This window comes from Ekhidna sp., assembly GCF_039960695.1.
GTDB lineage: Bacteria > Bacteroidota > Bacteroidia > Cytophagales > Cyclobacteriaceae > Ekhidna.
The window spans coordinates 173,015-288,357 of record NZ_JBDVKP010000018.1; the positions used below are offsets into that span (position 1 = coordinate 173,015).

Consider the following 115,343-nt stretch of genomic DNA (forward strand, 5'->3'; position numbering starts at 1 on the left):
TCACATTAAATGATGGAAAGTCATATGGATATAGAGAGCTCATTCGAAAGCTTCAACTACGAGATAAAAAATCAAAAGACTATTTGAAAAGCCAGCTATTCAGCCTGGAAAGCAACGATAAAATCAGAAGACTCAGTGATGGTCGATTTGTTACAAACGCTGAAAGTGAATACATACAGGGTACTGTCGATCACGTCAACCCAAATTTTGCTTACGTGGTAACGCCCGATCAGGACGAAGATATATGGATAAAGACAACTGATTTAAATTTTGCAGTACATGGAGATTTAGTCAATGTGATTGTTACTAAACCCTCCGGCAAAGGCTATCGCCCGGAAGGTAAAGTGATCACAATTCTCAAAAGAAATCGGGACGAGTTTGTGGGAAAAATTGAGATCTCTCAAAAATTCTCGTTCGTTGTACCTGATAGCCGAAACATTCACTTTGATATTATGGTCTATCCAGAGAAAATTGGGAAAGCCAAGGCCAATGATAAGGTGATGGTCAAAATAGACAAATGGCACGACGCAAAAAACAGAAGTCCGCTTGGAACTGTGACTGAAGTGCTTGGACAGGCCGGAGAAAATGAAGCAGAGATTCACTCTATCATGGCAGAGTTTGGCTTGCCATTTCGCTTTCCTAAAAAGATCGAAAAGGCCGCAGATCAGATTCCAGACTTAATTACGAAAGACGAAATCAAAAAACGTCGGGATTTTAGAGACATTACCACTTTCACTGTTGATCCGCACGATGCGAAAGATTTTGATGATGCTCTCTCGATCAAAGAAATTGAAAAAGACAAATTCGAAATAGGTATTCATATTGCCGACGTTTCTCACTATGTAGACGAAGGAAGTGAGCTTGACAAAGAAGCAATTGATCGGGCAACATCAGTATATCTGGTTGATCGAACCATCCCAATGCTTCCGGAAAGACTATCCAATGGCCTTTGTTCCTTACGCCCAAAAGAAGAAAAGCTGACTTTTTCGGCAGTATTCGAAATAGATACGAAAGGAGCTGTTTCTAAGAAGTGGTTTGGTAGAACCGTCATTAATTCCGATCGAAGGTTTACTTATGAGGAAGCACAAGAGCGCATCGAAGGATTAGATAGTGACTTTACCAAAGAGGTGGTCACGCTCAATAATATTGCGAAAAAGCTTCGAAAGAAACGTTTCCAGCAAGGCGCAGTAAACTTTGAAACTGTAGAAGTAAAATTCAATCTCGATGAAAACGGTAAGCCTCTGGAAGTGATTCCTAAAGAAAGAAAAGACGCGCACAAAATGATTGAAGAATTTATGCTGTTGGCCAACAAGGAAGTAGCAACGCATATCTTCAGGTGGAAAGAGAAGGGAAAAGAAGAGGGAAGTAAAACATTCGTATATCGGGTACACGACGATCCGGATCCAGAAAAGCTCAGCACCTTTGCCTCATTTGCGGCGAGGTTTGGGCATAAGATTGATACTGGTGGAAATGTTTCTCACGGCTTGAACAAGCTTATGGAAAATATCGAAGGGAAACCTGAGCAAAATGTTCTGGAATCCTTAGCTATCCGATCGATGGCAAAAGCCAAGTATACGACCGATCCCAGGGGCCATTTCGGTTTAGCATTTGATCACTACACTCATTTTACCTCCCCGATTCGAAGATATCCAGATGTAATGGTGCATCGCCTTCTCGAGCATTATTTACAGGACGGAAAAAATGTAGGTAACGAAGAGTATGAGCCACTATGTTTGCATTCCTCTGAACGAGAAAAACGTGCGGCAGATGCAGAGCGCGCGTCTATCAAGTACAAACAAGTTGAGTTTATGGCAACCATGCTTGGTCAGGCATTTGAAGGAATTGTTTCTGGTGTAACTGAATGGGGAATCTTTGTCGAAATCATACAGACCAAATGTGAAGGGATGATCCGAATGGCAGATTTGGACGATGACTTCTATGAGTTTGATGAAAAGCAGATGCGTGTAATTGGGAGGAATAATAAGAGAATCATTACACTGGGAGATAAACTCAAGGTATTGGTAGCCAAGACAGATATTGATCGTAGGACCATTGATTTGGAATTGGTAAATGATGATACTAAGTAAAAAAGCCCAGGACATGCTCGAGTACAATGGCTACTCGTACAAAACGCATGACAATCAACATGTTTTCAAACACTCAGCTATTGATAGCATTGGATTAACAATCATTCTGATGATCACTACGCTCCTCGTCATTGCTCTGATGATTTACAATCTATTTTTGGGGATCGGAGCATTGCTTTTGAGCCTTTTCATATTTGCTCCTATTGTAAAACGAAGCAAGGGTAAGTCCCAGCTGAAAATAGATATTGCTCAGGAAGTATTAAAAATCAACGAAGGTGAGAGTAAGATCACAAAAGGATTTAACGAAATCATGGGTGTGTACACACATTCGAAGTTTGTAGATGAATACTCCAGTGCGTTTAAGAGCACTAGCAAAGAATATCAAATTACGATTGGGTTAGAAATTGACCAGCAACAAATAATACCCCTTTTCAAACTGATCGCCGATCATGAAAAGCCTTCTAAAGAAGCTAACGAGGTGCACGATTTTCTGGAATCTGTGCTTCGAAACAGAAAGCCAACACTTCATTCACAAGTAGAATGATCCACCTTCTCCAATTTTCTATTTATCGAAAAAGGAGCTAACACTTGTGCTTTTAGGGAATATTAGGTTAAGATTGAAATCAGCTTTAGGGCTGATCAAAACCACTTAATCATGAAATCACCTAATCTAAGTAGGGAAGCCATCCACTTCCTTGAAGAAAATGGCTATTCCTTTCGTGTGAAGGATGGCAGCAAAGTCATATTCAAAAGAAGAATCGCTTATATGGGCGCCATTGTTCTTTTATTTGTAACCCTTTTTCTTTCCGTTCCTGTCTTTGCCGCTGGTCTCGTTTATGGCATATTCCTGCTAGCTGGTGTGCTAGGAGCCATAATGATAAAGCGCATCTATTTCACCAAAAAATCAAACCTGACCATTGATCTCAATGCAAAAACTTTTACCGCTATCATAGGTACCTACTATCAGGAAGATCAATCATTAAAAATGATTTCTACAATTACGATGGAATCCGAGTTTATTGATGAGTATACTACTGCGGCAAGAAACTCTGTAGAAGAGTACTTAATTTCTATCAAAATTCATCTCATTACTAAGGAAGAGGTTATCCTGTTTCGTTTAAAATCCGAACAGTCTGAACCAACACCTGAAATAAATGAAGTTTATACATTACTCGAAGAAGCGGTTAAGAGTGCTAAAGCTGCTTAATTAAAGAATCAATTTTAATCACCCGAAAAAAACCGCATTTGGTCGCCATTAAGTATTTAAACAGAGAGCAAGGGTTCTACTTGTTCCTTATGATGTCAGCATATGTTTCCACATTAGTTTTTGGAACCTACTATTACATGGCTGATCTTCCCAAACTATATATCCCGACGTATGGAGCGTTTATTCTTTTCTCGCTTTATGGTCTTTTATCATTCCTTTCCCAGATTGGACTAGTCACTTTATTTCGATTGTCGATTACTACCGCACTCCTGGCATTCTTCAACCAGGTTTACTATACAGGAGGAGTGTTGTCATCTGGCTTACTCGAATTTGTGATCCCTCCCTTACTTGCGTTTTTCTATCGTCCAATTATAGATAGATACTTTTTTATGGCTCTTTCTGGTATTTCTTTAGTCGCAATGTTTATTCTGACTTCTTTGGGTTTTACAACTAACCTTCTTCCAAAAGCATTATCTGTTCAACATGGTATTCTTTGCGCCGCATTTGTCTTCACCATCGTGTCCATCTATACATTCTTGTTTAGGAATGCGCTTGTTATCAAAAACAAAAAGATTGGAGATTCAATGAAGGAGCTCCAGGATACTACTCATAAATTGATCCAGTCAGAAAAAATGGCCTCATTGGGAATGCTTTCAGCAGGAGTCGCTCACGAAATCAACAATCCTCTAAACTTTATTAAAGGCGGCATTGAGATTTTGGAGGATGGTTTAAATGAAGAAAACGAACTCAAGTTTGAAGCTGCGCCAAGCATCCATGTGATAAAAGAAGGACTCAGTCGAGCAACTGTAATTGTAAACAGCCTGAACCACTTTAGCAGACATACAGATTCAATGGATGAAAAATGTAATCTGAATGAAATATTGAATAACAGTCTAGTAATGCTGCAACCAAAGCTGAAGTATAAGGGTGAGGTAGTTAAAGAGCTTACGCAAAATATCCCTGTCATTACGGGAAATGAAGGAAAGCTTCATCAGGCATTTTTGAATATCCTATCAAATGCCGAACAAGCCATTGGAAAAAATGGAACAGTGACGGTCAAGTCTAAACAAATAAAAGACAAGGTGGTTGTAGAAATAATCGATGATGGCGAAGGCATAAATAAAGAAAACCTTAAAAAGATTAGCGATCCCTTTTTTACTACTAAGCCTGTTGGAAAGGGTACTGGGTTAGGCTTAGCTATTACCTACAAGATAATAGAAGAACATAATGGTAAAATAACTGTTACATCTAAACCAGGGAAGGGAACTAAATTTACAATTTCATTTCTTTCAAAATGAAGAACACTATTCTATTTGTAGACGATGAGTTGATCAACCTTTTTGTTCTTGAAAAAAGGTTTGAGACGGACTATAATGTGCTTACTGCAGAGTCAGCGGAAGATGCCCTGAAAGTCGTTGAAGAAAATAAAAGCTCACTTAACGCAATTATTAGTGATTTACGAATGCCCGGAATGGATGGGCTCGAGTTTATTAATCAAGTCAAACCGAATATTCTTGATATCCCCTGCTTTCTACTTACTGGGTATGATTTTACAGATCAGATCAATGATGCCATTAAGTCAAGTAAAATTCATTACCTATTTAAAAAGCCTTTTGACTATATCGAAATAGACACAAAATTGAAGGAAGTGCTCTAACGGTGAGCTGGTTTTAACAGATCCGTCACTGTTTTTACAGGATTAAAGGTAACTAGCGGTACCTCAACAAAAATAGTGTTCCAATTAGCCATACCTCCATTCCATAGACCTGGCAACTCCATGGCTAGTAACTTTTGACCATTGTATGTTTTTTCTGAAATAAATCCTGCTTCTTCATCTCTGTATTCCAACAGGTCGTACTTCTCACCTCGGTGGTTTTTTACTCCGCAGACAATATCAACTGGGTTAAAGTAGATCCCATTCCTAAATATTGAGACTTGATGCTCGTCCGCTTTATTAACTTGAGCGGACTCCACGATTTGAAGTGAAACACGTTCTTTGTGTTTCACCCAAAATGGTCCTCCTCCTGGTTCACCCTCATTTTTAACCATTCCGCAAACTCGTATTGGACGATCTAGCAGAAACGCAACATCCGATTCTGAAAAATTCCCAATTATTCCCAATTCTCCAAGTAAGTCAATTCCTTCCTCAACAATCAAGTGTCCTTGTTCTTTTGATTTCAAAAGATTGAAGATTTGTTCTTGATAGTAAAGCAATATTCCAGCTAAAGCCTTTTTGTATTTTATTCCTTCGGATCGTAAACGATCCGGGACCACATTATCAATGTTTTTTATGTATATGAGATCTGCAAATTGATTATTCAAATTCTCCAATAGTGCGCCATGGCCAGCTGGGCGAAATAAAAGATTGCCTTCTTCATTTCTAAAGAGATCAAAATCTGATTTGGCAGCAATAGTATCTGTACCGGACAATTGCTCGCTAAATGATACTGAAATTTCTGTATTTGATGCCAGTTCTTTTATGCTTCGTGAAATATGATTATTGAATGCTTTTTTATGTGATGGGGAGATGGTAAAATGAATACGAACTTTGCCGTCTTTCGCAGTATAATCCAGACCTTCAGCCAAATGCTCCTGAGCCGCAGTTCTTACATGGTCTTCATATTCATGAAAGCTTAATAATCCTTTTGGGAGGTTTCCGTAATTCAGTCCTGATTCCATAAGCAATACATTCAGGATCAGGTTATGTTTATTCGTTTTCAGTGCATCCGCTACAGAGATGCCCTTCTTGATTAATAATGTCTCATTTAGCTCTTTATAAAAAGCAAACTCATCTAACTCAGTAAAAAACTTTCCTGCTTTTTTGTTCTCTCTTAGTATGTTATTAAGGGTTTTTTGGTTTCCATCAAATTTTTCCAAAAATGAAAAAAGGTTTTTGAACATCCGTGTAGCAGCTCCTGAAGCAGGAACGAATTTTAGAACATCAATTTTTGCTTTTTCATATTTTTTAATATAGAAATCCATTTCTTCTTGGAATAATTTTTTTATCCCCTTCTCAACAGTAGCTGGCGCACTAAGCTCAATTGATGGAAATCCTTTCTTAAAACGTTTCAGTTGAGACTGAACATATTCAGGAGATAATCCTTGTTCCTGTATTTGGTCTAAATCCTTTTCCGAAAACATATCGGTTGTATTCATAGAGTTGCAAATGTAAAATCCGGTAACCGTATTGTTCTTTTAGGTGAAAACAAATTAATTTGGGAAGTGAAATTTATACCACCAAATCGTTATGAGCTTAGATATTTTCAAAATTGCCCCCACCTTTTACGGAATAACAATGGTTCCAGAGTCGTCTTGGAGAGAATACGGATATGCTTTACTTACCATTGCAGGTTCTGATGGAGAAGTTTCTGAACCAGAATTAGAATGGCTCACAATTGAGTGCGCTAAGGCTGTAGGCGTCGACGAAGGTATCATTGCTGATTGGGAAGAGTATGATTTTGAAGAAGGTGATCTAGAGGAAATCTTTCATGACTTCAATACAAAGTCATTTGCCAATTTCAACAAGCTGCTTATATATGATGCAATTAGAATGTCATGTGCTGATGGTGAATATGCCAGCGATGAGCGTGATCAGGTAAACCATGCTGCACAAATCCTTAAGGTTCCAATGGAAACAGTTATGGCAATTGAGGCACTTGTTGACCTGGAGCTTGCAGCCAACAAACTACGACTCACTCTTCTTTAACCATAAATCTTATTCAATACATTGGCCAATCGTATGCCTGCTTGTAATAAACGCTGGTTTAATAGGTCTATATTATCATAATTATATCGGTAGCCCAGCTTTTTATCTTCAGGCATCGTGACATAACATTGCTTCCTCGCCTCTTTTGATTCTTTTGCCCACTCCAAAACATCAAGTGATGACCAGGCAGCCAACTGATTATCCGTAGGGTGATTTATCAAGTTAGCGTATTCAGTATAACTATACTTCTGCCCATCTATCATTTCACTATCCCAAACTCGGTGCAGATTTGAACTCTGCCAGAAATAGTCCAGTTTCTCATCGTTCCCTCCTTTGTCTTCTCCACTACCTACATGAAGTGGTTGATGAATATCTCCAATCAAATGCACCAAACATTTTAGGGCAAATGCTTCATCTCCATCTGTAAAGTTCTTTGTCCCTAGCTCATTCATGAGGCGTTGAATAGTGACAATGACATCACCTTCATCTGGAGTACCAATTTCTGCATATGTATTCCCGTCAGGAATTGTTGCATAATGCCACGGCGACATATGACGATAGGTACCATCAGATTTTATGAAATCCATGTAGTTGCTTACTTCTGCAAGCGTCTCAAAACCGAGGACTTTTTCAATATTTTTCTTGGCTTTATTACTTAAGTGATACTCGGCAATCAATCCAACAATTCTATGACCAGTAGCTCCCCAACCAAAAGATTTGAGGCTTACTATCAAGGCTAGAATTAGAAACGAAATTTTCTTCATGCTTTAAAAATAGAGGTAATTAGAAAAATGAAGAGAAATATATGGTCAAGAAAGAATGAAAAAGAGAAGGCGTGCCCGAAAACGGTACACGCCTAATCACCAACCTAACCTAAAAGAAAGTCTTTCAAATAAACGTTTGAAGTTTATTTTATTATAAGTCTTTGATCTTTATACCCGTTATTCACTCAAAATGTTGCAATCAGATCTTGAAATAGTTCATTTTTTAGATAAACATAGGATTCCCTTCTATAAACACCAGATTTCAATTGGTCGTGATAAGGAACCATTTTTTAAACCTTACGTCCGGCTTAAGAGTTTATTTTTGTCCTTTCAAAAATTTGGACAGTGGGTTTGAACACAAAAGAATTACTAAAGAATTATCAGGAAAGCTCAAATGTGAGAGCTATCACGGAGAGCATTCAAAAAAAGAATCAACTTCGGCTCAAAGGGATATCAGGAAGCTATGATACGCTTTTACTTGCAGCTGTTTCAAAATCGGTCGGCGGAATTCATTTGGTAGTATTACATGATTTTGAGGAGGCCTCTTATTTTCAAGCAGATCTGTCCAATTTTATAGAAAGTGATTTTGTCATGTTTCCTTCTTCCTATAAGAAACCTTATCACTTCGAAGAAATAGAAAATGCAAATATCCTTCAGCGAGCGGAAGTATTAAACGAACTAAATGATCAAGATCATTTGGTAATCATAACTTATCCTGAAGCACTTTCTGAAAAAGTAATAAACAAGAGATCGCTAGTTTCCAATACTTTCACGGCCAGGCCTGGGGAACAGCTGGATGTTGAGTTTTTAGCGGATTTGCTAACCACCTATGATTTTGAAAAAACTGATTTTGTTTATGAGCCTGGTCAATTCTCTGTGCGCGGTGGGATCATTGATGTTTTCTCATATGCCCACGAGCTTCCATATCGATTAGAGCTATTTGGTAATGAAATTGAATCCATAAGGGAGTTTGATCCGGAAAGCCAACTATCAACCCAAGACTTGGGTCATATCTCATTGATTCCAAATGTTCAGACCAAGTTAGTAAGTGAAGAGCGCCAGTCTTTTTTAGAATACATTCCAAAGGAGTCAACTATATGGTTAAAGGATTATCAACAATCCCTTGATATTATTGATAAGTCATTTCATAAAGTAGAAGAACAATTTCAGATTATCAAAGACATGAGTGGTGACTCCACGCTCATAACATCGCCTGATCAGCTATTTGAAACACAGCAATCTTTCACTGATTCCCTTGAGGGATTTACAAAGGTTGAGTTCGGTAAAAGATTTTATCTTCAGCCAGATGAAGAGCTTACGCTTGCCACTCGTCCTCAGCCATCGTTTCATAAGAATTTCTCACTTCTTGCAGAGAACCTTCGTGAACTCCAGCAAAACAATTATCAGAAATTAATTGCAGCTGAGTCATTCAAACAAATCGAAAGGTTGGAAACCATCTTTGAGGAAATTGACCCATCGATCACTTTTAAGGGTATAACTGCTTCACTTAGAGAGGGATTTATAGATGATCATGAAGAGGTGTGCGTTTACACAGATCATCAAATCTTTGACAGGTTTCATCGATATAAGGGCAAGGAGAAATTCACCAAGAGCAAAGCGCTTACACTCAAAGAGCTGAAAACACTTCAGCCAGGTGACTTTGTCACACACATTGATTACGGAGTTGGACGATTTGCAGGATTGGATACTGTAGATGTAGGATCTAATAAACAAGAAGCCATTCGGCTTGTCTATAGAGATGATGATCTATTGTATGTGAGTCTACATTCTTTGCACAAAATCTCTAAATATTCAGGTAAAGAAGGAGAGCCACCATCTATTAATAAATTGGGCTCGCCCGATTGGGAAAACAAGAAAAAGAAAATCAAGCGTAAGGTTAAGGACATAGCAAAGGACCTAATCGAACTATACGCCAAAAGGAAAGCAGCAAGAGGCTATGCCTTCCCACCAGATGATTACTTGCAAGCAGAGTTGGAATCATCCTTTATGTACCAGGATACACCAGACCAGTCAATGGCGACAGCTGATGTGAAGGCTGATATGGAACTGGAACATCCTATGGATCGATTGGTTTGTGGGGATGTGGGGTTTGGAAAGACTGAAATAGCTATTCGGGCAGCGTTTAAAGCTGTAAATAGTGGAAAACAGGTCGCTGTTTTAGTTCCAACAACTATTCTGGCAATGCAGCATCACCGAACATTCGAATCAAGGCTTGAAAACATGCCAATTACGACTGATTATATCAATCGATTCAAAACTTCTAAGCAGATCACTGATATCAAGAAGAGAGTCAAAGAAGGAAAAATTGACATTCTTATTGGTACGCATCGAATCGTGAATAAAGACATTGAGTTCAAAGATCTTGGACTTATGATCATAGATGAGGAGCAAAAGTTTGGTGTTAAAGTCAAAGAAAGACTAAAAGACATGCGCGTGAATGTTGATGCATTAACTCTTACCGCCACACCAATTCCTAGAACATTACATTTCTCACTAATGGGGGCTCGGGATCTTTCAATTATATCAACACCCCCTCCCAATAGAAGACCGGTAACAACAGAGCTTCATGGGTTTAATGAAGAAGTGATCCGTGATGCGGTAAGTCATGAGATACGTAGAGGTGGCCAGGTTTTTATGGTTCATAATAGAGTAAGTGACATTGAGCAAGTAGGTAATATGATATACAAACTTGTTCCGAATTCTCGAATTGGTATAGCTCACGGTCAAATGGAAGGACCGCAACTTGAAAAGGTCATGCTGAAATTCATTGAAGGAGAATACGATGTGCTTGTTTCAACAAATATTATTGAAAGCGGATTAGACATTCCCAACGCCAATACCATAATCATAAATAATGCACATATGTTTGGGCTTTCTGATTTGCATCAAATGAGGGGTCGAGTGGGTCGTTCAAATACGAAAGCATACTGTTTTATGCTAACTCCTCCAGCCTCATCACTGACAAGTGACGCCAGAAAGCGTCTAAACACTTTAGAAGAATTTTCTGATCTCGGAGACGGATTTAAAGTAGCAATGCGCGATCTCGACATTCGTGGCGCAGGAAATTTACTTGGCGCTGAGCAAAGTGGATTTATCAACGACATTGGGTTTGATATGTATCATAAAATTCTCGATGAAGCAGTCCAAGAGTTAAAAGAAGGTGAATACAAGGAGCTATTCGAAAACGACTTGTTGAAAAACAAAGAAGTAATAGATAGCATGGTTGGGGATTGCAATATAGAAACCGATTTTGAAGCTCTTATCCCTGAAAGCTATGTTAGCAATATTTCTGAACGTCTAGGACTATACACTAGGTTAGACGACTTAAAATCAGAAAAAGAGCTCATCGATTTTATTCATATGATGAAAGACCGATTCGGTCCATTGCCAAGTGGAGTAAGTAATTTAACCGAGACCGTTCGTTTGCGGTGGAAAGCCATGCACATCGGTTTTGAAAAAATTACGATAAAAGGAAATAAGATGAGGTGCTACATTTCAGACAAAAAACCCCCGGAATATTTTCAGTCAGAAAGGTTCGGAAATGTACTTGGTTTCATCAAGTCCAATCCACGCGATAGCAAAATGAAGGAGGTGAAAAACAAACTTTTGATAAGTGTAGAAAACGTTGCATCCATTGAAAATGCAACGGTTATTATCAATCAAATGCACTCACCTTTGGTAACAACATGAAATATTCATCAAATAATACAATAAATAGGTGCTATCTGGCATTAGATCAATAGGTTTAATCTAAAATCCATTGACTTACGATGGCTTTTTTGAAATATTTGTGTTTATTAGTACGTTGAAACGTTTCAAGACAAATTCAAACGGTGTTATGAAAAATTATGTGAGAGCAGTTAAAATGACTGGTTATGCCTGTTTAGCTGTAGTTTTTATGAGTGCATGTAACCTCATTGGAGGTAATAGTGGTGCACCTTCCGCAGAAAACCCTGGTTTCGCCAGCTCCGCAACTGGATTGGAATTTAACCAAGATGGAGGTTTTCAAGTAAACGAATTCAGAGGCCAACCAGATGGACCAAACCTAATTTTTATTGAGGGTGGTCGTACTGTACTTGGTTCTTTCGAAGAAGACGTAGTTTATGCTCATGATAACCTTGAAAGAGCTGTTACTGTCGCATCATTCTATATGGATGAAACAGAAGTAGCAAATATTCATTGGTTGGAGTATGAATACTATATCAAGCAAGATTCAGACGAATATTATTGGAGAAATAACATGCCTGATACTACGGTTTGGGCAAAAGATCTTGCTTTCAATGATCCGTATGTAAATAGTTATTACAGATATCCTGGATTCAGATACTTCCCTGTAGTTGGAGTCAACTGGAGACAAGCAGTCAACTATTGCAAGTGGAGAACCACTGTGGTCAACTTAAAACTTGCAGAAGATGCTGGATACTTAGATCCTGTTGCCTCCGGTGACGATGCGTTTGCGGGTGCTGAAGGTGGGGGTTTATCCGCATCTGCAGGTACTCCTCCAGGTCTAAGTTCAGGCGTAGTGCTTCCGGGTTATAGATTACCAACAGAAGCAGAGTGGGAATATGCTGCTCAAGCCTTAATTGGTACTCAGTGGTTAGATGAAAATCAAACTCATAGAAGACTTTATCCTTGGGATGGTCATGCGTTGAGAAATCCCTATGGAAAAAGCATGGGTTACTTCCTTGCTAACTTCAAAAGAGGTAACGGTGACTATGCAGGTATTGCAGGCAAGCTGAATGATGGTGCCATGATTACCACATACATATACGACTATCCACCAAATGATTTCGGACTTTATAATATGGCTGGTAATGTAAACGAGTGGGTTCAAGATGTGTACCGACCTCTTTCATTCCAGGACATGGATGATCTTAACCCAGCACGAAGAGATGCTGTTCTTGATGAAGAAACTGGCTACGATGCGGACTACTCTTTCATAGGAAGAGAAGCTGCATATTCGGAAGAAGATTGGGTGAGAACTTCTGGTCTTCAGAAATCTTACAATGCCGACAATCCTCCAATGAAGAGATTAAGAGTATATAAAGGAGGATCATGGTCTGATGTAGCTTATTGGCTATCACCAGGAACTAGAAGATTCCTTTTTGAAGATTCAGCAACATCTACGATTGGTTTTAGATGTGCAATGATAAGAGCAGGATCTAATTTCTAAAATATTACCTCACAAAATTTTTCAAAGGCCACCCAAGAATGGGTGGCTTTTTTATTTTCCTCTCGCCAAACAGGCAATATGTATTTCTTTAACATTCGACTCTACAAGACGCTGACATAGCATTCCAACAGTTGCGCCTGTGGTAATCACGTCATCAACTACCAGCACTGAGTGACCTGATAGATCACATGTAGATTTTGAATAAACGTTTTCCATATTTATCCAACGATTTGCTTTTGACTTTTTTGTCTGAGATTGGGTAGCAACCTCTCGTCTAATGACATCCTTCCGAATTTCAAGATTAAAATTCTCTGATATGCCTTTTGCAATCAATTCACTTTGATTGTATGTACGCTTACGAAATTTAGACTTATGCAGTGGGACAGGTATAACAATGTCTATATTGATCCCTTGGAGAGATGGTGCAAACCATGCGCCTAGAAGTATTCCTAGTTCCTTCTTTTCTTTGTATTTTAATTCATGTAATAGTTTTTGAGTAATTCCTTTTCTTTGAAAATAAAGAAATGATGTCGCGGATTTAATTTTTGGTTCAAACGCAAATTTCTGATACAACTGATTTGATGGATTCGAATAATCATTGGTTAATGGAAGATCTATTTTGCAAGCTGTGCATAAGTAATGCTCTTCAGATATCAGCGACTGCTCGCAATTCAGACAGTTTCTAGGAAAGATTAATGAAATAAAGTCTCTAAGCACTCTATGAAAATATTTATAAATAATGGTTTATAAAAAAGATCTTGATTTGCAAAAATCTTGGGTGGAATTACTTTACAAAATTAAGGAACTGACTGGAAATCGGCCAGCTGATCTAAATGCTGTTCTTTTCTTAATAGGCGTACAGGAATTAGGAATGGGAGCAAAATCTTTTTCCAAAGAAGAAAAACAAGATGTGCTTCATATTGCCATTTGCAAAGTTCTATCATTGGCTGGTTATTATGTTTTGGAAGGACATGATCAAGAAGGTTGGCCTCATTGGAGATTGGCTAAAAAACTTCCTCGGTTTGACCTGATAGAACAGGAAAAGTTGTTAAAAATTCAGATTTTAGAGTATTTCAAGAAAGAAATTGATTGGTAACATGCACCTTTGATGGTTATTGTCCGTTTACAATCGAACAATGAGTGGGTTAGTAGAAATAAAAAGTAAACTAGAATACTTCAAAAGACGGTATTATATCAGGCAGATAGTACTGGGTATACTGGGTTTCCTAATAATTAACTCAATCGTATTTCTAGGAGTCAGTAGTCTGGAATATCAATTTTGGCTAGGCGTCACTATCAGAACCATTCTGTTTTTTAGCTTTCTTATTCTTATCCTCATCTCCGCATATCAGCTATTCCTTTTGCCGATAATGATGCTTGTTAAACTTAATAAGGGGTTAAGTGATGAAGAGGCCGCCTTTGAAATATCAAAACATTTTCCTGAAATAGAAGACAAGCTTTTAAACACTTTACAGCTTGGCAGACATCAACCAAATGAGTTGCTTGCTGCTGCAATTGATAAAAAGTCTGAGGAATTTAGCCGTATGTCTTTTATGCAAGCAGTTGACTTCAAACCAGTAAAAAAATATGGTTTCATTCTATTCTTTGTAACCATCGCTTTTACCCTGGTTTCGTTTATCAATCCATCATTAATCATTGATAGTCCCAAAAGAATTGCGAACTTCAAAAAAGAATTTAAACCTAAAGCCCCATTTCAGTTTATTCTATTGAATAAAGATCTCAAGGGATTTAGAGGGGAGGATTTTGTTCTTCAAATGCGAATAGAAGGCGAACAGATGCCCCAATCCGCTAAAATTTTAGTTGCAGGAGAAAATACTTCTCGCTCCTTAAACCTTTCCAATAATAGTTTTACCTATTTGTTTCCAAAGATTCAATCTCCGAAAGAATTTCTCATTGAGGCAGCTGGATTCCAATCAAAATCATTCAAAATAGATGTGAACGATCGGCCCGACCTAGTGTCTATGCTTATTAGGGTTTCTGAACCCGATTACACAGGTGGGAAAAGGCGGACAATTGAAAACTCAGGTGACTTAATGCTCTTGGAAGGCTCTTCCGTTATATGGGAGATAAATACACTTGCTACAGATAGCGCAAGATTTGTTTTAAATGGAAAAGAAAATAATATCTCTAGAATTAACGAAACAGAGTTTGTGTTTGAAGAGCGAATGTTGAAAGATGGTGGATACCAAATTGATTTGTTTAACAGATACAGTCAAAATAAGTCAGAATTAGGATATTCCATTAACGTCATTAAAGATGAGTATCCTGAAATAGTAGCTCAATACTTTCCAGATTCAATCACCTATCAGTCAATTACCATCGCTGGCTCAATTTCCGACGATTACGGGTTTACAGGATTAAACCTTAATTACCGTAAAAACAAACAAAGCAAATACACCAGAATTTCACTTGATATTAATAAAAATACTGGAAGTCAAAGCTACTACGCTCACTGGACCTTGGATACGCTTGATTTGAAAGTAGGTGAATCAATTGAATTGTATATGTCCGTATTGGACAACGATGGTGTTCAAGGGCCAAAAGAATCCAAGGCCAGCACTTTCCTTCTGAGAGCTCCAAGCGAAGATGAAATTAATTCACTTATTTCTGACAAGCAGGATAATGTTGAAGATCAGCTTGACAGTACGGAAAAAAAGGCTGAAGAAATAGCAGATAGACTGGAAGAATTGGAGGAAAAATTAAAATCTGAGCAAAAATTTGATTGGCAAGAAAAGAAAATGCTAAATGATGTAATCGAAGATCGAGAGAAACTAGCAAATGACATTGAAAAACTAAAGAAACAGCACGAAGAACTTTTGAAAGCAAACAAACAATTTCAAAAACAGAGTCCTCAAACAGAAGAGAAAAACCAGAAGATGCAAGAGCTTTTGGAGCAACTTATGGATGATAAGACTCGAGAGCTATATGAAAAACTCAAGGAATTGATGAAAGAAAATGCTCCATCCGATCAAATTAGTCAGCAACTGAATCAACTGAAGAAAAATGAACAAAATCTGGAGCGGGATCTCGAGCGAGCAATGGAATTATTCAAAAGGCTCAAAATGGAAAGTGCGCTGGAACAAAACCTCCAAAAACTAGATACTCTTAGTCAAAAACAAGAAGATGCATCCCAGAGCTCTGAAAACTCTCAAGAACAAGAGGAAATAAACAAAGAATTCAATGAGTTCAGGGACAAGATGGATGAGATTCAAGAGTTAAATCAAGAGCTGAAACGTCCAGAAGCAATGGAGGACTTTGAATTAGAGGAAAGGCAGATTTCTAAAGAGCTTCGGGAAATCATGGAGCAAATGGATAAGGAACGTGAAAAGTCAGAAAGTGAAAAGAATTCTGACAGTGAACAGCAAGAACAGCAAGAGGGTGAGCAACAAGAAGGACAGGATCAGAAAGATTCAACTCAGAAGCCATCACAAAGCACCAAACAAAAACAAAAAAGTGCAGCTCAGAAGATGAAGAATCTGAGCAAGAAATTATCAAAAATGCAAGGAGGTATGCAAATGGAAATGATGCAGGCCAATCTAGATCAGTTAAGAGATATTCTGGACAATCTTGTGAAGCTTTCCTTCAATCAAGAGGATATCATGCTAGAAATGAGAGAAGTGAATCAATCAGACCCGCGATTCTTAGAACTTTCTCAAAATCAACTCAAGTTGAAGGACGATGCGAAGGTCATTCAAGATAGCCTACTTTCACTTGCTTCTAAGGTGGTGCAGATATCCTCATTTGTCACTCGTGAAGTCGGTTCAATAAATGAAAATATTGATGAAGCAATCGATTACTTGAAAGACAGAAATAGGGGTAGAGCACTTTCAAGTCAACAATTTGCAATGACATCAATCAACAACCTGGCATTACTCTTAGATGATACTATGCAACAAATGCAAATGTCAATGTCTGAGGCTATGGGTAATTCTAGCTCCGGTGATAAGAAGCAACAGCAAGGAATGCCCGATCTTCAAGAGTTACAAAATCAACTTGGTGAAAGAATCAACGAATTAAAAGGATCTGGAAAGTCGGGCAGAGAGCTTTCTGAAGAATTAGCAAGACTTGCTGCGGAGCAAGAAATGATTCGCCGGCAGCTTGAAATGCTCAAGGAAGCACAGGATGGGAAACCCGGTGGAGGACTAGGTGGGAGTGAAATGAAACGAGCAATTGACATGATGGAACAAAATGAAGTGGACTTGGTAAACAAAAGGCTAACCCAGCAGTTAATAAATCGCCAAAAGCAAATAGTTACTCGAATGCTTGAGGCAGAAAAAGCTCAAAGAGATCAGGAAATGGATGAAGAGAGAGAAGCAAATAAACCTTCGGTAATTTCAAGGGAAATACCCCCAGGTTTTGAAAAGTACCTGGAACTCAAGAAAAAAGAGATCGAATTGCTAAAAACTATTCCAATCGGATTAAATCCATTTTATAAAAAAGAAGTAAACGACTATTTTAGACGCTTAAGTTCAGACGAAGAGAATGATTGATAACATTCAAATACAAATTCCATCACTTCCTGAAAACATCAGGATTGTAGAAAGCTTTATTGATAATGCCAAAGATCAGTTCAAGCTAAACGATGACATCTATGGTAACATCATGATTGCAGTTACAGAATCTGTAAACAATGCAATCGTTCATGGAAATCAATCTGATAGCAAAAAAAACGTGCACCTTCAGCTTGCTTTAGAGGAATCATTAATCAAGTTTACCGTTGAAGACGAAGGTTCTGGGTTCGACTATACAAACCTGGCAGACCCTACTTTACCGGAAAACTTAAGCAAACCAGGTGGACGAGGAATATTTCTTATGAAAAACCTCTGTGATGAAGTTTCATTCAAGAAAGATGGAAGAATTGCCGAGCTGAGCTTCTACCTTTCCTAAATGAATATCCATTACTTCAACGAAGATGTAAACTTCCAAATCACAAAAGAAAAACATCTTACGGACTGGATTCTAGATATAATTCATTCGTATCAATTCGATCTTGAGATACTCAACTACATTTTTTGCTCAGACCAATATCTGCTCGAACTAAATAAAGAACATCTGAATCATGACTACTACACTGACATTATCACTTTCGATAACTCAGATGAAACCAATAAGATTGAATCAGACATTTTTATTAGCATTGATCGAGTAAAGGAAAATGCTAAGAAGCAATCAGTCGCGTTAAATGACGAATTGTATCGTGTTATGATTCATGGCGTCCTTCATCTCATTGGCTTTAATGATAAAACCCCTAAGGAAAAGGCTTTGATGAGAGAAAAAGAAAACGCCTGTTTATCTTTGCTGAAAATTTAACGTTTCACGTGAAACATGGGGGATGGCTCCGGTGCTTTAGTTCCACGTGAAACATCATAAATATGCTTCAAGAATACGACATAATTGTAGTAGGCGCAGGACATGCAGGGTGTGAAGCAGCGGCCGCCGCAGCTAACATGGGCTCCAAGGTTCTATTGGTTACGATGAATATGAACACAATAGCTCATATGTCCTGTAACCCAGCTATGGGAGGTATAGCCAAGGGACAGATCATCCGAGAAATAGATGCGCTAGGAGGGTATTCAGGAATTGTTACAGATAAATCCATGATTCAGTTCAGGATGCTTAATAGATCCAAAGGTCCTGCTATGTGGAGCCCGAGAGCGCAATCTGATAGAATGAGGTTCGCTGAAGAATGGCGTCTCTCACTCGAAGGAATAGCTAATCTTGATTTCTGGCAAGAAATGGTGAATGGACTGTTAGTGCAAAATGGTCGTGCTATCGGAGTAAAAACTGGAATTGGACTTGAGATTAAAGCCAAAGCTGTGGTCCTTACCAATGGTACATTCCTAAATGGATTAATACACATTGGCGAGAAGCAGTTCGGTGGTGGACGCTCAGGTGAAAGGGCTGCTACCGGAATCACAGAGCAATTGGTAGAACTAGGCTTTGAGTCTGGACGTATGAAAACCGGGACTCCACCAAGAGTCGATGGAAGGTCTCTCGATTATTCTAAGATGGAAGAACAAGAAGGTGACGAAATTCCCGGAAAGTTTTCCTATTTAGAATCATCCCGACCTTTAACTCAGCAAAGAAGCTGTCACATAACCTACACAAATCCAGAGGTACACGAAATCTTACACACAGGATTCGAAAAATCGCCAATGTTTACAGGACGCATTCAGGGACTTGGTCCGAGATATTGCCCTTCAATTGAAGATAAGATTAACCGATTTGCAGAGCGTGATAGGCATCAAATATTTGTGGAGCCTGAAGGCTGGAATACAGTAGAGATTTATGTTAATGGGTTTTCAACCTCGCTTCCAGAAAACGTGCAGTACAAGGCTTTAAAAAAAATATCTGGTTTCGAGAAGGTAAAAATGTTCCGTCCAGGATACGCTATTGAATATGATTTCTTCCCGCCAACGCAGCTTTCTAATACACTGGAAACTAAAGTCATTGAGAACCTATATTTCGCTGGACAGATAAATGGTACCACAGGTTATGAAGAAGCCGCCTGCCAAGGAATGATGGCTGGCATAAATGCTCATCAAAAAATTCATGAAAATGAGGCGTTTATTCTCAAAAGAAATGAGGCATATATTGGAGTTCTCATTGATGATCTGATAAACAAAGGCACTGATGAACCTTATAGAATGTTTACATCTCGTGCAGAGTTTAGATTACTGTTGCGCCAAGACAATGCCGATCTTAGGCTTACCGAGAAAAGTCATAAAATTGGACTTGCGTCTAATGATCGACTAAATCAGATGCAAAGGAAGAAAGACCAAACAGAAGAACTTAGAGAGTTACTTAATGTGACACAGTTCAAACCTAATGATATAGCTGACAAGCTGGATTCAATATCATCGGCTCCAATAAAAGATAAATCATCTCTTGCCACTATATTGAAACGTCCAGAAATATCAATCTATGATTTCAAGATTTTTTCCAAAGAGGTAGAAAACGTGTTAGATAAACATTCCCCTGAAGTCATTGAGCAGGCAGAGATACAAATCAAATATCAAACCTACATAGAAAGAGAGCAACAGAATTCTGAAAAGATGAACAACCTTGAAAACCTTAAGATTACCAAGTCTTTTGACTACAATAAGCTTTCTTCCATATCTTCTGAAGCCAGAGAGAAACTTCTTAAAGTGAAGCCAGAAACTCTCGGTCAAGCATCTAGAATAAGTGGTGTTTCACCATCTGATGTATCAATATTAATGGTTTATCTTGGAAGATAATGTACGAGAAGTTGGAACAATGTCCTGTTTGTAAAAGCAAGCAGTTTGACAACTACATGATTTGTAACGACCATTCAATCTCTGGTGAAAGCTTTGCATTAGTCAGGTGTACAAATTGCGAACTTGTATTTACCAACCCAAGACCTGAAGAAAATAATCTCTTCAAATACTATAAAAGCGATCAGTACATTTCTCATACAGACCAAGGAAATTCAGTAATAAACTTAATTTATAAGCTGGTTCGTAGATACACACTGACTAAAAAGGTTACTCTAATTAATAAAATCAATTCTGGTAATGGTATTCTATTAGATTATGGATGTGGTACAGGTGATTTTGTAAAAGCCGCAGCAAAGAAAGGTTGGCAAGCTTTTGGATATGAACCAGATATAGATGCAAAAAAAATAGCCATTCAAAAAAATCCATCACAAATACTCGAGCTGCTCAAAGATTGTCCAGACAACGTGGACGTGATAACAACCTGGCACGTCGTTGAACATATCCCTGATCTGAAAACCACTATACAAGTATTAAGCAAAAAACTAAAAAAGGGAGGACATCTGATTATTGCTGTGCCTAACCATCAATCATATGATGCCAAACAATACCAAGAAAATTGGGCTGCTTTTGATGTTCCAAGACATTTATACCATTTCGATCGTAGCTCCATTTCTTATTTGATTAAGCAACTGAAACTGAAGCTTATTGATACAATACCAATGAAATTTGACTCATACTACGTTTCGATGCTTAGCGAAAAATACTCGAAGAAAGGAAGCCTTATTAAAGCCTTGAGAATTGGATACAAATCCAATCAAATCGCAAAGAAGACTAGAGAATATTCCAGCTTGATATACGTAGTTAAAAAATGAAACACTTTTTATATCTCATTTCTTTCGTACTCCTAGTTGACTTGTGTTTTCAAAACTGTGCCAATCCCGGTAGACCAACCGGCGGTCCTAAAGATACAATACCTCCTTCGCTAATCTATTCTAATCCAACGAAAGGTACCACGAATTACAAAGGGTCTACGATAGAGTTAGAGTTCTCAGAACTGATAAATGCTGATAAACTAAAACAGCAACTTATTATTACTCCCAGCACAGACATTAAGTACAAATCCATTGTGAAGCGGAATAAACTGATCCTCAAACTTGAAGGTATTCTCAAAGACTCTACCACATACAATTTCAATTTTGCAAACGGAGTTACAGACATTACAGAAAAAAATCCTTCCGTTAATCTTTCCATTGCATTGAGTACAGGTCCATACATTGACAGCATGTCAGTTACAGGAACTGTAGAAGAATTAATGAACAAAGAACCAGCAAAGGGTTATGTTGTTGCGCTTTATCCTTTCACTGATACGCTAAATGTATTTTTAGACAAACCAATGTACTTTACAACAGCTGATGAAGCGGGAAGCTATGAAATTAAATATATCAAAACAGGTAAGTATAAAATAATTTCATTCGAAGATGACAATGGCAACTTTCTCTTAGATCCAGATATAGAATCACATGGTTTCTTATCCGATACTATTCAACTCGACTCTGCTATTTCCCTTAGACCAATTAGATGTCTATTACAGAATATTAAGCCACTTACACTAATCAATGCCCGACCAACAGGCAGGTATGTCGAAATCAAATTCAACAAGCAGGTAGATAACTACAATATCCAACCTAGTTTACCAAGCAACATTATTGGTGAGAAAAAAGACATTATTAGGTTATACAAATCCAATCACATCAATTACCAAGACAGTATTACATCTACACTACATGCCAGTGATAGTCTTGGTAATCAAATATTGGATACTATCAAATATGTTTTTCTGGAATCGAACAGAAATGCTTCTCAATTTTCATATTCCTTTAAAAGAAATACACTTGATTTAGTTGACAACCCAAAGATTAAAATTGGATTCAATAAACCAATCCTATCATTTGATACTTCGAAAATTTCAATTAAATCTGACTCTCTTCTGAACTTTCATCCACTGATTAACTACAATTGGAATGAAAATAATACTGAGCTAAATCTACAAGTCAATCTGTCTGTATCCTTAGCTGATTCATTACTTGAAACTATAATATTTAAGGATAGCTCCGCTATAGATTCTACAAATATTCGTTCTATAACTCAAAAGCCAACGCTATCATTATTTGCAGAAAAGGGTGCATTTATTTCTGTTGAAAGCGATACATCTTCTGAAAAATCTGTTTCAGTCAAAACACCAACGAAGAAGTCCACAGGTGTATTGAAGGTAAATCTTAATACTACCATTCCAAGTTTTAGATTTCAACTTTTGGACAAGAGTGGCAAAGTAGCCTATCAGAAATCCAATACGACCTCTTTTACTTTACCTTCAGTCAAACCAGGTGAATATAAGATTAGGGTTTTGATTGACAATAATAACAACGGAAAATGGTCATACGGTAATCTTCTCAAAAACGAAGAACCAGAAGATGTTTTCTTATATGAACAGTCAACATCAATAAGAGAAAACTGGGTAGTCGAATTGAATATTACGATTTAATTCTGTGTATAACTATCAATCAGATCGTTGATAACATATCATTTCTGTTAATAGCATTTCAAATTCTTACATTACTACCCAATCCTGACTAATAAATCTATACTTATCTACAACTTACTAGACTCTAAAAAGTGAAAAGTTTACAACATTTCGATTTGTCTATTTATTAACAAACTAAGTCAACTTACTCTCTTACAGGGTCTTATATGTTGATACACTGTTGAATTAGAAGTAGTATCTTGTCTTTTATAAACAATTAGATTTTCCTAAGAAAAAAATAAGATCTTATCCACGTATCCACAGCACTAATAATAAGAATAGAATTTATTTAAAACTTTATTTTATTAATATAGGTATGTATAAATGTGTATTACTTGAATCATGATCAAAAAAATAATCATTTACGTTCTCTTACCAATTAAACTGATTTATTCTCAAAGTCATGATCAGATTCAGTTGGCAAACCAATACTTCCAACAGGGTGATATTGAAAAGGCAAAATACATATATGAGGAGCTGGCTGAAAATCCGTACAATACCCAACTTATTGCTGGTAATTACCTGACACTTCTTAAGTCCACTGCAGAATATGATCAAGCAGAGAAATTTCTTCAGAATGCAATTAAAACCTTCCCCTCAAATATTCAATTTCAATCTAGTCTTGCTGGAGTATACAGTGAAGCTGGAGACATAGAAAAACTAGATAATTACATAAAGCAGCTTCGAAAAGATTCTAGAACAAACCCTTTTCAATTAAGCATACTTGCTCAATACTTGGCTAACGAGCAATTGTATCAAGAATCAATTCTCTTTTTCGAAGATTCTAGAGAAGTCAGAAAAAATCCCACTGTTCATGCACTTGAACTTGCATCCATTTATCGAATGGTTAATAACAAACCTGCTATGATTGAAGAGTATCTTAATTATGCATCAGACAGCCCAAACAGGCTCAGCTATATAAAAAACTTACTTCAGAGTTTTATTCAAGAAGAAGAAGAGCTTGATGAACTGGAAAGTACACTGATACGGAAAATGCAGGAAAACGCAGAGGACACAAAGTTTGCAGAACTTTTACTATGGGTCGAGCTACAGCGAAAAAATTTTTACGGAGCATTTATTCAGGCACGTGCAATCGACAAGAGAAACGATCGACCAGGTGATCGTTCCATGGACATAGGACGAATTGCATTAGAAAATGCTGCATATGATGATGCAGAAGAAATTTTCCAATATGTTGCAAAAACATATCAGGATACTCGTAATTATCAATATGCCCGTCGCTTTTGGATGGAATCAAAGGAGCAGAAAATAAAAAATACCTTTCCTATAAATCCTATTGAAATCCGAGAACTAGCTAATCAGTACCAAGGGCTTTTCCAGGAACTACAACCATCACAAACTGCATTCGAAGCCTTAAGAAGTAAGGCGCTGTTGCATGCATTTTATCTGAATGAAATTGATATCGCGGCACAACTCTTAAATCAGCTGGTTAATAATCCGCGAGCAGGAATTCAACTCGTTTCTCAAAGCAAACTAGATCTTGGTGACATTTACTTATTAAAGGGGGAGTCATGGGAAGCTACACTTCTTTATTCTCAAGTGGAGAAAGCATACAAAAGCCATGAACTTGGATACAATGCAAAATTGCGAAATGCTCGTTTGCATTATTTCACAGGAAACTTTGCGCTGGCAAAAGGCCATTTAGATATTCTGAAGAAAAATACTACACGAGAAATATCAAATGACGCAATTTCGTTAGGCATGCTTATAACTGATAATACAGCACTAGATACAACAGACGCTGTAATGCAAGAATTTGCCAACATTGAACTCTTGATTTTCCAGAATCAAAAAGCGCAAGCGAATCAACGACTTACGCAAATGCTCGAGAAATACAACCATCACTCAATTACGGATGAAGTATTTTGGCTAAAATCAAAATTGGAGCTTGAGTCGGGTAACACAAATAATGCTATAAATTATCTCGATCAAATATTAGCTTCATATTCTTACGATATTTTGGCTGATGATGCTGCTTTCAAAAAAGCAGAGATCTATGAAAGACAATTAAAAGATGTAGAGCAAGCAAAAAGTCTCTACCAACAATTTTTAGTTGACTATCCCGGTAGCATGTACGTGGCAGAGGCGAGAAAAAGATTTCGTCAATTAAGAGGAGATATCATTAACTAAAGGTAAAACAGCCGTCTGCTTTATATTTTTCAAAACCATCATACTTTGGACCAATCGGATGTTATTGAGTCTTGCTAATTTTTTATTGACAAAAGCCGCATATTCATCCATGTCTTTCACTAAAACCTTCAATAGAAAATCAAAAGACCCAGCTAAATGATAGCACTCCATAACCTCAGCAAATTTCGTAATCTCTAATTCGAATTCACGTAAATATTCAGCTTTATGAGACTCCAGGGTAACGGATGAAAAAACCTCAAACCCGAAACCCGCCTTTTTCGAATTTACCGATGCATGATACCCAGTAATTAATCCGTTTCTTTCAAGTCTTCTTAATCGCTCATAAATTGGAGTTATACTTAAGCCAAGTTCGGAAGAAAGCTCTTTCATGGTAAGCTTTCCGTTTTCCTGTAATAGTGACACCAACTTTCTGTCAATTCCATCCATATCTTTTCTGATTTTAGCTACTGTGGATTCAATTATAAGAAAATATACATTAAATTATTTTAAATAATAGTAAAATTTTCTGCTTCAATTTTATATCATAGATTATATGACCACTTTCGAGGAAAATAGAACTTATGCGAAATCTAAGTCCGGAAAGCCTCATGATGTCATACGGTTTTAAGCCTGCTTTGTCAGAAGGAGCCATTAAACCACCTATATTTCAAACTTCAACATTTGTCTTTGAAAGCGCCGAAGAAGGCAAAGCCTTCTTTGAAAATGCATATGGTCTGAGGGAAAAAGAAGAGAACGAAGAGCTAGGCCTTATTTACAGTCGCCTCAATAACCCAGATCTTGAGATTTTAGAAAATCGATTGACGCTATGGGATCAAGCCGAGGATGCCGCAGTTTTCGAGAGTGGCATGAGCGCAATCACTACCGTGCTTTTACATTTCTTATCACCAGGTGACCTATTACTTCATAGTAACCCAATTTATGGAGGGACGGATCACTTTGTAAAGCATGTTCTTCCCAAATTTGGAATTAATGTACTAGGGTTTGATCCAGATCAATCTCAAACAGAGATTGAGAAAATGATCATTGAAAGCGGCTGCGCGGACAAGCTAAAAATGGTTTACGTAGAAACGCCAGCAAATCCAACCAATCATTTGATTGATCTTGAAATGTGTAGATCAATTGCGGATAAATTTAGCTCAAAGGAAAAAGCACTTGTGGCGGTGGACAACACATACATGGGGCCACTTTGGCAACATCCATTGAAGCACGGAGCAGATCTAGTTCTCTACTCCGCGACCAAATACATAGGAGGACATAGTGATGTTATCGCTGGTGCATGTCTTGGTAGCAAAGATTTAATTACTGAAGTAAAAGGAATGCGAACTTTTTTGGGAAATATGGCCGGACCTTGGACTGGCTGGTTATTACTAAGAAGTCTTGAAACCTTGAAGGTACGAATGGAAAAACAAGCAGAGAATGCGGCAAAAGTTCATGAAGCAATAAACAATCACTCAAAGGTTAAAACCATTCATTACTTAGGGGCGCTAAAGCCGGGTACTTCTCAGTATAAAATTTATGAAAAGCAGTATACATCTGCCGGGGCAATGCTATCAATAATTTTAGAAGGTGGTGAAAAAGAGGCCTTCCAGTTTTTGAATAATCTAAAACTGATTAAGCTGGCAGTAAGCTTGGGCAGCACAGAGTCACTCGCACAACATCCCGCATCCATGACACACGCAGGAGTAGATATTGAAGAAAAAGCTAAATATGGCATATCAAATAACTTAGTTAGATTATCTGTAGGTGTTGAAAACGCCAAGGATTTAGTTTGGGATATCGAACAGGCTTTAGATTCAATAAAAGATTAACAACGAATCAAATGAACTGATTCAAGGTCATAATTAAGCACTATTAGCTGTGAAATCTACTCAAGAAAAAATTTAGTAGATTTATATAATGAAGGCTCATGTTTGCATAATTGTTTTTTTATTGCTCTCTTCTTGTTCTCGCTATGACTATGTCGTTGAATCAGATTATAGTTATGATGGGAAATTTAACCGCTACAATAGCTTTGGCTTTGGTACAAATCAGAGTTTTTCGGGAGGGACCGAAGATAAAGTGGTCCTTGAAAAAAGCTTAAAAAAAGTTCTTCAGGCTTGGGGCTATCGATATAATGAGAAAAAGCCTGACTTAGTAGTAGTCTACACAATATTCTTTGATGATGTAAATCTGAGAGGTTTTTCACAACCTCAATTTCAGACATGGCTCACTCAAAACTTTATTAGTGGCAAAGTACTTATCCGTAAAGATTCGCTAGGAGAAAATTCTAATTATAGAAGTACGACATCAATCAAAGAAGAATACAAAGAAAAAGAGTATGATCTGAAGAAAGGAACTATCCTTGTTTCATTTTATGATAGGAAACGAAAAGGGACAGTATGGCAAGGCTACGCTTCTGGAATCTTTAGTAGCGATGAATACGCGAATGAACGAATCATGAGATCTGCGGTGATTCAAATCTTGGATGAATACAAACTTATCGCCTTCAAAAGCAATAGTTAGAAATCTCTAAACCAATAATATTCGAGGAGAAACAGGCTCCATTATAGAAGGATCAGGTGAGAAGTGTTTGTTCATAAAACCGTTCATTTCATCAACTGTCTTATCAGAAAGTAAAGGAAGTAATTCATCCATCACTTCACCGGAAATCATGTAGGGTGGGTTTTCCATATTCAATTTATTGCCATTGCAGTGAGCATATATTTGGTATTCCCGACAATCATCGATATTAGTTTTTTTCACCATACAGCTCTTCAGGTTTTCTTCAGGCAATCGTTCTTGCATTTCTAAGCGAGTCATTAAATCCGTGTTCTCCTGAAAATATCGCATCATGCTTTCCCAGGACTCTTTCGAAATTTCTTTTCGCATTCGCTCAGCACACTCCATACAAAGTGCGTAATCAAAAACAGTGTCCTTTGCCGGATACCCCTCGTAATTTTTAACCGCCTTTTCAATTATATACTCGGTCCCTTCATTTAGAAGGTACTTATCACACTCTATGCACCTTTCAAAAGGAGTGTTCGTTTCAAACGAATAAAAATCTTTCGGAATAGCATGCTCATTCATACACCCAAATCTATGTTTAAAAGCATTCCAACAAAAAAATAGTATGCATGCATAACAAATTTGCTATATTTGAAAATATACAGCATCAAATCTTATGAAAAGAGAAGAAACGGTCGACTATAATATTAAAGGATTGTGGCACAGCATTTCTCGAATGTACAATCAATATGGAGCTAAATATGATGTTACAGCATCTACCGGATTTGTACTTTTAAATATAGATGTTGAAAACGGAACTCCTGCAACTAAAATAGCACCGCTTTTGGGAATGGAATCCAGGAGTTTGACACGAATGTTAAAAGCAATGGAAGAAAAAGGCTGGGTGTATAGAGAGAAAGACCCAACAGATGGAAGATCTGTTCGAATTTTTTTATCCGATATAGGAAGGGAAAAAAGAGAGCTTTCGCGACGTGCAGTAAGGGAGTTCAACGCAAAAGTTAAAACGTTGATTCCAGAGGAAAAACTCAATGACTTCTTTTTGGTAGTCAAACAAATCAATGAAATCATTGATGAACCTTCACTGTTTAATAAAATAGCCGAGCAGATTTCTGAAGAATTTGCCAGCAATGGACTGGTACAAAATCAATAATTCAATTAATCAATTAGATAAGATACATGAAACGAACCATTAAGAAAGCAGCCGTTTTAGGATCTGGAATCATGGGATCTAGAATAGCCTGCCACTTTGCCAACATTGGTGTGGAAGTACTACTACTAGATATAGTACCCAGAGATTTGGATGAAAAACAAAAGGACAAACCGTCAGCTCGTAATCAATTGGTGAATGACGCATTACAAACTGCGATTAAATCAAATCCATCACCATTATACGATAAAGCCAAGACAAGCCTGATCCAAACAGGAAACTTTGACGATGATTTATCCAAAATCAAAGATGTTGATTGGATCATTGAAGTCGTAGTTGAAAATCTGGACATTAAAAAATCACTTTTTGAAAAAGTAGAGAAGGAGCGAACCAAAGGAACGCTTATTACATCAAATACTTCAGGGATTCCAATTCATCTAATGTTGGATGGTAGAAGTGAAGACTTCCAAAAGAACTTCTGTGGAACCCATTTCTTCAATCCGCCAAGATATTTAAGACTCCTTGAAATTATCCCGACACCAAAAACAGATCCTGAGATCGTCGATTTCTTGATGACCTATGGAGATCTTTACCTTGGGAAAGAAACGGTCCTTTGTAAGGACACTCCAGCTTTTATTGCTAATCGGATCGGAGTTTACAGCATGATGTCTGGAATGCATGCTATTTCTGAAACAAATTTTTCTGTAGGCGAAATAGATAAGCTAACGGGCCCTGTAATTGGTCGCGCAAAGTCTGCTACTTTCAGAACTTCTGATCTGGTAGGTTTAGATACCACAGTCAATGTGGCCAATAACTTATATGCAGCCTTGGATAAGGATGAATCCAAAGATCGCTTTATGCTTCCTAATATTGTAAAGGAACTTCATGAGAGAAAATGGCTAGGAGATAAAACTAAGCAAGGGTTTTACAAAAAGGTTGTAGAAGGCGGAACCAAGCAAATACTAGAGCTGAACTTGAAGACCTTTGAATATGAAGAAAAGAAAAAATCCAAACTCGACATTCTTGATAAAACCAAGACCATCGAAGATTTGAAAAAGAGATTGCAAATTGCAATTTCACTCAAAGGCGAGGAAGGAGACTTTTACAGAAAAACATTCTTTGACCTTTTCAAATACTGCACATATCGTATACCGGAAATCGCAGACGAACTATTCCGAATCGATCAAGCTGTGGCAGCTGGTTTTGCTTGGGAGCTGGGTCCATTTGAAACTTGGGAAGCGATGGGATTGAAAGATATACTTGCACAAATGAAAGAAGCTGGATTTGAACCAGCGCCATGGATACAGGAAATGATAGATGGAGGATTCGAAAGTTTCTACTCTTATGAGAAAGGGAGGAAGATGTATTACGATATTCCTACAAAATCATATCAAGTTGTCCCAGGGACCGAAGGAATGATATTCCTCGATGCTTTTAAAGAAAACAATGTCGTATGGGAAAAGCCAGGCGCAACAATCTATGATATTGGTGACGGTGTTTTAAACCTTGAGTTTCATACAAAAATGAACTCAGTTGATGCGGATGTAATCGAAGGTATCAATACGGCGATTACAATGGCGGAAAAGGATTTCAAAGGGGTAGTGATTGGGAATGAAGGGCAGAACTTTTCTGCAGGAGCAAATCTTGCGATGCTTTTTATGTATGCAGTAGATCAGGAGTTTGATGAAATCGATTTGATGGTGCGAACCTTCCAAAACACAATGACAAAAGCCAGATTCTCTAGTGTTCCGGTTGTTGCGGCTACATCTGGACTAGTTTTAGGAGGAGGTTGTGAATTGTCGCTTCATTGTGATGCAATTCAAGCACATGCTGAATCATATGTAGGTCTGGTAGAAGTCGGCGTAGGTCTTATTCCTGGAGGAGGAGGAACCAAGGAAATGACACTTCGAGCAGCGGACGATTTCACACCCGGTGATCCTGAACTAAATACATTACAAGAGTATTTTATGAACATCGCTACAGCCAAAGTGGCAACCTCAGCAGCAGAAGCTCGAAACATGCACATTATGAAAGGAGGCGATGAAATCACATTGAATAGAAAAAGGCTTCTAACTGATGCAAAGGATAAAGTACTCGCACTTTCAGATGCTGGATATACACAACCCGTTGAAAGGAAGAATATCAAAGTACAAGGAAAAGCAGCATTGGCAATGTTCCATGCAGGAATTAGCGGAATGCGCTACGGAAGTTACATATCGGCGCATGATCAAAAGATAGGTCAAAAGCTTGCCTGGATCATGGCGGGTGGTGACTTATCCGCACCAGCGGAGGTATCCGAACAGTATTTACTGGACCTTGAGCGAGAAGCCTTCTTGAGCTTATGTGGTGAACCAAAGACTTTGGAACGTATACAGAGCATACTCTTTAAAGGAAAACCATTGCGCAATTAATAATTACCAATTGACAATTAAAAAATTGAAAATAAAATGAATGCATATATAGTAGCAGGATACAGATCGGCGGTTGGAAGAGCTAAAAAAGGAGGCTTTAGATTTTACCGTCCGGACGATTTAGCAGCAGATGTAATTAAACATTTGGTTGGGTCAATAAAAGATTTTGATGCCACACGTGTGGATGACTTGATTGTAGGAAATGCAATACCGGAAGCAGAGCAAGGATTGCAGATGGGTCGATATATTTCTCTTCTTTCCCTTCCAATATCCGTACCCGGGATGATCATCAATCGATACTGTGGTTCTGGTCTGGAAGCAATACATCTTGCATGTGCACGAGTACACTCGGGAACTGCAGATTGTATCATTGCAGGTGGAACAGAATCTATGTCTTTAGTACCGATGATGGGATATAAAGCAGCACTCAACTGGAAGATTGCTGAGGAGCACCCTGAGTATTACTTAAACATGGGACTTACAGCTGAAGAAGTTGCAAAGGATTTCAACATCTCAGCAGAAGACTCAAACAAGTTTGCTATGGAGTCGCACCAAAAAGCAGCCAAAGCAATTAAAGATGGAAAATTCAAAGATGAGATTGTGCCTATATCGGTCGAAGAAACTTTTGTTGGTGACGATGGAAAAAGGCACAAAAAGGAATTTATTGTAGATACCGATGAGTGTGTCAGGGAAGAAACCAATATGGAAACATTATCAAACCTTAGACCTGCTTTTAAACAAGGCGGTCAGGTTACAGCCGGCAATTCCTCGCCAACCTCAGACGGAGCTGCCTTTGTGATGGTAATGAGTGAGAAAATGGTTAAGGAGTATAACTTGGAACCAATCGCACAAATGATTAGCTATACTGCTGCAGGTGTGGATCCGCGTATCATGGGAATAGGGCCGGTAGAAGCAGTGCCAAAAGCATTGAAGCAGGCAGGCTTAAAACAAAATGACCTAGACTTGATTGAACTAAACGAGGCTTTTGCAGCCCAATCACTAGGTGTAATTAGAGGCTTGGACCTAGATGTAAACAAGTTGAATGTAAACGGAGGAGCAATTGCACTTGGTCATCCACTTGGCTGTACAGGAGCAAAGCTTTCAATCTCTTTATTCAACGAGATGCGAAGAAGAAAAAGCAAATACGGAATGGTGACAGCATGCGTGGGTGGAGGGCAAGGAGTTGCTGGAATCTACGAATTCCTTAACTAGAGCCATATGTTTTAAAAACGAATAGGTCATTGGCAGAAGCCAGTGGCCTTTTTTTATTTTATAAGTAAGGAAACAGTACGATCAATTAACTTGGCCAAAATTTTTAAAAATGAAAAAGACCTTACTACTTACACTGTTGTCTGGATCAATATTCGCATTTAGCCAGACAGATCAAGAGCTTGCTGACCAATCAGTGAACCAAGGAGTCATAAAAAGTCACATTGGCTTTCTTGCTTCTGACGAATTGAAAGGAAGAGACACGCCATCAGAAGGGTTAAAGATTGCTGCTAAGTACATTGAAAGCCGCTTCATAGAATATGGCATTAAAATGGCGCCAGGAATGGATAGCTACTTTCAACCTGTGGCTATGAAAAAAGTGAGCCCACCTTCTACCGGTGCAATTAAGATTGGTAGCACAGAACTGACACTCAACGATGATTTTGTCTTAATAGATGGAAGTACCTCAGTCTTTGACCAGCCTTTTTATTATGCAGAATATGGATTACCAAATGATTTGAAAGAGGAGAACGTAAAAGGAAAAATTGTAATAGCCATATGTGGTGATGGAGAAAGCCAAAGCCCTCAGCAGTGGTTTTCGCTTGCAGGAGAAAAAAGAAAGAAAGTAAAAGAATTGGGCGGAATTGGTCTCATTGAACTTTACAATTCATCAACCCTTCCATGGAATTTTTTAGTAAGATTTTTAAGCCAAGAACAAACACTCTTAGATGATGGAGAAGAAGACGGTACGTCTATGGCTCATATATGGCTGAACAGAGCAGTAGAGGATTTGTCGTTTTTAGATACAAAAAAACCAGCGTCCATTGTTGTTGCCGAGCCAGACATTGAAAGATTTATGTCTCAGAATATTGTTGGATATGTAGAAGGGTCAGACAATAAATTAAAAGATGAGTTTGTAGTCTACTCGGCACACTATGATCATGTAGGTATTGGTCAGGCGGATGCAAATGGCGACAGTATATATAATGGATCTCGAGACAATGCCGTCGGAACGGTGACCGTATTAATGGCTGCTCAAAACCTTGCCAAAAATCCAACTAAAAGATCTGGGCTTTTTGTCCTGTTCACGGGTGAAGAAAAAGGCCTTCTTGGAAGCAAAGCCTTTGTAGATAATTCACCAATTGGTTTGGACAAGATCGTTTATTGCTTCAACTCTGATAATGGTGGATACAACGATACCTCCAAAGCAACAATTATTGGCTTAACCAGAACAACAGCTGAAGAAATGATAATGGAAGCCTGCAAAGCCTTTGGCTTAGAGGCAATAGAGGATCCAGCACCTGAACAAGGATTGTTTGATAGATCAGATAACGTGCGTTTCGCAGCAAAAGGAATTCCCGCACCTACTTTTAGCATGGGTTTTACTGCATTTGATGACGAAATCACCAAGTATTATCATCAAGCAGGAGATAACCCAAACACATTGGATTACGCATATCTTGAAAAGTTCTTTAAAAGCTATGTTTATGCCTGCCGAATGATTGGCAATGCGAAAAAAGCTCCATTCTGGATAAAGGGAGATAAATACTATGACTCTGGAATAGAGTTGTACAAAAAATAGAAACTAAAAAAGGCCCTAGATTCAGGGCCTTTTTTTTGAGGGTGAGATTTTCTTCAATTTCTTAGTTGAAAACACCAGGGAGTCCACTATGTGAGTGAGATAGTTGGCAAACCAAAGGATTAAGCGAAAACCTTGGACTCCCGGCATTTTCTAGATTAACCATCAACCTAAGAGCATATCATCTATTGTTATCAATAAATGACAATATGAAATTAAGGAAAGGACTAATTAGAATTTTGTAGAAATTAGAGACGAATAATCAAAAAGTACGCTCAGTTGCTTTAATGCTTATTTTTATAAATATTGGGTAGTTTTTTTTACCCTAAAAGAGGTATAACAATACCCAAAAAAGGGGAGGGCCTAAAAGGCAGCAATTCCATTTTGAAATGCAAATTTCACCAAGCCGACGGCATTTTTTGCTTTCGTTTTTTTCATTAGATTTTTCCTATGAGTGTGTACTGTCTGCTCACTAACGAAAAGTTTTTCCCCAATTTCTTTCATTGTCAGCTCTTGACAAATCAGCTGTAGGATTTCTATTTCTCTTGGACTGATATCTGCGCGTCTTGCTACACCTTTATTAAATCCATCTTTTTGAACTTTCTTATGAAGGGCTTTAGATACAAGCTGGTTATAGTAGAAGTCATTATTTGTAACAGAGACAATTGCTTTGTGGACTTCATCAGGATCAGCATTTTTTAAAAGATAACTGTGTACTCCAATTTCTATCAGATCTGAAATTATTTGAAGGGAGTCGTGCATTGAAATCATGATGATTTTCACTTCTGGAAATTTAGAGACAACCTTCTTTGCAGTTTCCCAACCATCCAGAACGGGCATCTCTAAATCGAGGAGCATAAGGTCAATGTTTCCATGTTCCAACTTTTCCAGTGCCTCCTTACCATTTTCAGCATCATCGATTTTTCCAACCTCATCGAAGGATTCAAGAAGCATCATCGTGCCTCGTCGAAACAACGTATGGTCATCTGTGACCAATATGTTCAGCTTATCTGGTTGACTCATTATTCTCTCACTTCCACATTCAAATTAATCAATAGGAACTGCTATTACCAAATTTACTTTGGATCCCCCATCTTCACGATTGGAAAATGTTAGTATTGCACCTATAGCCTGAGATCTGTTTTTAATATTGAGCAGACCCATTCCGTCACTTCTTTTTAAGATATGAGGTGGATATCCCTTGCCATTATCGACATATTCCATGACTAGCTCAGCATCACCTTTTTGAATGCTAAAAGAAATCGAAGATGCCTCAGCATGTTTAATTGAATTATTTAGAAGCTCTTGGACAATTCTGTATAGCATTAGAGCACGTGTGTCATCTAAATCGGGATCATCCCATCTTGAAATAGCAGCTTCAAAATCATCTGAAGAAACTTTCTCAAACAAATCAGTTATGGCATGCTTCAATCCATATTTTTTTAAGATTATGGGCATCATTTGATGCGAAATGCCTCTTACCTGAGTAATTGTTTCGTCCAAGTGCCCAAGTACAGAATCAAGTGTTTCCACCGTGTCTTTTTTCTTTGCTACCTGAAGATTTAGTTTAATAGAAGAAAGCATGGCACCAACACCATCGTGAAGCTCAGTTCCCAATCTATTTCTTTCTTCTTCCTGAGATTTTAATGTAGCATTCAGCATCTCTTGCTGATGCTTATTCTCTACTTCACGCATTTCAAGCTGATTTTCCAGCATCTTTCTACGGTATAATAGGACAAAGAAAACAACAGAGAAGGCCATTAGCATCACGCCAATAGTTCCTATGATGACAAGTAAGATTACTTTTCCTTCCACAACTACAAAATAATGATAATGAGTTAAATATCCTGCTTGAGGGTTGGGACGTGAGGGAAAGGTTAATTGATTAGCATTTATTTTCTAGAGCTGTAAGCTTTTGAAAACGAGTATAAAAACCAAATCACTGCTCCAAAAATGATTGCAGTGCCAAACACCACGATATTTACTATTGTTTCTATCATGTTACTGATGTTGGAATCTTAGCGGGATATCCTTTACTAATCAACATTAGTGAATAGAAAAGGATAAAGTTTTTAGAAATGTTGGCCAGGAGATTTATTCCATAAATAATCTGGTATGCATTTGAAGATATTTTCTGATCAAAAATTAAATAATTGTCAAAAACACTTTGAAGTAAAATCAAACTACTGTGCACAAAGAATGAAGTTGCAATCCAGAAAACAGGATGAGTTGTGAGTTTTTGTGAAGGGTATTTTAATAATTGTAAATAAACTATTAATGAAAGGAGTATATAGGAAAGATCGCTACTTAGGCTTAGAAAAGTATTTGCTTCTGTAATCTGAAAATAGAAGAAGCTAATTACAGTTCCTACAATAAAACAAGAGGTCAGCACTTGAATTATTCTTGAAGACCTGTGATCAAGAATCTGACTAAATAACCAGATCATGAAGAAATAATTAGCTACTATCCAAATATTACCAATTATGAAACTATTAGGATAGATAAGCCTGATAAAGAAATAGTTAATGTTATCGGCGGCAAAAGACAATAGCAATATCAAGAAGACAATCCCCGATACAGCCTTCAGGGATTGTTTTGAGTATATAAAAAACAGACATCCCGCCAGGGCAGAAAATCTATTTAAACTTAATAACCAATTAACTAGTTCTTCCAAATTCTAAAAGTTAACCTAGGCCACCAGGACAAATAGGTGGACATTTTTCTCCATTATCGGCGGGATCATCAAGATCTCCATTTTTAGAAGCGGCAGCCCCTAAAGATTTAATACGTTTACCGTCCAGAATATTTCCGCCCGCATCAGCAGGAAAAAGAACAAAACACTCTTCATCATTATCATCAAGACCTTTAAAAATCCAAAGTCCTTCTGAACCAGGGTAATTACAAAGCTTTTCCAAAATATCTTTCCCGTAGAGTGATCCGTTTAGCTCAGCATCAGGATTTGCTTTCTGGTACTTTTTTACCCACTGTTTGGCTTTGGCTTTACCCATATTTTTACCAATGTTTTTTACCTTCCCTTCAAGGGATTTTTTTACGTTATTCTCTGACATCTTACTAAGGTTTAGTTGGTTTGAGGACAATGGTAGCGCTACCAAGCATTTTATCAAAGCGTATAAGAACAAATCACACTGAAAATACCCAAAAAAGGGTAGTGATTTCATCGAAAACAGAAAAGGAATGGAGGGAAATTAGATCAAACTTGTAGAAGCAATTATATTTGCTATCCACAAATAAAGAGATCTAAAAATGGCAATGCTTGGAATAATTATCGGACTGTTTGTTTTGGCTATTTTATGCCCATTTATTTTGCCCAATAAATCAGTGAGCACTCACGATAGAGATCACGAAGTAGATTAATTTTTCTTCTGATTCTCTTTTCTAGCATTTACGAATGCTAATGCGTGCGCAAAAGCAACAAGGAAGATTACGATGTTAACAAAGATGTTTACTCCTTCTGTTACTGCTGGATTCGTTAAATTCATTGTTTTAATGTTTTGATGCGAAGATAGGTTCTTTCATTGCTTTCAGCAATTTTCTAACATCCATTTCATCATTATATACATTTGGAGCTATCCGCACAGCGTCACCGCGCAAGCTTACACTTACTCTATGTGCATGGAATGATTGCTTCAGTTTATCAATAGTTATTCCTTCCGGTAGTCGAACACCAAACATATGATGAGCTCTGAATGCCTCACCTTCAATTCGATAACCAACATCCTTCATTTCTTGGATAGCACCGGACAATAATTCATGCGTATAATTTTGGATGCTTTGAGGTTTCCATCTTGTCAGTTGCTTAATTGCCTGATTCAGCATCGGAACAAGAATAAAATTGCTGTGTTCGCCAACTTCGTATCTAAGAGAAATCTTTCGATAGTCTTTCTGATAATTGACCAACTCCGAGAAGTTGTCACTATCCAGTCGGTTGATCCAGTTTTCTTCAACAGGGACACCATTGTCAAATGCAGAGCCATAGTAAGCAAGTCCAATAGAGTATGGACCCATTAGCCATTTATATCCAGCGCAGATTAGTGCATCGGGTCTAATCTTAGATACACTGAAAGGTAGAGCACCTACAGATTGTGTTCCATCAATGATAAGTAAGCCCCCTACTTCATCAAGTCGTGTTCTAATTTTCTCCAGCTGAAATAACGTTCCATCAGACCAATGAATGTGGCCTATTGCGATGACTCTCGTTTTTGCAGTTATAGATTCAAGTATCTTTTCATTCCAACTTTCTCCTCTTTTCTCACTATCTGTAGGACCAATAGTTTTTACTTCAAACCCCTTTTCCTGAAGCCTCAACCATGGATACACGTTGCTAGGAAATTGCTCGTCACAAATGAGTATTTCTCCGTTGGAGAATGGGAGGTTACTCACGACGTTTGCAAGACCATACGAGGCAGATGGAATAATGACAACTCGCTCTGGCTCATTATTATCTATTAGTGAAGAGTAATGCCTACGTAGTACTTCGGACTCTTCAAAAAAATCTTCAGGAGAAATATGAAATGGCTTTCTTTTCTTTTTGATGCCTTTGATGCCCGCATTTTCTACCTTTTTCATCAAAGGAGACATGTAGGCACAATTGAGATAGGCATGCTTTCGCTGAAGGTTAAATTTCTGCCGTTGACATTTCATTGTTATACTTACTTATAATGAAGTTGAAGCTATTTGATTCACACGATAAAGCCAAAGAAGTCTTGAAACACAAGCAACCAAGGCTATTAAGGGCCAATGATAAAGAAATCTGCATTGTACGCATAGGAGAATCATTATTTGCTTTTCAAAATGATTGTGCACATATGGGCGAAAACCTTCATACTGGCAACCTTAACTATCTAGATCAGATAGTCTGTCCATTACACACCTATAGATTTAATATAAAAACGGGTGAAGAAGCAGAGCAACGCTGTGGTGCGCTAAAAACCTATTCTATTATTGAATTGGCAGAAGGAATTTTTATTGAATGCTAAAGATCTAACCTATTCTAAAAAACTTGACTACAGAGACTAACCAATCTGCTATGCTTTGAGCAAGTTCGTTTCCAGAACCTCTTCCTACAATATAAAGGACGAAGAGCACGTAGATGCTTAGCAATAAATAAGACTTTCGTTTTCCAAAGTAGTTTCCACTTGTGAATATTACCACTGCGAGCACGGTCAATAACCACAATAAGAATCGAAGCTCACTACTCAAGTCCACAATTTCGGGAGGCATGTGAATAGGGCCGTTGATGATTGTGAAAATAAAAAGTGGAAAACCGAGAGCAAAACAAATATCAAAAATGTTGCTACCTAAAGCATTTGATATTGCATCATCATATTGTCCTCTTTTTGCGTCTTTGATGGAAATGATCGTATCAGGGAAACTAGATGCAGCCGAAGCGAGTATAAGCGCGACAAACATCACAGGAATATTTAAGCCGTTAAACTCACCCAACCCTGCTACTGAATAAGTATCCGCACCAATCCATTCGCAAGCAAGAACCAAAAAATAACAAACGGCTGCAATTGACAAAGTAGAGAATAGAAGGAGAGACCATGCTCTTCTTCCACTAATTTTATTATTTCCAATAAATACCCGTTCAAGATCAAATGTCACTAATCCTTTCAAAAAAGGACCTTGTGGTTCTTCGTCATGCTCGAAAACGGCTTCATCTATATCCTCCTCTTCAAGAAGCTCTTTTCGTTCAGACTTTTTCATGGTCGCAAACATGAAAATGATGTATACCACATACACGCCCATAAGCAGCATACCATGATACCAATGGAGTGTTGAGCCACTGATTAGAATCAAAAAGATAAGTTCCGCAATGATTAGAGCAATCCCATCTCTTAGGAGTACTTTTCTTGATACGTGAACTTTTTTGGTCATTTTCATGCCAATAACAGCAAGCACCGCAACTGCTGGAATCACCATGCCATTGAAAATGGCACTACCGGCAGTAGTTCCAATGCCGCCAGAAAATCCCTCAGCATCTGTGAGGACAAAAAGAAAAAATAAAGAGGTGAAAACTTCAGGCATAGAACTGGCTATCGCGTTGATAGTAGCTCCTCTTACGCCTTCTGACAGATTCCTTCCGATGTACTCAGATGCGGTCATGAAACCATCACCAGCTCTCCAGATTATAATGCAACAAAACGTGATTAGGAGTAGGGGTATTACAATGCCCATGAATATTTTATTACGTTGAAGTGTGTATTAAGCGGTGACCTCTAAGCTGGAATGGCCTAAATTAACAAAGTTTTTCGAGTGCAAAACATGTTGGGACATCTTTTATCAAAAGATAGTTCAACTTAAAAATGGTTTTGTCTAATTTTTCGATCAAATTTTTAATACATGTATATAAATCTTTCAGGTTTAAATATCCTGGTGACAGGAGCAAGCAGAGGAATAGGAAAGGCCTTGGCAACAAAGCTTGCAGAAGCCGGTGCCACAATTGCTGTCCACTACAATAAGAATGTTCGAGAGGCAGAAAATCTGGCTCATATCCTTGGAAATGAATCAAAAGCTTTTCAGGCAGATTTTTCTAAGCCAGATGAGGCAGCCAAGTTATTTGAGCGTGTGAGCCTTGAAATGGGAAGTGTAGAAATTGTAATAAACAATGCGGGACTCGCTAAAACATCAAGTATAGATTCCAAAGACGATGAATGGATGAAGTCCTGGAATGAAACCATGATGGTGAATCTGAATTCAGCAGCCATTATTTGCAAAAAGGCTGTTCAGCACTTTATTAGCAGAAAGGCAGCGGGAAGGATCATTAACATTGCTTCTCGAGCAGCTTTCCAAGGTGAGGAAGCAGAGTACATTGCTTACGCTGCATCAAAAGCCGGACTTGTTTCACTTACCAGATCCATAGCTCGATCCTATGGGAAAGACGGAGTGAAGGCTTTTGTAATTGCACCAGGCTTTGTGCGCACAGATATGTCTCAGGAATTTATGCAGCAGTATGGTGAAGATCATGCAAAGGGAGATCTTGCATTGGAGAGGCTAACTGAGCCAAAGGATATAGCTCCATTAGTTACCTTTATCGCTAGTGGTATGGCCGATCATGCAACTGGAGCCACATTCGATATCAACGCTGGGAGCTATTTGCATTAACTCATTTCTTTTTATGGATTAATTCCTAAATTAGAAGATCCAAAAACAACAGCCAAAATGGAAAATAATATAAAAAACCACCTTAAAGCCCTAGTCCAACTTTCCATTATAGATAGGGATTTTGGTCATCCAGAAAAATCGTACGTATATACGATTGGTAAAGCGAACAGAGTTCCGGAAAAAGAAATTGATGAGTTGGTAGAAGAAGTACTCAATTCTAAGGAAAATAGCGATGTTAACTTTCAAGGCCTGTTGTCTGAGGAAAGGTTTGATTATCTCTATGATGTTATTCAGTTAATGAAAATTGATGGGGAGGTATTCCTAACAGAGATTAAGTATTGTGAAGAGGTGGCCGAAAAATTGGGCTATGATAAAAAAGTAGTAAAGAAAATGTCTTCCAGAATTTATGGAGATCCATCGATTACTGGGAATAGAGAGGCCATCATGAAAGAGGCTAATAAATATTTAAAAAAGTAACCAAATAGAATATGAGTATCAAGGCGAAACTAAGCGTGCTGGTTCAGTTGGCAAATATCGATGGCGATTTTGCTGGTGAAGAAAGAGACCTGATATATATGATTGGCAAGGCCAATGGAATAGGCGAAGACGAAATAAACAATATGGTAGAAAACCCTGAGCCATTACCGCCACTCAGCACCATGTCTGAAGAGGACAAATTTGAATACCTGTTTCACCTAGTTCAGTTGATGAAAATTGATAGCCAGGTGTATTTGTCGGAAATCAAATTTTGTGAGGAACTTGCCGAAAAGCTCGGGTTTAAGCGAAATGTTATTTCTGAATTATCAGCCAGAATTTATAGTGATCCGGCAATTGCTTCGGATGTTGCCTCTCTAAAAAGAGAAGTGAGAAAGCATAGACACTAAATCATCAGCCGGTTTTACCGGCTTTTTTTGTTACCCTCCCTTTGGAATTAGTTGCTGATGAGTGATGCCGAAGTGATGTTCCAATTTTGATAAAAATTCATCCTCGTGCAAAATTTCATTTTCTGATATTTCCCCAAGATCTAATATTTGAAGGCGCCGATCAGTAAGTGTTACACGTCCATTTGTGGTGAGCTGAGTAATTAACTTTTTCTGAGTAAACGGAGAATCGACCGAACTTTGGTGAAATTCACACATTTCTAGAAACTGGATTAATTGCTTTTCTTCTGTGGTAAAAAGATATTTTGATTGAAAATAATTGGTATCATTAGAAACCTTGAGAATTAGGCGTTCATCGGGATCGATAGCTAGTTTCCAATATCTTGTGTAGTCCATTTGAACTTTACCAACGATGATCTTAAGAGGAGAAATGGGGCCATCACCAAAGCCGACATCTACGAGCCATTCTTGCCCTTCAATAGTTGCAACGATTGCCATGTGGTCAAAGGGCCGTCCAAATGTTTCAGTTTTTTTATTCATTACTTGAGCTGAAATGACATAGCAGTCGAAACCTAAATGATACAGTAGATGATAAAAGAGACCGTTTAGCTCATAACAAAATCCACCTCTTTTTTGAACAACGACTTTATCAAATATTTTTTGATAGTCAAGAATAATTTTACTACCATAATGGATGTCTAAGTTTTCGAAAGGGACCTTTAACAGATGCGATTTTTGGAGTGATTTCAGAAATTTCAAAGTAGGCTCATGATGCACTTGGCCAATTCTCTCCAAATAGGCATCAACATCGATCCGAGTTGCTTTCGGTCTGTTTTGAAAAAAGTTTAGCTTTTTCAATTTTTAATTTTCAGCTCTTGAGTAAGATTACCGATCATGTTTTTCAATGACTGCTGCCAGGTCACATCAGCATCCCATTCGCCTACATGGACATTTTTAGAAATATTTTGCCGAATATAAAACTTATGAACAATCGCATTTCTTGGGATGGTCTTTACTCTCGTCTGATCTGGCATCACAGGGACGACTGAGACGAAGCCAGTTTCATTTGGCGACACTTCATAGTCCAGCATCTGCTTTACAGTACCTGCCGAAGAGCTAATGGATCGCAACAAAAACTGATATCTGTTCCTTCTTAAATCATCATCAGACATGGGATCGATCAACTCGAACTCATATGGATATGATGCCATGATTTCTTCCAGCTCCATGTTCTTACTGGCTATATCTTGATTATACCGCCTTATTTTCTCCATTACCTGATTATTAGAAATACCAGATGAATCTAATGGTATAAATCGCTCGACAGCCAGCTTACTTCTTCGCAATATTCCAGGATAGTTTTTGAGCAATGTTTTTTCTACAATAGATAAACCGTGTAAGTAATTAGGCTTTTCAGGGATTAAAAAATTATATAATTCCTGGTCAGCTCTTCTCACTTCCTTGCCAATATTTAGTAGGAGAGAATATAGCTCATTATTCTGCATATAAAAGACATCTGATCCATCCTTAACTAATCTGATGGATCCATCAAACGGAGCCATTAAATACTCATAACCTTTTTCAGTCTGCGTAAGAAAAATGATATTCTTGATTCGGCGTGAATTGAATAGCTCGATGTATGAGTTTCTTGCATTGTAGCTAGCAGTAAAATTTAGTTCATTCAAATAGAAAATTGCGTCTATACCCATCGTCACAAAAGCCTTATGAACCCCAGAGAGTAATTTATCATGCTCACCTGCTTCTATAAAATCCCCTCTCTTTGTAGGAACTGAAAAAATAACTGCGCTTCTTTCACTGTTTAATTCAGCAGGAACCTTTAAGGTCTTATTAACCGAAACGTAATCGTAGATCGGTGTTTGTCCAAGAACAAAGCCAGCAAAGCCAAGTAGCAGCGTAGAAAAAGTGATTCTCATATATTGAGCGTTAAAATGCTAATTTTATAATTCTCAACTGATTATTGACCCAATTTAGTATAAGTATGCAAACGCGATGTACCTGGAGTGCCAACTCTTTTGAAGAATATGTCAGATATCACGACGAGGAATGGGGTGTTCCTGTCCACGATGACAAAACACATTTTGAATTTCTTGTCTTAGAAAGCGCCCAAGCAGGTCTCAGTTGGGCTACTATTTTAAAGAAACGGGAAGGCTATCGAAAGGCATTTGCAGACTTTGACTATAAGGTTGTCTCAGAGTTCGGGGAAGGAATGGTAGAGGAGCTTTTACAAGATGCGGCAATCATCAGAAACCGGATGAAGATTGAGGCGACAATCAATAATGCTAAGCGATTTATTGAAGTACAAAAAGAATTTGGCTCGTTTGACAAATACAGCTGGCAATTTGTAGATGGAAAGCCTATTATCAATTCCTGGAAAACGATGGAGGAAGTCCCAGTCACAACTAAGGAATCGGATGCATTCGCAAAAGATTTAAAAAAAAGAGGATTCAAATTTCTGGGCTCTACAACTGTATATGCCCACATGCAAGCCATTGGAATGGTCAATGATCATACGATTGATTGCTTTAGGTATAATGAGCTTCTAGGTGCTATATAGATTTTAATTAGCAGATTAGTAATGATTGAACAGTGAAAGTGGACATCTCATGAATTGCCAAACTAGAAAAAAAAGACCCAATTAAAATTTTTTAAATCGGAGTAACTTTACCTCCAATAATAGCTAAGTGGATGATTGAGAAACTGGAGGAAATAAAACACCGATTCGAAGAAGTGGGTCAACTGATCGTGCAGCCAGACATAGTCACGGACATGGAAAAGTATGGCAAGCTTAACAAGGAGTATAAGGATCTTGAGAAAATAGTAGTCAAGTACAAAGAGTATTCTGAGGCGTCTAGTAATCTGGCCAATGCGAAAGAAGTTCTAGGCAATGAAAAAGACCCCGAATTCAGGGAGATGGCAAAAGCAGAAATTGATGAGCGGGAACCACAAATCGAGAAGTTGGAAGAGGAACTCAAAGTGATGCTTATTCCGAAAGATCCAAATGACAGTAAAAACGTGATACTAGAGATTCGTGCTGGTACTGGCGGTGATGAAGCATCTATTTTTGCTGGTGATCTTTTCCGCATGTATAAATCGTATGCAGAAGATCAAAAATGGAGTTTTTCAGTGCTCAATTTTAATGAAGGAAGTGCGGGAGGGTATAAGGAAATTGTAGCTTCTGTAGAGGGGGAAGATGTTTTTGCGAAGCTAAAGTTTGAATCCGGTGTACATCGCGTTCAACGTGTACCTGCCACAGAATCTCAAGGAAGAGTTCACACCTCTGCTGCAACTGTTGCGGTATTACCAGAGGCTGAAGAAGTAGATGTAGAGCTGAATATGGGTGACATCAGAAAAGACACGTTTCGAGCATCCGGTGCAGGAGGTCAGCACATTAACAAAACTGAGTCGGCGGTAAGACTTACGCATGCACCATCGGGACTTGTGGTGGAATGTCAGGATGGTCGATCTCAACACGCCAACTATGACAAAGCGCTCAAAGTTTTACGCTCACGTTTATATGAAATTGAGCTGCAAAAACACAACGCAGAGATAAGTAGTCAGCGGAAAAGTATGGTTGGCTCAGGCGATCGTTCAGATAAGATCAGAACATATAATTATCCTCAAGGTAGAGTAACTGATCACCGAATAGGTTTATCAGTATTTAACCTTCCAAATGTGATGAACGGAGATATTGAAGAGTTTATAGAGCAGCTTAGAATTGCAGAAAATGCAGAGATTATGAAAGAAGAGGCAGAATAAGCCGTTTTTAACTTAAAATGCGAAATACGCTACTTATCATACTTTTATTTACGTTTTGGGTTGGATGCTCAACAAGGGATGAGTCTGTTTCGTTTGACCCAAGTCTTTCGCTGATTTTCAGCAACGACTCTGTCGTATTTGATACGTTGCTATCCGAGCGTAGGAGCAGCACTCAAAGACTAACCATTTACAATCCCAATGATCGGGCTATCCAATTTACAGAGATTGCACTAGGTAATGGTGCGAATTCAGATTACGCAGTTATTATCAACGGAAAAGAGACAAGTTCACTAAGCAATGAGCGTATACTTGGTGGTGATAGCCTAATGATACTCGTGGAGGTAAATGTGACGCCTCGTAATGAAAACCTTCCTTATCTAGTAAAAGACTCACTTATTTTTCGGTGGAACACGAATGAGGAACATGTAAAACTTGTGAGTTATGGCCAGGACGGAAACACTATCAACAGTTCCAGTATTTGCAATGAGACATGGACAAGTGATCGACCCTACATCATTGCTGATACGGTACTTGTTTCTGCGGGGTGCCAGCTCGTTATAGAAAAGGGAGCGAACATCTATTTTGAGAATGATGCGATAATGTTCATTCAAGGCACTTTAAAAGCCATTGGGGATTCTTCAGAGCACATTATTTTTAGAAATGCTCGTTTTGATGGTGTTTATGATTTAGTTCCTGGTCAATGGGACGGAATATATTTTCTGGAAGGAAGTACTGAAAATGAAATTAGCTACTCAGAAATATTTAACGGTCAAGTAGGATTGAGAATAGGCACACCAGATGATGATGACCTGCCAGATCTATTGGTGTCTAATACGGAGATATATAACATGAGTCAGGCTGGAATTCTGGCATTTACTTCAGACATAGAAGTGACCAATACATTGATCTATAACTGTGGTAACTACCTTGTAGGTGGCTTTGCGGGAGGAAATTACTCATTTAAACACTGCACACTTTCAAATGAACCAGCGCTTTTTATTCAAGATGAAGCTACAGTTCAATTCTCAGATAATTTGGTAATTGGAGAGAGCGATCTACTGATTGGAGACTTGAATGTTGAAATGACCAACTGCATCATTTGGGGACAAGCGGATGAAGAACTTCTTATCAATAATGGAGGGGGAGCGAATGTCTCGGTATCACTCACGTCCAATATTGTAAGATCAGGAGAGGAGTTGACTAATAATTTCACCTCACGGGAGTTCAATTTTCCAGGATTCAAAGACGCTTTTGGAAATGATTACAGGCTAGATACACTTGCTTTTGCGAAAGATAGAGGTATAGATATTGGCATACAAAAAGATTTAGTAGGACGTAACAGGGATAGCTTCCCAGACATTGGGGCAATCGAACGCATCGAAAAACAGTAGCACCCTTGTCTAATTCATAGCTTCTTTATTCGCTTTTCTTATTATATTAATAATCTTGATGAGATTGTTAAGAACCACGATTAATGCGGCTGTTTTGCTATTCTCACTTTCTGTTGCTTTTCCGCAGGCAGATAGTCTGATAAGAAGGATGGAAGACATGGAGGGTGCTGACCGTATAGATGCTCTACATAACATCGTCATTGATTTGTGGTTAAATTATCCTGAGCGAGCCATGACCTTTGGACAAGAAGCTCTAACACTTTCACAAGGTCTCCAAGATTCCTCAATGATTTCCAAGTCGCTAAGACTAATTGCGGGTGTTCACTACTATAAAGGAGATTATGACCAATCGTTGGAATATAATCAAAGAGCTTTCAAAATAGCGGTAGCATTAAAAGACTCAACACTCATCAATAATGGCTATAACAATATTGGATTACTCTATTATAACCTTGGAAGCTACCAAACAGCACTTGAATACCTACTTCGATCAAAAGCAATAAAAAATAAGATAGGAGAAACCTATGGTTTGTCCACTACACTTAACAACATTGGACTGGTATTCGAGCGAGTTCTAGACTACAAACAAGCAAGAGATTATTTTGAGCAAGCGTATGATGTAGCTATAAGCATAAATGATCGTGATCATACACTCTATTCCATTAACAATATTGGAATCACTTACATGAAAGAAGGAAACCTTGATGAAGCATTGAAGTATTTCAGAAGAGGTTTTCGGATGGGTGTAGAAATAGAGAATATTAACTGGGGAGCTGTTGCAGCCCGGGGAATCGGGGAAGTATACATGATCAGTAAGAAGCAGGACTCAGTTCAGTTCTATTTGGAGAACTCTCTTCAAGCAAGCCAATCCATAGGTGATAAGAAAGGAATGTCTGAAGTGTATTACCTTCTTGCAAAAAATGCATTGGAAGGAGGAGATGCCAATGGAGCTTTAGAATTTCTGGATAAATGTGATGGATGGGCCAAACAGATTCAAATTCGACAGCAGCAACTAGACAACCTAAAGCTTTACTCCACCATCTACTCAAACTTGGGTGATAGAGATAAGGAGAAAGAATTCTTGGTCAAATACATCAACCTTCGAGACTCACTCTTTCAGGATGTAGTTACTCGAAATTTAAGCCTCATACCCTTAAAAATTAAAGAAGAGCAAGATCGGTTCAAACTCAGCAGTCAACAGGTTGAAATTCAAAACCAGCTAATTACCAATCAGCTATTCACTTTTATAATCATCATAACAGTTCCTTTGTTGATTGTAATGATCATTCTCCTTCGAAAAAATGATCGAAAAAATAAGGAATTGCATCGGAATAATGAAGAGTTAAGGCATACTCAAAAGCTACTGATAACTTCAGAAAAAATGGCTTCACTTGGAGTTTTAGCAGCAGGAGTTGGTCATGAAATAAACAACCCTCTCAACTTTATAAAGAATGGGATAGGCGCACTCTCTAAGAAGCTAGAAGGGAATGAGGATGAAGAACTTCAGTCGTATTTTAGAATTGTGAATGAAGGAGTAGATCGTGCGACCAATATCGTAAAAAGCTTAAGTCACTTTAGTAGAAAAGGACCAAGAGTTGATGAAAAATGCAATATTCATGAGATCATTGAAAACTGTCTACTAATTCTGCACAATAAAATCCGAAACAAAGTCAGAGTGATTACCAACTTCACAAATCTAGGAGCAGAACTAAGAGGCAATGAAGGCAGACTTCATCAAGCAATGATGAATATAATAGCAAATGCAGAGCAAGCAATACATGAGGAAGGAACCTTGGAAATCACAACCAGGAGAAAAGAAGAACATATGGAAATTTTGGTTGAAGATGATGGAGAAGGGATTCCTGAAGAAAACCTCATAAAGATTAGTGATCCATTCTTTACGACGAAAGCACCAGGTGAAGGAACCGGACTTGGATTGTTTATTACTTTTTCCATTATCGAGGAACACAATGGAACAATAGAGGTAAAATCAAACCACGGTGCAGGAACAAAGTTTATTATTACACTACCTTTATAAAGGATGAGTGAGAAACCAGCCATATTGTATGTAGATGACGAAGAAGCAAACCTCCTTCTATTCCGAATTTCATTCGAAGGAAAAAGAGATGTTTTGGTAGCAAACTCTCCAGAGGAAGGGCTGCTAAAGTTGGCAGAAAACCGCAACAGAATTCGAGCGGTAATAAGCGATATGCATATGCCAAAGATGAATGGTGTTCAATTCATTGAAAAAGCTCAAGAGACCGTCAACGATATTCCGTATTATATTCTAAGCGGCTATGCTTTCAATGATGAAATCGAGAAAGCACTACAAAGCAATACCATAAAGAAATTTTTTACAAAGCCATTTGATCGATTAGAGATCGAAAACTACTTGAATGGCCAATAGCTAGATGACTAGGCTACCATAATAGTATTCTATCATCGTTACTGTTGCATTATGAGTAAAATGTGCAATTACGCCATAGAGAATTGTCTCATGTTTGTTTCTTAACCGGGCAAGGAAAAGACCAAAGGGAAAAATCCATATGAGACTTAAAAGAGAGAAATGAACCAAGGCAAAAAGAAAAGAGGAACCCCAAACTGCCGCGTTAGCACCAGATATTGATTTAAGATTATTAAATAAAAACCCTCTAAAAGCAAGTTCTTCGAAAATCGCAGGAAATACAGCGACTATAATCAATGAATAAATAAGAGGGAAACTCGTTGACTCAAAGTAATAAGAATAATCTAACCAAAACTCTCCAGGAAAAAGTAAGGCATTTAGATTGTCCATAAGGAAGCCAACAAAAAAACCTGAGCATATAAATGCAGGGACGATCCAAAATATTGGTTTGAGGCTAATTTTCTTAAATACAAGTTTCCATACACCGGGCTGTAATAAAGAGAAGATTACATCAAGAAGCGCAAATGCAACCGTAATGACCACAATTGAGATTAAAGAATCTTCAATAACCATGTTAATGATCAATGCAACAACAATCAACGCTGAATAAGTAACCAGCAATTTCATATTGTCGTCGAACTTCTGCTCAGACCTTATGCGTGCTTTGAAAAGAGCAAGATTTTTGGCGCCGCAGTTCCCACAAAACTTATATGCTAAGGTTTGTTCGGCTTGACATTGATGGCAATAGATTTTCTCAACCTCTTCCATTTTTAACTCCCATTTCTGTTAATTGGTCTCTGTATTTTTTTGCGTCTCTTGCTGAATTAATACCTTTTACAAAAACCACGATAATAATGATCTTGAGTAAAATACCCTGAAAGATGGTAGAAGGATCTACTACAGTAGCTAAGACTTGAATGAACAGATAAAAGCCAAATGCAGCCAATACACCCATGAGCGGTTGGCGATTTACCCAAATAGCACATCCTATAAATATTAGTGCTGTTATTAAAAACCCAATGCCATCAGCGAATGTTAGTTCGGAATCTAAGATAAAAATGAAGAAAAATCCTGCCACCAGGTTTATGCCAGCCAAGATATAAAGCATAGTCTTTACGCTTCGCACCTTTTTTTCAGCATCCTTTACTACATCCTGTTTGAGTTTTATTCGATACAAGAACTTGTTTTTTTCCTCATCACTTCCACGTTCTGGGAAACCACAGTTTGCACAATAGGTACTTGAATCATCAATTGTCGATTTACAATTTGAGCAGGTAAGTTGTTCAGTCATCAGTATGTGTTTGGTTTAATCATCCCCCCTCTTTCTTGGCGACTTCTTTCTCCTCTCCTTTACCTAAAATTTTGTTTTTTTTATCCTTAATGCTTTCAGCAGCCTCTTCGAGGTTAAGTCTTGCTTTTAGCCGATTCAGAATCCCTTTTCCAATAGACAATGCCCTGTCACTAAATGTAAGCTCTTCCTGCGCTGAAGCATCACTTACTTGTTCTGTGGGTTTAACTAAGTACTTGTTGGTTGAGGTACTGTCCACTACGATCTTTTGGCTGCTGGCTGAAAAAGCCATAGCGCAGAGCAAAAGTCCAAGCAAGAATAGTTTATAACTCAATGCAACGAATTATTTTCGGGGTTCATCAATATTAGTGTAAACAAGGAATATTGGAAAGGATTTGCAAAAACTGTGAGAAAAAACTTGAAAAGGAGTTTCAATACTGTCCAAAGTGTGGTCAGCAACACAAGGAAAAAGTTGTTCATTTCAAGCAGTTCATCCTGGATTTTCTAGGAGACTACTTTACCTTCGACTCCTTGATAATCAGGAGTGTAAGGCCTTTACTATTTAATCCCGGCTTTTTAACTAATGAATTCATCGTTGGGCGCAGAGTTCGATACATTCCGCCGTTGCGCATGTTTATCTTCATTAGCATTATTTTCTTTTTAATATTAGGGCCTGTAGATAAAACCGTGGCACTCGAAAGAAATGAAGAAGCGGAATTTTTGGATAACTTTTTTAGTGTCTGGTTTCCACGATTATTCTTTTTGTTGCTACCTCTCTTTGCTTTATTTCTCTATGTTTTATTCAGAAAACCAGGAAGATTTTATCTCACACACTTCATCTTTTCTATTCATTTACATGCCTTCATTTTTGTTCTCCTGACAATAATGGTGATCTTGATTGACTACATATTTCCGTCCAGCGTTTTTCTAAGCCAATGGTCTTTAATCATTACAATTTTTGTTCTTGAATTTTATCTCCTATGGGCGCTGAGAAAAGTATATGAGCAAAGATGGTTCACTACCTTCATCAAGCTTCTAATGCTAAACATTATGTATGTGACTTCAGCTATGATCATTTTTAGCACTGTTGGAGCCCTTATCTATTATCTGTGATTTTCAGATTATCTTGAGTAAATGACTCCTCAAGCCCAACATCACTATCCACTCAATTGTTCTACGGGAAGGTGGACGATGTTTTCAACCATATTAGCCACCAGCATGGCATTTATAGATGGGTCTGCTCTCAATGTAATTCTCCCTTCGTTGCAGCAAGATTTATCGGCAAACGGAGTTGACCTTTTTTGGGTGTTGAATAGCTATCTATTAATGCTAGCAGCTTTAATAATTGTAGGAGGGAGCCTCGGAGATAAACTGGGTCGAGTAAAAATATTCAAGTTTGGAATTCTTGTATTTACCATTGGTTCAGCGCTGTGTGGATTATCTCAAGACATTACCCAGCTCATCGCCTTTCGAACCATCCAGGGCATTGGAGGCGCATTTATGATTCCCGGCAGCTTATCGATTATTTCAGCGGTATTTAGCAAAGCAGAAAAAGGGAAGGCCATCGGCACCTGGTCTGCAACAACAACAATTGTGACAATCTGTGGGCCAGTACTGGGAGGAGCGCTAGCGGATGCAGGGCTCTGGAGGTTGATCTTTTTCATCAATTTGCCATTTGGATTGCTATCCATACTTGCACTTCATTTTAAAGTACCTGAAAGTAAACAACAAGATGTTTCAAAGATTGATTGGAAGGGAGCCACCACATTAGTATTAAGCTTAGCGGCGCTTACTTTTGGTTTTTTAGAAATGCCTGAATGGGGATATCAGCACCCTATTGTCATTTTCAGTCTAACCAGTGGTACATTTTTACTTGCAGCATTCGTCATTATTGAGAAGAGAGTTAAGGATCCAATGGTACCACTAACGATGTTTTCAAATATGACGTTTTCTGGGGTTAACCTCCTTAGCTTTTTTCTATACGCAGGCATGGGTGCAGTAATGCTCTTTCTATCATTGAATATTATCCAGATACAAGGCTATTCACAATTTCAAGCTGGGTTGACATTCCTTCCATTTTCGTTTATTATGGTTTTAGCAGCACGAAAGATGGGAGAGCTTACACATATTTATGGTGCAAGAAGGTTTTTAATAATTGGCCCAACAATTACTGGGTTAGGTATGGTTTGGTTTTCCTTCATTGGGATGACTGCCGGCCCATCGGCATACTGGAGCACGTACTTCCCGCCGTTTTTGTTATTTGCTTTGGGAATCGCAATCACTGTGGTTCCACTTACCACCGCGGTTATGGCATGTGTAGATGACAGCAAAAGTGGAATAGCTTCTGGAATTAATAATAGTGTTACCCGAATTTCAGGAACATTTATGAATGCAATTTTAGGCGCGATAGTCATACTTATTTTCAGCAATCACGTATTAGAATCGATGGAATCACTAGCTGTTTCAAAGCCTCAATTAACTGAAGTTATGCAAGAAGCTTCTAAACTAGGTGAAGCAGTAGCTTCTACAGATTATAATCCTGGATTACAGGATTCTATAAACGCAGTTTTTGATAACAGCTTCATTGCTGTTTATAAGATGGTTTGTTGGGTGAGTGCAATATTGGCGTTTTTATCAGCAGGCATTGCATATTTCATGGTAGAAGGTAAGAAAGTATAAAAGATGGCGCGACGACAACTAAGTGCGATCATGTTTACCGATCTGGCAGGCTATACTGCCATGATGCAAGAAGATGAGTTCAACGCGAAAGGGTTGAGAGATCAGCATCGACGGATATTGGAGCAAGAGATTAAAAACCATGATGGTCAAATTTTACAGTATTACGGGGATGGAGCTCTATCTATTTTCAGTAGTACAATATCAGCCACCAACTCGGCACTCTCTATACAGCTAGCGTCCATTAAAAATAGGATACCCTTAAGAGTCGGCATTCACTCGGGAGATGTGGTAGTAGAGGAAGAAGGTGTTTATGGTGATGGAGTCAACATTGCTTCACGTATCGAGTCTTTCTCTATACCAGGCTCCGTGATGGTTTCGGATAAGGTGTTTGATGATATCAAAAATCATCAAACCTTTCAGCCCGTACTCATGGGAGAGTTTGAACTTAAAAATGTCAAAAAACCAGTAGAGGTTTATGCATTAACCAATGAAGGCTTGGTAGTGCCTCAGCGCACAGATTTAAAAGGGAAAGTCAAAGAACGGATCAAAAGCATTGCCGTGCTTCCATTTATAAATCAAAGCTCTGATCCTGAAAACGAATATTTCAGCGATGGAATTACTGAAGAGATAATTACGGCATTAGCTAAAGTAGATGGCTTACGTGTAATCTCCCGCACATCCTCCTTTTCATTCAAAGGAAAAAACCTTGATGCACGGACCATTGGCAAACAACTCGAAGTCCAATCGATTCTAGATGGAAGCGTGCGAAAATCTGGAAATAGAGTCAGAATTGTAGCCCAGCTAAGTAGCACATTTGACGGCTATCAGCTATGGACAGAAACTTATGATCGACAGCTTGAAGACATCTTTGAAGTACAGGATGAGATTTCGCTGAAGATTGCCCAACAGTTAAGGGAACGACTTTCTAAAAAATCACTTGAAGAATCCAACAAATCTAAAGTGATTGATACCGAGGCATACAATGCATACTTGCAAGGCCTGTTCTACTACAACAAGTGGACGCCCGGTAATGCAAAAAAAGCGGTTGAGGCATTTCAAAAAGCAATCAATCTTCAACCGAATTACGCACAAGCATATGCGGGACTTGCCCTTGCCTACTCACTCATGTCTTTTACGGGATTTATAGATTCAGCAGAAGGATATCGTAGAACCGAAGAAGCAGCCTTCAAAACGATAGAACTAGACCCTGAGGTTGAGAACGGATATGTATCACTCGGTTTTGTTGAGTTTTTTCTTCGATGGAATTTTAAAAAAGGACAGGAATATCTGGATAAAGCGCTGAAGATTAACCCACGATCTCCCGAAGCTAATCAAGCACAGTCTTTTTATTACCTAATCATGGGTGATTTGGAAAAGAGCCTGGACTCCATCCTAAAAGCACGAGAAATAGACCCACTTTCGCTTACGACCAACCGCACATTGGCGGATGTTTACTATTTGCAAGGTGACTATAAAATGGCCATTGAGGTGTATGATTGGTTGCACGAACAGGACCCAGATTTCAAAGCGGCCATCGAATTTAAAGCCTGGGCGTATCTAATGAGCGGAGAATATGAAAGAGCGATTCGTATCTTCGAGTCTTTCCTAGACGGAGAAGGTGCTCATTCCATGAAACCATTTGTCCAGCTTGGATATGCCCATGCATTGACTGGAGAACATGAAAAGGCCCAAGCTTACCTTTTTCAGTTGATTGAAGAATCAGAACAGCATCCAGATGGTTCTGATGATTTAAACTTTGCAACGCTACATACAGGTCTTGGTAACTACGATATCGCAATTGATTACCTTGAAAAAGTAGTTGATCAGCGTATCGGAGCAGTTCTCCTGCTACATATTAGCCCCATTTGGAAGCCACTAAGAGGGAATGAAAGATTCGAATCATTGCTCATCAAAATTGGAGTCCAATAAAATTTATTTCTCTCTGTAACCTTCGCTTGCTTTTCTTGTAACTTATCTGAATTACAAAACACCACCCGATGATTGTCGGGGGCTAACCGGGTTAGAATTTGGAAATGACAGACGAACAGTTGATGTCGCTGGTAAAAGCAGGACAGCTGGACTATTTGAACGAAGTTTTTAATCGCTACAGTAAGCGCATTTATAACTACTTCCTCAAGTCCACGCTTGAGCGCGCTGATAGCGATGATCTTACTCAGGATCTTTTCATCCGTGTGATGAAATACCGCAACTCCTACAAGGAAGGCCATTCTGTTCAATTCTGGATTTTTCAGATAGCCAGAAACATGGTGAAAGATCATTTTCGAAAGATGAAAGTCCACAGAAATAAATTCAATCCTGTGGAAGTAATGCCAGAGGTGCATGAGGAGAATGGAGATGTGGAGATTGAACGTGAAAAGAAACTCCATCAAGCGATGAAATCGCTGCCGGATGAAAAAAGGGAGCTGTTGGTACTAAGCAAATTTCAGGGAATGAAATATGAGCAGATAGCAACCATGCGAGAGACGTCTGTAAGCAACATAAAGGTGCAAGTACATCGGACGATTAAAGAGCTTAGAGACATCTATTTTGAATTAGTAGAAGATTAAAACACAAACGTGATGAAAGTAGAAATCACAGACGAACAAATGATAGGGCTTCTAGAAGGAGAGGTCAATACCGAATTGGAATCTAAAATCAACTCGGACACCAACTTAAAAAAACGTTTCGATGAGCTGCAAGAAATAATGCAGGCGATCGATACCTCTACTGACTTGGAAGTGCCAATGAATATTAGCATTGGTTTTCAACAAGCTTTGATTAATGAAAAGATCAAAAGCAGCAGTGGCCAATGGTCATGGATGCAAATAGCAGCTGCGGCGGCACTACTGATTGTTGGTTTTGGAATGGGCACGTTTTCATCGAGTGATTCATCACAAGAATTGGCCTTACTAAAGGATGAAATACAATCCTTACGAGAGGTAACCTTGACGAGCAGACTCCAACGTCATTCAGCAAGTGAGCGGATCATGGCGGTAAATCAAATAGAAGAGCGATCTACTTTGAACGAAGAGCTGGTAGCCACGCTTATTGCCACATTGAATTCTGATGAAAGCCCGAACGTGAGATATGCCTCACTTCAGGCGCTTGAGAAATTCATCGGCAATGTGGAAGTCAGAGCAGAACTAGTGAAGTCGTTGGAGTCACAAGTGGATCCATTGATTCAAATCTCCTTGATCACCATTTTGGTGGATGCGGAAGAGCGTAGCGCCATCGCACCATTAAGAGATATGATTGAGAAAGAAGATACATCTCCTGAAGTGAAGCAGCAGGCAGAAGTTGCAATTCAGGTTTTGACATAAAAATATACCGGTACTTAATACAATGATTAAAAATTCAAACAATAATAAAATGAAAACGATTATAGCAGGACTAATACTTTTGATATGCGCTAGTGGAATGGCACAAGAGGCAAAGACAGCCAACTTTAGCTTCCCAGTGAAGGGAAATGCTGCAGAAACCTGGCTGGTAATTGATAACCTAAGTTCCGATTTAAACATCGAAGGAACTTCTGGCTCAGAAATCAGAATTGAAAGCAGAAACTATGAAGGCTTACCAGAAAAGGCTAAGGGACTAAAGCCACTTTCAGCAACTGGACCGGAAAACACAGGAATAGGGCTAAGCATCAAGCAAGAAGGAAATACTATTTCTCTGTCTGGCGCTCACAACGAGGCGGACAAGGCAGATTATGTACTGTACTTACCTAAAAATCTGAAGCTTAAAATCAACTACAATTCATGGCAAGCGGGGGATGTAATAATAAAAGGGATGGCTGGAGAAGTTGAAGCGAAGAGTCAGGTAGGAGATCTAGAGTTTATTGATGTGACTGGACCAATCGTAGCGCATACGTTAAGCTCAGATCTTGAAGTCACATTTTCATCACTTTCGAGCGCATCGCCAACTTCATTGAGTTCTACAAGTGGTGATATAGATGTAACATTTCCAGCCTCAACCAAAGGAACATTCAAGATGGCAACCGTCTCAGGCGGTGTGTACACTGGGTTCGACTTTGACTTTGGCGAAGACGCTAAAATTCGCAGAGTTGGCGGACAAAATGCAACAGGGAAACTCAATGGTGGAGGAGTAGAGGTTACTTTGAAATCAGTGAGTGGCGACATATATGTACGAAAAGCTAATTAAGATGAAAACACTATTAATACTGATGTGCCTGGCAACACTTGGATTGTCGGCACAACCTAAAAAAGTAACAGCAACCGTTCCTGTTTCCGGACAGGAGATGCTCGACCTGGAATTTGCTTTCGCCGATGACATCATCTTTAAAACCTGGGATAAAAATGAAGTGTATGTAGAGGTGATGGTTGAGATCAACGATGGTGAAAACAATGATATCTTCACACTTAATACTGACCAATCAAGCGCCACAATTTATGTAGAGATGGACAAGGAGATGTGGAAGAAGATCAGTAAAAAGGAAGATGGAAAATGGAAGAATTGCAGTTACACCTCTACAATAAACTATACTGTCTATCTTCCAAAGAAGCTTAGTGTAAGGTCAAATACCATCTCAGGGGATTACGAATTTGAGTATTTCGGTACGGAGATGAACTTGAAGACCATCTCAGGAGCAATAGACGTGACGATACCAGAAAAACTAGGAATGGATTTTAAAGCAAAAACCATCTCAGGTGAAGTCTATTCAGATATTGAAATCAAATATCCTTATGGCACGGAAGGCTTACGACAAATCGTAGGTCAGGATGTACGTGGAAGAGTAAGCAGCGGAGGAAACCAATCCAACTTTGAAACCATTAGTGGAAACATCTATTTGAGAAAAGGATAGTTGTAATCATTAAGAGGTGACGAAACGATCTTTACACTGAAATGCCGTGTCATGCCTTGCGTGTCACGGCATCTTCAATTTCGGAAGATAAAGAATCAACAAAAAAAATTTATTTTTTCTTAAGCACAACAAGCACATTGTCCATTACCGTGCCTACAAATAGAAGATCGCCATATGGAGCTACTACGCTACTTGCTGACATTGCTGTTCCGTCATTTTCGTAAAGACTTTCTACTACCACGCCATCAGTCACTTTGATAATTTCAGATGGAGCAATATCTTTTTTCCCAGCGGCATATGCTGCAAAAGCGAGTAAACTTGGGTGCGAGCCCATCCATAAGTTACCGTTTTCATCTAACTCAATGTTATCAATTCCCGAATTGACATTGAGATCGCGATTATGTTCTAGAGAACCGTCTTCCTGAATGGAATAATATTGAAGCATGAATCTACGTGGAGATGCAACCAATACCTCGCTTCTATTTTCAGATATATTTATGCCATTTGCGTAATTGATACCATTTGCTACCTCACGATATTTTCCATCGTAATAGATCACATTAGAAGCACCAATGCCGAGATAATCTTCAGCAAGCCGTCCCAATTTGCTCGTGTAGCCATGATCATTGGTAAAATAGAAGGACTCTTCATCCCGTGCGACCACATCATTTGGGCTGATCATAGAAGGATCACGATAGGTGGCGATGTATACCAAGCTATCACCAAACAACTCAAACTTCACTATCGAGTGTTGCTTGGCATGATTCACCACCAAAAGCTGATAGTAAGCAGAATCCAGTTTCAACATGCTAATTCCATGTGGATAAAAGGGAAATCCATAATCACCGGAAATAATCTTTGGTTGAAATTTTGCAGAATCTAAATCCAGAAAATATAGAGCACCTTGAGAGGGTGAGCCGTCTCTTCTTCCCGCACGATCGTCTTGAGAGATGATCATGAAGCCGTCAGAATAGCTAATAGTCAAATCTTCTGCGCCCTTGAGTGGGATTTCTGCAATAACCTCATAGCTTTTCGTGTTATTAATTTCACGGAAATAGCCAGTAGAAGTAAATGTGTATAAAACAAAAGCCAGTATTAAGAGTATAATGACGAGCAGTGTGAGTAAAAACTTTTTCATATTGGTACAGGGTGTGATTCATAAAAGTAGAAAAACTTTAGTAGTACTATTGATCGGGACAGCCTCAATATTTTCAGGATGCGGTAATGATGACATACAGTTGCCAGATCAAAAGCTTGAAGGAAAGATTGATGGAGGAGAATGGAATTATCAATCAGCCAATGGATATTTATTCTCCTCTGATTTTCAATATCAGGTTCGCTTTTTGTCTGACGAAGAGTCAGTCAGCGATCCATGCACTTTACCAGCACCTACTCTGAAGCACGTAAAAGCGATCTTCAAGCCTGCTGAGCGTAGTTTCTTTGTAGCACCACAGGTTATTGATGATAATCAGGTACAGGTTTCATTTGAGGTGAGTAGTTCCAGAAGCCTCATCGCGTCGAGTGGCTTTATGGAGATTTATGCCATAGATAATTTAGTAGTTATTGGATATTTGCAAGCAGTACTTGATGATGATCACACTGTAGAAGGATTATTCGAAATAAGGTTGTGTAATTAAAAGGCAAGGCTTTTGCTGTAAACAGGTTAATGAAGAGGTATTTGTTATTAGCTGCACTAGGAGTGGCATCCATTCCATTGCAATTCGATATTGATGACGTTGTAAAAAAATTGACGTCCCATTCACTTAAGTATCCACAAGAAAAGATTTTCATACACTTCGACAAGCCGAATTACAGCACAGGAGAAACCGTATGGTTTAAAACATACCTTGTGGATGCTTTTTCAAATGAGCCAATCACGTTGAGCAAGGTGATCTATGTAGAGCTTTTCAATTCCAAGATGGAGTTGGTTGATCAGAAAATGCTAAGGGTAGATAATGGTGGAGCAGCAGGGGACATATTACTTCCAGAGTCGCTTACCCCTGGAAAATATCACATTCGAGCCTATACAAATTGGATGCGCAACTTTGATCAGGCATTCTACTACAGGCATTCTTTTAGGATATTAAAAACGCAGACTGAGGAGGAATACATCAAACCTGAAGTCCAGCCAATGCTTTCATTTTTTCCGGAAGGTGGAGACTTGGTCAATAATGTATCGTCCATAGTTGCCATAAAGGCCACAGATCAATTTGGTAAAGGAATTGGAGTGAAAGGAAAAATGATGGACGAATCAGGCAATAGCATCACCACATTGGAAACCGACGGAAAAGGAATGGGAGCATTGATTTTTACGCCTAAGAGTGATCAAAAAGTGAAGGCAAGTATTACATTCAATGAAGAGACATATGACTTTGATCTTCCGGAAGTCAAGAAAAACGGTTATGCACTTCGTGTAATCAATAACTTCCAATCCGAGAAAATCACCATCACAGTAACTTCGGAAAACAAGCCTTTGGCTAACAGTGGTTTAATAGCACATCATTCAGGGGAAGTATTTTATTCTGTAATAAACCAAAGTTCCAATGATGCATTCGCTGTACGACTGGATCGTAAAGACTTTCCTGCGGGCATTTGTCATATCACATTTTTTGATCCCAATGGAATACCTCAGGCAGAGAGACTAGTCTATGCAAACTATCCAAAAACCAGAGATATTGAGTTAAGCAAAAATGCAGTGTATGATAAAAGATCTCTGGTCTCACTAAGTCTGAATGTAAAAGACACATTGATTGGTGATGTACCCAGCAACTTATCCATATCAATTACGCCAAGAGACCTTGTGAAATACACAGATGATGGTGAAAACATCATTAATTATTTACAGTTAACATCAGATTTAGTCGGAGAGATCGAGCAGCCAGCGCAGTACATGCGGGTGGATAAGCATTCTTTTAGATCTCTGGATTTATTGCTTTTGACACAAGGTTGGAGAAGATTTAAATGGGAGGATGTATTGAACTATGATGAGGCAGATAAGCCAAAGCATTGGTCAGAAGACGGAATCATTTTTTCAGGACAGGTAGTAGATTATTACAACCGTGAATTGCCACGCGAATCTCAAATTTCACTGTCGATACTCGATAATGATTTAGGATTTGTTCAAGGAGAAACAGACGATCAAGGAAGCTTCTTTTTTACAGGCAATGATTTTTATGATTCTACGGACCTGTTGTTTCAAGCACAAAGAAAACTGAAGCGTAAAGAAAAGCTAAGGAATGATGTCTACATCAGTCTCGATGAAAAGTCTCAACCCGATTTCGATGAGTCATATTTCAATAACTATCCAATTTTCAAACTCAAGAAACAAGAAACTTACCTGGCGGAAAAAGAGAAAATGGAGAAAATTGAGCGAGCATTCAATTTTGATAAAGACGCCATTATGCTCGATGCGGTACAGGTCACAGGTGTGAAAGAAATTCGGAATGATCCTTTCATGAGCCCATTTAAAGTCTATGGAGAGCCCACAAATAGAGTAGTTGCAGACTCCATTATGAGAGGCGTAGCCCTGATTAGTATTTATGATTTGTTTCGAAGAATACCTGGAGTCAGAGTGTTTGGAAGCTTTCCCAATCAGAGCATTCAGATTGGTGGGCCAGGCAGTATCAACAGCAGTACCGATCCACTTTATCTTTTGGACGGGATCAATATATCAGTGGAGGCAGTCAATTCGATTACTCCAAGCTCCATTTCACACATAGATGTGCTCAATCGAGCAGATGCCGCCATCTATGGATCGCAAGGAGCAAATGGTGTGGTGGCTATCTACACCAAAAGTGGCTTTGGATTGGCGGACACTGGCCCGAAGGATATGGGAATCCTAAACCATAGCCACCCAGGCTATAGTAAAGTAAGGGAGTTCTTCTCTCCGAACTATGCCAAACCCATCGATGAGCACGCGAAGCCTGATTTTAGAACGACACTTTACTGGAACCCGACCATTATCACAGGAGGAGGAAAAGCAGCACCTGTTTCATTCTATAGTTCAGATCAGACAGGAACCTTCGATATTATCGTTCAGGGAATCACAGTAGATGGGGCGCCCGTTTTCCTAAAAGACTCTTTGGTGGTAGAATGATGTGCCACTACGGTACTTGGCAACTAATATATTTTCCTTAAAATTGTATCACCTAATAATACCACTATGAAGAGATCAATTGTATTCACCTTACTCGTGATTGGCTGCTCATTTGCTTATTCACAAATCAACTGGATTAAAAATTACGATGTAGCCAGAGCGCAGGCGCTCGGGCAAAACAAGTTTATAGTCATGGACTTTTGGGCCATTTGGTGTGGCCCATGCAAGAAAATGGATATCGATATGTGGAATACGGAAGAAATGGCTGCTTATGCAGACAAGTTCATCTTCCTTAAAATCGATGTAGACTCCAATCGAGAAATTGCCATGAACTATAGTGCCAATACGATTCCTAAAGTAGTCCTAATGGATGCTTCTGGAGAAGTTATTTGGGAAGAGATCGGATTTTCCAGTGCTTCTATTTACAGGAAGATTTTCGAGGGCTTTCCATCCACACCTGCTCCGAGTGAGCATATTTCTAAACTAGTACAAAAATCAGCTGACGGCAATACGTATTTCAGTTTGGGTGCCTGGTACCAGGAAGCTTCGAAGGAAACCGAGAACGTAAGCCTCAAAAAAGGAATACTAGGCGTAAGTGATGGTTATTTCAAGAGGTCACAAAAAGAAGCAGAAACGGAGGCCTTGGCTCAAGAAGCGGAGTTTAACCTGATACTCAATCATGCCTACAGAGGAGCCTATAAGAAAGCAATGAAAAAAGTAGATAAAATGGAGGAGGCAGAGATGAAAAACTTCATTATGGCATACTGCTATAAGTGCGAAGGTCAGACAGAGAAGATGCAGGAGTTCATGGACAAGATTACATCCAAAGAGCTACTTGCACAGTTAGACTGAATGCTTTTCAAAAAATCAAAAAAGAAGCTCATAACCGAAAGGTTATGAGCTTTTTAGTTGTTGGTTATGATAAAATATTTTTAAGTCGATATCTCGTCATCCATTCTTGTTTTCAGCTTTAGACCTCCACAACCTCTTCGTTTTCCTCATAAACATCGAGAGGAAGACAGCTGCAAACCAGGTTACGATCTCCGTAAGCGCTATCCACTCGGCTAACGGCAGGCCAGAATTTATTCTCTCTTACATATTCAGCAGGGAAGGCTGCTTTTTCTCTTGAGTAAGAATACTTCCACTCATCAGCAACCAATACCTTGTACGAATGAGGCGCATTTTTCAATGGATTGTCTTTAGCGTCTGATTTCCCATCAATTACCTCTTGTACTTCTTCGCGGATAGCAATCATTGCATCGCAAAAACGATCCAACTCAGCTTGGACCTCACTTTCTGTAGGCTCAATCATCATCGTCCCAGGTACTGGGAAAGACACTGTTGGTGCATGGAAGCCATAGTCGATGAGTCGCTTCGCTATATCTTCAACCTCAATTCCTGTTTTTTTAAACGCTCGGCAGTCAATGATTAATTCATGGGCGTTTCTGCCTTTATCATTAGCATAAAGTACCGGATAGTGATCTTTGAGTCGTGCAGCAATATAGTTTGCATTCAAAATGGCAGTCTTGGTAGCATTGGTCAAACCACGAGCTCCCATCATTGCTATGTATCCATGCGAAATTGGTAAAATGCTTGCACTGCCATAGGCCGCGGCAGACACTGCTGGGTTGCTGCTGTGCTCCGTCACATGTCCTGGCAGGAATGGAGTCAAATGTTCTGCCACTCCGATTGGTCCCATGCCTGGACCACCACCGCCGTGAGGAATACAAAAAGTCTTATGAAGGTTAAGATGGCAAACATCTGCTCCGATTATTCCGGGAGAGGTCAAACCAACCTGGGCATTCATGTTGGCACCGTCCATATATACTTGTCCACCATTTTCATGGATGATGTTACATATTTCAATGATTGCTTCCTCAAACACACCATGCGTAGAAGGGTAGGTAACCATCAAAGCCGCAAGCTCCTGACTGTGTGCTTCAGCTTTTTCTTTCAAATCTTCCACGTCGATGTTGCCGTTCTCATCACATTTTACAATTACCACGCGCATGCCAGCCATTACAGCACTTGCTGGATTCGTACCATGAGCTGAAGAAGGTATCAAGGCTACATTTCTGTTTGGTTGCCCGGTTCCTTCCAGGTAAGACTTAATCACCATTAAGCCAGCATACTCCCCCTGGGCCCCGGAATTGGGCTGAAAAGAAACTGAATGAAACCCCGTGATCTCCACCAACCAATCATGTAGCTCGGTGATTAGCTCTCCGTATCCTTCGGCCTGATCTTTTGGAGCAAACGGATGGATGTTTGCAAATTCTGGCCAGGTTACCGGGATCATTTCAGAGGTTGCATTCAGCTTCATGGTACATGAGCCTAATGAAATCATAGAATGTACCAACGAAAGGTCTTTATTTTCCAGTCGCTTCATGTATCGAAGCAACTCATGTTCAGAATGATATAAATTGAAAACGGGATGTTCCAGAAATGAAGTTGTACGCATCAGCGATGAAGGGTACTCCACTTTGAAATCTTCGACTATTGGTGCTTCAAAAGCATTGCCTAATCTAGCAAACAGTTTGACCACCTGATTGGCATCATCAACCGTATGCGATTCATCAAACGATACGCCTACGCCGTTTTCAAAATACCGGAAATTTATCTTGCTCTCTTCACTGAGTTGCTTAACCATGATCAATTGATCAGCTGTCAGCGGAATTTTGAGCGTATCGAAGAAATAGGTGTTTTGGTTTTCGAATCCAAATTGAGCGATGATGTTGGCGGTTTCTTTTGCCAGCCCATGGGTTCGGGCGCCAATTTGCTTTAAGCCATCTGCTCCATGATACACGGCATACATTCCTGCCATTACAGCCAACAATACCTGTGCGGTACAAATGTTTGAAGTAGCTTTTTCTCTTTTGATGTGCTGCTCTCGCGTTTGAAGTGCCATTCGATAGGCATCATTGCCATGAGCATCTTTGGAAGCTCCAATGATTCGACCGGGTATGGACCTTTTAAATACTTCTTTTGTTGCAAAGAATGCGGCATGTGGGCCTCCATAGCCCATCGGCACGCCAAATCGCTGGCTAGTTCCTACAACCACATCTGTACCCCACTCACCTGGAGCGGTAAGCAATGTCAATGCAAGCAAATCCGTAGAACAAGAGGTTAAAACATTATTTTCTTGGGCCGTTGCAACGATGGTAGACCAATCTCTCACCGAACCTGAACTGTTGGGATATTGGAAGAAAACACCAAAAATTTCTGGAGATGCAATGTCAGCATCCGCAAGATCTACCACTTCCAGCTCTATTCCGAATGGAAGTGCTCGTGTTTTTAGCACATCAAGGGTTTGGGGAAACACCTCGGAATCAACCAAAAACTTGTTAGATGATTTTTTGTCCCCTTTTCTTAGGCCATAAAGCATGCACATGGCCTCTGCTGCAGCGGTGCCCTCATCAAGAAGTGAAGCATTGGCTATTTCCATCCCTGTTAGGTCTATAACCATCGTTTGGAAGTTGATTAAAGCTTCCAATCTTCCTTGTGCAATTTCAGCTTGATAAGGAGTATATGCTGTGTACCATCCTGGATTTTCCATGATGTTTCGCTGGATTACCGTTGGCACCACACAATTGTAATACCCCTGACCGATGAATGATTTGAAGACTTTGTTCTTATCTGCCATCTGCTGCATTCGATTGAGGTATTCAAACTCATTTAGAGCTGGAGGCAGATTTAGTGGCTTCTTCTTAAGAATAGGAGCTGGGATAGCTTCTGCAATAAGTTCATCAACAGACTTTAAGCCAATGGTTTCCAACATTGCTGAGACTTCATTGTCTGAAGGACCATTATGCCTTCTTTCAAACTCAACTCGATCATTCAGATTTAATTTCATCAAGGTACCGTTTTAGAGGCCGCAAATTTACGTCACGATCCCCACTACAAAAAGCTTTTATGACCTAACCATTAGTGTAATTGTTTGGTTTACCCGGATTAAAATTATTTAGTTTTACTTCTGATTTTTAACACGTTATATCACAATGAGAAAGATAACTTATTTAATAGGCCTATTGGTGGCCTTTGGACTGCTGGCACAGGATAAAACTGCCATGAAATATGCTAAAACCATTACTGCTGATGACTTGAAAGCACACCTTTCTGTGTTAGCTTCTGATGCATATGAAGGGAGAGAAACAGGACAAAAAGGGCAGAAGATGGCCGCTGAATATATCGCAAAGCATTTTGAATCACTTGGGTTTGAGGCCCCAGTCGACGGTTCATATTTCCAAAAGTTTGATTTGACAGAGTCAGCAATTGGTTCAGTTTACCTACGAAGAGGCGATGATAAAAAAGTTGGTTTCGAAGATTTCGTTTATTATTCGAGTTCGGAAACAAGTGGAGAAGAGTACATCAAAGTAATCGTTGCTGACGAGAAAGAAGAAGAGGCGGACTACAATGGTAAGTATGTTGTTTTTACTGCAGACAAACTGGGTGGATTACAAGAGAAAGCGGAAAAAGCGAAAGAAGCAGGAGCAGGTGGAGTGATTGTAATCCTTAAAGACGATCAGGAATTTCAGTCTTTCATTACCCGATATTCTCCATATTTAAAACGACCCTCATTGCAAATGGATGGTAGAGATAATGAATCAAACAAATTGATCATTGGTGATATGTCTATGGCATCCTGGATGTTTGATAAGGAATTTAGTGCCATTGCTGCTGGGGATGAAGCACAAGTAATTTTCAATGCAGACTATCTGGATAAGCCGGTTGGCACAGAAAACGTTTTAGGGTTCCTGAAAGGAACAGAGAAGCCTGATGAAGTATTGGTGATTACAGCACACTATGATCACGTTGGAATTATCAATGGGGAAATTCACAATGGTGCTGATGATGACGGTTCTGGTACAGTTACAGTACTTGAGATTGCTGAAGCATTTTCGAACGCTGCCGCGAAGAAAAAAGGACCAAAAAGAAGTATTCTTTTTATGACTGTAACCGGTGAGGAGAAAGGTTTGTTAGGGTCAAGATACTACACTGATACCGATCCTATATTCCCATTAGAGAACACAGTAGCCAATTTAAATATCGACATGGTGGGAAGAGTAGATGATGCACATTCAGAAAACTCAGATTATATCTATTTGATTGGGTCAGATAAGCTATCTCAAGAGCTCCATAACCTCTCAGAGAATATGAATGAGACATATACAAACTTAGAATTGGACTACACTTACAATGATGAGAATGATCCAAACAGATTCTATTACAGGTCAGATCATTACAACTTCGCTAAAAACAATGTGCCGATCATCTTCTATTTCAATGGAACTCATCCGGATTATCACAAGGCGACAGATACTGTAGACAAAATAGATTTTGAAACAATGGAAAAGAGAGCCCGACTTGTATTCTATACGGGATGGGAAATAGCTAATAGAGCCGAAAGAATTAAAGCAGATAAAATAAAAGAGGAGAAAGTTTCTGGAGAATAATTGAAGAGAAATTGATCATTGTGGGGCATTCGCCCCACAAGATCTTTTCAACCAGCTATGGAAAGAAAGACTATAAAAATCCATCTTTCTATTACAAGTATAATTATTTAATGCGGTTTCCAAGAAGTAATTGCTTCAAAAAATACAAGAATGTGATAGAAGGAAATACAGATTTAGAGTAAATGTACGATTAAGAGCTTTTTAAAAGCTCTTTTTTGTTTTCACATTACGCTCACTTTTATTCAGCTTTGCTTTAAAGTGAACATTGTTCATAACTAATACACCTTCTGGGTTTCCAGAATAACAATATTTTAAACTGGTATAATCATATGTTTTTAATCAAAGAAGCAAGTGTTGTCAACGAAGGAAAGGTGTCTGTATTAGACGTTCTCATAAAAGGAGACCGAATTGAAAAGATTGGGTCCAATCTCTCGACTGAATCAAATCATGAGGTTATTGATGGAAGTGGACTGCATTTATTTCCAGGTGTAATTGACGATCAGGTCCACTTTCGTGAGCCAGGATTAACTCACAAAGGCAACATTTTCACCGAGTCGAGAGCAGCGGTGGCAGGTGGAGTTACATCATTTATGGAAATGCCAAATGTAAATCCGCAAACGGTGACTCAGGAGCTTCTCACAGCCAAATATCAGATTGGAGCTAAAAATTCATTGGCCAATTATTCATTTTATATGGGAAGCACAAACAGCAATTTGGATGAGGTTCTCAAAACAGATCCTGCATCAGTCTGCGGCATAAAGATTTTTATGGGGTCATCTACGGGAAATATGCTGGTAGACGATCAAGAAACGCTGGAAAATATATTTAGAAATGCGCCAATTCTGATAGCTACACATTGTGAGGACGAAGCAACAGTGAGAGCGAACACGGAAAAGTACGTGGCCCAATATGGAGATGATATACCATTTAGATATCATCCAATCATCCGAAGTGAGGAGGCATGCTACCTATCCTCTTCAAAAGCAGTGGAACTAGCAAAGAAGAGTGATGCTAGATTGCATATTCTCCACATATCTACCGGAAAGGAAACCGATCTCTTTTCAAATGATCAGCCGCTAGGACAGAAGCGAATCACCTCTGAGGCTTGTATACACCACTTGTGGTTTAGTGATGCTGATTATGACAAAAAAGGGGCCTTTATTAAGTGGAATCCCGCTGTAAAGAAAGCATCAGATAGAGATAAAATTTGGACAGCACTACTTGATGATCGTATTGATGTAATTGCGACTGACCATGCACCTCATACTTTGGAGGAGAAGCAGAATCCATATACTAAAGCCCCATCAGGCGGGCCATTGATTCAGCATACACTTGTTGCAATGTTGGATTTTTACCAGCAGGGAAAAATTTCACTTGAACGGATTGCTGAGAAAATGAGCCATGCGGTGGCTGAGTGTTTTGAAGTGAAAGAGCGCGGGTACATCAGAGAAGGATATAAGGCAGATTTGGTTTTGGTTGATTTGAATAAACGATGGACGGTATCTAAAGAAAACATTCTTGCAAAATGTGGCTGGTCACCATTTACCGGGCATGAATTTAAGTCTAGCGTGGAGAAAACTTTTGTATCTGGCCATCTGGCCTATTCAGAGGGAAAACTGAATGACAGCCAGTTGGGTCAGCGGCTTTATTTTGATCGAAAATAATCGTTTGTAGATTTCAAAAGGGGTATTACCTTTGCAGTCCTTTTCAGAATTCCTGGAAAGTATACGGTGGTTGTAGCTCAGCTGGTTAGAGCATCGGTTTGTGGTACCGAGGGTCGTGGGTTCGAGCCCCATCTTCCACCCAGAAAAGCAAAAGCAGTTACAGAAATGTGACTGCTTTTTTGATTATCACTCTCCTGATTCTAATTGTATTTTTTGAGGTCTTTGGTCACACCGCCCATCTGGACTCTTTACAGATTTACATTTTCTTTGCGAGTTTATTTATCCGCTACATTTGCCGACTCCCGCATTAAGATACCTAAATGGAATTTGAGGATCTATTTCACACTTATTACTCTCCACTTTACAATTATGCATATGTCATTTTGAAGAATGAAAGAGATGCTGAGGATGTCGTTCAAGAAGTGTTTGTAGATGTCTGGGATAAAGGATCATTCAAACAATTGGAGCAACCAGATCGATATCTACTTCGAGCCGTAAAATTTAAAAGTATTAACCTTCTCCAGCGACTAAGAAGCAAGGAGGCCAATTTTTCAGATATATATCAGGAAGAATTGGTTTTACCAGATCCGTCTGAATTTAAAGAAGACGATATCCTTCCCCTCCTTCATTTTTTTGCAGCAAAACTTCCCCAGAAGACACAAGAAATATTTCTTTTGAGTAGGAAGAATGGTTTGACATATAAAGAAATTGCAGAGGAAAGAGGAATTTCTATAAAAACAGTAGAAACCCAAATGAGCCGAGCTTTAAAGATCTTAAGAAAGCTGGTAGCCGAGCATTATTTGCTTCTCGCCCTACTTTCGAAAATCTAGTTAAAAAAAAATTGCCTCAAGTCAGGGTGATGTTTCCTAAATGTGACAATAGGGGAAATATCTCACAATGGATGACATTCATGAAGCGTTGGTGCACTTCTTTTCCGGAGAAGCAGATGATCTGCAAATCAAAAAGGCAATTAAGTTTAAAAAGAAAAATCCTGAGGAATATGCGCTTTTAAGCAAACTCTGGGATAGAAGGAAGGAAATATCCATAGTTGATAGAGACTCACATTTAGCATGGGAAAGATTACTGTCTCGAATTGAGACGAATAAATCAATAAAAAATCCGGTTATACCAATATTTAGGTATTGGAGACAACTCGCAGCGGCTGTTGTGTTAATTGCTTCAACAATCGGTTGGTATAATTTTATAGGTAATGCTGGCAAATGGGATTCAATTGAGGTAGCCTCGAAAGAGCGTGTAATCCTACCTGATGGGAGCACAGTTTATTTAAACGAAGGAGCATCGATTTCTTTTCCTGAAGGATTCAATGATAAACAGCGAGAGGTGAAACTTCGGGGAGAAGCTTTTTTCAACGTAGTTAAAGATGAATCAAGGCCATTTACAATTTCTACGAGCAGTACAAAAGTAAAAGTGCTAGGGACTTCATTCAATGTCAATGCGACTAACTCGTTTACAGAAGTTTCCGTCAAAGAGGGGATCGTAGAAGTGAAGCAAACAACTGGGAATGAGCGAGTGATCCTAACAGAAGGACTTGCAGCGATCAGCAATGAGTACGGGTTGAACAAAAAGAGTGCAGATGCAAACTTTGATTCCTGGAAAACTGGACTCTTCTTCTTCGAAGAGACAGAGTTGCAGGATGCAGTTAAATCCTTAAATACCTTTTATGATGACAAAATTGTTCTCAAGAGTACCACATCTGGTTGTAATCTTACCGCAAAATTTAATGTTGATGAGCTTACAGTAATCGTAGAAATACTTACCCACGCATGTGGACTTGAGGTGAAGGAGATGGGTGGAAAATTCATAATCGAGGAGAAATGAAACTCACTAGATCATCATCACATATTCTTCACCCATTTTACAGGGATTTACGCTTGATACTTATTCTATTGACGGTCTTGCTTTCTTTCTCAAGCATTGGTCAAAACTCAATACTAAACAGAAAGATTTCAATAGAATTCGAGAATGTTACACTCAAAGAAGCGCTCAAAAATGTTGAGCAAAGATCTGGAATTCGAATCGCGTTCAATAGTAATGCCAAGTGCATGGAAGATCAGATAGCGAACGCAAATATTGTGAACCAGCCTTTGAAAAATGTTCTCGAAGCGTTACTTAATAAAAAGGGTCTTGGATTTAAGTTGGTGGGAGAAATAATAACAATCTATTCCTTAGAAGAAAATAAGAGAATCGAAGAGGAAAGAAGGACATACACGATATCTGGAACTGTTTCAGATGCAAATACAGGGGAAGCACTGATAGGTGTAAATATCTATGATCTGGAATCATTGCAAGGAGCTACATCCAATGCCTATGGATTTTACTCCTTTGGACTTCCGGCAGGAAAACATACGATCGTCATTTCCTACTCTGGCTATGTGACACATACAAATGAAATGATATTGGAAGATAACACTTCACTAAAAGTGAATCTGGAAGAATCATCTATAGAGCTATCGACTGTAGAGGTAATTGCAGAGGAGAGCAAACTAGAAACAACAGAAATTTCCTCTGTAAGATTTACTCCACAAAGAGTGGCTGCTATACCCGCCATTTTGGGTGAGCCGGATATGCAACAGGCGATACTATCTTCGGCAGGGGTTAGCTCTGTGGGAGAAGGTACTACAGGGTTCAATGTTCGTGGGGGCAAAACAGACCATAATCTAATTTTAGTCGATGAGGCGCCACTTTATAATACTGCACACCTATTTGGATTTATTTCAGTGATCAACAATGATGCGGTAAAAGATATGAAATTTTACAAAGCAGGCATCCCCGCGAGGTACGGAGGCAGAACCTCATCTGTTGTAGATATTCGTCTTAGAGAAGGAAATAGCAGGAGTTTTGAGGGTGCCCTTTCCTTGAATCCCCTATCATCAAAAATAGGGCTCGAGATACCGATAATAAAAGACAGGTTAAACGTGTATTTCTCGGGGAGGAGATCATTTCTGGATTTGTTTATGAACCTCCCCGATGATTCAGAAGAAGAAGGTCAGGAACTTAATTTTCATGATGCGACCATAAAATTGAACTTTGTCATTAATGAGCGGAACCGGATATTTCTTTCTGGCTACTCTGGAGCAGACCATTTTAACCAACAGTATTTAGATAATGGCAATGTAAACAAGGACGGCTTTGGGTGGGGAGATCGTCTTGCTACGCTTCGCTGGAATCATATTTTCTCAGATAAGGTCTTTTCCAACTTTACGCTTATTACTGGGAATTATCAATTTGAATATGCGACCAGTTTCGATGACGTAGCAGGCCAACCGACCAGGGGAGAGTCTGGCGTGAAGACTACTGAAGGTAAAATTGATGTATCATTCTTTATGAATTCGAAATTTGACTTTCACTTAGGGACAGGTGTCAAAAACAATATTTTTACACCGCTTAATCAAAAGTCAGCGTCATCAGATCACCTGCCCTCTCCTAAGGAGTTCGGGCTCGAGTACTTTTCTTACATAGATCTGGAATTTAACCCGTTAACACCTTTGAAAATACGGGCAGGCTTGCGATATGCAGGGCTTTGGAACTATGGTCCGGGATTCATTTACAAGTATGATCCGAACCTGCCCAAATCAGAGATTACAGTCGAAAATGTAGAACGCGTTGCTGCCAACAAGACAATTGCTCACTATCACTATCCGGAGCCCAGGGTCGCACTGAGCTATCAGCTTGACAGAAAGAATGCAGTTAAAGTTGCGTATGATCGTATGATCCAATACGTACATTTACTTTCAAGCTCAAATGCCATTGTTCCATTCGATTCCTGGGCGCCTTCTGGCTATCATCTTAAGCCAACCATCTCAGATCAAGTGACCGTAGGATACGTACAATCCAGAGAAAGATGGCAGTTTTCTGTGGATGTATTTGCCAAGCAAATGTCAAACTTTGTAGAATTCAGGGAGAATCAGCTACTCTTATTTCTGGATCAAAAAGAAGTTTCCATGCTTCCCGCTGAGCTGAACGCTCACGGCGTTGAGCTCACAGTTGAAAATAAGAGTAGTAAGTGGGAATGGTCCGCAAACTATACATGGTCAAGGTCTTTTGTGAAGACTTTGTCCCCATTCGAGTCAATCCAGATCAACAATGGACGAGCGTTTCCTTCAAATTATGATAGGCCTCACAACCTGAATGTATTGGTTTCCTTCACGCCGAGTGCCCGCGTAAGGCTCAACTCAAAATTTATGTTCCAGTCAGGAAGACCAATTACGCTACCGGAAGGTCGTATAAATAACCTGATCATTTACTCAGATCGGAATTCTTTCCGACTCAAACCAAATCATCGCTTAGACGTGTCGATAACCATCTTGCCAAAGATGGACTCCTCAAAAAAAATCAAAGGGGAATGGGTTTTTTCTATCCTGAACCTCTATGGATATAAGAACACATTTTCCTATTTGATTTCGAAGACAGGTACTGGGGTTGACACCCCTTATGCTCTAAAAAAGGTATCGATTTTAGGTTCCATTATTCCTACATTCTCTTACAACATGAAGTTTTGATATGAAAAAAATCATAATTAGGGTTTTTAATGTCTTCTTCTGCTGTACATGCTTTGTGCCCATAATATCATGCATTGAAGATGCTGATTTTAATGATTTCAAGTTTTCTCAAAAACTGATGATTTTGGGATATGTAGGTTCACATGATGAGCCAGCCCGTGTGAATATTCTTGGATCAGTGCCAATAGACAGCAGAGGTCCGGCAAGTGAGGTTGTCTCAGACGCAGTTGTCCAACTGATGGAAGTGACCAAAGATGAAGACACTCTTTCATATCCAATGGTTTTTGATCAGCAGAGGGGCTTTTACCTAACATCGGATAGTAGCATTGCAAAGCAAGATCATTCGTATTGGTTACTCGTATCAATAGGCGAAAGGTCATGGAAGAGTACGCCAACTAGTATGTCATCCCAGTCAAAAGTGAACATTTCAGATCCGGAATATGACCCCAATCGAAGGGCCAATCTCTATGAGCTGGAAGCAATAGATGAAGATGAATATTACAGCTATATAATTGGTGACTATGGACAGGGCATAGATCTTTTTCTGACTATGGAGTACTATTTTTTCTATTACAAGAAACTGCGCGTTGGTCCTGATCTATCTGCAAGTGTCTATTTATATGAGGCCTCTGAAGTATATGACCCATATGTCTATGTAATGCAAATTCCACATGAAGTGGATGGTTTTTTAAGAGAGTGGGAGCTTCAGCTTGACGGCACAGATGAGCCGGATTTCTTTACCCAAATGTTAAGTATTCCACCAGGTAATCTCTCAGGTAATTTTCTTGATGCAAATAACCAATCCACAGATGAAGTGATTGGTGTTTTCTTCTCAGCATTTACTACCAAACACAGACAAAATTGAATTACAAATGAAGAAAATCCTTGTTACTCTTGTGCTAGGTGTTCTACTTTTCCCTGGATGCAATGATGAGCTTGCCGTTGTTTATCGTCCATTAGATTCTGTAGACTATGTAATTTTTCAGGAAGTCGCTCAAAACGACACTGTACTTCTGGTATTGCCTGACGGCCTGACGCATGACATAGACCCAGATGAAGAGCTTGCAAGTAAGCTTGTGTTTTTTCCTTACAATGTCGTTCTGGTACATCAGGCTCAAACTAAAGATCCAGAGCTTTCTAAGCAGTATTATATGTCAGAAGAAGAAGCTCAGGATATTAATGACTTTTCGATAGATATTCTGTTGAGGACAATCAACCATTTTAAGGACGAGGGAAACCATGTAATTGTATTTGGCGATTATGTTGGAAGCTTTTTAGCGCTGAGAAGTATTGTTAGAGATGGTATGATTGCTGACAGCTACGTGTTATTAAATGGACGGTTGGATGTGGAGGAAGAGATTATTCAAATAGCAGAGGAACTGAGGGTAGCGATATTAGACGGGGAAGAGATTTTCCAAAACGGATATATTGTCAATCGGGAAAACTGGGTTGACTACAGGCTACTTGGAAACCTTGTTACCCCTAGATATACGGAGGAACTTTCGGACTTGAATCTTTCTTCATTGCTGTATACCTATCGTGATGAGAATGACGATCTAGGTCCGCTGCGAACTCCAGAGATCAATTTTTTGACCAATGGAGGCGCTACGGTTATTGGATTTCCTGGATCGTTTGACTGGAATGGATATGAATATTATGCCTTGCTAGACTTTGCAAGGCAATAAAATCTAGTTGCATTTTAATCTACCAATGAGTCTTCTTGTTCTTTCAACCCTTCCATTTCCTTAAGAGCAGTTGCTTTGCCTACAAACGTGAGTTCTGCCATTACTTTTAGGCCTTTTGTCAAAACTGTACATTTAACGTAGTAAGTTTCATTGTGCTCAACGTCTAGTTCGTAAATCTCTTTGTTTAGAGAAAAAACCCCTGCAACAAATTGCCGATCTCCCAGATGCTCATAATCCATCTCATACCATCTTCCATTTTTGAGGCCAACCAGTACTTCATCAGGCTCAACTGTTCCTACAATTATTTTGGTTTTACCATTGGCAAATTTCTTAGGTCTGTAAAAATAGATAGTGGCCGATGAGCCTTCCATTACATCACTGTTTTGTGTAGTGAAGACGTCTTTGGATCCGTTTTCATAATTAATCATAAATATCTCGCTTTTTTTAAGTGTGTACAGTGGGCCCTTCTGGTTGTTATATTTTTTATACTTAACAGAAGTCGGCAGTACTTCAATCACAATTGCCTGGATATCATCACCATTCATTTTAGTAATGATATCCTGAGCAGTTGATGTTACTATAGACGTGCACAAAAGCACAATCAGGATGCTTTTAGTTCTCATTTGAAATCCCATCCAAATGAAAACTCGATCATTGCGAAGATGGTAATGTCTTCATCTTGGCTAAGCAATGATCCATCTGAAACGTATCGTTCTTCATCTTTCAGTGTAAACGCGGCTCCTGCAAGTAAGCCAAGGTTTATATAAGAGCTCCCTCTTGACCTCCAACGATATCCAAAGTTGGAGATTACCCCAAGGTTAGTGGCTTTTTCTTCTGTCTCACTCGTTTGTCCAATATTGTATCGCGCAGTTGTCCAGCTATAGTCCAAAAGCCCTCCATAATACAGCGAGTTGTCACTTGACGTAAATCCTTTAAAGCCTAATCCAATAGCGGCGGAGCCTGCAGAAAGTTCGTTATCTTCTTCAAATTCAGTCCAAATTGCATGGGTGGCTACACCAGCATAGGCATACCGAAAATAGGGAACAACATAGCTAGAAGAACCGATTTTGCCTTCATATTGAATGATGGGTCCAAATTGAAGGAGTCCCAGTGGATTTATATTGATGGAGCCCTTTGAAAAAGAGCGTTCATTTGTTACTTGTTTTTTTGGTTCTTCCTTTTGGGTGTTGAAAACATCTTTACTTCCGTTTTCATAGCGGATCATAAATACTTCAGCTTTGTCTATAGTGTAGGTAGGCCCATTCTGATTATCGTGTTTTTTATATTTAATGGATTCAGACCCAACTTCTAGGACAACCGCATTTATTTCATCGCCATTTTTCATGACTATGATATCTTGTGCAATGGTGAAATGCACCAGAAGTGTTAAAGAAAGGATTAGTAATTTTTTCATAATAAATTCTGATTTGGTTCATCACCAAGCTAGAATTTATGGGTACTAATGTTTAACACAATCGTTTCAAGGATTAGTACGTAGGTTACATCCCTTTGAATAAACATCAAATGGCACCGAGAATAAAATAATCTTAAACCTGTGAGGGGTTTTTATTATAAATCTCTTTAAAAGCCTTAGTGAAGTAAGAGAGGTTATTGAAACCTACCGAATAGGCAATTTGGGAAACTGACCCTGTCTTATTCTTCAGAAGGGTAAATGCTTTCTTTAGTCGATAGTGTCTCATAAATTCAGAGGCAGAGCATCCAATAATAGCTTTCATTTTACGATGTAACTGGACTCGACTCATGGCCAGCTCCTTGGCAAACTGATCTACGGAAAACTCGTGATTGCTTAGCTGACTTCCGAAGATGTCAACGGCCTGTTCTAAAAAACGATCATCCATTGAAGGGATATTCTCTGCTTTTGGATTAATAAGGAATTCGTTGTAGTAGTGATCTCTTATTCTCTTTCGCTGGTGGAGAAGACTTTTGGACCTGACAACAAGCTCATCCACATCAAATGGTTTATTTAAATAGTGATCAGCGCCTTGTCCCAAGCCTTCCAGTCGGGATTCTTTTTCGGCTTTTGCTGTGAGCATAATGATAGGGATGTGATTTGTTTTAGGATCAGACCTTAATTTTTGTAGCATTTCAATACCATCCATTTCTGGCATCATTAAGTCAGTAATAATCAAATCTGGAATTTGCGAATTTCCCATTTCTACGCCCTCTTGTCCATTCATGGCTTCCAATACTTCGTATTCTTTAGCTAATTCCTTGGCCATGTAAGACCTCAGGTCAAGATTATCTTCTACAATTAGTAGTGTTGGTAATTCTTCCTTGCTGGCAGGTTTTCCTTTAAGAGACTCATTTTCCTCTTCTTGTTGCTGAATCGCTTTAAAAACTTCTGTGTCTTCCATTGACACACGATCATCTTCAAGATATACGGAATCAGCGGATGGTATGTACAGTGTGAATACTGTCCAAGATTGCTTGCGATGAACCGCTACCGAACCATGGTGCAACTCGATAAACTCTTTCACTAAGGCTAAACCTATGCCACTCCCCTCCACAGCTTTTTTTGAGTTTTGGATCTGATAGTACCGATTGAATATTTTATCCTGATGCTCAGGAGGTATTTCTATTCCTTCATTGGCAACTTCTATGGCAATATTATCATCACCAACAACCACTTTCAGTTGGATGTTTCCGCCGGGACTGGTAAACTTAAAAGCATTGGAGAGAAGGTTTATCAGAATTTGCTCAATCTTGTTTTTATCATAGAACATGACTAGCGGTTCTGTAGGCAGCGAGACCAAAAAGTTAATGTCTGAATTTATAGCCAAAGACTCAAATGAGGCGGCGGTGATCTTAACCCAGTTGACAATATCGCTTTTGCTGACCTGGAGTCTTAGTTTGCCGGCTTCAATCTTCGAGAGATCTAAAAGCTGGTTGATTTGCCTTAAGAGACGATCTGCATTTCGTTTGACCAAGTCTAATGACCAGCGGATCTCATCATTCTTTTTAAACCTTCTAATTAACTGATCAATAGGAGAGGAAATTAAAGTCAGAGGTGTTCGAAACTCATGAGAAATTCCTGCAAAGAATCTGGATTTTAAATGATCCATTTCTTCTACTTTTTTTCGCTCGAGTTGCTCAAGTCTGAGAGAAGATTTAAGTCGTTCCCGGATATTTAATGTGTGTGCGATCACCCAGAAAATTGCAACGAGTATTGTTACATAAAGTGCATAGGCCCACCATGTTTTCCATGGCGGAGGTAGGATACTAATGCTAAGGGATCTGATATTGTCTCCCCATATACCATCACTATTAGATGCCTTTACATTAAGGATGTAATCTCCGTGATCCAGATTAGTAAAGGTCGCTTGCCTATTGGACGCATCCGTATATATCCAATCTGAGCTAAAGCCTTCCAGTTGATACGCGTAAGTAATTTTTTCTGCGGCGAAATACTCCAGAGCAGCAAAGTTTAGGGTGAAAAAATTCTGCTCGTAGTTCAATGATATTGATTCTACCAGGTTAATATGCTTGTCTAATATGCTATCGGAAATATTGACAGATTGATTGAGTACTTTAAGGTCACTGAAGTAAACAGGGGGAATATATGTTGATGGCCGAATACTATCCGGATGAAAGAAATTAAAGCCATTGCCACTTCCAAAAAAGAATCGTCCGTCGGAGTCTTCAAAAAATGCGTCAGCATTAAAACCTTTTGAGACTAAACCGTGTGATTGATCGTAGTTAGTAAAGTTTTCAAGTTGCTTATTGTATTTCGAAATGCCGGCATTGGTGCTCAACCAGAGGTTGTCATTATCATCCTCGAGAATACCAAGAATCACGTTGCTAGGCAGACCGCTGAGAGTTGTTTTCAGAGAAATAGCTCCCGATTGGGTATTCAGCCGATTAAGACCTCCTCCATCGGTTCCAATCCAGAGAAAACCCTCATTGTCTGAGTGTAGGCTAAGTATTGTGTTGTGGCTTATAGGATTTTTGCTTTGGGTATCTATTCTTTCGGTCGACCGCTTTTCTACATTTAGCTTGATAAGCCCTTCTCCATAAGTGCCAATCCATAGGTTGTCATGTGTATCGTCTATCATGTTGAGCACAGGGGGCGAAGCATGGTGGCCGGAATCCAGCAACGTATAGTGAGAGAATTGATCGAGTAAGGGGTTGTATGAAAAAAGCCCTTCTCCATATGTCCCTACCCATATAAGACCGTTTCTGTCTTCATATATATAGGTAGCATTTTCCATTTGTTTATTTATAGGATTTAAGTATTGCTCAATCAATTCATTGTCCAAGCCATACCGAAAAGCTCCATATCCATAAGATGAAACCCAAAGCTCATGATCTTTAGATTTTATCATTGACCAGATGTCAGGGACCTGAATCAGTTTTTTTATTCCCTCTTCATTATATGATCCCACTTCCTGTTCTGTCGCAAATAGAATGCCCTCAGCACTTTCACTAAACCCTGTAATGACTGTGCTACTAAATGATGAATTGAAGTCTGACATACCCACGGTATGTATGGGGTTTGCATTTAGATTTAAGGCCGAGATGCCACTTTCGGTACCAATCCACAGATTTCTATTGTCATCCTCGTAAAGGACCCAAACACTATTGTTTATAATACTTGAAGCGTTTAATTGATCATTAGTAATGGTACAGAGCTCATCCTCGCCATCGAAGGAAACCAAACCACTCCCAAGGAAGCCAGCCCAGACGGTATTCTCAGTATCTACTGTCACAAATGCCACCCGGTTACCTCCCTCTATTTCAAGCATATAATTTTTGAAGGTATTACTTTCTAAATCGTAAGAATTGAGCCCTCCACCCCATGTTGCTAACCAAAACAGACCCGTTTCATCTTGTGCAATTGATAGCACATTATCATTGTTTAGATCGTATTTATCAGAAGTGATTCGGGTGAAACTTCTCGATTCGTGATTGAATAGGTTGAGTCCATTTTTTGTTCCAGCCCATATTTGACCTTCACGATCTTCAAAAATGTGATGAACATAGTTACTACTAAGAGTTGTAGAGTCTTTAGGATCATGTTCAAAGTTTTCAAAAACGCCTTCGCTTATTTGCCTTGAGATACCTCCTCCATAGGTTCCTATCCACAATGAACCGCTCTGATCTTCAATGATTGAGTTGACTGAATTATGTATCAGACTATTTGCGCGATCTTCATCGTGACTATAGGTCACGAAGGATTCACGTTCTCTATTAAAAAGTGATAGTCCACCTCCATCAGTCCCTACCCAGATATTGCCGGATGAATCTTCTAAAAGTCCCCAAATACTATTATCGGGAAGGCTGGTTGAGTCTGCAGGTATATTTTGATATATAGTGAAGTTATAGCCGTCATATTTATTAAGGCCATCGGTTGTACCAAACCACATGAAGCCATACTTATCTTTAATAATTTCAAAAACAAGACTGTAGGACAAACCCTCCTCCACAGTGATATTATTGAAGGTCTTGTTAGTCTGGCCAGTGGCTAACAAACAGCTGAACAGAACTAGAAAACAGAGCCGGTACTTCATTTCAGTCTGATTGGTGAGTAAAGGCAACCACTCCTTCACTGAGTAAAAGTCAATAAAAACAAGAAAAAGTACAAATGTTACCTCACTATCAAAGGATGAAACATATGTGGTAAAGGATGGGAAGTGATGAATCTACATTGCTATCATCAAATAAAACTATCACAGTTATGAAAACACTATCAAGAAAAAAAGAAGGAAATAGTTGGAAACCAGCTATTCTGCTATCGTGCCTATTTGCGTGTTTGGTATTACTTACATCGTGTAGTAAAGACGACCCTGGCCCATCTAAGACAGAGCTTTTAACCGGAAAATGGAATTTAGAGGAAATTAATGGAATGAACCTCTCTTCGAGTTTTCAGATTGAAGTCACCTTTGATGCGGACGGAGATTACGAGGAAGAGATCAATAACAATGGAGAACTGGAAAGATACACTGGTGAATGGGAGTGGAATTCAGATCAAGATGAAATCACAATAGATTACGATCAGAATTTTTCCGATTGGGAATTAGATGTAGAAACACTTTCAACTACTGAGCTTGAGTTAGAAGATGGATCGGATACTTTTCTATTTAGTAAAGACTAATTATCTACTCTTCACCCATAGGCCAAAAATTGGCTTGTGGGTTTCTTGTTTATGTTGGATTTTACTCTTCAATCATCTCCAAAATCAACGCGTACTTAAATGCGGTTTCTGCAAGCGAGGCATATCTGCCAGAAGCACCGCCATGTCCTGATGAAAAGTCCGTTCTAAGCAGCACTTCATTATCGTCCGTTTTCACCTCACGTAGTTTGGCTACCATTTTTGCGGGCTCCCAGTATCCCACTCTGGAGTCATTGATAGCGGTGAGGAAAAGCATGTTTGGATAGTTTTTGGCCTCCACATTTTCGTATGGAGAATATGACTTGATGTATTTAAAATACTTCCTTTCATTGGGATTGCCCCATTCATCGTACTCCAGGCTGGTCAAAGGCAGTTTCTCATCCATCATTGTATTGATGACATCCACGAATGGTACATCCAGAATGAGGAGCTTGTAAAGATCAGGCCGCATGTTTGCAATTGCTCCCATTAACAAACCTCCGGCGCTTCCTCCTTCTGCAATGACTTTCCCCATTTCCCCATAGCCTTTAGAAATCAGGTATTCTGTGCTGGTGATGAAGTCTGTAAATGTGTTTTTCTTTTTTAGCATCTTGCCTTCCAGATACCACTTTTCTCCAAGGTCACCGCCACCTCTTACATGAGCAATGGCATATATAAATCCTTTTTGAATAAGCGGCGCGATATTGGGATTGTAGCTTGCCGAATAGCTGGACCCGTAAGAACCATACCCGGTAATATAAAGTGGAGGTTTTTTCCCATCCTTAATTTTATTCTTTACCAAGTGCTTGTTGTAGATGAGTGTAATCGGTATTTGGGTGCCATCTTTTGCTTTGGCGTATATGGTCTCAACTTTAGCAAAATAAGCAGGTGATATACCTCCAACCGTTTTAAGGTGCTTAAACTTCTTTTCATTCATATCATAATCCTGAATTCGAAGTGGTCGATGGTAGTTGGCTTTACTTATGCGGAGCGTGTCCGTGTCAAAATCAACGTTTTCTCCCAAATAAACAGATCGATCATTCCCTTGCTTTACATAATGTTCTTTTCCATCCAGCTTATTCATGACTTTTATTTTATGCTGCAATCCATGTCTCTCCTGAAACACCATCCAATTTTTAAACGGAACGACGGCAGTTATTTCAATTTCTGAACTTTCAGCGATTTCTTCCACCCAAGAATTCTCTTCAAACCTGGAAGTATCTGTAACCATGAGCTTATTATTTACTGCCTTATGATTGGTCAGGATATAGAATTTATCTTCATAGTGGGAGAGGCTATATTTATGATCTGCTCTTCGGGGAACGACCATTCTAAATTTCCCCTGTGGATTATCTAGGTTGAGTAGCTGAATCTCATTTTGATTACTTCCATAGGTACTGATAAATGCAAATTGTTTGCTTCGGGATTTTGAAACAGATACTGAAAATTTTACATCAGATTCTTCATAGACTATTTGGCTTTCACCTACTGATAGGTCGAATTTGAAGACTTTAGATGCTCGGAATGTCTTCTCTTCCGTCTTTACGTAGAGGATTGTGGAGTCTGTGAGCCAGATCATTCCTCCTACATAATCGAGACTAAATGGAAGGGGTTTGTCCTCATCAAAATATTTGAACTTCAGCACCCATTTATCATTTCCCGTGGTATTCTCAGAGTAGGCGATCATTTTATTTCCGGGGCTGACGGAATACCCACCAAACGCATAGTACATCTTGTCTTCAGCCATTTTATTCACGTCAAAAAGCAGTTCTTCTTTACCACCTTTTCCCTGGGCTTTACGATAGTGTCTGGCATATTCTTCTTCAGGGGCGTATTTGTAGTAATACTTGTAGCCTCCTTCCTCTCTCGCCAATGAAACATAAGTATCTTGAACGTAAGATCTGACCTCCTTAAACAGCTCTCTTTGAAGTGGTTTTAAAGGTTTAAAATAATTGTTTGTATATCCGTTTTCCTGGCTGAGATATTGCATGATCTCCTCATTTCCCATTGGGTTTTTGGTGTCTTTCAACCAGGCGTAATCATCCTGAATTTTTTGCCCGTGGGCTTCTACTGATACTGGGTATTTCTTAGCAACGGGTGGTAGTAGTGTAGTGTCTCGAGTAAGTTTATCTGAAAACTGTTTTTCTAGATTTACTTCTTTGCTCATAGCTACATGGATGACTTCCGGCACTTTTGATTCCGGATGCTCCAGCGTATACTTTGCCCAAAATTCAGTGTTATAACCTTCGGGTAGATCGAAAAGGTAGTTGTAGTCTGAGTTGCTAAAATTTTCCATGTTTGAAATGGAGAGTTTGTCCTTTGTTTCAACAGCGTGCGTAAAAAACTCTGAGATGGCAGCATACGGAATTCGACGATCGGTTGCTGTATCTTCTACAATGAATTCATCCGCATGTTTAAGATATTGTAACGCGTACTTATCACCATCCTTTGCATATTTAGATTGAACAGAAAAGTCAAAGTGTCTTACAGACCAACCGCGATATCCACAGATATATTTTTTGTATTCAGGAGGAACGGAGTAGTTAATTTCAGTGATGGCTAAATCTTCTTTTCGAATCAGAATGTTGCCTCCCAGCTTGTATTCATAATCATTTGGACGTTTTTTCTCCCCCATTTTTTCAGGAGACATCTCAGGTTTAAAGTTGATTAGGTAGAAACCTTCATTGTTCTTTTCAACTTCCAGCATGGTATATTCATACTTGCCAAACCGACTCAGAAAGTTGGATGGATACTTGAGTCGATCTTTGGTCAAAGCGCTTAGTGGCCCACCCTGAATATTGGAATAGAGTCGGGTAGTGTTGAGGTCGTCACTTGATTTAGCTTCAATGATTTTTGACTTTTCTCCCTTTAGAATTTTCTGATGAAAATGCCAACGATGCAGTGATGATGATCTTGAAGTCCAGCTTCCTATAGTTGTTACACCTGAGAGATCTACTGGATTTTCAAATCTTTTTCGCTTTTCCTCCTTGCCACTATAGGGCTTGAGGTCTAATACAAATGCCGCATCCGCATACTTTACAGGATTGTCATTTTCTTTCACATATTCTCTGTAATAACCTTTTAGATTAAAAGGCTCATTTATGTAATTATCCGGAATTGCCTTGAGCGCTTTTTTGAGGATGCTTTTTGGATTCAGGTCACGCTTGGTGCTGACCACAACAGTATACAGCTCAGTTACTTCAGTTTTCATGTAGATTTTGACTGGCTGTTCGTAGTTGTGAAGTTGGAGTTCTTGTGTCTTGAGGCCAACGTAGGAAAACTCCAGAATACTGTCAAAATATTTGGAAGGAATCTTCAATGAAAAGGTGCCGTCAAATTCTGTTACCGTACCATATGCTACACCTTTGAGCTTTACATAGGCAAAAGGAACAGGCTGTTTAGTCTCATCGTAAAAAACGGTGCCTTTAATTGTTTTTGTTTGGGAATATCCTACACTGCACAGAAGTATTGCAGCTATGAATAGGGTATGTCTCATAATTGGTGATTTTTTTAGGTTATCGAACAAACGACACCTAGTCTATATTATTTTGAAAACCATATTTATGATGAGGAATAGAATCAAACAGTTGCACCGCCTGCCGTTAGTTTCTTTTTCCAACGCCTTAAAGCTATGGCGATAAGCGGTGCTCCAATAACACCCGGAATGATCCAAAGTAGCCATTGGTTAGCGCTGTTTGGCATAAAGATGTTTGGGTTTTGCACAGCAAAAGCCGTAAGTGCGGCAATGTATGAGCCACCCATGGCTCCAATGTGCTGATATAGCCACCAGTGTTTTTCAGAAATGGTTGGTTTGATGAAAAAACGAAGGTCATCGGTTCCATTTTTGAGTGTGAGGAGACCGAAACCTAAACAGAGAATGGCCATAACAGTATTATTAGTGGCAAAGAAGATATATCCTCCATAGCCGATCAATCCGACACCAAACAACGATGTAGCTATTGCTACTGCCCAATCGTACCACTTTTCTGTTCCAGGCTTCTTTCTATTCACGACTCGTACACCAACGAATGAAGTATGAAAAGTGAGCACAGCGATAACCAAGAGGAATGCGCTAAAGCGATAAAATGTAATTATAGATAGTGCACTCAAACATATCCACCACATGGCAGCTACATACACCTTCCCCAGTAGGATATGATTCTTGCTACCTTTTCGATTGAACATCTGAAACACCCCTAGGAGCAATACTGTGCCACCGCAGATGATATGTGAAATGCTTAAAAACTGTTCCATATGAATTACGATTTTATGCAATTCAAAAGAAAAAATAGTCCTTCTTTAATTAATGATTACTGAACTGTCGAATTATATAGATAGACCGTTAGTTGTTGGCCTCTACTCTTTGCTTACGATAGTTTACATAGTCCTTCCAGTTTTGGAGATACGAATCCCAGTCCTTAGGATCGTACTGTTTAATATCATCCTCTACGCTAGTATACAGCTCTTCTACTTTTTCATAGTCATCCATTAGTCCAGTCACGAGAATCAGGTTTTGATAAGCGAGTGCAGCTACCTCGCTATTGATTCGCGCTTTTTTATCTGACATATTTTTGGAAGCGATTACTTTTTCCCAGATTTCCAGAGCTCCTTGTAATCGTTCTTTGCATATTTCAGGCATGTACATCTGATCTATCTGATGCAATGCAAACGCCGCTTTGGCGATATCCACTGCTTGATCAAGCTCCGGATAAGAGAATTTTTTAAACTTCTTAATTCGTAGAATGGGAACAGTCCCTTTGATCTGTGGAAAACCAATGAAACCACTTAGTTCTGAGCTCAGCTTATTTACATTCTTTTGTGTGATTTCCTGATCATACTCATGTGCCAGTAAATTGACGCTGGAGTTATACCAGTTTTCAGCGCCGGTCTCGGAGTTTTGCCATTCACCGTGCTTAATGTAGGCATGGTCATCAATGCTTTCTATAACAAAAGGGTTTCCTTCTTCGCCGGGTAGGGTAGCCGTATAATAAAGCGTCCTGTTAAATGTTACTACTTTATTATACTTGGTTTTATCGTCAAACTTGGTGGAGTTTCCATAGCTAGAGATGCTCATCGTATCAGGTTCAACCTGAATCTTCACACCCTCATCGTCTGTGCGTTCCAATCCCCAAATACCAAGCTTGTCAAGATAGAATATGTAGTTTTTGCTCATGTAATCTTTTTCCAGATTGTCCAGCCTGTATACCACATGGAATTTTTTCAATCCGTCCGGCAAAGGATTGGTTGGTAAGCGTGTGTGATGATAGGGGACACTAACTGTTTCTGCCTTTTGTGCGTTTACTGAAACAGTCAAGACAAGTGATAGAACAAGCAGAATGAGATTCTTCATTTTTGGTGGCGTAGGGTCAGTGGTTTAGGAAAGATAAACTTTTTCATCATTAAGTTCGAGTCATTAAACTCCAGATATGTATCAGTTTCTATCGCGCATTGCTAATAAATACTTTAAAAATCATACACATAAGATCTTTAAGGTTTTTTTTAATCTAACTCCAATGTATCGACGATCTACAGGAAGAATCATTTCTGTAACACCGGATCTTAGCAGAATAGATATCAAAATTCCGATCTCATATAAGAATAGGAATTATGTTGGGACCATTTTTGGAGGAAGCTTGTTCTCGGCAACAGATCCAATTTATATGGTTCAACTCATTCAGCTATTGGGGACCGATTACGTAGTTTGGGACAAATCTTCGATTGTAAATTTTAGGCGCCCGGCTAGCACAGATGCGTACGCAGTATTCGAATTTACAAAAGAAGATCTTAGTCAGCTCAAGAAGAATGTTGCAGAAAAGAAAGAAGTAGATATTGTTAAAACAGTAAGCTTAACAAGTAAAGAGGGTAAGGTTTTCTGCGAGATAGAAAAAACAATTTACATCGCAGACAAAGCCTACTACAAGGAGAAAAGAAAAAAGAAATCGTGGAAACAATAAGGAAGTTTGTTACTTCTTGATTGGCATTCGCTTAAACTCTTTAGTGCGATCAAAAAGGTACCGATAGGTGTGATGTGTTTTCACTATCTCTCCACCAACTTGATCTACTACTTTTAGCATCTTTGGGTTGAAATCTCCAATCCAGTTCATTTCAAGCTGCTCGTATCTGGTGTAAGTCTCTTGTACCACATTTCTAATAGCCATAATCAGGGCACCGTCTACTCCTTTTCCCTGATGTTTGGGAGAAATACCGAATACCAATCCAATCATTTTTTTGTTGGTCTTCATCAGTTTATGATAGAGGAATTTAAGCTTTCCGACCAGATCCAGCTTCCCATTGACATGCTTGAACACCTGATTCAATTCAGGAATATTAATGTAAAAACCAACAGGTTGTTCATTGTAGTAGCCAAACCACATGATTTTTTCATCCATGATGGGCCTCATTTTTTTAATGATCGCATTGGCCTGCAAAGAAGACATTTTTGCTACACCTGGGTGACTTGCCCAGGCATCGTTATAAACGGTTCTAAAATCTTCTGCATATTTTTTTAAATGCTTTTTCTCAATATGCCTGAAAGTATAGTTTGCATTTTTCTGTGCTATTTCAGCTTTTTGGTAGAGTCGATCGCTAAGGGGATCCATAACCAGCCGGCCAAACGTAAACTGTTTGAAATACATCTGAAATCCGTAGTTTTCAAATAGCTGCTGATAATATGGGAAGTTGTAGTTACATTGATAGTTAGGCTGACGGTCGAACCCGTCAATCAAAAGTCCCCACCAATTGTCACGATCTCCAAAATTGATCGGTCCATCCATAGCTTCGATGCCTTTTTGCTCCAACCAGTTTTTCCCAGCATCGAATAAGAGGTTTGCTGCTACTTGGTCGTCTATGCACTCAAAGAATCCTACTCCTCCGGTCGGTTGGTCATTGTCTTTATTGACAGTCTTTTGATTGATGAATGCAGCAATCCGACCGATGGTTTTGTCTGCATCGTCTTTGAGAATCCAACGCATACACTCACCGTTTCTAAAAAATTTGTTGACTTTAGGATCAAAAACACCATTGATGTCTTTGTCTAATGGGCGTATCCAATTCACTTCACTTTTGTAAAGTCTTACTGGAAAGAGTAAAAAATCCTTTGCAGTTTTCTTATTGTTAACTTCAAATATTTGCATTGTGGATTCAATTTATTCTACTCGAATGAACTTATAATCACTTAGCTCCCAGTCTATAACAAGACCTCTACCAACTCCTTTTGCTACCTGATCTCCATACAAATGATGAACCAGATACAGTGATACATCATAAGACTTGGCGCCTCCTGCAGATGTAAGAAGCATATCGTCGTGCACAAAGGAGACTCCCTCATGCACAGTTAATTCAGGAAATGTCTTTCGATATCGTTCAATATCCGTAGGAAATGTAGTGGATTCCTTACCATCCACCAGTCCTGCTTTGGCCAGAACAAACGCACCATCACAAAGCGACATTACATACTTTGCTTTGCCACCTATTTCAGTGACCCAGTTGATTAGCTTCTCGTTTTCAAGATCAGAATCCATATTGTGTTCTGCACTAGGGACTACCAGGATGTCTATTTCAGGAAGGTCAGGGCTGTCAAACGAAAAGTGAGGGATAAGTTTAAGACCTTCAAAGGTTGTAACCGTATCCATCGTCTCATTGACAGTGAACACATTTATTCCACCATCAGTATGGAAAATGGTATGTTGAAAAATATCATAAGGAGCTATTAGTTCAGAATTATAGACACCATCAATCATTAGAAATGCTGCATTGAATGATTGCCCTTCTGCAACGGGCTTAATTTGAACAGGAGCTTTCTCAGCTTGGGGTTGACAGGCCGTGACAATTAGAATTATCAAGCATATTTTTTTGACGGTTTTCATAACTGCAATTTTAGTTTATCCCAAAGGTTCATGTTTTCTAGTTGCGCTTTCATTTTCTCACCCACTTTCTCAATTGCCTTTGATGGACGTATCATGACTTTAAATTCAATGATTTTTCCATCCTCATTCCACGAGATGATGTCCACACCGTCTATCATGATTCCATCAATTTCAGCGTTGAATTCCAGTACAGCATCACTTTCACTAATTAATTCCTTGACGTAGTGAAAGCCTGTTCCTTCAAACATCTTTGCAGCGGAAAGTAAATATCCCATGACGATTTTCCTTCCCTTTTGTGCTTTGAAAAGAATAGGTGAATAAAAAATAGCTTCTTTGTCCAGAATGGACTTAAGCAGCTTTGCATCGTTGGTCTTTACGACTTGGTGCCAGCTGCTTATTGGATTTTTCATTTATCCTAAAGGCTAAACGCTTCTTTCACTTGATCCACGTAATCTAGCTTCTCCCAGGTAAATGTTTCTACTACCTTCTTCACTTCTTCCCCACCGTTACCTTTGAAGTTTACTTGTTTTACTTCTGGAACTCTTCCCATATGCCCGTAGGCAGCAGACTCTGAATAAATGGGCTCTTTAAGTTTCAACCGCTTAATGATGTATGCAGGTCGCATATCAAATATTTTATCTACGATTTTGGCAATTTCACCATCGTTCATGTCAACATTTGCGGTACCATAGGTGTTTATATAAATGCCCATTGGCTCGGCAACACCAATTGCATAAGAAACCTGAACAAGGATTTCATCAGCCACGCCAGCAGCCACAAGGTTCTTAGCGATGTGTCTGGTTGCATAGGCAGCAGATCTGTCCACCTTCGAAGGATCCTTTCCTGAGAAGGCGCCTCCACCATGCGCTCCTTTGCCACCATATGTATCCACGATAATCTTTCTTCCTGTCAGCCCGGCATCTCCATGCGGACCACCGATTACAAATTTGCCGGTAGGGTTTATGTGGTACTTAATTTGATTGTTGAATAATTCCTGATTCTGTTCTTTAAGCTTCTCCTTTACCCGCGGGATAAGGATATTGATCACATCTTCTTTGATCTTTTTTAGCATGTTGTCCTCATTGTCAAAATCATCATGCTGGGTAGAAACAACAATAGCATCAATTCTAATCGGACGATTGTGATCATCATATTCAATGGTTACTTGTGATTTTGCATCCGGACGTAAGTAGGTCATTTGTTTTCCTTCTTTTCGGATATCAGAAAGTTCCATTAATATTCTATGTGAAAGGTTTAATGCTAAAGGCATGTAATTCTCAGTCTCTTTGGTTGCGTAACCAAACATCATTCCCTGATCACCAGCCCCTTGCTCATCTTCAGACTCTCGCTCTACGCCTTGGTTGATGTCAGGGGATTGCTCATGAATGGCAGAAATAACACCACATGAGTTTCCATCAAACATGTATTCACCTTTCGTATAGCCTATTTTATTGATGACTTCACGAGCAATATTTTGCACGTCTATATATGCTTTGGTTTTTACTTCACCAGCAAGAGCGACAAGACCTGTGGTTACCATAGTTTCACATGCCACCTTACTGTCAGGATCAAATGCAAGAAAATGATCTACTAGTGCATCGGAAATCTGATCAGCGATTTTGTCCGGGTGTCCCTCACTTACGGACTCTGAAGTAAATAAATATGGCATCTATATTTCGTTTCTTTTAGGTCGGCAAATTTAGAAGATTTGGAGAACTCCGTTATGGGAATTGACCAAAACTAAATATTGCTGGAATTTTATGTATTTGAATGTCAGTTTTCTGCCATTTTGAAATAGGCTGTGTCAATATTTTTTCATTGGATCCAGAGATGTCCGCAGAGATACTTAGTAAAGTGTCTGCGCGACAGATTTTCAAAATGTCTTTTATCAATTGCTGATTTCTGTACGGTGTTTCCATGAAAAGCTGGGTATATCCAGACTGGCTAAGCTTCTCGAGTTCTTTAATTTTTTGCTGTCTTGGATTTCTATCGATGGGAAGGTAGCCATGGAATGTGAATCTTTGACCATTAAAACCGGAAGCGATGAGCGCCATTTGTATGGAAGAAGTTCCGGGCATTGGAACCACTTGGATGTTTGTTTGGTGGGCAAAGCTAACAGCCACATTGCCCGGATCTGCCAAGCAGGGAACACCTGCTTCAGAGATAACAGCGATATCCAAGCCATTTCTAATGGGCTCAAACAGCGGATACATTTGATCCCAATTAGACTTTTTATCGAGAATTTGAAATTCTAGTTCTTCGATCGTAATGCCAGCTTTCAGACTGCTAACAAAGCGTCGGGCAGTGCGCACATTTTCTACAAAGTAATATTTGGTGTTTTTCAGCACATCTGTCACCATAGGTGAAATGAACGAGGCATCATTGTCTGATGACAGATATGTAGGGATTAAAAATAATTTGCCGTGATTCATTTGGATAAAAATTCAATGACTAGCTCTCCAAGCTCATGGGGTTTTTCTGCGTGTACCCAATGCCCAGCCCCATTTATGGTTACAATTTTTGCCGCTGGGAAATAAGATTGTATGAGATTATGGTCATCATTTGTGATGTAGTCTGATTTGCTCCCGGCGATAAATAGTGTAGGGCCTGCAAAGCTAACTTCTCCTTCGATGCCTTCACCTACAGTTTCAATGGCATTTTCAATCGCAGATATATTTAGCTTCCAGGCAAAACTCCCATCTTTTTTTCGATCGAGATTTTTAAGAATAAACTGCCGAACGCCAAAATTGGTGATCACGTGGGCCATTTGATCATCCGCATCCTTTCTGTTTTGAAGTTTCGCTAAATCTACCGAGTGAAAACCCTCAAATATTTGCTGATGGTGAGGTTCATAATATTTAGGAGCTATGTCCACTACAATTAACTTATCAACTGCGCCTGAGTGTTGAGTTGCCATATGCATCGCTACTTTTCCGCCCATAGAGTGTCCAAGGATGTGAGCATGACTCAAATGTTCATCATCCATGAGTTCCATCACATCTTTCACCATCACATCGTAATCAAACTCATTGCTGTGTGGGGAGTTTCCGTGATTGCGTAAATCAATCAGATAGACTTTGAACTTTTCGGAAAAAACTTTCCCCAATGTCTGCCAGTTATCAGATGACCCAAAAACGCCATGCATTACGATTAGGGGGGGACCTGATCCCAATGTTCTAAAGTTTAACTTCATCTATTTTGAATTCCTATTTTGCACTTGTAATCAACAAAACCTTCTTTTTGTTCATTTCACTACCATTAAATTGATCTGACTCAAAGATACATATTACCTTCACGGGCTTTATGAACTCACTTAGCAGCTTTTTATCCAATGCGGTAAACTTTATCTGGGGACCACCACTACTGATATTACTTCTTGGTGGAGGCTTATTTCTCCTGATTTATTCAAGGTTTTTACCCTTTCGCTATTTACGTCATTCCATCAATGTCCTAAGGGGCAAATACGATGATCCAAACGATCCCGGAGACATTAGTCACTTTCAGGCCTTATCTGGCGCACTGGCAGCAACAATTGGTATGGGCAATATCAGCGGTGTGGCATTGGCCATTGCAGCGGGAGGTCCAGGAGCCCTGTTTTGGATGTGGGTGAGTGCGTTTATCGGGATGGCTACAAAGTACTTTACATGCACGCTTGCTGTTCAGTTTCGAGGCAAAGATTCCATGGGTGAGATTCAGGGTGGACCAATGTATGTGATCCGTGAGGCGCTTGGAAAGAAATGGATGCCATTAGCAGCCTTCTTTTGCGTTGCAGGGTTCTTTGGAGCAACACCTGTTTTTCAGACCAATCAAATGGTGGCAGTATTTAAAAACGTCATTTTGATTCCAGCGGGCGTTCAGGATTCTTTTGCGGTTAATCTGACCATTGGAATTGTGATAGCTGCTTTGGTCGCCGTAGTAATCCTTGGAGGGATCAAACGAATTGGAAACGTAGCGTCCAAGCTGGTGCCATTCATGGTGGTACTTTTTGTAATTAGCGTTGCCTCAATCATGGTTTTGAATCCATCGGAAATTATTCCTTCTTTTCTTTTCATCTTAGAGGATGCCTTTACTGCCAAAGCAATGTTGGGCGGTGCTGTTGGAGCCGTAATTGTGGAAGGAGCTAAACGCGCAGCTTTCTCTAATGAGGCAGGTATTGGTATGGCGCCATTGATGCACGGTGCGGCAAAGACTAAGGAACCAGTTAGAGAAGGTTTGGTAGCAATGTTGGGACCTGCCATTGACACCATTATCGTCTGCACGATGACCGGATTATGCATTCTAATCACTGGTGCATGGCAAAGTGGGGAATCAGATGGAATAGTGATGACTGCTCAAGCATTTGAAATCAGTTTACCAGGTTTTGGTCCGTATGTATTGATGGTTTGTGTCATGGTTTTCGCAATTACAACCATTTTTGGGTTAGCATACTATGGGCAGAAGTGTCTATCATTTTTGATAGGCGCTAAATACGGAAGATATTTTTATTATTGGTACATAGCTCTAGTGGTTGTTGGCTCTGTGGCATCATTAACAGACGTTGTAAATCTTGTTTTTGTAGCCTATGGCCTAATGGCAGTACCAACAATGATATCCACAATTGTATTGGCACCGAAGGTGATGGAAGCAACGAAGAAATACTTTAGTGAGGTATATAATTCATAATCATTTGGAATGCTGGTACTTAGATACAATATCTTTGCAGGCGGTATCATTTAAGATAGAATGAGAATTGTAATAGCAGGAGCTGGGGAGATGGGTTTTCATCTTGCGAAGCTTTTAACAGCAGAGGAGCAGGACATTGTAATCATAGATTCAAATCCCAATGTTCTGGAATATGTCTCGCAGCACCTGGATGTGAGCACCGTACGGGGGAGTTCAACATCACCACGTATACTCAAAGAAGCCAATATTGGAAAGGCAGACCTGCTGATAGCGGTGACGTCTATTCAGGAAACAAACATTACCACATGCATACTTGGCAAGAGTCTTGGGGCAAAAAAAACAATAGCAAGAATTTCTAACATCGAATTATTGCACTCACGAGATGAGCTAAATCTTAGCAATGTTGGAATTGATGAAATTATCTCGCCAGCATCGCTTGCCGCACGTGAGATCAAAAGGTTGCTCAAACAGTCAGCACTGACTGATACATTCGAGTTTGAAAAGGGCATGCTCTCATTAGTGGGGATCACTGTAGATGAGGGTTCACAATTATTTGGTAAGACACTCACAGAAACAGCTTATCTAAACCCAGATCATAATTTTACAACTGTAGCAATTCTGCGGAACAATAAAACCATCATTCCCTACGGGGAAAATAAATTCCAAGATGGAGATCACGCGTATTTCATTGCACAGCCAGATGGGATTGAGCGAGTAACTTCCCTGGCAGGAAAAGAGAGCTTCGAGATCAAGAATTTGATGATTTTGGGTGCGAGCAAGGTGGGGATTAATACCGCTAAGCTTTTAAGCAAAAAATATAATATCAAGCTTATAGAGGCAGATAAAGAAAAATGCCTTCATCTGGTTGATGAACTTCCAGATACCATGATTATTAATGGAGACGGTCGTGACATCAATTTGTTGAAAGAAGAGAGCATTGATCGGATGGATGCTTTTGTGGCTCTTACTGAGAACTCAGAAACAAATATCATGGCTTCATTGGTTGCAAAAAATCAAGGAGTTAAAAAAACAATAGCACTAGTGGAAAATGTGGATTATATCCACCTTTCACAAAGTATTGGAATAGATACACTAATAAACAAAAAATTAATCGCCGCTAGTTTCATCTTCCGATACATACGAAAAGGAGAAGTTTTAAACATTGCCGGCATCCACGGTGTTGATGCAGAGATTCTGGAGTTTGAACTAAGTGAGAAATCTAAGATCATGGAGAAACCTCTCAAAGACCTTGATTTTCCACGGACAGCCATTGTAGGAGGTGTGATTAGAGATGGAAAAGGAATTGCTGTCAGAGGTAATTTTGAATTTCACTCAAAGGATCGCGTAGTTGTATTGTCCAAACCTGAATGTATTAAAAAAGTGGAGAGCTTCTTCAAGTAAGCCATGCAATTCAACTACAAGGTAATTTTTAAGGTTATCGGCTTTTTGCTTCTTATCAATGGAGCGTTTATGCTTTCGTGCCTGCCTTTTAGCCTGTACTATGGAGAAGGTGATCATAATGCACTTATTGGCTCGGCACTCATCACAATAGGCTTTGGAGCAATATTCGTATTCCTGACGAGAAACCTGGAAAACAATGACATGCGGAAGAAAGACGGCTATCTGATTGTAACAATGGGGTGGCTCTCTATGTCATTTTTCGGATCGCTACCTTATCTTCTTAGCGGCGCAATTCCCGACCTCACCAACGCCTTCTTTGAAACGCTATCCGGTTTTTCTACAACTGGTGCCACTGTATTGACTGATATCGAATCCGTTCATAAAGGCATCCTTTTTTGGAGAAGCCTCACCCAATGGATCGGTGGTATGGGAATAATTGTTTTAACCGTAGCCATACTTCCCCTTTTAGGTATTGGAGGGATGCAGTTGTTTGTGGCAGAAGCACCTGGGATTTCTCCGGATAAACTCCAACCAAGAATCAAAGAAACAGCCAAGAGGCTATGGATTATTTACTGCGGTCTCACACTTACAGAAATGGTTTTACTTTGGGTTGGTGGGATGACCTTTTATGATGCCATCAATCACAGTCTAACTACAATGGCCACCGGAGGCTTCTCTACTAAAAATGCAAGTATTGCTTATTACAGCGATCCATTCATTCAGTATGTGATCATCGCATTTATGTTCATGGCCGGCACCAACTTTACCATGACCTACTTTGGTCTTCATGGGAAGTTTAAAAAAGTATTGAACAACGAAGAATTTAGGTTTTACCTGATTTTCTGTATCTCCGTTTCACTGGTTGTAGGACTTATTATTTACAATTTGGGTCATGATACCTTTGAGAAGTCAATTAGAGACGCCCTCTTTCAAATTGTATCTATTGTAACTACAACAGGGTATGTTACGCATGATTACACTGCCTGGACATCTTTCCTTACCGTCATATTCTTTTTGCTAATGTTTGCCGGAGGTTCTGCTGGCTCTACTGCAGGCGGAGTAAAGTTGGTGAGACACATCCTTCTGATTAAAAACAGCTTACTAGAATTAAAAAGAATCTTACACCCGTCCGCAATTATACCCGTCCGCTTCAATGGAAAATCAGTAAGTCGAGACATTACGTTTAATGTCTTGGCATTTATCATGATCTACATACTGATCGTATGTTTCGGGGCTATTGCTGTTTCCTCATTTGGAATTGATTTCAATACCTCGCTTGGGGCAGTAGCTACGACACTTGGAAATATTGGACCGGGAATAGGTGACGTTGGACCGGTAGATAATTTTGCTCACTTACCTACAGGTGTAAAGTGGATCTTATCCTTTATGATGCTTTTGGGTAGACTGGAACTTTTCACTGTATTAATCCTATTCACACCATTTTTCTGGAGAAAAGTCTAACCCCTTTCATTAGATTGATTCATCTTTGGAGCGACTCATACAACACTTGATTAAATGAACACGCTTAGCTTTATTATCTGGACAGTTGATCCCGCCATCTTTACCATCCCTTTTACAGATTATGCACCCCGGTGGTATGGCGTGTTGTTCGCTTTAGGCTTTCTTATTTCACAGCAGGTATTTTTTCACATCTTCAAAAGAGAGGGTCGTCCTGAAAAAGATGTGGAACGAATTACAGGATACATGGTAATTGCGACTATCATTGGTGCCCGGCTGGGGCATTGTCTCTTTTATAACCCCGGGTATTATTTATCAAACCCTATTGATATATTGAAAATCTGGGAAGGAGGCCTGGCCAGTCATGGAGGTGTTTTGGGGATTCTGATCGCCATCTATTTTTTCTGCAAAAAGTATAAGTATCGCTACCTCTGGATTCTGGATCGTTTAGTTATTGTAGGCGTTTTGACTGCTTCTTTGATACGAATAGGAAATCTTTTCAACTCAGAAATGGAAGGAACGCTAACTAATTCTAACACTGGTATTATCTATGCAAGAGCCACACTAGAAACTCTAAAATACTCTCCAGACATTGAAAGTGTAAATTTTGAAAAAGGGGGTGATATACAAAGCACGGTGGCAGGGAGGGTTCCTATTAAAGCCATAGTTGAATATAGAAGAGGCGTAAAGTTTGAGATTAAGGATAAAGATTTTGTTGAGAATAAACTAAAAGGTGCTCTTAACAGATATCGGGAAGTAAGGGAGCATGTTGATTTCGGAGATGGCCCGCTGGTATATAAAAACTACCAAAAAGAGGGAAGAGAGATTGTAGAGATTTCAGCTTTAGGCAAAGTCAGACATGCAGCACAATTGTATGAAGCCTTTTACGCTGCTATACTGATGGTTGTCTTTTATTGGTTGTGGGCCAAGCGCAGAGAGGTTTTGCCCCAAGGATTCAATTTCGCACTATTCATGATCGTATTTTGGTCCCTTCGATTTGCGGATGAATTTTTCAAAATGAATCAAGAAGCTTTTGAAGATAACCTGGCACTGAATATGGGTCAAATACTCAGCATTCCATTAACTGTTTCAGGGATCATAATAATGATATGGATTTTCCAGCGAGATCGAAAAATGTCTGACTCCAATTAGATACAAAAAAAGGGAGTAAAAACTCCCTTTCTTGATTTATGTTGGATCAATAATTATTGATCAGCTTCATCAGCCATCTCATCCTCTGCTTCAGCAGCTAAAGAATCAACAGCGACTTCAAGAGAATCCATTGCGTCACCCGCAGCTTCTTCCATGTCATCCATTGCTTCTTCTGCAGCTTCTCCTGCTTCTTCTACAGCATCTTCAGCTTCAGATTCAGATGATGCCGACGATGTGCAAGCTCCTAGGAATGCCACCATCGCTAATAGTAATAGTACTTTTTTCATTTTTGGTCAGGTTTAAAAAAATTGAACCATTAAAATTAGAAGGTTAGCGATCATAAACAAATGATTGACCTCTTTTTGTCAAAAAACACGAAATAAAAATTTACATTTTCTCTAATAATTTAAAAATGTTATCCTGACTTATTGGCTTCTTTTTTACGAAATAACCAAATCTTTTCCTGTCATTCTGTCTTGAAATAATGCAATAATTTCTTTGGAATAGCATTTGTGATCTTCAGATCATACAAGAAATAGAAAGGCAAATGAATTTCAACAACTATACAATTAAAGCACAGGAGGCCCTTCAAAAGGCAACAGAAATCGCATCTGGCGGAGGTCAACAAGTAATTGAGACTGGACACCTTCTGGAAGCAATTTTCATGTCTGATGAAAATTTAGTGTCCTTCCTTTTGAAAAAGCTGGGAGCACAAAAGCAAATGATAAAGGGCCCACTTCAGGAGTTAATCAATGGCTATCCCAAGGTTTCTGGCGGGCAACCCTATTTATCGAACGAAGCAGCCAAAGCTTTGCAAAAAGCAGAAAAGTACCTTAAGGATTTTGGAGACGAGTACATCGCTGTTGAACACATAATTCTAGGAATTCTTGCAGGAAGCGATAAATCTGCTCAAATCTTAAAGGATGCAGGTTTCCAGGAAAAACAGTTGATCTCAGCAATCAAGGAGCTTCGTGGAGGAGAAAAAGTAACAGATCAGAATGCAGAATCGAAATATCGATCACTCGAGCGGTATTCTAAAAATCTCAATGAGCTTGCAAAAAAAGGAAAAATTGATCCAGTGATCGGGCGGGATGAAGAGATACGACGGGTCCTTCAAATTTTAGCAAGAAGAACAAAGAATAACCCGATTCTTCTTGGCGAGCCTGGTGTAGGTAAGACAGCTATAGTCGAGGGAATGGCTCAGCGTATAGTAGATGGTGACGTTCCCGAAAATTTGAAATCCAAAACGATCATTTCTTTAGACATGGGTCTATTAGTGGCAGGAGCAAAATTTAAAGGTGAGTTTGAGGAACGGCTTAAAGCGGTGATCAAAGAAGTAACCGATAGTGATGGCGAGATCATCTTATTCATCGACGAAATTCACACACTGATTGGGGCTGGAGGAGGTGGAGAAGGAGCCATGGATGCAGCCAACTTGTTGAAACCAGCATTGGCCCGTGGAGAATTACATGCTATAGGAGCGACTACTCTTCAAGAGTATCAGAAATACATGGAGAAGGATAAGGCCCTGGAACGAAGGTTTCAGTCCATAGTGGTGAATGAACCTAGCGTGACTGATGCAATATCAATCCTTCGCGGAATCAAAGACAAATATGAGATACACCACGGAGTGCGAGTAAAAGATGATGCAGTGATTGCTGCTGTTGAGTTGTCGAATCGTTACATCTCCGATCGCTTTTTACCAGATAAAGCCATTGATTTAATGGACGAGGCAGCTTCAAAATTAAGAATTGAGATTGATTCTCTCCCGGAAGAGTTGGATGAGCTTAATAGGAAGATCATGCAATTGGAGATCGAACGTGAAGCCATCAGAAGAGAAAAGAATAAGGAAAAAGAGAAGTTGCTTAACAAAGAAATTGCTGATTTAGAAGAAGATAGAAAAGAGATAAAAGCAAAATGGGACAATGAGAAGTCAGTCATTCAAGGCCTACGCGAGGAAAAGGAAAACATAGAAACATATAAGACTGAAGCTGAGCAGGCAGAAAGAGCAGGAGAATACAATAAGGTGGCAGAGATCAGGTATGGCAAAATTGTTGAATCCGAGCAGAAGCTTTCAGAATATCAAAAGCAGCTGGTAGAGATGCAGGGAGAGAAAAGTCTGCTTAAGGAAGAGGTAGACCCCGAGGATATTGCAGAAGTGGTAGCTAAATGGACAGGCATACCTGTTTCCAAAATGCTAGAAAGTGACCGGGAAAAGCTCATCCACCTTGAAACAGAATTAGGCAAAAGAGTAGCAGGGCAAACGGAAGCTATCCAGGCAGTTTCAGATGCTGTCCGTAGAAGTCGTGCAGGATTACACGATCCAAAGCGCCCCATTGGATCCTTCATTTTCTTAGGCACAACAGGAGTTGGTAAGACAGAACTTGCCAAAGCATTAGCAGAATATCTTTTCAATGATGAGAATGCAATGGTGCGGATCGATATGTCTGAATATCAGGAAAGACATGCTGTGAGTAGACTCATTGGTGCACCTCCCGGTTATGTTGGATACGATGAGGGAGGTCAGCTTACAGAATCTGTAAGAAGAAAGCCCTATAGTGTGATATTGTTGGATGAAATTGAAAAAGCACATCCTGATGTCTTCAATATTTTGCTACAAGTGCTTGATGACGGACGATTAACAGATAATAAAGGACGTGTGGCAAACTTTAAGAATACAATCATAATCATGACAACCAATATTGGTTCGGGACTGATTCAGGCAAACTTTGAAAAACTGGATGAAGCCAATCTTGAGCCGGTAATTGAAGAAACTAAGAATCAGGTTTTCGAGCTATTGAAAAAATCAGTGAGGCCAGAATTCTTAAACCGTGTCGACGAAACAATCATGTTCCGTCCGCTGAGTAAAGATGACCTTCAGAAAATTGTGGGAATTCAATTCAGACTTATTCAGCAGCGTCTGGAAGAAAATGGGATCAAGATAGAAGCGGATGAAAAAGTACTTCAACACTTGGGGAAAATTGGTTTCGATCCACAATTCGGAGCACGTCCATTGAAGCGCGTATTGCAACGAGAGATTCTCAATGAACTTTCAAAAGATATTCTTGCAGGTAATATCGCAAAAGACTCAGTGATTGGAGTTACACTCTCTGAGAATGGTAAGGTTGAATTTTTGAATCTGGATGCCGTTGAAATTGAGTAAATTATTGAAGCTTTTAAAGCGAGTATGTTGGGTGGCAATCATAGGAACTATGATCGCTTTCCACAACATGTACAATCAGGAATTCAAATCTGTGGAAGAGAATAGGATTGAGATGATTGCCATGGATGAAGAAGAGTAATACGAATTTTTCTTATGAAAAATTAGCAGTTGATGAACCATCTCTACAAAATTCTTATTAAATTTATTCTACTATTACCCGTAACAAACACGTCATGACTGCAGAAGAAATCCAAGCCCAAATTACAGATCTGGAATCAAAGTTGACCGGTGATATGTTCAACGATATGGAGATCAAGGACAAGATTCATAATCTTAAAATGAAGCAAAATGGAACTCGTCCGATAAACTCTGAAATCGAGTGTGTTGGATGCGGAAGTTAAAAATTATCAATTGATAACATCCTAATTCTCAGGAAACTGCGTATTTTTGGTATTGCTGGAACCGTCAATACTACCACTCATGCGCAAACAAAACCTAGTTGCGTGGTGCATAACATTCGCTATGTTAGCCACCACTCCTCTCTATTCACAGACGTTTACTCTCCAAACAGGCACAGGTGCCGAAATCGGAGGCAATAAAGATGGAGGGGCCGTTTGGGCTGATTTTGATAATGATGGTGATCTGGATATCCTCATCAATACAAACCAAAACAATGCTGCCGGCAGAACAAGGTTATTACAAAGCGATGGCGCAACAAATCCTTCTTTTACTGACGTAACAACAACCCTAGCTAGCGGACTAGATGATGTACTTTGTGAGCGATCCATCATTTGGGGAGACCTCAATAATGATGGAAATATGGATTTCGTTCGTAATGCGCACTCAAGAATTGAATTCTACATTAATCGTGGCACAGACAGTACACCCAACTATCAATTTGGCGTAGGAACGGGTCAAACACCAAACTTCATTTTCACCGATTTACAGCGAGATGGATGTACTGGTGAAGGTAATGATGGAATAAACTCAGAAGGTCTTGCATTGCTAGACTACAACAATGACGGTTGGCTTGATCTTATTTTGGAGAATGCACAATGCGGAGTGGACATTTTAGAAAATCAGCAACTAGATGGAGCAGCGACTCGAGGCGTTTTGCTGGAAGATAACGGAGATAGTGACGGAAATTCAGAAAGCGCAGCAGAGGCAACGGGCAATGACTTTATGCAACATGTTTCAATAACCGGAAATACGCTTGGCTTGGAACTGACTGGTCAAAATGGAGATTATATGGCAAGCGGTGATTATGATGGAGATGGCTATGTAGACTTCATCGTGAGAAAGCCATCGAATGCTACAGGTTATAAGCTGTACACAAATGACGGAGATGGAACTTTTACACCCAATACTACAATCCCTCAAAATAACGCAGCAACTAACGCCGTAAATGGAAACAAAGGAGGTGTTATTTTTTGCGATTTTGATTTGGATGGAGACTTGGATATCTATTGGACAGATGCAGGGACCAATCAAGTGTGGCTTCAAACAACATCTGGAACATTTACCGCTTCAGCTAAGCCAACAATCCCTGGCACACCAAACATCGATGGGTGTGCGTGTGCAGATGTTGATGCAGACGGAGATATCGATTTATTTCTCGGAAACAACACAGGAAACAGCTATCTATATATTAATACAACTTCAGGAACGAATAGTGTAGCCAATCTAAGTTTTACACGAACAGACATTGCAGTCAATGCCGATTCGGAAGGAGTAAATCTAGTAGACTATGATGACGATGGCGACTATGATATTTATGTCAATGTAAACGGGGGCAATAATCAGATTTGGGAAAATGACCTTTGTGATGGCGGAGGTTGCGACTATCTAAAAGTCTACACACAAGATTGTGTAGATGGAACAACAACTACTCGGCCAATTGTTGGCGCAACAATGATAATAAAAGATGATATGGGCAATATTGTGTCAGGTGCGCAGAGCGGAAGTACTTCTGCCGGGCATGGTGCGCAAAACCCATCTGTCACGATTTTCAGTCTTCCAGACATGACATCAGACTACACGATTGATATCACCTTTCCAGAGAAAAACGGAACGATTGAAACATATTCTTACGACTTCAATGCTGCCGACATTGTTGACAATTCACTCACACTTATTTCAGTAAATGGAACAGATGGATCTTCATGTGATTCGTTTTCAGTTTTACCTGTTGAACTGATTTCTTTTTATTCACGTGTTAATGAAAACGCTATTCGCCTCGAATGGGTGACAGCTTCAGAGTTGAACAATGATCGATTTGAAATTGAAAGATCTTTTGATGGTGAATCATTCCAAACCATCGGCACAGTATATGGTAATGGTACTACGAGCGACCAAATCAAATATTTATTTACAGATCAGAATCCAGCGCAAGGAGCAAATTATTACCGACTTGTACAGTATGATTATGACGGAGCAAGTGAAAACAGCGCTACGATTATTGCATTCTTTGAAGCGAAGGATGAATTGGTAATTTTTCCAAACCCCATCAGCGACAGAATCAATTTATTTCTAGGATCACAATTCAGCAGAACAGACATTAGCATAACTATTTCAGATCTCTCCGGGAAAAAAGTTTGGGAGAAGGTGCTAAAAGCGCCCGAATCAAAATTGGAAATTAGCCTTGATTACTTATACCCAGGAATCTATTCTGTTCAAATAAGTAATGAAGCTTATACCAGTCGCAAAAGAATTAGCGTCAAATAGAAACTTTTGAGTCGAAATTCTGTCCTTAGCCTGTAAGACAAGATTATGAAATCTAATCAGGCGATATTTTTACTTTTTTTCATTACAATATTTCAAGCTCAAGCTCAAAAGGAAGCTAAGTATGATTACATCTCTAGCTATGGCGAACACGGCCATAGCAGTTTTGCATTAGTTCGGAAAGAAAATAACTATGGTCTTATTGATAGACAAGGCAAAGAGATTCTGCCGGTAGAATATGATAAAATCTATCGTTTCGGAGAGTCAGGTCTAAACTGGGCAAAACTTCAGAAAGATGGCAGGTATGGCTTTATTGATCGGTCAGGGAGTGTTGTAGTAAAACCAGTCTATGATCGCATTTATTCTTTTGGCGATAAGAATGTAAACTGGGCGATGATCCAAAAAAATGGTCTTTATGGTTTCATTGATCGGTCAGGAGCAGAGGTGGTTTCACCAATCTACAATAGCATCAATTCGTTTGGTTCGAATGGAGTTACCTGGGCTCGTGTACAGCGAGATGGCATGTATGGATTCATCGATCGGTCGGGGAAGGAAATTGTACCAACAGTGTACCAACGAATAGGGAGCTTTGGCTCCATCGGGACGGACTGGGCTAAAGTGGAACAAAACGGACTTGAAGGGTTTATCGATCGGTCGGGCAAAGAGGTGGTCACACCAAAGTATACCTCAATTTCTTCATTTGGAACAATTGCTGGTCATTGGGCCAGGGTTGAACAAAATGGCCTCTATGGGATAATTGAAAGAAATGGGAAAGAAGTAATCGCTCCAAAATATGAACGAATCTATGACTTTGGAAACAGAGGCGCGTCTCATTTAGCTATGGTGAAGAAATCAGGAATGTATGGTCTCATTGATAAATCAGGGCGTGAAGTCGTTCCTGCCATGTATGACAAGATCAGCTATTTTGATAGAGAAAATTCTAATTGGGCGCTTATTGAGAAGGACGGTAAGTTCGGTTTCATTGATAAGAGCGGTAAGGTAGTAGTTCCTGCAGCCATGACAGATCTAAGTAGCAGCTTTCATGAGCTAAGCGACCATTTCAGCTCACGCGGCTCTCACATAGGAGAAATTGGTGCAGTAAAGAAATATTGGATCAGTGATTTTGTAGGGAAATACGCATTGCTCAAGAGCAAGAAGACCTGGGAAATAGGTGTGGTAAATAAGAACTTTGAGGTGGTGGTACCTGTAGAATACAAGAAAATTCTGGTAGATCAGACAGGAAGTATTCATGTATGGAAATGAAAAAAGCCTCTTATCTGGAAATAAGAAGCTTTTTTCTCAAGGAGTATTTTTTTTAAAAGACTTCTGCAAAGAGTGCCTGCATTTTAGCCCAGCTTGCACTATCAGCTGCTGCGTTGTAGGCCAGTGGCATACCGAATTTAGCAGCTAATGAATCGGCGTCCTTACTTGTGAATGAATGCACGGCACCTTCATAGTTAATAAACTCATAGCTTGCACCAGCAGCATCCATTGCAGCTTTATAATCAGTGATTTGCTGCTCAGTTACAAATTTGTCTTCAGCGCCATTTGCAACTAGAATTCTACCTTTTACAGAGCCAGCTTCAGGCATTACAGGAAGTCCAAGTCCTGCATGAAATGCGGCAACTGCGTCTAGCTCATAACCTGCATTCGCCATGCTAAGTACGGTGCTTCCTCCGAAGCAATAACCTATCGCCCCGATTTTTTCACTATCCACATTTGGATGACTTTTCAGCGTTTCTAAGGCGGCTTCAAATCTTGCTTTTGCATCATCGAAGTTGCCCATGACCATGCCGGCGAAAGCTCCAGCTTCATCTGGATGAGCAGCCTGCTTACCATCACCATACATATCGACTGCAAGCGCGACATAACCCAGGCCGGCCAGCATGTCTGCTCGTTTTCTAGAGTATTCATTGTGTCCCCACCACTCATGTACAACCAAAATCCCAGGACGTTTTGAAGAGTCATTTACATCCAAAGACAAGTAGCCTACCATTGTAGTGCTATCAGAGGCGTAAGTTGTGACCTTGCCCAAAACTCTGGCTTCTACAACTTCTGGCTCATTGCTTTCTGATTCTTTTTCTGCGGAGGTGCAGGCCACTACAAACATTCCGATAAGGAATGCATAGATCAGTTTTAGTTTCATCATATTAGGTTTTAAAGATTTCTATAAAGGTAAAACATGAAAATAAGATGAGATGTTCTATGGGATTCAATCTTTGATTCTTAGCTCATCTGACAGCTCATTTGTGTCAGTATCCTTCCTAACAAAACCGTTAGTGATTAGCAGATTTTTACAGAGATTGATTCCATTCACCAGACCATCTCCGATTTGCTTTCTTTTTAAGCCATCAGTAATTAGAGCCACGACATTTTCCCAGTCTTCTTTCTTAACTTTTTCATTGATTCCCTCATCGCCAATAACCAACACGATATGTTCAAGACGACTGATGTATATTAGAATACCAACGTGCTCATGGGTATCATAGATTTTTTCGTTTAAAAATGCCTCTTTGGCTCGGAGAGAAACCATTTCCAATGCACGCTCGTCCGAAACAATTAACCGTTTGAGCACTGGAAATAGGATAGGTAAAAAGTATCCAGCTAGCATAAGGACAATCACTAGCATAAAAGCCTCAATAAAGGAAAGAGGCGGAAGACTCCATGTATATGAAAGTAGCGCAATAACTGCCAATCCGGCAACTCCAAGAAGGGCGGCAATGTACCAGGATGTTTCTGTGTAATTATCACTCTTTCGCGCAAAGAAAGGGACAATCTCGCCACAAGACTCTTTTTCGAGAGCCTCTACAGCCTCTTTAACCTGATGTTTTTCTGCCTCTGTAAATGTGTATTTTTTCATAAACTCAAATGTTTTACCAACCTCCCGATGCTCCCCCACCTCCGAACCCCCCACCTCCACCAGAAAACCCTCCACCAGAGAAACCGCCACTAAATCCACCGGAGTAGCCTCCAGAATAACCTCCATAGTATCCACCACCTCGGCCTCCTCTACCACCTGAGCCAACTCCATTTAAGAACACCATTGCAAAAAATGAGGCAAAAAGAGCTGCTACGAAACTCACAAGTATCCAGGATGTCAAAAACACAAAAGAAATCATGATAAGATTGCTTTTGAGATTCCCAATTTTTTTGGTGAGATATGCTTTCACTATGAATACGAAAAAGATCAGGACAACTATTCCAATAAAAAGTGCAAACGAATAATCATCTTCTCTGTCACTCGTGGATGTTCTTGTTACTTGCGGTAAATCTTCTCCATCAATTAATGAGATGATTGCTTCGACTCCCTCTTCAATTCCAAGGTAATAATCACCGTCTCGAAAATGTGGTACGATAATATTATTGATGATACGCTTAGCATACGCATCCGTAATTGCACCTTCCAATCCATATCCAACTTCTATCCTCAGCTTGCGATCATTTTTAGCAATAATCAACAAAACGCCATCATCTATATCTTCTCTGCCCAGCTTCCACTGATCCACCACACGAATGGAAAACTGCTCGATTGATTCACCTTCAGTTGATCCTATGATAAGAATTGCCAGCTGGCTACCTTTCCGTTCCTCCAGGCTTTTCAATTGATTGGTCAGAATACGTTCTTCAGATTCATTTAAGAGGTTAGCCAAATCAGTGACACGATCCTTTAGATGAGGTACACTTTGTAATTCCTGACTATAAACGTGAGATGCTAAGACAGCAACACAGCATGCAAAGACTATTGATTTTAGGTATGATTTCATATCTTCGATGAAAATAACAAAATAAGATGAATAAGCGACTAATCACAATTCTGATCATTGTTGTAGCACTTTTTCTTGTTTACAACTTCTTTGCAGGCAAGTATAACCAGATGGTAATTCTGGATGAGGAAGTAAATACAGAATGGGCCAACGTTGAGACGCAATATCAGAGGAGATATGACCTTATTCCTAATCTAGTAAATACCGTAAAAGGGTTTGCTCAACAAGAAAAAGAAGTGTTGACCCAAGTGACAGAGGCCCGTGCCAAAGCGTCAAGCATTCAAATAGATCCTTCAAACCTGAACGCTCAGACGATGCAAAATTTTGCCAATGCCCAATCCAACCTGAACTCAGCGCTTTCAAGATTACTTGTGACTGTGGAGCGCTATCCGGATATTAAATCCAATCAAAACTTTTTGGAACTTCAAGCCCAATTAGAAGGAACAGAAAATCGAATTTCGGTAGCTCGAACCCGCTACAATGAAAAGACAAAAGGCTATAATACGTATATACGAAAGTTTCCCAATACGATGCTTGCAGGGATGTTTGGTTTTGAACGTAAGCCACTTTACGAAGCAACAGAAGGAGCTGAAGATGCTCCAACTGTTCAGTTTTAATTTATTTCAATGTAAAGTTGATGGGTACGACCATTTGAACTCTCACACGGATGTCTCCTTGTTTGCCTGGAAGGAACTTAGGAACCTTTTTCATGACCCTGATTGCTTCTTCGTCGCAACCTGCACCAATGCCTTTCAAAACTTTAAGGTCTGTTAATGTGCCGTCCTTTTCTACAACGAACTGAACGACAACTCTTCCTTCTATTCCCATACGCTGGGCTTGCTTGGGATAATGAATGTTTTTACCCAGGAACTTATAGAAGTTCTGCATACCTCCTTCAAAGGTGGGCATTACTTCAGCCCAGTTCTTAGGAGCCTCGTCCACTTTCTCTTCTGAAATTTCTGTTGGAATTAAAATTACCACAGACTCTTCATCAGTAATTTCCGCATCTATGGTCACTTCTATTTCCTCTTTAGGCTCTTCAACTGTGGATTTAATTATAGGTGTAGATGGAGGTGGTGGAGGGGGCGGTTTGATGTCTGTTGGAGGTACAATGAACTCGTCAACAGACTCATACTCTTGATTAAATGAATGCATAACCGGCTCAATTGGGGATTTCCATTCAAATGCTAGCAGTGTTAAGGAAAGTGAGATGATCATACCAATACCAAAAAACAAAGGTCTTTTGTGTTCCAGGTCATACTTTTTGTTTTTCTTAAGTTCCATAATTCAATACTTTGTTAGGTTATCAATCAATTGATCGAAATAAAAGCATGAATCGTGCCTGAAATCAATTTAGAAAGTCATTGAAGTGCTTGGAAAGGTCAGCATATACTTCTTTGCGAGGCAAAAGATCAGCGGCATCAATTTCCGTCAATGGGCGGTAAACGGTCTTCTGTGAATCCTGAAGATACTTTTCACAGTTTTTCAAATCCTGTAGAATCGGATTGGAATAATCTAGTGAACATGCGTGTCTGAATTCTTCGAGATAGCTATTATACCACAGGCTTACACTACTCAAAGCAACAAGTGAGGTGAAAAATGTTTCGAGCGAATGTTCCCTCCCTGCGACAAATGTGAGTACGCTTCTATCTTCAATGGGCTTGGAATAGAGCTCCCACAGTTTGAGAATATTCTCAGATTTATCAGCATCCGCATGGTAGAGAATATCGGTTCTATAAAGGGAAGAAATGACCAGAGGAGATCCTTTCGCCAATGATTGTATGACTGACTTAAAGCTCCTGGAGGTCTGATCTCTAAAATGAAATCGAGGGGCCTCTTTTCCCTGAATGTGGATGTAGTGAAGCATTGTTAGTGATTACTTTAACTGGATTTTATCTAGACTGTTTCAGCTCCAGCAGAAATAAGTAACTGTACAATTTCTTCCTGACGGTGATTTCTCGCAAAAGTCAAAGCATCTACTCCCTCATTATTGGTCAAAAGAACATTTGCACCTTTCGTAATGAGCATTTCAGCGAGTTCATATGATCCTTTGAAACATACGCCCATTAGTGCTGTGTTGCCGAGTGCGTCCTTTGCATCAACATTTGCACCTTGATCGATAAGCAATTCAGCTATTTCTTTCTGACCTAAATAGGTTGCAAGTACCAAAGGGGTAAATCCCCTTTCATCGGGTCTATTCACAATTTCTGGCTGTGCCTCCACAAGCTGTGCAAGCGGAGCTATCTGACCAGATCGAATAAAACTCATTAACTCCATCAGGTGGTATTTAAAAGGGTTCAACCCATATGAATTGAACCCTATGTTATTTTTTACCCTAAATCGAACCGATCCAGATTCATCACTTTGTCCCAGGCGGATACAAAATCATTGACAAACTTCTCTTTTGAATCCTCGCATGCATAGACTTCTGCTATTGCACGAAGCTCTGTATTTGATCCGAAAATCAGATCGGTTCTGGTTCCGGTCCATTTTACGTTACCTGATTTTCGGTCAGTCCCTTCGAAGTATTTATCATCAGCTGCAGTAGCCTTCCATGTGATGCCAAAGTCTAGCAGGTTCACAAAGAAATCATTACTGAGTGTTCCAGGCCTGTCCGTAAATACGCCATGCTTTGATTGGTCATGGTTGGTATTCAATACACGCATACCTCCTATTAATACGGTCATCTCAGGCGCGGTAAGTGTTAAGAGCTGTGCCTTGTCAACGAGCATCTCTTCGGCGGCAATGGGTACTCTTGTATTTTGATAGTTCCTAAATCCATCTGCTAAGGGTTCCAGAGCTGCGAAGGCTTCTGCGTCGGTTTGTTCAGCGGATGCATCCGAACGCCCAGGAGTAAATGGAACCACCACATTCTGTCCAGCATCTTTAGCTGCTTTTTCAATGGCTGCGCCACCCCCCAAAACAATCAGGTCGGCAAGAGAAACATCCTTACCAAAATTACTTTTCACTCCTTCCAAAGCTGCAAGCACCTTCGCTAATTGCTTGGGATTGTTCGCTTCCCAGTCTTTTTGCGGCGCCAGTCTGATCCGAGCGCCATTTGCTCCACCTCTCATATCTGAGCCTCTAAAAGTTGAAGCAGAAGCCCATGCTGTAGAGACCAGCTCAGAAACAGCTAATCCGGAATCCAAAATCATTACTTTCAATGCTGTCACATCTGAGTCACTTAGCGAGTGAGTAGCTGCGGGAATCGGATCTTGCCAAATCAATTCTTCTGAAGGTACTTCAGATCCTAAGTAACGTGCAATGGGTCCCATGTCTCGATGAGTAAGCTTATACCATGCACGTGCAAATGCATCAGCAAACTCTTCTGGATTTTCATAGAAGCGCCGGGAAATTTTCTCATATGTAGGATCCATCTTCAATGCCATGTCCGCAGTTGTCATCATCAGAGCCTGCGATTTCGATGAATCTCCTGCAGCAGGTGCTTTTTTAGCATTAGATGCTGCTGTAGGTGTCCATTGATTTGCTCCTGCAGGACTCTTTGTTAATTCCCATTCATAGCCGAAGAGTACTTCGAAATAGTCATTATCCCACTTTGTTGGGTTTGGTGTCCATGCACCTTCTATTCCACTCGTAATAGTGCTATCTCCATGGCCACTTCCAAAACTATTTTTCCATCCCATGCTTTGTTCTTCAATGCCTGCGCCTGCAGGCTCTCTACCCACATGTTTGTCAGGGTCAGCAGCACCATGTGCTTTACCAAAGGTGTGACCTCCGGCTACCAGAGCTACTGTTTCCTCGTCGTTCATTGCCATTCTACCAAAGGTCTCTCGGATATCTATAGCTGATTTCAACGGATCGGGATTGCCATTAGGGCCTTCAGGATTTACATAAATCAATCCCATCTGAACGGCACCTAGTGGATTTTCTAACTCACGATCTCCTGTGTATCGTTTATCTCCCAGCCACTCAGTTTCTGCACCCCAATAAACGTCTTCTTCAGGTTCCCACACATCTGCTCGTCCACCGGCAAATCCAAATGTTTCAAATCCCATGGATTCTAAAGCACAGTTTCCAGCTAGAATCATTAAATCAGCCCACGAAATTTTTCTTCCGTACTTCTTTTTAATCGGCCAAAGTAAAAGTCTTGCTTTATCAAGGTTCCCATTGTCAGGCCAGCTATTTAGAGGAGCAAAACGCTGCGTACCTGTTCCACCTCCACCACGCCCATCCTGAATACGGTAGGTACCTGCACTGTGCCATGCCATTCGAATAAATAGTGGACCGTAGTGTCCATAATCAGCAGGCCACCAATCTTGTGAATCTGTCATCAGGTCATACAGATCTTTTTTTAAGGCTTTTAAGTCTAGCTTCTTGAATTCCTCAGCGTAGTTAAATCCATCATCCATAGGGTCAGACTTGGATGAGTGCTGTCGGAGAATATTCAGTTTAAGTTGGTTTGGCCACCAGTCGCGATTAGAGGTACCGCCACCTGCACCTTGATTTAGAATGCCGCCTAAATAAGGGCACTGGCTTGCATCACCATTATTATTGGATGTATGATTAGTCATATTGGTAAGGGTTTAATACTTTAACTAGAGTAAATCTAGTATTACTATAATTTATAAATTTTATATGGCTATAAGCTCAACCTATGTAAAAAACTTAGTTGTTCTGCTGTTTGTTTTCACTGGTGCCAGTGGATTTACTCAAGACGCTAAAAAGTTCAATACAAAATATGGACGTGAAGATTTGGACTTAGTTCCTGAAGCACCAGATTATACAGAACTGAAATATTGGGTGGCACATCCTGATGTTGATGATATGGCTGATTTGGTGCCAGGGAAAGGTGAATTGAAAGAATATCAGTCGACAGCAGATGTAGATATCTTTTTTATCTATCCAACCATTTATTCCAAAAAGCAGCACAAAGACCATCCGTGGTTTGCAGATGTGAATGATGAAAAACTCAATAAGGAAATAGCAAAATCAACAATTAAATACCAGGCATCTGTTTTCAATGCCTCAGGAAAAGTATATGCTCCACTCTATCGGCAGGCTCACATTGGTGTGTACTACGCAGATAACCTACCTATGAAGGTAGAAGCTTTGGGGTTTGCCTATCAGGATGTGAAAAAAGCATTTCAGTATTACCTGGAAAACTGGAATGAAGGCCGACCGATTATCATTGCTTCGCATAGTCAGGGGACCAATCATGCGGTGACTTTGCTACGAGAATTTTTTGAAAGTAAGCAACTCATGAAGCAGCTTGTGGCGGCATATATTGTAGGCATGCCATTAGACAAAGGGACATTTTCGTACATCCCACCTTGTGAGAATCCTGATGATGTTGGCTGTTGGCTCACGTGGAATACATATGCCCGAGACTATTATCCTCGTAACCATGACTTTTGGTATGCTGACGCGCTCAATATAAACCCCTTGAGCTGGACAAGTGATACCGCCTACGTTTCGTGGGGGAAAAATAGAGGAGGGATATTAAAGAATTACAAAAAAATAAGGCCTGGATTATCTGACGCACAGACTGTGGATGGCATGCTTTGGATCAATAAATTGAAATTTTTCTGGAGTTTTCTAATCAATTGGGATCGATATCATGTAGTGGATTACAATCTATTTTATATGAACATCAGGGATAATGTAGAGGAACGTGTGACTAAGTATTTGGAGGAAAATAAGGACTAGCCTTCTTCATACTCATCTAGAAACTTGGGAAGTAGGTCCATCATGAGTTCATATATGGCAAATTCTGAGGAGGTAGCTAGATATTCGTCCGAAAAATTGCAATATGAAATGAAGCTTGTGAGTTTGTCGCCCTCCAGTTTCGTGTTTTCACTTACCCATTCTCTGGTGAATTTTAGCCGAGCCTTGTCGGTCGTATACTTTGTCCGACGAATTTGCTGCATCTTCCGCTTTTCTTTCTCCTTTTTACTGACAGAGTGATGGATAGCAGAAATAGGATGAAAAAATACGAAAACAGGGTTTAGATATTCACTTTTCTCCATCTGTGGATAAGGATCCATCACTACTCGGGGTACTCTAAAGATTACGAAGGTGGTGTCTTTAGGCTGTTCCTTTATCACAAGATCTTTGAATCTTTCGTATTCTGGAAATTCACCTACAACAACTTCATCCAGATAAATGGTATTAACAGGAAGGAGAAATTCAATTTCTTCAGATTTAAACCAAGTGGAATCTACAATCCAAGCTAATGTTTTGTGACCTACGCTGGAGAAAACGATTGTATCTCCGATTTGTCCTGGCATCTGAAATTTTCCTTCCGCATTGGTGGAGGTTAAACTGCCAGCATCAATGTTTTGGATGTGAACGCCTATTAAGTCTTCTTTAGTAAGACTATCTTTCACTATACCATAGACATAGCTTCGTTGAGCTGTGGAGGAAAAACAGCCTGAAATGATCAATGCAATGAAAATGAGCTTTTTCAAGTATCCAAATATCTGTTTTTAATAAACGCGGTTTTTTGATTTAGGATTATTTAACATTTCACTCTTCTGTCGGTTTATAGAGCATGATTGAAATCAAAAAGCATTCAGGTATCTATACATTAACAGTAATGCAACAATTGCCGATCAAGTTGCTTGAAGCATGGAAGTTTTTCTCATCCCCCAAAAATCTGACATTGATCACACCTAAGCATATGGGGTTCCAAATAACTTCGTGTGAGCAGGAAAACATGTATGCAGGGCAAATGATTACTTACAAAATTTCTCCTTTTCCAAGAATAAAAATCAACTGGGTCACTGAAATCACCCATGTAGATGACAAACTGTTTTTTGTAGATGAGCAGAGATTTGGCCCTTATAGCTTATGGCACCATGAACATCATTTTAAAGAAAACGAAAATGGTGTTTTGATGACTGACCGAGTTTCATATAAAATACCTTTTGGATTTCTTGGAGGCATAGCACAGTCGCTTTTTGTGAAAAGACAATTGATGGAGATTTTCAACTATCGAATAATAGCACTGAAAGAGATGTTTGGCGAGTAGTTTATGCAGATGAGTTATTTTAGTTGTAAATAACTAATTGACTCTTGAAGAAGTATCAATTTTCGTTTCTATTGGTTCTAGCTAATTCAGCAGTCATCTGTTTTTTATATTTCACTATCGATAGCCACAGACTAAAGATTTTCAAAGAATACTTGGCGAAAGATGTAGTTATCGTTAAGTATGAGGATTTAAATGGAGATGGAGAAGAAGAAGAAATCTTAGTTAGAGACTACAACAACATCTATTCAGTTTTTAATATCAGATCAGAAAAAGATCATATTTCTGATTTAAAAATTGAAGGAAAGATAAAGTCATCTAGCGCCATTTATTTCCATGATATGGATAATGACGGCATTAAGGAGATATGGTCCATAATGCGCTATCAAGATACAATTTGGCTAAAATATAGCGATCTCTATTCAGTCAAGGAATCGTATCCAATTATTCCCGTAAATAA

The 115,343-nt window shown here is 39.4% G+C and carries 103 protein-coding genes and 1 tRNA gene (2 of these 104 running past the window's edge); 64 read left to right on the forward strand and 40 right to left on the reverse strand.

From position 1 onward, the window contains the following. From rnr to ABJG98_RS10830, 5 genes are all read left to right on the forward strand, one after another. Positions 1-2,087: the 3' portion of a ribonuclease R gene (gene rnr, locus ABJG98_RS10810; protein WP_348279530.1), read on the forward strand. 94 nt of this gene lie to the left of the window's left edge; only the last 2,087 of its 2,181 coding nucleotides appear in the window; its start codon lies off the left edge, out of view; the stop codon is at positions 2,085-2,087. Further along, positions 2,071-2,631 carry a hypothetical protein gene (locus tag ABJG98_RS10815; RefSeq protein ID WP_348279531.1) on the forward strand — a complete coding sequence of 187 codons (561 nt, stop codon included), beginning with the start codon at positions 2,071-2,073 and terminating at the stop codon, positions 2,629-2,631. The genes rnr and ABJG98_RS10815 overlap by 17 nt, the downstream gene beginning before the upstream one ends. 111 nt (positions 2,632-2,742) lie before the next feature. After that, a complete protein-coding gene (locus tag ABJG98_RS10820; RefSeq protein ID WP_348279532.1) occupies positions 2,743-3,294 on the forward strand; it encodes a hypothetical protein in 552 nt (183 codons plus the stop codon). 38 nt (positions 3,295-3,332) lie between these two features. After that, positions 3,333-4,592 carry an ATP-binding protein gene (locus ABJG98_RS10825; RefSeq protein ID WP_348279533.1) on the forward strand — a complete coding sequence of 420 codons (1,260 nt, stop codon included), beginning with the start codon at positions 3,333-3,335 and terminating at the stop codon, positions 4,590-4,592. Further along, on the forward strand, positions 4,589-4,951 hold the full coding sequence (locus ABJG98_RS10830) for a response regulator (protein WP_348279534.1): 363 nt from the start codon (positions 4,589-4,591) through the stop codon (positions 4,949-4,951). Before ABJG98_RS10825 ends, ABJG98_RS10830 begins: the two co-directional genes overlap by 4 nt. Here the strand turns inward: ABJG98_RS10830 and ABJG98_RS10835 are convergent. Next, the gene (locus ABJG98_RS10835) at positions 4,948-6,450 is read right to left on the reverse strand and encodes a DUF4301 family protein (protein WP_348279535.1); all 1,503 of its coding nucleotides are present in this window, start codon (positions 6,448-6,450) and stop codon (positions 4,948-4,950) included. The genes ABJG98_RS10830 and ABJG98_RS10835 overlap by 4 nt on opposite strands. Before the next feature lie 91 nt (positions 6,451-6,541). On the opposite strand from ABJG98_RS10835, the gene ABJG98_RS10840 reads away from it, so the two are divergent. After that, entirely contained in the window at positions 6,542-7,000 is a 459-nt protein-coding gene (locus tag ABJG98_RS10840; RefSeq protein ID WP_348279536.1) for a hypothetical protein, read from the forward strand. Here the strand turns inward: ABJG98_RS10840 and ABJG98_RS10845 are convergent. Further along, a complete protein-coding gene (locus ABJG98_RS10845) occupies positions 6,997-7,764 on the reverse strand; it encodes a S1/P1 nuclease (protein WP_348279537.1) in 768 nt (255 codons plus the stop codon). The genes ABJG98_RS10840 and ABJG98_RS10845 overlap by 4 nt on opposite strands. Before the next feature lie 351 nt (positions 7,765-8,115). On the opposite strand from ABJG98_RS10845, the gene mfd reads away from it, so the two are divergent. Together mfd and gldJ are read left to right on the forward strand one after the other, a co-directional pair. After that, entirely contained in the window at positions 8,116-11,475 is a 3,360-nt protein-coding gene (gene mfd, locus ABJG98_RS10850; protein ID WP_348280091.1) for a transcription-repair coupling factor, read from the forward strand. A gap of 208 nt (positions 11,476-11,683) precedes the next feature. Next, complete coding sequence (gene gldJ, locus ABJG98_RS10855) at positions 11,684-12,958, forward strand: gliding motility lipoprotein GldJ (protein ID WP_348280092.1); 1,275 nt, start codon at positions 11,684-11,686, stop codon at positions 12,956-12,958. A 51-nt stretch (positions 12,959-13,009) separates the two neighbouring features. Here the strand turns inward: gldJ and ABJG98_RS10860 are convergent, their stop codons facing one another. Then, positions 13,010-13,675, reverse strand: coding sequence for a phosphoribosyltransferase family protein (locus tag ABJG98_RS10860; protein ID WP_348279538.1), 666 nt, complete (start codon positions 13,673-13,675; stop codon positions 13,010-13,012). Positions 13,676-13,697: 22 nt separating this feature from the next. Between ABJG98_RS10860 and ABJG98_RS10865 the strand changes: the two genes are divergently transcribed. The 8 genes from ABJG98_RS10865 to ABJG98_RS10900 all read left to right on the forward strand — a co-directional run bounded on the left by ABJG98_RS10865 (position 13,698) and on the right by ABJG98_RS10900 (position 24,949). Beyond that, entirely contained in the window at positions 13,698-14,054 is a 357-nt protein-coding gene (locus ABJG98_RS10865; RefSeq protein ID WP_348279539.1) for a hypothetical protein, read from the forward strand. 40 nt (positions 14,055-14,094) lie between these two features. Beyond that, positions 14,095-17,469 carry a DUF4175 family protein gene (locus tag ABJG98_RS10870; RefSeq protein WP_348279540.1) on the forward strand — a complete coding sequence of 1,125 codons (3,375 nt, stop codon included), beginning with the start codon at positions 14,095-14,097 and terminating at the stop codon, positions 17,467-17,469. Beyond that, positions 17,465-17,866, forward strand: coding sequence for an ATP-binding protein (locus ABJG98_RS10875; RefSeq protein WP_348280093.1), 402 nt, complete (start codon positions 17,465-17,467; stop codon positions 17,864-17,866). Before ABJG98_RS10870 ends, ABJG98_RS10875 begins: the two co-directional genes overlap by 5 nt. Then, positions 17,867-18,289 carry an rRNA maturation RNase YbeY gene (ybeY, locus tag ABJG98_RS10880; protein ID WP_348279541.1) on the forward strand — a complete coding sequence of 141 codons (423 nt, stop codon included), beginning with the start codon at positions 17,867-17,869 and terminating at the stop codon, positions 18,287-18,289. It abuts the gene before it with no gap. A 62-nt stretch (positions 18,290-18,351) separates the two neighbouring features. Continuing rightward, positions 18,352-20,217: a tRNA uridine-5-carboxymethylaminomethyl(34) synthesis enzyme MnmG gene (mnmG, locus tag ABJG98_RS10885; protein WP_348279542.1), complete on the forward strand. Its 1,866-nt coding sequence runs from the start codon at positions 18,352-18,354 to the stop codon at positions 20,215-20,217. Beyond that, complete coding sequence (locus tag ABJG98_RS10890) at positions 20,217-21,089, forward strand: class I SAM-dependent methyltransferase (protein ID WP_348279543.1); 873 nt, start codon at positions 20,217-20,219, stop codon at positions 21,087-21,089. The genes mnmG and ABJG98_RS10890 overlap by 1 nt, the downstream gene beginning before the upstream one ends. Further along, positions 21,086-22,759 carry an Ig-like domain-containing domain gene (locus ABJG98_RS10895; protein WP_348279544.1) on the forward strand — a complete coding sequence of 558 codons (1,674 nt, stop codon included), beginning with the start codon at positions 21,086-21,088 and terminating at the stop codon, positions 22,757-22,759. The genes ABJG98_RS10890 and ABJG98_RS10895 overlap by 4 nt, the downstream gene beginning before the upstream one ends. Before the next feature lie 381 nt (positions 22,760-23,140). Continuing rightward, entirely contained in the window at positions 23,141-24,949 is a 1,809-nt protein-coding gene (locus ABJG98_RS10900) for a tetratricopeptide repeat protein (protein ID WP_348279545.1), read from the forward strand. On the opposite strand, the gene ABJG98_RS10905 is transcribed toward ABJG98_RS10900, so the two are convergent. After that, entirely contained in the window at positions 24,926-25,396 is a 471-nt protein-coding gene (locus ABJG98_RS10905; RefSeq protein ID WP_348279546.1) for an Lrp/AsnC family transcriptional regulator, read from the reverse strand. The genes ABJG98_RS10900 and ABJG98_RS10905 overlap by 24 nt on opposite strands. 134 nt (positions 25,397-25,530) lie before the next feature. On the opposite strand from ABJG98_RS10905, the gene ABJG98_RS10910 reads away from it, so the two are divergent. After that, complete coding sequence (locus tag ABJG98_RS10910) at positions 25,531-26,778, forward strand: cystathionine gamma-synthase family protein (RefSeq protein WP_348279547.1); 1,248 nt, start codon at positions 25,531-25,533, stop codon at positions 26,776-26,778. Positions 26,779-26,866: 88 nt separating this feature from the next. After that, complete coding sequence (locus tag ABJG98_RS10915) at positions 26,867-27,472, forward strand: DUF4136 domain-containing protein (protein ID WP_348279548.1); 606 nt, start codon at positions 26,867-26,869, stop codon at positions 27,470-27,472. A 6-nt stretch (positions 27,473-27,478) separates the two neighbouring features. On the opposite strand, the gene ABJG98_RS10920 is transcribed toward ABJG98_RS10915, so the two are convergent. Beyond that, complete coding sequence (locus ABJG98_RS10920; protein ID WP_348279549.1) at positions 27,479-28,036, reverse strand: hypothetical protein; 558 nt, start codon at positions 28,034-28,036, stop codon at positions 27,479-27,481. A 94-nt stretch (positions 28,037-28,130) separates the two neighbouring features. On the opposite strand from ABJG98_RS10920, the gene ABJG98_RS10925 reads away from it, so the two are divergent. From ABJG98_RS10925 to ABJG98_RS10940, 4 genes are all read left to right on the forward strand, one after another. Continuing rightward, positions 28,131-28,625 (forward strand): MarR family transcriptional regulator, encoded by a 495-nt coding sequence (locus ABJG98_RS10925; RefSeq protein ID WP_348279550.1) that lies wholly within the window; start codon positions 28,131-28,133, stop codon positions 28,623-28,625. A gap of 26 nt (positions 28,626-28,651) precedes the next feature. Further along, positions 28,652-31,033, forward strand: a complete 2,382-nt coding sequence (locus ABJG98_RS10930; protein ID WP_348279551.1) for a 3-hydroxyacyl-CoA dehydrogenase/enoyl-CoA hydratase family protein — start codon at positions 28,652-28,654, stop codon at positions 31,031-31,033. A gap of 36 nt (positions 31,034-31,069) precedes the next feature. Further along, the gene (locus ABJG98_RS10935) at positions 31,070-32,245 is read left to right on the forward strand and encodes an acetyl-CoA C-acyltransferase (protein ID WP_348279552.1); all 1,176 of its coding nucleotides are present in this window, start codon (positions 31,070-31,072) and stop codon (positions 32,243-32,245) included. A gap of 109 nt (positions 32,246-32,354) precedes the next feature. Then, positions 32,355-33,824: a M28 family peptidase gene (locus ABJG98_RS10940; RefSeq protein ID WP_348279553.1), complete on the forward strand. Its 1,470-nt coding sequence runs from the start codon at positions 32,355-32,357 to the stop codon at positions 33,822-33,824. A 360-nt stretch (positions 33,825-34,184) separates the two neighbouring features. On the opposite strand, the gene ABJG98_RS10945 is transcribed toward ABJG98_RS10940, so the two are convergent. The 6 genes from ABJG98_RS10945 to ABJG98_RS10970 all read right to left on the reverse strand — a co-directional run bounded on the left by ABJG98_RS10945 (position 34,185) and on the right by ABJG98_RS10970 (position 38,483). Next, positions 34,185-34,844: a response regulator transcription factor gene (locus ABJG98_RS10945; RefSeq protein ID WP_348279554.1), complete on the reverse strand. Its 660-nt coding sequence runs from the start codon at positions 34,842-34,844 to the stop codon at positions 34,185-34,187. Between the two features lie 24 nt (positions 34,845-34,868). Beyond that, positions 34,869-35,636, reverse strand: coding sequence for a sensor histidine kinase (locus ABJG98_RS10950; RefSeq protein ID WP_348279555.1), 768 nt, complete (start codon positions 35,634-35,636; stop codon positions 34,869-34,871). Positions 35,637-35,817: 181 nt separating this feature from the next. Then, positions 35,818-36,267, reverse strand: coding sequence for a hypothetical protein (locus ABJG98_RS10955; protein WP_348279556.1), 450 nt, complete (start codon positions 36,265-36,267; stop codon positions 35,818-35,820). Between the two features lie 238 nt (positions 36,268-36,505). Then, a complete protein-coding gene (locus ABJG98_RS10960; protein WP_348279557.1) occupies positions 36,506-36,889 on the reverse strand; it encodes a hypothetical protein in 384 nt (127 codons plus the stop codon). Positions 36,890-37,192: 303 nt separating this feature from the next. After that, on the reverse strand, positions 37,193-37,321 hold the full coding sequence (locus ABJG98_RS10965) for a hypothetical protein (RefSeq protein ID WP_348279558.1): 129 nt from the start codon (positions 37,319-37,321) through the stop codon (positions 37,193-37,195). Positions 37,322-37,325: 4 nt separating this feature from the next. After that, positions 37,326-38,483, reverse strand: coding sequence for an aminotransferase class V-fold PLP-dependent enzyme (locus ABJG98_RS10970; RefSeq protein ID WP_348279559.1), 1,158 nt, complete (start codon positions 38,481-38,483; stop codon positions 37,326-37,328). A gap of 17 nt (positions 38,484-38,500) precedes the next feature. Between ABJG98_RS10970 and ABJG98_RS10975 the strand changes: the two genes are divergently transcribed. Continuing rightward, the gene (locus tag ABJG98_RS10975) at positions 38,501-38,818 is read left to right on the forward strand and encodes a Rieske 2Fe-2S domain-containing protein (protein ID WP_348279560.1); all 318 of its coding nucleotides are present in this window, start codon (positions 38,501-38,503) and stop codon (positions 38,816-38,818) included. A 4-nt stretch (positions 38,819-38,822) separates the two neighbouring features. On the opposite strand, the gene ABJG98_RS10980 is transcribed toward ABJG98_RS10975, so the two are convergent. Further along, positions 38,823-40,019, reverse strand: a complete 1,197-nt coding sequence (locus tag ABJG98_RS10980; protein WP_348279561.1) for a hypothetical protein — start codon at positions 40,017-40,019, stop codon at positions 38,823-38,825. 165 nt (positions 40,020-40,184) lie between these two features. On the opposite strand from ABJG98_RS10980, the gene ABJG98_RS10985 reads away from it, so the two are divergent. From ABJG98_RS10985 to ABJG98_RS10995, 3 genes are read left to right on the forward strand one after another with little or no spacing between them, the layout of a single operon-like run. Beyond that, positions 40,185-40,946 carry an SDR family oxidoreductase gene (locus ABJG98_RS10985; protein WP_348279562.1) on the forward strand — a complete coding sequence of 254 codons (762 nt, stop codon included), beginning with the start codon at positions 40,185-40,187 and terminating at the stop codon, positions 40,944-40,946. Between the two features lie 57 nt (positions 40,947-41,003). Next, complete coding sequence (locus tag ABJG98_RS10990; protein WP_348279563.1) at positions 41,004-41,423, forward strand: TerB family tellurite resistance protein; 420 nt, start codon at positions 41,004-41,006, stop codon at positions 41,421-41,423. Positions 41,424-41,434: 11 nt separating this feature from the next. Continuing rightward, entirely contained in the window at positions 41,435-41,830 is a 396-nt protein-coding gene (locus ABJG98_RS10995; RefSeq protein WP_348279564.1) for a TerB family tellurite resistance protein, read from the forward strand. Between the two features lie 30 nt (positions 41,831-41,860). Here ABJG98_RS10995 and ABJG98_RS11000 read toward each other — a convergent pair whose 3' ends face one another. Continuing rightward, positions 41,861-42,685, reverse strand: a complete 825-nt coding sequence (locus ABJG98_RS11000; protein WP_348279565.1) for an arylamine N-acetyltransferase — start codon at positions 42,683-42,685, stop codon at positions 41,861-41,863. Further along, positions 42,682-43,761, reverse strand: coding sequence for a hypothetical protein (locus ABJG98_RS11005; protein WP_348279566.1), 1,080 nt, complete (start codon positions 43,759-43,761; stop codon positions 42,682-42,684). The genes ABJG98_RS11000 and ABJG98_RS11005 overlap by 4 nt, the downstream gene beginning before the upstream one ends. Positions 43,762-43,826: 65 nt before the next feature. Between ABJG98_RS11005 and ABJG98_RS11010 the strand changes: the two genes are divergently transcribed. The 5 genes from ABJG98_RS11010 (at position 43,827) to ABJG98_RS11030 (ending at position 49,402) form a co-directional block, all read left to right on the forward strand. Next, positions 43,827-44,402, forward strand: coding sequence for a DNA-3-methyladenine glycosylase I (locus tag ABJG98_RS11010; RefSeq protein WP_348279567.1), 576 nt, complete (start codon positions 43,827-43,829; stop codon positions 44,400-44,402). A 131-nt stretch (positions 44,403-44,533) separates the two neighbouring features. After that, a complete protein-coding gene (gene prfA / locus ABJG98_RS11015; RefSeq protein ID WP_348279568.1) occupies positions 44,534-45,604 on the forward strand; it encodes a peptide chain release factor 1 in 1,071 nt (356 codons plus the stop codon). 17 nt (positions 45,605-45,621) lie between these two features. Next, a complete protein-coding gene (locus ABJG98_RS11020; protein WP_348279569.1) occupies positions 45,622-46,995 on the forward strand; it encodes a right-handed parallel beta-helix repeat-containing protein in 1,374 nt (457 codons plus the stop codon). A gap of 58 nt (positions 46,996-47,053) precedes the next feature. Continuing rightward, a complete protein-coding gene (locus ABJG98_RS11025) occupies positions 47,054-49,033 on the forward strand; it encodes a tetratricopeptide repeat protein (protein ID WP_348279570.1) in 1,980 nt (659 codons plus the stop codon). Positions 49,034-49,036: 3 nt separating this feature from the next. Further along, the gene (locus tag ABJG98_RS11030) at positions 49,037-49,402 is read left to right on the forward strand and encodes a response regulator (protein WP_348279571.1); all 366 of its coding nucleotides are present in this window, start codon (positions 49,037-49,039) and stop codon (positions 49,400-49,402) included. Here ABJG98_RS11030 and ABJG98_RS11035 read toward each other — a convergent pair whose 3' ends face one another. Genes ABJG98_RS11035 through ABJG98_RS11045 form a run of 3 tightly spaced genes read right to left on the reverse strand, consistent with a single transcriptional unit; the run spans position 49,403 to position 51,021 of the window. Continuing rightward, positions 49,403-50,167: a CPBP family intramembrane glutamic endopeptidase gene (locus ABJG98_RS11035; RefSeq protein ID WP_348279572.1), complete on the reverse strand. Its 765-nt coding sequence runs from the start codon at positions 50,165-50,167 to the stop codon at positions 49,403-49,405. Then, complete coding sequence (locus ABJG98_RS11040; RefSeq protein ID WP_348279573.1) at positions 50,154-50,690, reverse strand: hypothetical protein; 537 nt, start codon at positions 50,688-50,690, stop codon at positions 50,154-50,156. The genes ABJG98_RS11035 and ABJG98_RS11040 overlap by 14 nt, the downstream gene beginning before the upstream one ends. 19 nt (positions 50,691-50,709) lie before the next feature. Further along, on the reverse strand, positions 50,710-51,021 hold the full coding sequence (locus tag ABJG98_RS11045) for a hypothetical protein (protein WP_348279574.1): 312 nt from the start codon (positions 51,019-51,021) through the stop codon (positions 50,710-50,712). Positions 51,022-51,071: 50 nt separating this feature from the next. Here ABJG98_RS11045 and ABJG98_RS11050 point away from each other — a divergent pair, with 50 nt between their 5' ends. The 7 genes from ABJG98_RS11050 (at position 51,072) to ABJG98_RS11080 (ending at position 58,185) form a co-directional block, all read left to right on the forward strand. After that, positions 51,072-51,800 (forward strand): DUF3667 domain-containing protein, encoded by a 729-nt coding sequence (locus tag ABJG98_RS11050; RefSeq protein WP_348279575.1) that lies wholly within the window; start codon positions 51,072-51,074, stop codon positions 51,798-51,800. 21 nt (positions 51,801-51,821) lie between these two features. Further along, positions 51,822-53,366 carry an MFS transporter gene (locus tag ABJG98_RS11055; protein WP_348279576.1) on the forward strand — a complete coding sequence of 515 codons (1,545 nt, stop codon included), beginning with the start codon at positions 51,822-51,824 and terminating at the stop codon, positions 53,364-53,366. A 3-nt stretch (positions 53,367-53,369) separates the two neighbouring features. Then, entirely contained in the window at positions 53,370-55,295 is a 1,926-nt protein-coding gene (locus ABJG98_RS11060; protein ID WP_348279577.1) for an adenylate/guanylate cyclase domain-containing protein, read from the forward strand. Between the two features lie 104 nt (positions 55,296-55,399). After that, entirely contained in the window at positions 55,400-55,933 is a 534-nt protein-coding gene (locus tag ABJG98_RS11065) for a sigma-70 family RNA polymerase sigma factor (protein ID WP_348279578.1), read from the forward strand. A gap of 12 nt (positions 55,934-55,945) precedes the next feature. Next, a complete protein-coding gene (locus tag ABJG98_RS11070) occupies positions 55,946-56,686 on the forward strand; it encodes a HEAT repeat domain-containing protein (RefSeq protein ID WP_348279579.1) in 741 nt (246 codons plus the stop codon). Between the two features lie 49 nt (positions 56,687-56,735). Further along, positions 56,736-57,524, forward strand: coding sequence for a DUF4097 family beta strand repeat-containing protein (locus tag ABJG98_RS11075; RefSeq protein ID WP_348279580.1), 789 nt, complete (start codon positions 56,736-56,738; stop codon positions 57,522-57,524). A 1-nt stretch (position 57,525) separates the two neighbouring features. Then, positions 57,526-58,185 carry a hypothetical protein gene (locus ABJG98_RS11080; protein WP_348279581.1) on the forward strand — a complete coding sequence of 220 codons (660 nt, stop codon included), beginning with the start codon at positions 57,526-57,528 and terminating at the stop codon, positions 58,183-58,185. Between the two features lie 109 nt (positions 58,186-58,294). Here ABJG98_RS11080 and ABJG98_RS11085 read toward each other — a convergent pair whose 3' ends face one another. Continuing rightward, positions 58,295-59,323, reverse strand: coding sequence for an SMP-30/gluconolactonase/LRE family protein (locus ABJG98_RS11085; RefSeq protein WP_348279582.1), 1,029 nt, complete (start codon positions 59,321-59,323; stop codon positions 58,295-58,297). Between ABJG98_RS11085 and ABJG98_RS11090 the strand changes: the two genes are divergently transcribed. The 3 genes from ABJG98_RS11090 (at position 59,304) to ABJG98_RS11100 (ending at position 63,133) form a co-directional block, all read left to right on the forward strand. Then, positions 59,304-59,822: a hypothetical protein gene (locus tag ABJG98_RS11090; RefSeq protein WP_348279583.1), complete on the forward strand. Its 519-nt coding sequence runs from the start codon at positions 59,304-59,306 to the stop codon at positions 59,820-59,822. The two genes, ABJG98_RS11085 and ABJG98_RS11090, sit on opposite strands and share 20 nt — an antisense overlap. A gap of 29 nt (positions 59,823-59,851) precedes the next feature. After that, complete coding sequence (locus tag ABJG98_RS11095; protein ID WP_348279584.1) at positions 59,852-62,281, forward strand: TonB-dependent receptor plug domain-containing protein; 2,430 nt, start codon at positions 59,852-59,854, stop codon at positions 62,279-62,281. A gap of 66 nt (positions 62,282-62,347) precedes the next feature. Next, on the forward strand, positions 62,348-63,133 hold the full coding sequence (locus tag ABJG98_RS11100) for a thioredoxin family protein (protein WP_348279585.1): 786 nt from the start codon (positions 62,348-62,350) through the stop codon (positions 63,131-63,133). Positions 63,134-63,251: 118 nt separating this feature from the next. Here ABJG98_RS11100 and gcvP read toward each other — a convergent pair whose 3' ends face one another. Further along, positions 63,252-66,131, reverse strand: coding sequence for an aminomethyl-transferring glycine dehydrogenase (gene gcvP / locus ABJG98_RS11105; RefSeq protein WP_348279586.1), 2,880 nt, complete (start codon positions 66,129-66,131; stop codon positions 63,252-63,254). A 145-nt stretch (positions 66,132-66,276) separates the two neighbouring features. Between gcvP and ABJG98_RS11110 the strand changes: the two genes are divergently transcribed. The 8 genes from ABJG98_RS11110 (at position 66,277) to ABJG98_RS11145 (ending at position 75,600) form a co-directional block, all read left to right on the forward strand. Beyond that, positions 66,277-67,731 (forward strand): M28 family peptidase, encoded by a 1,455-nt coding sequence (locus ABJG98_RS11110; RefSeq protein ID WP_348279587.1) that lies wholly within the window; start codon positions 66,277-66,279, stop codon positions 67,729-67,731. Positions 67,732-68,060: 329 nt separating this feature from the next. Beyond that, positions 68,061-69,395: a dihydroorotase gene (locus tag ABJG98_RS11115; RefSeq protein ID WP_348279588.1), complete on the forward strand. Its 1,335-nt coding sequence runs from the start codon at positions 68,061-68,063 to the stop codon at positions 69,393-69,395. Between the two features lie 65 nt (positions 69,396-69,460). Continuing rightward, positions 69,461-69,536 (forward strand) — tRNA-His (locus tag ABJG98_RS11120). Positions 69,537-69,715: 179 nt separating this feature from the next. Further along, positions 69,716-70,225 carry an RNA polymerase sigma-70 factor gene (locus ABJG98_RS11125; protein WP_348279589.1) on the forward strand — a complete coding sequence of 170 codons (510 nt, stop codon included), beginning with the start codon at positions 69,716-69,718 and terminating at the stop codon, positions 70,223-70,225. 67 nt (positions 70,226-70,292) lie between these two features. Then, a complete protein-coding gene (locus tag ABJG98_RS11130) occupies positions 70,293-71,234 on the forward strand; it encodes a FecR domain-containing protein (RefSeq protein ID WP_348279590.1) in 942 nt (313 codons plus the stop codon). Further along, positions 71,231-73,915: a TonB-dependent receptor gene (locus tag ABJG98_RS11135; protein WP_348279591.1), complete on the forward strand. Its 2,685-nt coding sequence runs from the start codon at positions 71,231-71,233 to the stop codon at positions 73,913-73,915. Before ABJG98_RS11130 ends, ABJG98_RS11135 begins: the two co-directional genes overlap by 4 nt. Position 73,916: 1 nt before the next feature. Next, on the forward strand, positions 73,917-74,780 hold the full coding sequence (locus ABJG98_RS11140; RefSeq protein ID WP_348279592.1) for a hypothetical protein: 864 nt from the start codon (positions 73,917-73,919) through the stop codon (positions 74,778-74,780). Between the two features lie 7 nt (positions 74,781-74,787). Continuing rightward, positions 74,788-75,600: a hypothetical protein gene (locus ABJG98_RS11145; protein WP_348279593.1), complete on the forward strand. Its 813-nt coding sequence runs from the start codon at positions 74,788-74,790 to the stop codon at positions 75,598-75,600. Between the two features lie 14 nt (positions 75,601-75,614). Here ABJG98_RS11145 and ABJG98_RS11150 read toward each other — a convergent pair whose 3' ends face one another. The 3 genes from ABJG98_RS11150 to ABJG98_RS11160 form a co-directional block, all read right to left on the reverse strand. Then, complete coding sequence (locus ABJG98_RS11150; RefSeq protein WP_348279594.1) at positions 75,615-76,223, reverse strand: hypothetical protein; 609 nt, start codon at positions 76,221-76,223, stop codon at positions 75,615-75,617. Beyond that, positions 76,220-77,014 carry a hypothetical protein gene (locus ABJG98_RS11155; protein WP_348279595.1) on the reverse strand — a complete coding sequence of 265 codons (795 nt, stop codon included), beginning with the start codon at positions 77,012-77,014 and terminating at the stop codon, positions 76,220-76,222. Before ABJG98_RS11155 ends, ABJG98_RS11150 begins: the two co-directional genes overlap by 4 nt. A gap of 133 nt (positions 77,015-77,147) precedes the next feature. Continuing rightward, positions 77,148-81,128, reverse strand: a complete 3,981-nt coding sequence (locus ABJG98_RS11160) for a two-component regulator propeller domain-containing protein (protein ID WP_348279596.1) — start codon at positions 81,126-81,128, stop codon at positions 77,148-77,150. Between the two features lie 167 nt (positions 81,129-81,295). Between ABJG98_RS11160 and ABJG98_RS11165 the strand changes: the two genes are divergently transcribed. Continuing rightward, entirely contained in the window at positions 81,296-81,712 is a 417-nt protein-coding gene (locus ABJG98_RS11165; protein WP_348279597.1) for a hypothetical protein, read from the forward strand. A 61-nt stretch (positions 81,713-81,773) separates the two neighbouring features. On the opposite strand, the gene ABJG98_RS11170 is transcribed toward ABJG98_RS11165, so the two are convergent. The 3 genes from ABJG98_RS11170 to ABJG98_RS11180 form a co-directional block, all read right to left on the reverse strand. Further along, the gene (locus ABJG98_RS11170) at positions 81,774-85,205 is read right to left on the reverse strand and encodes a prolyl oligopeptidase family serine peptidase (RefSeq protein WP_348279598.1); all 3,432 of its coding nucleotides are present in this window, start codon (positions 85,203-85,205) and stop codon (positions 81,774-81,776) included. An 83-nt stretch (positions 85,206-85,288) separates the two neighbouring features. Continuing rightward, a complete protein-coding gene (locus tag ABJG98_RS11175) occupies positions 85,289-85,963 on the reverse strand; it encodes a hypothetical protein (RefSeq protein ID WP_348279599.1) in 675 nt (224 codons plus the stop codon). Between the two features lie 88 nt (positions 85,964-86,051). Beyond that, complete coding sequence (locus tag ABJG98_RS11180) at positions 86,052-87,059, reverse strand: hypothetical protein (RefSeq protein ID WP_348279600.1); 1,008 nt, start codon at positions 87,057-87,059, stop codon at positions 86,052-86,054. Between the two features lie 76 nt (positions 87,060-87,135). Between ABJG98_RS11180 and ABJG98_RS11185 the strand changes: the two genes are divergently transcribed. Beyond that, positions 87,136-87,663: a DUF4442 domain-containing protein gene (locus ABJG98_RS11185; RefSeq protein WP_348279601.1), complete on the forward strand. Its 528-nt coding sequence runs from the start codon at positions 87,136-87,138 to the stop codon at positions 87,661-87,663. Between the two features lie 9 nt (positions 87,664-87,672). Here ABJG98_RS11185 and ABJG98_RS11190 read toward each other — a convergent pair whose 3' ends face one another. The 6 genes from ABJG98_RS11190 to ABJG98_RS11215 are packed head-to-tail and all read right to left on the reverse strand — an operon-like array spanning position 87,673 to position 92,767. After that, positions 87,673-88,842 carry a hypothetical protein gene (locus ABJG98_RS11190; protein ID WP_348279602.1) on the reverse strand — a complete coding sequence of 390 codons (1,170 nt, stop codon included), beginning with the start codon at positions 88,840-88,842 and terminating at the stop codon, positions 87,673-87,675. A 12-nt stretch (positions 88,843-88,854) separates the two neighbouring features. After that, positions 88,855-89,574, reverse strand: a complete 720-nt coding sequence (locus tag ABJG98_RS11195) for a DJ-1/PfpI family protein (RefSeq protein ID WP_348279603.1) — start codon at positions 89,572-89,574, stop codon at positions 88,855-88,857. Continuing rightward, positions 89,571-89,984 (reverse strand): nuclear transport factor 2 family protein, encoded by a 414-nt coding sequence (locus ABJG98_RS11200; RefSeq protein WP_348279604.1) that lies wholly within the window; start codon positions 89,982-89,984, stop codon positions 89,571-89,573. The genes ABJG98_RS11195 and ABJG98_RS11200 overlap by 4 nt, the downstream gene beginning before the upstream one ends. Positions 89,985-89,989: 5 nt before the next feature. Continuing rightward, positions 89,990-91,243: a methionine adenosyltransferase gene (gene metK / locus ABJG98_RS11205; RefSeq protein WP_348279605.1), complete on the reverse strand. Its 1,254-nt coding sequence runs from the start codon at positions 91,241-91,243 to the stop codon at positions 89,990-89,992. 52 nt (positions 91,244-91,295) lie between these two features. Further along, positions 91,296-92,006 (reverse strand): SAM-dependent methyltransferase, encoded by a 711-nt coding sequence (locus ABJG98_RS11210; RefSeq protein ID WP_348279606.1) that lies wholly within the window; start codon positions 92,004-92,006, stop codon positions 91,296-91,298. Continuing rightward, a complete protein-coding gene (locus tag ABJG98_RS11215) occupies positions 92,003-92,767 on the reverse strand; it encodes an alpha/beta fold hydrolase (protein WP_348279607.1) in 765 nt (254 codons plus the stop codon). The genes ABJG98_RS11210 and ABJG98_RS11215 overlap by 4 nt, the downstream gene beginning before the upstream one ends. A gap of 110 nt (positions 92,768-92,877) precedes the next feature. Here ABJG98_RS11215 and ABJG98_RS11220 point away from each other — a divergent pair, with 110 nt between their 5' ends. Genes ABJG98_RS11220 through ABJG98_RS11235 form a run of 4 tightly spaced genes read left to right on the forward strand, consistent with a single transcriptional unit; the run spans position 92,878 to position 98,247 of the window. Beyond that, entirely contained in the window at positions 92,878-94,236 is a 1,359-nt protein-coding gene (locus ABJG98_RS11220; RefSeq protein ID WP_348279608.1) for an alanine/glycine:cation symporter family protein, read from the forward strand. A gap of 60 nt (positions 94,237-94,296) precedes the next feature. Then, a complete protein-coding gene (gene trkA / locus ABJG98_RS11225) occupies positions 94,297-95,637 on the forward strand; it encodes a Trk system potassium transporter TrkA (protein ID WP_348279609.1) in 1,341 nt (446 codons plus the stop codon). A gap of 3 nt (positions 95,638-95,640) precedes the next feature. Next, positions 95,641-97,098 (forward strand): TrkH family potassium uptake protein, encoded by a 1,458-nt coding sequence (locus ABJG98_RS11230; RefSeq protein WP_348279610.1) that lies wholly within the window; start codon positions 95,641-95,643, stop codon positions 97,096-97,098. A 54-nt stretch (positions 97,099-97,152) separates the two neighbouring features. Further along, the gene (locus ABJG98_RS11235) at positions 97,153-98,247 is read left to right on the forward strand and encodes a prolipoprotein diacylglyceryl transferase (protein ID WP_348279611.1); all 1,095 of its coding nucleotides are present in this window, start codon (positions 97,153-97,155) and stop codon (positions 98,245-98,247) included. 53 nt (positions 98,248-98,300) lie between these two features. Here the strand turns inward: ABJG98_RS11235 and ABJG98_RS11240 are convergent, their stop codons facing one another. After that, positions 98,301-98,534, reverse strand: coding sequence for a hypothetical protein (locus ABJG98_RS11240; RefSeq protein WP_348279612.1), 234 nt, complete (start codon positions 98,532-98,534; stop codon positions 98,301-98,303). A 260-nt stretch (positions 98,535-98,794) separates the two neighbouring features. Between ABJG98_RS11240 and clpB the strand changes: the two genes are divergently transcribed. The 5 genes from clpB to ABJG98_RS11265 all read left to right on the forward strand — a co-directional run bounded on the left by clpB (position 98,795) and on the right by ABJG98_RS11265 (position 105,394). Next, positions 98,795-101,410: an ATP-dependent chaperone ClpB gene (clpB, locus tag ABJG98_RS11245; RefSeq protein WP_348279613.1), complete on the forward strand. Its 2,616-nt coding sequence runs from the start codon at positions 98,795-98,797 to the stop codon at positions 101,408-101,410. Then, on the forward strand, positions 101,403-101,549 hold the full coding sequence (locus ABJG98_RS11250; RefSeq protein WP_348279614.1) for a hypothetical protein: 147 nt from the start codon (positions 101,403-101,405) through the stop codon (positions 101,547-101,549). Before clpB ends, ABJG98_RS11250 begins: the two co-directional genes overlap by 8 nt. 94 nt (positions 101,550-101,643) lie before the next feature. Next, on the forward strand, positions 101,644-101,811 hold the full coding sequence (locus ABJG98_RS11255) for a hypothetical protein (RefSeq protein WP_348279615.1): 168 nt from the start codon (positions 101,644-101,646) through the stop codon (positions 101,809-101,811). 79 nt (positions 101,812-101,890) lie between these two features. Next, on the forward strand, positions 101,891-104,134 hold the full coding sequence (locus tag ABJG98_RS11260) for an FG-GAP-like repeat-containing protein (protein WP_348279616.1): 2,244 nt from the start codon (positions 101,891-101,893) through the stop codon (positions 104,132-104,134). A gap of 45 nt (positions 104,135-104,179) precedes the next feature. Then, positions 104,180-105,394 (forward strand): WG repeat-containing protein, encoded by a 1,215-nt coding sequence (locus ABJG98_RS11265; RefSeq protein WP_348279617.1) that lies wholly within the window; start codon positions 104,180-104,182, stop codon positions 105,392-105,394. Positions 105,395-105,446: 52 nt separating this feature from the next. Here ABJG98_RS11265 and ABJG98_RS11270 read toward each other — a convergent pair whose 3' ends face one another. From ABJG98_RS11270 to ABJG98_RS11280, 3 genes are all read right to left on the reverse strand, one after another. Next, positions 105,447-106,280 (reverse strand): dienelactone hydrolase family protein, encoded by an 834-nt coding sequence (locus ABJG98_RS11270; RefSeq protein ID WP_348279618.1) that lies wholly within the window; start codon positions 106,278-106,280, stop codon positions 105,447-105,449. A gap of 63 nt (positions 106,281-106,343) precedes the next feature. Next, a complete protein-coding gene (locus tag ABJG98_RS11275) occupies positions 106,344-106,991 on the reverse strand; it encodes a hypothetical protein (RefSeq protein WP_348279619.1) in 648 nt (215 codons plus the stop codon). A gap of 13 nt (positions 106,992-107,004) precedes the next feature. Then, entirely contained in the window at positions 107,005-107,895 is an 891-nt protein-coding gene (locus ABJG98_RS11280; RefSeq protein ID WP_348279620.1) for a YgcG family protein, read from the reverse strand. Between the two features lie 26 nt (positions 107,896-107,921). Here ABJG98_RS11280 and ABJG98_RS11285 point away from each other — a divergent pair, with 26 nt between their 5' ends. Then, positions 107,922-108,512, forward strand: a complete 591-nt coding sequence (locus ABJG98_RS11285; RefSeq protein ID WP_348279621.1) for a LemA family protein — start codon at positions 107,922-107,924, stop codon at positions 108,510-108,512. Between the two features lies 1 nt (position 108,513). Here the strand turns inward: ABJG98_RS11285 and ABJG98_RS11290 are convergent, their stop codons facing one another. The 4 genes from ABJG98_RS11290 to katG form a co-directional block, all read right to left on the reverse strand. Then, positions 108,514-109,179, reverse strand: coding sequence for an energy transducer TonB (locus ABJG98_RS11290; protein WP_348279622.1), 666 nt, complete (start codon positions 109,177-109,179; stop codon positions 108,514-108,516). 64 nt (positions 109,180-109,243) lie between these two features. Further along, the gene (locus ABJG98_RS11295) at positions 109,244-109,762 is read right to left on the reverse strand and encodes a hypothetical protein (protein WP_348279623.1); all 519 of its coding nucleotides are present in this window, start codon (positions 109,760-109,762) and stop codon (positions 109,244-109,246) included. Positions 109,763-109,791: 29 nt separating this feature from the next. Continuing rightward, positions 109,792-110,163: an ankyrin repeat domain-containing protein gene (locus ABJG98_RS11300; RefSeq protein WP_348279624.1), complete on the reverse strand. Its 372-nt coding sequence runs from the start codon at positions 110,161-110,163 to the stop codon at positions 109,792-109,794. Between the two features lie 62 nt (positions 110,164-110,225). Next, a complete protein-coding gene (katG, locus tag ABJG98_RS11305) occupies positions 110,226-112,427 on the reverse strand; it encodes a catalase/peroxidase HPI (RefSeq protein ID WP_348279625.1) in 2,202 nt (733 codons plus the stop codon). A gap of 64 nt (positions 112,428-112,491) precedes the next feature. Here katG and ABJG98_RS11310 point away from each other — a divergent pair, with 64 nt between their 5' ends. Beyond that, complete coding sequence (locus tag ABJG98_RS11310; protein WP_348279626.1) at positions 112,492-113,562, forward strand: DUF3089 domain-containing protein; 1,071 nt, start codon at positions 112,492-112,494, stop codon at positions 113,560-113,562. On the opposite strand, the gene ABJG98_RS11315 is transcribed toward ABJG98_RS11310, so the two are convergent. Then, the gene (locus tag ABJG98_RS11315; protein ID WP_348279627.1) at positions 113,559-114,323 is read right to left on the reverse strand and encodes a carboxypeptidase-like regulatory domain-containing protein; all 765 of its coding nucleotides are present in this window, start codon (positions 114,321-114,323) and stop codon (positions 113,559-113,561) included. The genes ABJG98_RS11310 and ABJG98_RS11315 overlap by 4 nt on opposite strands. A gap of 83 nt (positions 114,324-114,406) precedes the next feature. Between ABJG98_RS11315 and ABJG98_RS11320 the strand changes: the two genes are divergently transcribed. Together ABJG98_RS11320 and ABJG98_RS11325 are read left to right on the forward strand one after the other, a co-directional pair. Continuing rightward, positions 114,407-114,886, forward strand: a complete 480-nt coding sequence (locus tag ABJG98_RS11320; RefSeq protein WP_348279628.1) for an SRPBCC family protein — start codon at positions 114,407-114,409, stop codon at positions 114,884-114,886. Between the two features lie 44 nt (positions 114,887-114,930). Beyond that, a protein-coding gene (locus ABJG98_RS11325) for a LytTR family transcriptional regulator DNA-binding domain-containing protein (RefSeq protein ID WP_348279629.1) crosses the window boundary here: on the forward strand, positions 114,931-115,343 show its beginning. The gene runs 1,255 nt beyond the window's last position; only the first 413 of its 1,668 coding nucleotides appear in the window; the start codon lies at positions 114,931-114,933; the stop codon falls past the right edge of the window.

Excerpts from the sequence above, each read along its gene's own strand:
- ABJG98_RS11095 (WP_348279584.1), top strand. The coding sequence starts at position 59,852 with ATGAAGAGGTATTTGTTATTAGCTGCACTAGGAGTGGCATCCATTCCA.
- ABJG98_RS10930 (WP_348279551.1), top strand. The coding sequence starts at position 28,652 with ATGAAACGAACCATTAAGAAAGCAGCCGTTTTAGGATCTGGAATCATG.
- ABJG98_RS11150 (WP_348279594.1), bottom strand. The coding sequence starts at position 76,223 with ATGAGAACTAAAAGCATCCTGATTGTGCTTTTGTGCACGTCTATAGTA.
- ABJG98_RS11125 (WP_348279589.1), top strand. The coding sequence starts at position 69,716 with ATGGAATTTGAGGATCTATTTCACACTTATTACTCTCCACTTTACAAT.
- ABJG98_RS11270 (WP_348279618.1), bottom strand. The coding sequence starts at position 106,280 with ATGATGAAACTAAAACTGATCTATGCATTCCTTATCGGAATGTTTGTA.
- ABJG98_RS10820 (WP_348279532.1), top strand. The coding sequence starts at position 2,743 with ATGAAATCACCTAATCTAAGTAGGGAAGCCATCCACTTCCTTGAAGAA.
- ABJG98_RS11295 (WP_348279623.1), bottom strand. The coding sequence starts at position 109,762 with ATGCTTCACTACATCCACATTCAGGGAAAAGAGGCCCCTCGATTTCAT.
- ABJG98_RS11320 (WP_348279628.1), top strand. The coding sequence starts at position 114,407 with ATGATTGAAATCAAAAAGCATTCAGGTATCTATACATTAACAGTAATG.
- ABJG98_RS11040 (WP_348279573.1), bottom strand. The coding sequence starts at position 50,690 with ATGACTGAACAACTTACCTGCTCAAATTGTAAATCGACAATTGATGAT.
- ABJG98_RS10865 (WP_348279539.1), top strand. The coding sequence starts at position 13,698 with ATGGTTTATAAAAAAGATCTTGATTTGCAAAAATCTTGGGTGGAATTA.
- ABJG98_RS11215 (WP_348279607.1), bottom strand. The coding sequence starts at position 92,767 with ATGAAGTTAAACTTTAGAACATTGGGATCAGGTCCCCCCCTAATCGTA.
- gldJ (WP_348280092.1), top strand. The coding sequence starts at position 11,684 with ATGAGTGCATGTAACCTCATTGGAGGTAATAGTGGTGCACCTTCCGCA.
- ABJG98_RS10940 (WP_348279553.1), top strand. The coding sequence starts at position 32,355 with ATGAAAAAGACCTTACTACTTACACTGTTGTCTGGATCAATATTCGCA.
- ABJG98_RS11065 (WP_348279578.1), top strand. The coding sequence starts at position 55,400 with ATGACAGACGAACAGTTGATGTCGCTGGTAAAAGCAGGACAGCTGGAC.
- ABJG98_RS11210 (WP_348279606.1), bottom strand. The coding sequence starts at position 92,006 with ATGAATCACGGCAAATTATTTTTAATCCCTACATATCTGTCATCAGAC.
- ABJG98_RS10840 (WP_348279536.1), top strand. The coding sequence starts at position 6,542 with ATGAGCTTAGATATTTTCAAAATTGCCCCCACCTTTTACGGAATAACA.
- ABJG98_RS11265 (WP_348279617.1), top strand. The coding sequence starts at position 104,180 with ATGAAATCTAATCAGGCGATATTTTTACTTTTTTTCATTACAATATTT.
- ABJG98_RS10935 (WP_348279552.1), top strand. The coding sequence starts at position 31,070 with ATGAATGCATATATAGTAGCAGGATACAGATCGGCGGTTGGAAGAGCT.
- prfA (WP_348279568.1), top strand. The coding sequence starts at position 44,534 with ATGATTGAGAAACTGGAGGAAATAAAACACCGATTCGAAGAAGTGGGT.
- ABJG98_RS10980 (WP_348279561.1), bottom strand. The coding sequence starts at position 40,019 with ATGGGCATTGTAATACCCCTACTCCTAATCACGTTTTGTTGCATTATA.
- ABJG98_RS10905 (WP_348279546.1), bottom strand. The coding sequence starts at position 25,396 with ATGGATGGAATTGACAGAAAGTTGGTGTCACTATTACAGGAAAACGGA.
- ABJG98_RS11195 (WP_348279603.1), bottom strand. The coding sequence starts at position 89,574 with ATGAAAACCGTCAAAAAAATATGCTTGATAATTCTAATTGTCACGGCC.
- ABJG98_RS10870 (WP_348279540.1), top strand. The coding sequence starts at position 14,095 with ATGAGTGGGTTAGTAGAAATAAAAAGTAAACTAGAATACTTCAAAAGA.
- ABJG98_RS11140 (WP_348279592.1), top strand. The coding sequence starts at position 73,917 with ATGAAAAAAATCATAATTAGGGTTTTTAATGTCTTCTTCTGCTGTACA.
- mnmG (WP_348279542.1), top strand. The coding sequence starts at position 18,352 with ATGCTTCAAGAATACGACATAATTGTAGTAGGCGCAGGACATGCAGGG.
- clpB (WP_348279613.1), top strand. The coding sequence starts at position 98,795 with ATGAATTTCAACAACTATACAATTAAAGCACAGGAGGCCCTTCAAAAG.
- ABJG98_RS11135 (WP_348279591.1), top strand. The coding sequence starts at position 71,231 with ATGAAACTCACTAGATCATCATCACATATTCTTCACCCATTTTACAGG.
- ABJG98_RS10845 (WP_348279537.1), bottom strand. The coding sequence starts at position 7,764 with ATGAAGAAAATTTCGTTTCTAATTCTAGCCTTGATAGTAAGCCTCAAA.
- ABJG98_RS11260 (WP_348279616.1), top strand. The coding sequence starts at position 101,891 with ATGCGCAAACAAAACCTAGTTGCGTGGTGCATAACATTCGCTATGTTA.
- ABJG98_RS11005 (WP_348279566.1), bottom strand. The coding sequence starts at position 43,761 with ATGAGAATCACTTTTTCTACGCTGCTACTTGGCTTTGCTGGCTTTGTT.
- ABJG98_RS11285 (WP_348279621.1), top strand. The coding sequence starts at position 107,922 with ATGAATAAGCGACTAATCACAATTCTGATCATTGTTGTAGCACTTTTT.
- ABJG98_RS11190 (WP_348279602.1), bottom strand. The coding sequence starts at position 88,842 with ATGCAAATATTTGAAGTTAACAATAAGAAAACTGCAAAGGATTTTTTA.
- ABJG98_RS10815 (WP_348279531.1), top strand. The coding sequence starts at position 2,071 with ATGATGATACTAAGTAAAAAAGCCCAGGACATGCTCGAGTACAATGGC.
- ABJG98_RS10945 (WP_348279554.1), bottom strand. The coding sequence starts at position 34,844 with ATGAGTCAACCAGATAAGCTGAACATATTGGTCACAGATGACCATACG.
- ABJG98_RS11115 (WP_348279588.1), top strand. The coding sequence starts at position 68,061 with ATGTTTTTAATCAAAGAAGCAAGTGTTGTCAACGAAGGAAAGGTGTCT.
- ABJG98_RS11310 (WP_348279626.1), top strand. The coding sequence starts at position 112,492 with ATGGCTATAAGCTCAACCTATGTAAAAAACTTAGTTGTTCTGCTGTTT.
- ABJG98_RS11230 (WP_348279610.1), top strand. The coding sequence starts at position 95,641 with ATGCAATTCAACTACAAGGTAATTTTTAAGGTTATCGGCTTTTTGCTT.
- ABJG98_RS11280 (WP_348279620.1), bottom strand. The coding sequence starts at position 107,895 with ATGAAATCATACCTAAAATCAATAGTCTTTGCATGCTGTGTTGCTGTC.
- ABJG98_RS11160 (WP_348279596.1), bottom strand. The coding sequence starts at position 81,128 with ATGAAGTACCGGCTCTGTTTTCTAGTTCTGTTCAGCTGTTTGTTAGCC.
- ABJG98_RS11010 (WP_348279567.1), top strand. The coding sequence starts at position 43,827 with ATGCAAACGCGATGTACCTGGAGTGCCAACTCTTTTGAAGAATATGTC.
- ABJG98_RS11080 (WP_348279581.1), top strand. The coding sequence starts at position 57,526 with ATGAAAACACTATTAATACTGATGTGCCTGGCAACACTTGGATTGTCG.
- ABJG98_RS11130 (WP_348279590.1), top strand. The coding sequence starts at position 70,293 with ATGGATGACATTCATGAAGCGTTGGTGCACTTCTTTTCCGGAGAAGCA.
- ABJG98_RS11275 (WP_348279619.1), bottom strand. The coding sequence starts at position 106,991 with ATGAAAAAATACACATTTACAGAGGCAGAAAAACATCAGGTTAAAGAG.
- ABJG98_RS11240 (WP_348279612.1), bottom strand. The coding sequence starts at position 98,534 with ATGAAAAAAGTACTATTACTATTAGCGATGGTGGCATTCCTAGGAGCT.
- ABJG98_RS10955 (WP_348279556.1), bottom strand. The coding sequence starts at position 36,267 with ATGATCTGGTTATTTAGTCAGATTCTTGATCACAGGTCTTCAAGAATA.
- ABJG98_RS10835 (WP_348279535.1), bottom strand. The coding sequence starts at position 6,450 with ATGAATACAACCGATATGTTTTCGGAAAAGGATTTAGACCAAATACAG.
- trkA (WP_348279609.1), top strand. The coding sequence starts at position 94,297 with ATGAGAATTGTAATAGCAGGAGCTGGGGAGATGGGTTTTCATCTTGCG.
- ABJG98_RS11055 (WP_348279576.1), top strand. The coding sequence starts at position 51,822 with ATGACTCCTCAAGCCCAACATCACTATCCACTCAATTGTTCTACGGGA.
- ABJG98_RS11100 (WP_348279585.1), top strand. The coding sequence starts at position 62,348 with ATGAAGAGATCAATTGTATTCACCTTACTCGTGATTGGCTGCTCATTT.
- ABJG98_RS11110 (WP_348279587.1), top strand. The coding sequence starts at position 66,277 with ATGAGAAAGATAACTTATTTAATAGGCCTATTGGTGGCCTTTGGACTG.
- ABJG98_RS11220 (WP_348279608.1), top strand. The coding sequence starts at position 92,878 with ATGAACTCACTTAGCAGCTTTTTATCCAATGCGGTAAACTTTATCTGG.
- metK (WP_348279605.1), bottom strand. The coding sequence starts at position 91,243 with ATGCCATATTTATTTACTTCAGAGTCCGTAAGTGAGGGACACCCGGAC.
- ABJG98_RS11170 (WP_348279598.1), bottom strand. The coding sequence starts at position 85,205 with ATGAGACATACCCTATTCATAGCTGCAATACTTCTGTGCAGTGTAGGA.
- ABJG98_RS11035 (WP_348279572.1), bottom strand. The coding sequence starts at position 50,167 with ATGGAAGAGGTTGAGAAAATCTATTGCCATCAATGTCAAGCCGAACAA.
- ABJG98_RS11235 (WP_348279611.1), top strand. The coding sequence starts at position 97,153 with ATGAACACGCTTAGCTTTATTATCTGGACAGTTGATCCCGCCATCTTT.
- ABJG98_RS11030 (WP_348279571.1), top strand. The coding sequence starts at position 49,037 with ATGAGTGAGAAACCAGCCATATTGTATGTAGATGACGAAGAAGCAAAC.
- ABJG98_RS11255 (WP_348279615.1), top strand. The coding sequence starts at position 101,644 with ATGACTGCAGAAGAAATCCAAGCCCAAATTACAGATCTGGAATCAAAG.
- ABJG98_RS10915 (WP_348279548.1), top strand. The coding sequence starts at position 26,867 with ATGAAGGCTCATGTTTGCATAATTGTTTTTTTATTGCTCTCTTCTTGT.
- ABJG98_RS10975 (WP_348279560.1), top strand. The coding sequence starts at position 38,501 with ATGAAGTTGAAGCTATTTGATTCACACGATAAAGCCAAAGAAGTCTTG.
- ABJG98_RS10890 (WP_348279543.1), top strand. The coding sequence starts at position 20,217 with ATGTACGAGAAGTTGGAACAATGTCCTGTTTGTAAAAGCAAGCAGTTT.
- ABJG98_RS11025 (WP_348279570.1), top strand. The coding sequence starts at position 47,054 with ATGAGATTGTTAAGAACCACGATTAATGCGGCTGTTTTGCTATTCTCA.
- ABJG98_RS11145 (WP_348279593.1), top strand. The coding sequence starts at position 74,788 with ATGAAGAAAATCCTTGTTACTCTTGTGCTAGGTGTTCTACTTTTCCCT.
- ABJG98_RS11155 (WP_348279595.1), bottom strand. The coding sequence starts at position 77,014 with ATGAAAAAATTACTAATCCTTTCTTTAACACTTCTGGTGCATTTCACC.
- katG (WP_348279625.1), bottom strand. The coding sequence starts at position 112,427 with ATGACTAATCATACATCCAATAATAATGGTGATGCAAGCCAGTGCCCT.
- ABJG98_RS11020 (WP_348279569.1), top strand. The coding sequence starts at position 45,622 with ATGCGAAATACGCTACTTATCATACTTTTATTTACGTTTTGGGTTGGA.
- ABJG98_RS10990 (WP_348279563.1), top strand. The coding sequence starts at position 41,004 with ATGGAAAATAATATAAAAAACCACCTTAAAGCCCTAGTCCAACTTTCC.
- ABJG98_RS11075 (WP_348279580.1), top strand. The coding sequence starts at position 56,736 with ATGAAAACGATTATAGCAGGACTAATACTTTTGATATGCGCTAGTGGA.
- ABJG98_RS10830 (WP_348279534.1), top strand. The coding sequence starts at position 4,589 with ATGAAGAACACTATTCTATTTGTAGACGATGAGTTGATCAACCTTTTT.
- ABJG98_RS10895 (WP_348279544.1), top strand. The coding sequence starts at position 21,086 with ATGAAACACTTTTTATATCTCATTTCTTTCGTACTCCTAGTTGACTTG.
- ABJG98_RS10925 (WP_348279550.1), top strand. The coding sequence starts at position 28,131 with ATGAAAAGAGAAGAAACGGTCGACTATAATATTAAAGGATTGTGGCAC.
- gcvP (WP_348279586.1), bottom strand. The coding sequence starts at position 66,131 with ATGAAATTAAATCTGAATGATCGAGTTGAGTTTGAAAGAAGGCATAAT.
- ABJG98_RS10910 (WP_348279547.1), top strand. The coding sequence starts at position 25,531 with ATGCGAAATCTAAGTCCGGAAAGCCTCATGATGTCATACGGTTTTAAG.
- ABJG98_RS10965 (WP_348279558.1), bottom strand. The coding sequence starts at position 37,321 with ATGAATTTAACGAATCCAGCAGTAACAGAAGGAGTAAACATCTTTGTT.
- ABJG98_RS10970 (WP_348279559.1), bottom strand. The coding sequence starts at position 38,483 with ATGAAATGTCAACGGCAGAAATTTAACCTTCAGCGAAAGCATGCCTAT.
- ABJG98_RS10960 (WP_348279557.1), bottom strand. The coding sequence starts at position 36,889 with ATGTCAGAGAATAACGTAAAAAAATCCCTTGAAGGGAAGGTAAAAAAC.
- ABJG98_RS11185 (WP_348279601.1), top strand. The coding sequence starts at position 87,136 with ATGTATCAGTTTCTATCGCGCATTGCTAATAAATACTTTAAAAATCAT.
- ABJG98_RS11070 (WP_348279579.1), top strand. The coding sequence starts at position 55,946 with ATGAAAGTAGAAATCACAGACGAACAAATGATAGGGCTTCTAGAAGGA.
- ABJG98_RS11180 (WP_348279600.1), bottom strand. The coding sequence starts at position 87,059 with ATGAAGAATCTCATTCTGCTTGTTCTATCACTTGTCTTGACTGTTTCA.
- ABJG98_RS11300 (WP_348279624.1), bottom strand. The coding sequence starts at position 110,163 with ATGAGTTTTATTCGATCTGGTCAGATAGCTCCGCTTGCACAGCTTGTG.
- ABJG98_RS11060 (WP_348279577.1), top strand. The coding sequence starts at position 53,370 with ATGGCGCGACGACAACTAAGTGCGATCATGTTTACCGATCTGGCAGGC.
- ABJG98_RS10900 (WP_348279545.1), top strand. The coding sequence starts at position 23,141 with ATGATCAAAAAAATAATCATTTACGTTCTCTTACCAATTAAACTGATT.
- ABJG98_RS10995 (WP_348279564.1), top strand. The coding sequence starts at position 41,435 with ATGAGTATCAAGGCGAAACTAAGCGTGCTGGTTCAGTTGGCAAATATC.
- ABJG98_RS11165 (WP_348279597.1), top strand. The coding sequence starts at position 81,296 with ATGAAAACACTATCAAGAAAAAAAGAAGGAAATAGTTGGAAACCAGCT.
- ABJG98_RS10985 (WP_348279562.1), top strand. The coding sequence starts at position 40,185 with ATGTATATAAATCTTTCAGGTTTAAATATCCTGGTGACAGGAGCAAGC.
- ABJG98_RS10920 (WP_348279549.1), bottom strand. The coding sequence starts at position 28,036 with ATGAATGAGCATGCTATTCCGAAAGATTTTTATTCGTTTGAAACGAAC.
- ABJG98_RS11200 (WP_348279604.1), bottom strand. The coding sequence starts at position 89,984 with ATGAAAAATCCAATAAGCAGCTGGCACCAAGTCGTAAAGACCAACGAT.
- ABJG98_RS11085 (WP_348279582.1), bottom strand. The coding sequence starts at position 59,323 with ATGAAAAAGTTTTTACTCACACTGCTCGTCATTATACTCTTAATACTG.
- ABJG98_RS11290 (WP_348279622.1), bottom strand. The coding sequence starts at position 109,179 with ATGGAACTTAAGAAAAACAAAAAGTATGACCTGGAACACAAAAGACCT.
- ABJG98_RS11175 (WP_348279599.1), bottom strand. The coding sequence starts at position 85,963 with ATGGAACAGTTTTTAAGCATTTCACATATCATCTGCGGTGGCACAGTA.
- ybeY (WP_348279541.1), top strand. The coding sequence starts at position 17,867 with ATGAATATCCATTACTTCAACGAAGATGTAAACTTCCAAATCACAAAA.